This window comes from Streptomyces sp. CNH287, assembly GCF_000424825.1.
This window is the reverse complement of record NZ_AUKQ01000017.1, coordinates 57672-173014: the sequence shown is the minus strand read 5'-3', so window position 1 is coordinate 173014 and position 115343 is coordinate 57672. Positions and strand designations below refer to the sequence as shown.

Here is a 115343-nt window from a genome sequence, read left to right as displayed (position 1 = left end):
GTTGAGGGGCAGCACGGTCAGGCGCCTCCGGTTCCGGCGGCCACGAGGACGGCGGCCACGGCCAGCACGAGCGATCCGGCGAGCAGCGCGCCGAGGTAGGTCTGGGCGTTGCCGGTCTGGCTGCGGCGTACGGCGGTGCCCAGCAGGCGGGGGCCGAGGCCCGCGCCGCGTACGTAGGTGTCGACGACCGCGCGGTCCAGGAAGCGGACGAGCCGGGCGGCGGCCTGGACGGGGCGTACGAACAGGGCGGTGTAGCAGGCGTCGAGGTGGAAGCCCTGGGCGGCGTGCCGGTGGAGGGGGCCGAGCAGCAGCCGCCCGGGGTCGGCGGGGTCGGGCGCGTCGGCGCGGTCGCCGTAGGCGGCCTCGTGGCTGGCGATGGCCGCGACCTCGGAGCTGGCGGCGTCCCGCTCCGGGTGGGCGGCCACGGCACCGAGGGGGACGCGCGCGGCGAAGGCGGTGGTGTGCCGCCAGGTGGCGTACGTCATGACGGCGCCGACGCCGGCCAGGCCGGTGGCGAGTACGGAGGTGGTGAGGGTGGGTGCCAGGGAGCCGCCGTCGAACCAGTCGGGCAGCACGCCATAGAGGATGCCGAAGGCGAGGGAGGGGAGGGCGAGGACCCAGAGCACGGTGGTCATCACGGCGGGCTCGCGGCCGTGGTCCGGCGCGTCCTGCGGGCCGCCGCCGTGGAACGCCCGCAGCCAGAGGCGGGCGGCGTAGGCGGCGGTGAGCAGGGCCGTGGCCAGGCCCGCGACGAGCACGGTCCAGCCCGCGCCGGAGGGCACGCCGTGCGCGTGGCCGAGCGCCGCGTGTTCGGCGGCGCCGAGCACGGCCTCCTTGGAGAAGAAACCCGCGAAGGGCGGGATCGCGGCGAGCGCGAGGAGGGCGATGGTCATGGTCCAGTAGGCGTCCGGCGCGCGGCGCGCCAGCCCGCGCATGCGGGCCATGGCGGCCAGGGAGTTCGTCCCGGCGGCGTGGATGAGGACGCCCGCGCCCAGGAAGAGGAGGGCTTTGAAGGCGCCGTGCGCGACGAGGTGGAAGACGGCCGCGCCCCGGTCGGCGACGGCCAGCGCCCCCGCCATGTAGGCGAGCTGGCCGATCGTGGAGTAGGCGAGCACGCGTTTGACGTCATCCTGCGCCAGCGCGGCCAGCGCCGAGCCGACCATGGTGACGGCCGCCATCAGCGCGAGCACCGTCAGGGCGGCGGCGGAGGCGGCGAAGACCGGCAGCAGGCGGGCGACGAAGTACACGCCCGCCGCGACCATCGTGGCGGCGTGGATCAGCGCGGAGACGGGCGTCGGGCCGGCCATCGCGTCGGGCAGCCAGGTGTGCAGCGGGAAGAGCGCGGACTTGCCCGCGACCCCGGCCAGCAGCAGCAGCGCGATCAGGGTGGGGTGGTCCAGCTGGAAACCGGAGAGCGAGGAGCCGAGCCGGACGGTGATCGTGCTGATCCGGAAGCTGCCCATCTCGCTCGCCAGGGCCAGAATCCCGATCAGGAAGGGCACGTCGCCCAGCTTCGTGACCAGGAACGCCTTGAGCGAGGCGTCCCGGGCGGCCCGCGTCTCCCAGTAGTGGCCGACCAGGAAGTACGAGCAGATGCCCATGATCTCCCAGCCGACGAGCAGCACGATCAGGTCGTCGCTGTAGACGACCAGGAACATGGCGGCGGTGAAGAGGGAGACCAGCGCGGCGTACGAGGAGTAGCGCGGGTCGTCGCGCAGGTAGCCGGTGGAGTACAGCTGCACGCAGCAGGCGACGACGCCGACGAGGATCGAGACCAGGGCGGCGAAGCCGTCGATGTGCAGCGCGAGTTCGACGGGCAGCACGGCGTTGCCGGTCGGCGTCAGCTCGGTGGCGGCCCGCAGCGGGTCGCTCCCGCCGTGCCGGAAGGCGACGATCCCGGCGAGGCAGGTCGCCAGCAGGGTGGGCAGTACGGCCAGCGGCCGCACGAAGCCGGGGGCGCGGCGGCCGAGCAGCAGTCCGGCGAGGGCGCCGAGGAGGGGCAGCAGGGGGACGAGGACAGCGAGGGTCGTGGTGGTCACGCGGTCTGCCTCCCGGCGGAATGCCCCTGTTCATCCTGCTGGTCCGGCTGGTGGTCCGCGTCGCCCGGTTCGGCGCGCTCCCGGAGGTCGCGCAGCCGGTCGATGTCGGACGTGCCCCGGTTGCGGTGGACGAGCAGCACGATGGCCAGGCCGATGCCGATCTCGGCTGCGGCGACGGCGATGACGAACAGCGTCAGCGCCTGGCCGGTGTGCAGCGTGTCGCGCAGCCAGACGTCGAACGCGACGAGGTTGAGGTTGACCGCGTTGAGCATCAGCTCGACCGAGATCAGGATCAGGATCGCGTTGCGCCGGGCCAGCACCCCGTAGACGCCGACGCAGAAGAGGAGGACGGAGAGGACGGCTGGATAGACGAGATGCATCAGCCGCGCTCCTCTGGGCCGGGCGCGGCCGGGTCGCCGCTCGGGCGGGAGTCGCCGCCCTTGCGGGAGAGGATGATCGCGCCGACGAGCGCCGCCAGCAGCAGTACGGACAGCGCCTCGAACGGCAGCACCCAGTGCCGGAAGAGGATCTCGCCCGTGACCCCGGCCGAGCCCTGCACGGAGCGGTCCACGTCGATCCAGGTGGACCGGAAGGCGTCCACGACCACCGTCACCAGCGTGGCCGCCGCCGCGAGGGCCACCGCCAGCGCGGGCCAGCGGTTGCCGGAGTCGGCGGCCTGCCTCGCCTCGGCGCGCAGCGCCGCGTAGGAGGGGTGGCTGCGGGCGACGGTGGGGACGATGGGCGCCTTGGTCAGCATCAGCCCGAACAGCAGCAGGACGACGACCGAGCCGACGTAGATGAGGACCTGCACCCACGCGATGAACTCGGCGGTCAGCAGCAGGTACTCGACGGCGATCCCGCCCAGCGCGACGACCAGCCACAGCGCCGCGTGCACCAGCTTGCTGGTGGTGACGGTCACGATGGCGGCGGCGAGGGTGGCGATACCGACCAGGACGAAGACGATCTCGACACCCGTCGGGGAGAGGAAGCCGGGGTGCCCGGCGGCGAAGCTCACTCGTCCGCCCCCTCGTCCGTCCGGGTCTGCCGCGCCGCCGCCAGCTTGTCCGCCGTCCGGCGGGCGGCGGTGACCTCCTTGGGCTCCTCGGCCGCCGGGTCGAGCGCGGGCGGCTCCGGCACGGTCCACATCCACTCGCGGAGCTTGTCCCGCTCGTGCGTCAGTTCCAGGATGTCGGTCTCCGCGTACTCGAACTCCGGCGACCAGAACAGCGCGTCGAACGGGCACACCTCGATGCAGATGCCGCAGTACATGCACAGGGAGAAGTCGATGGCGAAGCGGTCCAGCACGTTGCGGCTGCGCTCGCGCCCGCCGGGTGCGGCGGCGGGCAGCGTCTCCTTGTGCGAGTCGATGTAGATGCACCAGTCGGGGCACTCGCGGGCGCACAGCATGCACACCGTGCAGTTCTCCTCGAACAGCGCGATGACGCCACGGCTGCGCGGCGGCAGCTCAGGCTGCGCGTCCGGGTAGTGCGCGGTGACCGAACGGCGGGTCATCGTGCGGAGCGTGACCGCCAGGCCCTTGGCCAGGCCCGCGCCGGGCAGGGGGCTCACTGGATCACCACCTTGACCACGCCCGTGAGGGCGATCTGGAAGAGGGCGAGCGGCACCAGGACCGTCCAGGCCACCCGCATGATCTGGTCCTCGCGCAGCCGGGGATAGCTCACGCGCAGCCAGATGACCACGAAGGCGAGCACCGCCGCCTTGAGCAAGGTCCACGCCCAGCCGAGCCCGTCCTCGGCGAACGGGCCGTGCCAGCCGCCCAGGAACAGCACCGTGGTGAGCCCGCACAGCACCACGATGCCCGCGTACTCGGCGAGCAGGAAGAGGGCGAAGCGCAGGCCGGTGTACTCGGTGTACGCGCCGAAGATGATCTCCGAGTCCGCGACCGGCGCGTCGAACGGCGGCCGTTGCAGCTCGGCGAGCCCGGCGATGAAGAAGACCAGCGCGCCGATGATCTGCCACGGCACCCACCACCACTCGAAGGCGTCGAGGATGCCGGGCAGCGAGAGCGTACCGGCGGCCATCGCCACGGACGCGGCGGCCAGCAGCATCGGCAGCTCGTAGGCGATCAGCTGCGCGGTCGTACGGAGGCCGCCGAGCAGCGAGAACTTGTTGGCCGAGGCCCAGCCGCCCATCAGCGAACCGAGCACGCCCGCGCCCATCACGGCCAGCACGAAGAAGATCCCGGCGTCGATCGACTGGCCGACGCCGCCGTCCGGGCCGAACGGGATCACGATCAGGACCAGCAGGTACGGCAGCAGCGCGACGGCGGGCGCGAGCTGGAAGACCCGCCGGTCGGCCCCGGCGGGGACGACGTCCTCCTTCTGCGCGAACTTGACGCCGTCGGCGACGAGTTGCGCCCAGCCGTGGAAGCCGCCGGCGTACATGGGGCCCACGCGGCCCTGCATGTGGGCCATCACCTTGTGCTCGGTCTGGCCCACCAGGAGCGGGAAGGTGAGGAAGACCACGAGCACGGCGGCGAGGCGCAGCGCGACATCGAGCACGTCCATCAGGCGCCGCCCTCCGTCCCGGGCCGGGCTTCGCCCTCGGGGTCTGCCGCAGGTTCTGACTCGTCGGCAGGTTCGGGGGCGTCCGGCTCGGGGGCGTCCGGCTCGGGGGCGTCCGGCTCGGGGGCGTCCGGGCTCTCCGCGTGGTGCCAGGGCGCGTCGGTCGAGCGGGTGCCGGGCGTGGGCGCGGCCGGTGCCGGGCGCGCGGACGCGGCGTCGGGCAGCGCCTGCTCGGCCTGCGCCTGCTCGGCTTTCGGCGGCTCTTTCTGCTCCGGCGCCGACGGCGCGGCGGCCTCGGCGGCGCGCTGGCTGGCAGAGCCGTCCCCCGCGCGGCGCGCGCGGCGCGGCGGCGCGGGTGTGTCCGCCGCGCGCTCCTCCCCCGCGCCCGGCGCGGGCCGCTGGCTGGCCGAGCCGGCGCCCGACGTACGTGCCCGGCGTGCGGGACGGTCACCGGCGGCTGCCGCACCACCGGCCGCCCGGCCGCGTGCGGGCCGCGCGGGGGCGGGCGGCAGCTGGCCCTTCAGCGGACCCCATTCGTTCGGGTCCGGCACGCCCGGCGGCTGCATCTGGCGCCGCTTGGGCCCGCCGTGCCCCGACTCGCCGGGCTCCTTCGCCCCCGGCCACGCCTTGGCGACGCGCGCCGCGAGCACGAAGTCCTTGCGCAGCGGATGCCCCTCGAACTCCTCGGGCAGCAGGAGCGGCAGCAGGTGGGGATGGCCGGTGAAGTCCAGGCCGAACATCTCGTGCGTCTCGCGCTCGTGCCACCCCGCACCGGCGAAGACGCCCGTCGCGGTGGGCAGCACGGGCGCCTCGTGCCCGACAGTCGTACGGACGACGAGCCGCCGCAGCTGCCGTCCCGCGGCGGGCGCGGGCAGGGCCACCAGATGCGCGCAGACGCGGAAGCCCGTACCGGGCTCGTCCACCGCGCTGATCCAGTCGAGGTAGTCGCAGCCCAGCTCGTCACGGGCGGCGGTGAGCGCCGGAATCCACCGCTGGGGCGGCACGTCGACGGTGAGCAGCGCGTACGCCTCCTCGGCGGACGCACCCGCCCCGAACAGCGCGTCCGCGCCGCGCGGCAGCCACCCCACGGGGGCCTGCGGCACGGCGGCACCGCCCGCGTCCTCAAAGGTCTCCTCCGGCCCGGTCAACGGTCGCCCCGCTCTGCGGGAGAGGCGCCCGGCAGGCCTGCGCCCTGCCCGGGCGGGAGCACCGGCGGGCTGGTCAGCGCGGCCGCGGACGGACGGCCGCGCGCGCCCGCACCGGGCACGTACCGGTCGGCGAGCGACTCGCGGGAGATCTTCTCCTGGAGCTTCAGAATCCCCTGGAGCAGCGCCTCGGGCCGGGGCGGGCAGCCGGGCACGTAGACGTCGACGGGGATGATCTGGTCGACGCCCTTGGTCACCGAGTACGAGTCCCAGTACGGGCCGCCGCAGTTGGAGCAGGCGCCGAAGGAGATGACGTACTTGGGCTCGGGCATCTGCTCGTAGAGCCGCTTGACGGCCGGGGCCATCTTGTCCGTCACCGTGCCCGAGACGACCATCAGGTCGGCCTGGCGCGGGCCGGGCGCGAACGGGATCACGCCGAGCCGGATGAAGTCGTGCCGGGCCATCGACGCCGCGATGAACTCGATCGCGCAGCAGGCGAGCCCGAAGTTGAAGACCCACAGGCTGTACCGGCGGCCCCAGTTGAGCACCACCTTCATCGGCTCCGGGGCCAGCCGGGAGAGCACGCCGAGCCGGGGTGCGGGCTGCGGCAGGTCAACCGGGCCGGTGGAACCGGCGGGACCGGTGGTACCGGCGGAACCGGCCTTCTCTACGTCCATTCCAGGACGCCCTTCTTCCATGCGTACAGCAGACCGACGGACAGGAAGCCGAGGAAGATGAACATCTCCACCAGCGTGGCGCCGCCGAAACCCGGCGCGGCGAAGACCGTCGCCCACGGGAACAGGAAGATGGAGTCGACGGCGAAGATGACGTAGAGGAACGCGTACACGTAGTAGCGCACCTGGGTGTGGGCCCAGCCCTCACCGACGGGGTCGACGCCGCACTCGTAGGTGAGCATCTTCTCCCGCGTCGGCACCACCGGCCGCAGCAGCCGCCCGGCCGAGAAGGACACGGCCACGAAGAGCACGCCGACGACGGCGACCAGCCCGACGACCGAGTAGCCGTGGAAGTACTCCGGCACGTCCGCCCGTCCTCACCTGTGTGTGTCGTACTCGCCGACTCCGCCCATCCGTCCGCCCCACACCCTAGGCCCTGCTCACCGCGCCCTGCTCGGCCGTTCACCAGGTGGGCACGCTTGCCCCGGTTCGCCCGGTGCGGGTGGCGGGCAGCGGCCGGCGGCACCGTACGGCGCGGACGGGCCGCGCCGTACGGATCACTGTGCGCCGGGAGGCGTCCGGAAGCTACCCCGCCCGGCGGACGGTGACGCGGAACGCCGCCCCCGAAACTCTCACGCCGGGTCGGCGCCGCCCGCGCGCGCCGTGCGCGCCGGGTCCGCCGCGCCCTTTGGGGCGGCGCCCTCCGGGGCGGCCATGCCCCGCAGGTGGGCCGTCAGGTCCTTCAGGGCCTGCCAGGCCAGGCCGGGGCCCGTCGCGGTGATCGGGTAGTAGAACCCGGGGGCGTGCGCCGGGCCGAGCGGGCGGGGCCGGTCGGGCAGCGGGGGGCGGCGGGCCACGTCGAGGCCGGCGGCCCGTACGTCCGCGCTCCCGAGCGCGAAGGCCACCGGCTCCGGCGCGCCCTCCAGCCAGGGCGGCACCGTCAGGTCCGCCCGCGCCGCGCGGCGCTGGACCAGCAGGGACACCAGGGCGTGGTCGGCGACCAGTTCCCCGGCCAGCTCGGCGAGCGCGGCGTGCGGCGGCACGGGGTCCCCGGCGGCAGCCGCCCCGCCTGCCGCAACCGCCCCCTCCGCCGATGCGCCGAACGCCGCCGTCACCTCCTCATCGACCCCGGAGGCCGTACGGGAGACCCGCAGCGTGGCGAGCGCCGGGCGCGTCGCCGGATCGCCCACGGCCACCAGCCACGTCGGGGCGGGCGCGCGCTTGCGGGCGAACTCCGTCAACTCGCCACGCGACCAGGGCGTGCCGGCCGGCTCCGCGCTGCCCCAGCCCGCGGGCGGCCCGCCGGTGAGCCGCCGCCAGGCGGCCTCCAGCGGCCCGCCCAGCCGGAGCGCGGCGGTGGCCGGGCCGCGGGTGCGGAAGGTGAGGAGCAACTGGTGCCCGCCGGGACGGCCGCCGGCCGCGAACTGGGCGGCGGGCCGACCCGTCGGCTCGAACGCGCCGTCCCGCCAGCGCAGTTCGACGCCCGCGAGGCCGTCGTAGCAGGCGCCCGCGGCGTCCCGTACGACCCAGCGGTGCGGCAGCCCGGCCAGTGCCGTCCGGGTGGGCAGGGTGAGGCGGGTGCCGGGCGGGGTGACGAGTTGGAGGGCGCGCCCGCCGGCGAGCGCGGCGCGCAGCGCGTCCGCGAACCAGGAGGTCATGGCGACCAGGGGGCGGTCCTGGATGACGACCGCCGCCCGGTCGGTCAGCACGTCGACGGCGGGCTGTTCGGCCGCCGGGGCGTGCATGCCCAGCGCGTCGCGCACGACCTCGGCGCCGCCCCCGGGCGCGGTGGCCGCGCGCGGCCAGACCGTGCCGCCGAGCTGTCCCGTCAGGCGGGTGGCGATGGTGCCCGCGAGCGCCTCCGCGTGCCGGGTCGCCGTCGCGGCGCGGATCTCCGTCCACCACACCGGTCCGCCCACCTCGACGCCCAGCAGCCGCGCCGCCTCGCCGGGGACGCGCAGCAGCGCCGGCGCCTCCACGGTGGCCAGCGCCCGTCCGTCCGCGTCGCTCAGCTGGAGCACGGCGCCCTCGGCGCGGGTGCTCAGCACGGTGTCCGGCCCGGCGGACAGCAGCGCGGCCAGCAGGCTCCACCGGTCGGGCATGCGCTCGGTGAGGGCGATCACGTCGGTGGTCATGCGCGGCCTCCCGCTGTGCCGGCGGGCCCTGCGGCCCCGGCATCTCCTGAGTCCGCGTCGTCCCCCGCCAGCGCCGTCTGGATGAGGCGGTGCGGTGCGCCGCGGCGTACGAACGTGCCCCGGCCCGGGACGCGGGGGGCCGCGTACAGGCCGGGGAAGAGCTGGCCCTCGGAGCGGTCGCCGGTCATCACCAGCGCCGCCGTGCCGCTCTCCCGCAGGGTCATCAGGAACGGCGCGTACAGCGCGCGGGAGGCTCCGGCGACCCGGCGCGTGACGACGAAGTGCAGGCCGATGTCGGGCGCGGACGGCAGGTAGGGCAGGAACGGCTCCAGCGGCTGCTGCCCGGCGGTGGCGAGCACGTCGTAGTCGTCGACGAGGACGACGATGCGCGGCCCGGCGGGCGCGGAGGTGCCGGCGGCCAGCAGTTCCGGGGCGGTGCTGTCGTCCGGCATCCGCTTCTCCAGTTCGGTGGCGATGGCGCCGGAGAGCGCGTACGCCAGCCGGGCGTTGTGCGCGTAGCCGCCCCGGTACGCCTCGGGCACCAGGCTGTAGAGCCCGCGCCGCGGGTCCATCACGGCGAAGACCAGCTCGTCGTCCCCGTACCGGGCCAGCAGGCCGCGGGTGACCAGGCGCAGGAGGTTCGTCTTGCCGCACTCGCCGTCGCCGAGGACCATCAGGTGCTGGTCGTGCCGGAAGAGGTCGAGCAGTACGGGCTCCAGGCCGCCCTGGTCGAGGCCGACCGGCACCCGCCGCGGCTCCTCGGCCGGGGTGGGCAGTTGGTGCGGGCCGAGCCGGGCGGGCAGCACCCGTACGGGCGGGGCGGGGGCGCCGGGCCAGGCGTCCCGTACGGTGCGGACGGCCTCCTCCAGCGCGGTGCCCAGGTCGTCCACGGAGGTACCGGAGTCGACGCGGGGCAGGGCGGCGTGCGCGAAGAGTTTGGCGTCTGTCAGCACCCGGCCCGGCTCGTCGGGGGTGAGCGTCTCGGCCAGGCGGCGGCTGACGCTGCTGTCGGTGGGGTCGTTGAGGCGCAGTTCCACGCGGGTGCCGAACGCGGACTGGGCGGCGATGCGCACGTCGTTCCAGCGCAGCACTCCGGCGACGATGTGGATGCCGTAGCCGCTGCCGCGCTTGAGCAGGTCGCCCACGCCCTCGTCCAGCTCCTCGAACTCGCCGCGCAGCTCGCCGAATCCGTCGATCACCAGCACGACGTCGGTGCAGCCCAGCTCCGGCAGCCCGCCGTCGGCCCGCAGGGCGCGCAGCTGTTCGACGGAGTCGATGCCGTGGTCGCGGAAGAGCTCCTCGCGGGCGGCGAGCATGCTCCGGACCTCCTCGACCGTACGGGCGGCCCGCTCGTGGTCGGCGCGGCCCGCGACCCCGCCGACGTGCGGCAGGCCGGAGAGGGCCTGGAGGCCGCCGCCGACCAGGTCGAGCCCGTAGACGCCGACCTCCTGCGGGGTGTGGGTGAGCGCGAGGGAGAGGACAAGGGTGCGCAGCAGCGTCGTCTTGCCGGACTGCGGGCCGCCGATGACCGCCGCGTGGCCGCCCGCGACGGTCAGGTCCAGGAGCCACTGGCCCTGCCACTGCTTGTCCGGGTCGTCCAGCAGGCCGAGCGGGACGCGCAGCGGGCCCTCGGGCCGCCCCGCCAGGCGCATGCCCTGCGCGCCCGCCTGGAGCGGGCCCGCGACGCCGTCCAGCGGCAGCGCCTCGGGCAGCGGCGGCAGCCAGATCTGCGGGACGGCGGGGGCGGCGTCCGCGAGCTGCCCGACGACGGTGGACAGCAGCGTCGGGCCGACGGTACGGCGGGGCGGCGCCTGGCCGGGGCCCTGACCGGCGACCTCGCCGCTGTCGGCGGCGGGGACGGCGAGCGTGTTGTACGCGGGGTAGGGGAGGGCGCTCGGGCCCTCGTCCGCGCCGTCGCCGCCGCCGTCCTGCCGTACGGGCCCGCGGTAGGGGCCGGAGACGAAGCCCGCCTTGAACCGCTCGTAGGCGCTGGTGTCCACCTTGAGGTAGCCGAAGCCGGGGATCGGGGGCAGCTGGAAGGCGTCCGGGGTGTCCAGGACCGTGCGGGACTCCTCGGGCGAGAAGGTGCGCAGGCCGAGGCGGTAGGAAAGGTAGGTATCCAGCCCCTTGAGTTTGCCGCCCTCGATGCGCTGGCTGGAGAGCAGCAGATGGACGCCGATGGAGCGGCCGATGCGGCCGATGGAGAGGAAGAGGTCGATGAAGTCGGGTTTGGCGGTGAGCAGTTCGCCGAACTCGTCGATGACGACGAACAGGTGCGGCAGCGGCTCCAGACCGGGCCGCTGTGCGCGGGCGGCGGCGTAGGTGGAGATGTCGGCGAGGTCGCCCGCGTCCTTGAGCACCTGCTGGCGCCGCTTGACCTCACCGGCAAGGCTGGCGTGCACCCGCTCCACCAGCCCGGCGCGGTTCTCCAGGTTGGTGATCAGGCCCGCGACGTGCGGCAGCGGGGCGAACGGCGCGAAGGTGGCGCCGCCCTTGTAGTCGACCAGCACCATCGCCAGGTCCTCCGGCGGATGCGTGGCCACCAGGGCGAGCACCAGGGTGCGCAGCAGCTCGCTCTTGCCGGAGCCGGTCGCGCCCACACACAGGCCGTGCGGGCCCATGCCCAGCTCGGCGGACTCCTTGAGGTCGAGCAGCACCGGCTCGTGCGCGTCGCCCAGCCCGATCGGCACCCGCAGGAAGTCCTGGTCGCCGCGGGGCGCCCACAGGCGGCCGGTGTCCAGGGCCGCCGGGTCCGCCAGGCCCATCAGCTCCGTGAAGTCCACCGGCCCGGACAGCGGCGCACCCGCGGCGGCCGACTCGGGCGACAGCCGCAGCGGCGCCAGCATCCGGGCCAGGCCCAGGGCGGCGGCGGGCGTCAGGTCGTCCAGGGTGCCCTGCACGGTGACCGGCACCTCGCCGCGCAGGTCCTCCACGGCCACCGTACGGCCGTCGTCCCCGACGGTGATCCGCACCGAGACCTGCCCCGGCTCGTCGATGCGCCGCGCCAGCAGATGCAGCACGGTCACGCCCATGTCGGGCAGCGGCACGGCCTCGTCGGGGCGGGTCGGCTCGGCCGCCACCTGTCCGTGCCGGTCGCTGACGACGAGCAGCCTGCTGGTCAGCCGCAGCGCGTCCCGCCCGGCCAGGCCGCGCCGCACCTCGGCGGCGTACGCGGCCCGCCGCCGCAGCTCGCCGCCGAGCCCGGCGCACAGCCGGGGCATGTCCGGGGCGATACGGCGCGCGGGGACGGGGCCGTCCCACTCCTGCGCGTCGAGGCTGTGCGGCAGCCACTTCGCCCAGGCCCAGTCGGCCATCCGCCCCTCGGGCGCGGCCAGGGCCAGCGCCAGGTCGTCGGGGGCGTGGCCGACCGCCGCCTGGAGGACCAGGGTGCGTACGGCCCGCAGCACGTCCTCGCGCGCGCCGATCACGCTCACGTTGCCCGCCCGGTCCAGCGGTACCGACAGCGGCGTCTCCGGGACGGTGGCGAAGCGCTCCTGGAGGCCGGCCGCCTCGTTGAGCATGAACGGGTCGGGCGGGGTGAGCACGGAACTGCCCTGCTGCTCCATGCGCAGCGTGCGTACGGGCGACTCGCCGGTGCCCGCCCGTACGTCGAGGAAGTCCCGGTCCAGCCGGCGCCGCTCCCACAGCCGCGCCGGGTCGCGCACCAGGTCGTACAGCGCCTCCGGCGGCGGCGACAGCACCCGGGCGGCGGCCCGGCGCTCGCGGTCCTCGGCGCTCAACTCCTCGCGCAGGCCCTCCAGATACTCCAGATAGCTCTCCCGCTGGGTGCGCCGGGTGCGCTGCGCCTTGCCCCGCTGCGAGAAGAGCAGCAGCACCCCGCCGATCACCGCGACCACCAGGACGACCGCGCCGATGGCGGCGAACTGGCTGCTGCGGATGACGGTCATCATCACGACCGAGCCCATCACGCCCATCATCGGCAGCAGCGAGGTGGCGGCCGAACCGCCCTTGCCGTCGGGGAGGTTGGGCGGCGGCTCCATGAGGCGCTCGGCGGGCGGGGGCAGCGGGCGCGTGGTGCGGGCGGGGCGGTGGACGACCCGGACGCTCATATCTTCCGCTCCCCCGCCGGTGGCTGCCGCACCGGTGGCTGCCGCGTCGGTGCCGGGTGCGCCGGCGCCGGGGCGCCGTCCGCCGGGCGCCCCGCCGGCAGGCGCTCGCGGGAGACGGCGCGGTCCAGCACGGCGGCGGCCAGCGAGGCCGCCGCCTCCCGGGTCTCCCGGCCCAGCAGCCCGGGGCGTACGGCGCCGCCCGCCGCGAGGTGACGGTCGTAGGGCAGCGTACGCACGGCGGCGCCGCCCGCCTCCAGGTACGCGACGGCGCGGGCCGTATCGAGCGCGGTGTCCGGGGCGGTGCGGACGAGGGCGACGACCGTCGTCGGGAGCATGCTGCGGTGCACCTTCCCCAGCCAGTCCAGCACGGTGCGGGTGGCGGCGACGCCCTCCACGGTGGCGGGCGCGGTCAGCACCCGCGCCTGACCGGTCACCAGCGCCGTACGCGCCACCTCGGCGGGCAGCGTCTCGCAGTCGACCACGGTGGCGCCGAAGTAGCGGCGCACGGCGGCCATCACGGTGCGGTAGGTATCGACGTCGATCTGCGCCCCGACCGAGCCCTGACTGCCCGGCAGCAGCCAGCCGCCGCCCTCGAACGGCAGGAGGTAGCCGGTCAGGTCGGTGATCCGCATCGACGGGTCCACGATGCGGGCCAGGTCGGCGCAGGACCAGCGGACCTCGGCGGCACCCAGCCGCCGGGGCAGCGTGCCCAGCGCCGGATCGGCCTCCACCGCGAGCACCGGATCGGCGCGGTAGTGGGCGTACGTCAGCCCGAGCAGCGCGGCGACCGTGGACTTGCCGGAGCCGCCCCGGATGCTGGTGACGGCGATCTGGCGGCCGGTGGTGACGGGCTGCTGGATGGCGCGGGCGGCCTCCGTGACGGCGGCGGTCTCGCGCGCGGCGGAGGCGACCAGCGAACGCAGGGCGCGCGTTGTACGGCGGGCGAGGGTGTCACCGTGCCGCGAGCGGCGCTCGGCGGCGGCGAGTTCGGGCGCGATCAGCGGCACGGAGAGGGGGGAGGGCAGCGGCGGGGGCGGGGGCGCGGCCGGCGGGGCGGGGCGCGGGGGCGCGGACGCGGGCGCGGCAGGCCGGGGCACCGGCGGGCCGGGCACGGCGTCGGCGGCGCCGGTGGCCGCCGGGGGGCGTGCGGCTGCGGCAGGCACGGCCGCTGCCGCCGCGGACGCCGGGCCTCCCGTCGCGCTTCCCGCCGGGCCTCCCGTCGCACCCAGCTCCCGCAGCACGTCGTGCTGCCAGTTCTCCGGCCCGCCGCCGCGCGCGGGCGGCGGGCCGCTCGCTGCCCCCATCAGATCGCTGCCCCCATCAGATCCGCGCCTCCCTCAAAACGTCTCCAGCAGGCGGCCGTACACGCCGAACGCACCGATGGCCACCGGTATCAGCACCACCACGCCCACCGACTCCACGAAGTTCGTGATCCGCCGCAGCCGCACCCGCACGTGATCGGGCGGCCGGGCCACCAGCACCGCCAGCGGCAGCAACGGCAGGGCGCACAGCGCCGCCAGCGGCGCGGCCTCACCGCCCGTGCCGCCGCCCTCCGCCTCGGCCCACAGCACCAGCAGCCGCACGACGAGCACCACCCCGGCCGCCTGGAGCGCGACCACCTCGACCGCCAGCGGATACGCCCGCGCCCGCGAGAAGAGGACGACGGCCAGCAGCGCCGCCGCCGTCACCGACCAGGTGTTCGTACGGTCGGCGGCCAGCCAGCCGCCGCCCGCGGCCGAGGCCGCCACGGCCACCGTCGCCAGCGCGAGCCCGCGGTGCGTGGCGGCCAGCGCCACGTCCACCCCGTGCCGGCTGACCGAGGTCTCGGCCACCCGCCGGTCGTCCAGCCGGGTCAGCCCCGCGCTCATCAGCGCGAGCCTCGGCAAGTAGCCCAGGGCCAGCACCGAGGCCGCGCCGAGCGCCGCACCCAGGCGGTAGCCGCCGGAGAGCAGCCAGCCCAGCTCCCAGCCGCCCACCACCACCACGACCGCCGCCGCACCCACGTACCCGCCCCGGCCCACCGGTGTCGCCGTCCCCAGCAAGGCGAGCGTCACCGTCGCGGCCAGGCCCAGCGCCGCCAGCCGCGCATCGGCCGCCTCCGTCGCCGTCCATCCCGCGAACAGGCCCAGCGCCCCGCCCAGCGCGATCAGCGCGGTGCCCAGCTCCCGGCCGCCCAGCCGCGCCACCAGAGCGCCCGTACCGGCCGCGGCGGCGGCGGCCACGGCGAGCGGCAGCCGTACGTCCTGCTGCCCCAGCCAGGCGCGCGCGGCGAACGCCGCCGTCAGCGCGAGCAGCACGGCGGCCGTACCGGCGGCCCAGGCGCGCGTACGGTCGCCCCAGCGCCAGGCCCGTACGTCCAGGTCCTCCGCCGTCTCGTCGGACACGTCGTGCACGACGGGCGCGGCGGGCGTCTCCTGCTCCCGCACCAGACGCAGCACGGCGCCGTCGGCGACCCGCGCGGAGGCGAGCGTGTCGTCCTGCGCCAGCACCTCGCCGCGCGCGGTCACCAGGCGCCGCAGCAGGGGGCGTTCGGACGCCCGGTCGTCCAGCAGGTCGAGGATGTCGGGGAGCAGCTCCCCCACCGGCTCGTCGGCGGGCAGCAGCATGTCGATCCGGCGCCGCTCACCGACCAGCGTCACCCTGCTCAGCGCGGTCCGCCGCCCCGCGGTCGCCGCCGTCACCCGGCCGCCCCCACCACCGCGTACGGCGCGGAACGCCCGGCGCCGTCCCTGCCCTTGTCCTCGTCCTTGTGCAGAATCCGCTCCGAGACGAACGACCAGCCCACGCACCCGGCACACATGACGGCGGCCAGCGCGATGCCGCCGAAGATCTTCCCGGTGTTCTCGTCCAGCGTGCGCCGCATCCGCTGCGAACCGAACAGCAGCGCGTCCCGCAGCCTGCGCCGCCGCACGGCGACGGACTCCAGCAACTGCCCGTCGTAGTCCCGAGCCATGCCGCCCCCTCCCCAGGTCCGTCCACCACTGTACGAGATCACCGAATACCAGTGCGTAGCGGTCCTGCCCTCACCGACGGGATCGGCCTCGTGCGGCGCTCCCGGGCGGCGGGGGCTCTTCTCCCGCCCGCGGCGCCGCTCTGTGCGCGCAGGCCCGCGTACCGCTCCGGGCGAGCCGGGAGGAACCTGCCGAGGTGGGGCGGGCGGCTACCAGGTGCCCCGGACTTCTTCGGGGCTGGAGCCGAAGACGAGGTCGAGGACGCGGCTCATGCGTGGGTCGTAGATGTGGGCGTCCGGCTGGGCGACGCCTTCGGAGCGGTCGTAGCGCCAGCCGCTGTTCACACCCGCGAAGTGCCGGTGGTGGACCTTGTCGGTCTTCACGGTTCCCGAGCCTGCCACGCTGTGCACGCGCCACTGCGTGGTCATCTCGTCCACGACGCCCGGCAGGGCCGCCCACTTCACCGTCGTCGTGCCCTTGGACCGGTGGTGGTAGTCCGTGAAGCGGCGCTGGCGGTCGGAGGCCATCGGGGTGCGCGTCGCCTTGGCCATCCAGTAGCCGGAGAACATCACGACGCCGGTCTCCGACTCGGCGGCGTGGTCGAAGACGGACCGGGCGTCATCGGCGAGCATCAGCTCGTCGATGTCCGCGCTGATCACACCGGCCGCCTGGGACAGATAGCGGAAGCGGCCGTGCTCCAGGAGCCCGTACTGGCAGTAGTCCGAGTCCCAGATCTTGTTGGGGCCGCCCTGCGGGCCGAAGGGGAAGGGCCAGTCCACGACGACGGCCGTGGTGATCCCGTCCACCTCCGCGATGGCGTCGGCGACGTCCTGCGGGGTGTAGCGCGTGGAATTGTTGTCGTAGAAGACGATTCCGGTCACCCCGTGCACGAGGTGGTAATAGCGCAGGAAGTCCTGAATCCAGACGAGGTCGTTGTCCTTGGACTTCGTGATGATCGTGCGCTGCCCGGCGAAGAGGTCCGACTCGTTCGGCGCGATGTCCGCGCCGAACCTGTCGTTCCCCAGGCTGAAGGACAGTTCGCGGCCCGCACCGGCAGCCCCCGCAATCACCGAGCGCTGTGTGCGACCCCAGTCGCGGAGAGCGAGATCACCCGTGACGTCGACGCCGTCGACGCGCCAGGCCCCGTTGCTGAGCGGCGCCTTGAGGTTGCTCACCGGCGGGCCGCACAGCCACACGTCGTCGCCGTGCTGGAAGGCGTCGTAGAAGAGGGTGCGGGCGTCGAACTGCTCAAGGTATTCGGGCTGCTGGTCCTCCGGTTTGCGCGGCGGCTCCCGGCGGAAGAGGGAGGAGACGGGCAGCGTCACCGCGGACGGCCGGACTACCTTGATCACTTTGTGCTGCGACTCCCCGCTCGCCCGCCGCAGGTCCCAGGCCCGGCGCGAGAGACGGATCGGTTCGATGAATTCATCGAGGGTGAGGGACCCGGAGCCGTGCGCGTACCTGCGGCGCTCCGCCTCCAGCTCGGCCACGCGGCGGTCGAGGCGCGCTATCTCCGCCCGCAGGGCCTCCGCCGACGCGAGGGTGTCCTCGACGGCTCCAGATGTCATTCTCGCTCCCGTTTCCGAGCGCCCTCCGGTGGGCCGGTCGCCGGGTCACGGCCGACAGCGGTGCGCACCGATGAGGACAAACGGTTCGCAGTCAATGAAGTGACAAGCATATGGCAATCCATCACGCTATCGCGCCATCGCAGTGCCGCTTCGCGCGAGCCCGAAGGGGTGCCTGGCAGTGGCCGGGGACCTGACCAGGGGGCTACCGGGTCCCGTCGTCGCGGGTCGCGCTCCCCCCGGCGAGGTTGGCGACCTTGGCCCGCTCGTACCGGGTCGCCGAGCGGGACGGTCCGCCGTCGGTTCCGGCGATGGGCCAGGAAGCGGGCCAGGGGAAGTCGGCTGTGCAGGTGCTCCCTCTCAGACCCTCATCGGGCAACCGGGCTTCACGCCGCCCTGACACACCCTCACTTCAGCGTGTACTTGCAGGCGTTCGCATTTCCCCCGCCTTCGTACTCCGCCACCTTCTTTCCGTCCACAGTGATGGAGCATGGCGGGAAATCAAGCCGCCCACTCGGGGTTTCCACGGCCTGCGAAATGACCGAGATCGGCCTGCCTGAGTCCACCTCGGGCCCTTCAAGGGTGAGCGTGAAGGTCTCCTTCCAGGGAAGTGTCGCCTTCACGCTGTGCAGCGTGTCTGCGATGTATGTAATCAGCGGTTCACCCTGTCCACCCAGTTCAAGCGTGACCTTCCGGGTCACCTCCTGCTTAAGCGGAGCCTCCGACTTCTTCCCCGCTTCACCGACGACGTCACCCTTCTTGTCACTTCCACCGCCATCACTGCCACACCCGGCCAACACCGCGATACACGCAAGCAGAGCCACGCCGATAAAAGTTTTACGCATACTCCAGAAATCCTTTCCGCATTCACATTACCGACCTTGCACCATTGCAAATATATCGCCGAATTTATAAATTGCACAGACCAGCAACCCGGCACGCGTGTGGAAACCACGCTTCACGCATTGAGCTTCAGAATCCAGCGGGAAAAAGGACTCACGATGAGGTCAGACAGCCCCTCGGGTAAACGTTCACACGGGTGCACATCACGGCGGTCAGCGCGATCAACCGCCTGTCGTAGTCCCGAGCCAGGCCACCCCCTGTGCGTAAGCGGCAGTCACTCACCCATCTGTCCGCCAGGTCACGCCGGCCTCGGTGACGAAGTCGGGCTCGTACGGCGCTTCCTCCCACCGCGCCCCGACGACCTTCACCCCAGGCTTGGCCAAAGCAGTCGAACAAGTCTCAAACGTCACACCCGGCTTCAGGTCCGCCTGTTCCCCGGCGGCGGGGCACTTCTCGAAGACGCCGATGTTGAATCTCAGCGGCGAGGACTCCTCGTCATCCGCCAGACCGACGAAATCACTGAAGTACGCGCCCGACAGATCCGTCTTGCCCGCGTTCTTGATCTCGGCATGCATGTAGTACGGCGTCTCCGCCGGAGCGCCCGCGTCCTTCTCGTATCCGAAATCATCGGAAGGACTGCCCTTCTCGATACGCGTGACGGTGACGTCCAGCAAGCCCTTCTTCCCCTGCGCCTCCACCTTCAGCCGCACGGTCGTGCCGACCGCCACCTCCGTACCGCTCTCGGCGACCTCCCCGGCCTCGTACTCACCGGGCGTGGTCTCCTCGAACGGCGTGGGAAACTCCACCTCCGGCACCGAAGGCGCGGAATAGGTCACCTCCCCCGCCCCCTCCGGCCCCTCCCCCGCCGAGCCATCCCCGCACCCGGCCAACAGAACAGCAGTAACCATGGCCACGCTGCCTAAGCCGATCCTCCGACGTCTGCTCACACGCCTCACCCGTCTCATTCTGCAACCTCAATCGAAATTACGCATCGAAATCCGGAACGAACGCTCGCCGACGCTCCGATCGCACGGGCAGAACGCGTTCTGCACACCGGACACGAGCGAGATCCGACGCTCACAAGTTGATGATGATCACGCCGGTGACAAAGTACACCGCCCATACCGCAGGGAGAATCGCGACGTAGGCGAGCGGGCGATGCTGAACGGGCTTCCCCACGGGGAGAGGCGCGGCACCGGGAGCCGTCGGCCCGGGCGGCGGCAGCGCGTTGAGTTCGCGGCTGACGCGGAAGTTCCGCGCCAGAGTACGCGGGCTGAGGAAGACCAAGGAAATAGGGGACCACCAACCCTGCCACAGAGTCTTGGTCGTGAACTGGCGCACGAGCGCAGTACCGCAGGTCCGGCAGAACGGCCCCTTGATCTTATGGGTGCGCATGTGCGTCAGCAGCCCTTGGTGCGCCCGGATGGCGACGGCAACAGCCGGCTGCGCGCCACAGATCCGGCAGGCCGGGGCGGCGATCTGACGATCAGGTGGGGGGACTTGTGTCGTGTCATGTGTGGCATGTATGCCAGATAATGAGTTGGGTTGCGCGTCTGGAGTTGTCATTGATGCACTTTCCTTTCTGAGGCTGTGGAGAATTCTGGCCACCAAGAAACGGAACCTGCTGTGACTCCCGGGAGTCCTCACGCACCCCGAAATTCTGCGGTCGCAGTCGCGTATACTGTGCGAATTAGCCCTAAGATCCACCGGCATGGAAACACTTGATAGAGGTCCGGCACCGCAGCCCTGAGCAGGTTTGACATATCAGCCGAAACACAGGGCAGTGCAACTTGGATTAGCCGCCATTTCTCGCCGCACCGCACCACAGATGACGAACAGAGGGGCTCACGCTTCAAACCACCCAACCATTAGCGATCCGATTCGGATGCTACCGACACCGGAGAACACGGATCTCAGGGATTCCCTCGGTTTCGAGGTTCGCTGATTCATTCGTCATGCTGTCGATCAGGACCAAGCCGTTTTCACCTCGCTGCGCGACAATCAGCAAACCCACGGACCCACGTCCGCTTCGATCTATTCTCTTCACCCAAATCAGGGCTCGCGAACCAGTGGGGTAGGAAGTGATCTCTGCCAGAACTTCCGGCCAGTTCGCGTGCGTGGAGTCGGAGACAAGCGAGCCGATCTTCTCCAAAGTGGGAGTCAGCCAGCAAGCAGGTCCTGGAAGGGGGCATTGGCTGGCATCCGCCGATCCTTCTTCCCAGCTTACAAGCCACTCCCAGGGCGTGAGTTCGGCAGCCCGAAGGGCGGCTCTCCCGAGCGATGCACGCAAGAATAGCTATACCGACAACACCTGTCGCTGGAATTCACAGACCAGATTCCCACGGCACTGACCCAGGGCGTCGCTGCCAATACCATGGCCGATTGGCTACATCATCGATGCGCAGGTCCAGAGCGGATGCCAGCGCACGTCCACCGTCATCCACAGTAGCTTCTCGAAATACGCCGTCCAGCCTCGACAAGACGTCCTGGATTTTCGCATTCTGAGGTCCGGCGAACTGCGTAGCAATACTTGATGCCCGATCCCTGAGGTGAAGGTCGTCGACATACATCGCTGCCGAATACCAGCCTGAAGGTGGCCAACCATTGATCATCCGGAGCCCTAGACGCTCCCAATTGACGAGAACTCCACGCAAATCACTTAGGACCGATCCGTCGACATCCACAAGGATGCATGAGTCGGTGATTGGAGTGGCAATCGGAAATTCCTTGGCGATGTCTGGGAAATTCACAACGATTGCGTCGCCGAATTCGCGCACCGCTCGCTCAGACTCGACAACGGAGATCAATTCATCGTTTTCCGCTGACTCTTCGACCCGAGCGTGCGAGAATTCACCGTCCGGTTGCACTACTCGCCACACACTTGGAGGGGTCCATTCACCTGGAAAGAGAACCGGAAGGTCAAGAAATTCCGACAGATCGCGAGCCAATTCCTCTTCACTGGGGCGATCCTTCACACCATCAGCGGCGTAGACTGAGATCGACCAGTCCAAGCTTCCTCGCTTTACTGAATACTCACAAGATACACTTGCGTCCCAGTTGCGCGAATCGTAATCATCCGATGCCGACACGTCAATATCAGAATCCAATAGATTGAATTCCCTGGCGAGAAATGACGGCAACCTACCGATCGAATTCGCCCCGAGAATAAGCAAGTTATACATCATCCGTACTTCCGATACAATTCGATCGCCCTCTGAACTGCCGCCGGGTTGTTTTTGAACTTGGGGGCATTCGCAAACATCTTACCGAGTCGACCGACATCGCCGTTGGCTTTTGATATATGCTTCAAAGCGTCATACTCAATCCTGTCGAGCTTCACGATACCGGGACCTGAGTCCGGGTATACCCTCCCTGACGGCTCAATTCCGTACGCTCGGCCATTCACTTCATAGCGCTGGGTTTCCGGATTATAACGTGCCTCCCCGGAAGCAATTTTCGTGATGTCATCACGAACGGATTTCCGAAACTCGGGCAGGATGAGACTGTTCTCAGCTCTCACCTCGCCATTCTTCACACCGGCGAATGTGTGACGTGCGTGGGGTGCGCTGAGCAGTTTGTCCCTCGCAGGCCCATCGATAGTGCCCGACGCCTGCCAAGGATCTCGACCACTCCCCGCGGCTTCTTCGGGAGACACTCTTCCTTCACCCGCAGGTCCCGGACCGTCCGGAGGAGTTCCCTCGGGATCGTGGGGCAGCGCATCATCGCCACCCGGAGGGCCGTTGCCATCAGGCGTTGGGTCTCCGTGGCCCTGGTCGACTCCACCTCTCGCCCCGCCTTCCATGGCTCCCGTCGAACCAGGATGGACACCGTCCGCATGGTGAGGAACCCCACTGGTGCCGCCCGGCTCAGTCGGCGTAGCGCGGGCCCGGCCTGGGTCGTGTGGAGTGGAATCCCCCGCGTCCGCGCGGGCGGTGAGGTCGCCGGGGTCCTGGCGGGCGCCGACGCCGGCGAGTTCGTGTTCGGGGACAGCGGAAGGGTTGGCGGCCCGTTCGGCTGCCGAGAGTTCGCGAGGGGCCGCGTGGGCGGGTTGGGTGACTTCGCCTGCGGCGTTGCGGACGGAGCCGTCGGGGTGGAGGAAGGTGTTGTCGCCGACCTTCACACTGCCGTCGTCGTAGCGCACCGCGCGGTGGCCCTCCGGGAGGGGCCCGGTACGTGGGGCTGGGGTGCCGTCGGGGAGGGCGTAGGAGCCGTTGGGTAACTCGACGGCCTTGACCGCACCCAGTTCCTTGAGTTGGGCGAGCAGGCCACTCATGTTGGGCAGTTTGGCAAGGCCAGCGCCTCCCACTTTGGCCAACGCGCGGACTGGGTCAATGAGTTGCACCGCGCGGGCCGCCTTCGCGGCCTTGCTGGCGCCCGCGGGCGCGGTGAGCAGCGTGATGACGTTGAACGCGGTGGTGCCTGCGGCCTTGGCCGGATCGTTGTCCCACTCGTCATAAGCCACCAGGGACTTGGCGAAGTCGCGCGCGGCGCTCTTCAGCCCACGTTCGGTGGCGCTGTCCTGTTCACCTGTGAGCTTGCCGCCCCAGTCGAACGGCTCCATGGCGTACAGGCCGATGCCGCCCATGACTTTGCCCAGGCCCGCCCACGCCGCACCGAAGTCGTCGCCGAATGGATTGACCAAGGTCGTGAGCCCTTTGACTGTGGCGACAAGACCGTCAATCAAGGCACCGTCCCAGACGAAATGTTTCGTCCACACTGCCACGTCCTCGTACCAGGGGCGGTCTCTTTCGACCATCGAACCCCACGGTGCTTTGCCGACCTTCTTCATGTCCGCCACGGACAGGCCGTACATGTTCTTGCCGTGCGATCCATCGTCCGCGATCAGTGGCGGTAGCCCCACCACGGCCCGGATCGTGCTGGAGCAGGCCCGTTCAGCAGCCCAGAATTTGGCCTGGACCATGGAGACATCGCTGAAGATCTCGTTGTTCCGGTCCACGTTGCCCTGGTCTTCGTCCCAGTCGTCGTCGCCCGAAATCTTGCTGCCGAAGGCGATCGCCTCGGCCTCCAGCTCCTTCAGCCGCTTGACCAGCGGTCGGATCTCCCCCGCATACGTGTCCAACGCGGTGGCGACTTTCTCCAGATCGGTCGCAAAGTCATCCGCGCGATCCCGTACCGGCTTCGTCGTCGCGAACAACTGGGTGGCTTCCGGGGCCTTGTAGTACGCCGCCAGGAGCTGGAACTTGGTGTGGGTGTCCGCCCCCGTACCCCGGATCTTCCCGGCGTCCGCGCGCAGGCTGGTGATGTCCCGTTCCAGTTGCTCCAGATCCCCCGTGTAGACAGGTATGTCCTCAAACGCGATCGCCGCCGCGCCCATCAGCCCTTCTTCCCCTTGGCCGCCTGCTTCGCCTCTGCCACGGCCTTGTCCATGTCAGGCTCAGCGATGGCGTTGTGCATCGTGTCGGCTGCCATCGCGTGATCGCCCTCCAGATACTGCCGCGCTGCCTCACTCGCGCCCGAGATGGACTTGCCCGCACGAGTCCGGACGTACAACAGGTCCTCCTGTGTCCGCCTGCCGAACTCACCGAGCGCCGCGGCCACCGCCCCACCCACCTGGCCAGTGCCCAAGTCGGCGTCCGTCAACGGTACGTTCGCCGACTTGAGGCAGCCTGCGGCCCGGGCCGCTGAGGTGAGGTTCTCGCTGTACGTCTCGACCTCCCCCTGAAGGCCGTCTATCGCGGAACCGGTGCTCTCCAGCGTCGTGCCGATATCCACGGGCTCCAGGTACCACCCCGGCATCCCGCACCTCCCCTACCCCCGCAGGAATTCCGTCCTGCCGTCGCCTCAGCCGATACCGTCCACTGCTGACTTGGCGCGCTGCAGCGTCTGCTGCGCCGTGCCGTCGTTCTTCTCCAGGGTCGTGCGCAGCAGCCGGATGATTTCCCGCACCTCACTCGCCGAACGGTTCCAACGCTGCTCGACGCCCTGGTACTGATCCGAGACGCCGTCCGCCTGGAAGTCCGTCATCGCGGCCTTCACCTGGCGGTCGCGCTCACCGATCACCTGCTCCAGCCGGCCGATGATCTGCGCCAGACTGCCCTGCACCTCGCTTGATGCACCGGTGTCATAGCTCCTGCGGTCCAGCCCCATGGCTCATCGCCCCCTCAGCGGCCGGAGAACCGGGCCGCATCGAAATTCGCGGACGACATCGACGCCCGCGCGTTGTCCGCCGATTCCTGGTCACCCGAGCCGAACGCGGTGTCCATACCGGACTGGCCGCCCAGAATCGCGGACAGCGCGCCGTTCAATGCCGCGGTGATCTCATCCGAGTTGTTCTTGAACTGGTCGAAGGCGGCCTTGCCCTCACCGTTGAACTTTCCCTCCAACGGCTGTGCCGCCGCGACCAGTTGCCTGATCAGCGAACCCAGATCCTGTGACGACCCGTCCGACTGCTGGACCAGCGTCGACAGCGTCGTGTTTCCCATGTCGAACTTCATGCCCACCGCGAAAGCCCCCCTTGGCTCCACAACGGTCAGACGCACTCGTCCCCTGTTCACTCATGGGTACCAGTTCGAACACGCTCCGTGCAACGCACTTCCGAACAGCAGGACGAGACCCACGTCACAATCGGCTCTCGCTCAGCAGTTCGAACCAGACGGCCTTGCCGCCCGTCGTACGTGCGAAGTCGTAGTGACCCCAGCGGTGCGCCAGCCGCTGCACGAGGAGCAGTCCGCGCCCCCGCGTGCGGCACGCCTCCGCAGGCGCGGCGGCGACCGAGGGCGGACGCGGGTCGGTGTCCCGGACGGTGGTGCGCAGCGCGCCCTCGGCCCAGCACACCCGTACGCAGACGGCGCCCTCGGAGTAACGGAAGGCGTTCGTCACCAGTTCACTGAGCAACAGCTCGGCGGTGTCGACGAGATCGCACAGCCCGTGCTCGCGGAGCACGGCGGTCACCGTGCTCCGCGCGATACGGGGCGCGCGCGGGTCGTGGGGGAGTTGGAGGCCGTACTGCCACGGCGGGTCGGCTGGGACGGCAGCGGGGAGGGGAGGGCTCACGACATGGAGGGACACCAGGGCTCCTTCGGCGTGCGGTCGTGTACGTGTGCGGTGCGGTGCCGGGCAGCCGCCCGGTGGCCTGCCGCGCGGGTGCACGCCTTGGGCGCGCGCAGCACGGTGCGCTTCCGGGTTCCCGGCCGCCACGTTGAGTGCGTGACATGAGACACACCGTAGCGCACAGGGTTAATGTATGACACCTATCAGAGGTGAATCCATGTTCCTCTGTACATTGAGCCTGTCCGAACGAGAGGGGAGTTGGGATGCCGCCACGCAGCACACCAACAGCTCGACAGCAGCGACTTGGGATCGAACTGCGCAAGCTGCGTGAACGATCGGGCATGACCGCGCACGAGGCTGGTGCGCTGCTGGGGATCGACCAAGCACGCATGAGCAACATCGAGTCCGGCCGAGTGGGCATCAGTGCGGCCCGCGTTCACACACTCACGTGCAACTACGACTGTCCCGACGAGAAGCTCATCGATGCCCTTGCCGCTATGGCCAGCAACGGACGCGCACGAACCTGGTGGCAGGAGTACCGCGGCGTGCTACCTGCTGGGCTGCTCGACCTCGCCGAACTGGAGCATCACTCGGTGCGCATGCGCACCGCTCAGACAGCCAGCTTGCCAGGGCTCTTGCAGACCAACGCACACGCACGAGTCGTCTTCGGCCAAGGCATCCCGGCGCTGCCGCCGCATGAGGTCGAACACCGCACTTCATGGCGCATCAAGCGGCAGGCGGTCCTGCACCGGCCAAGACCGGCCCCGTACACCGCGATCATCCACGAGGCGGCCCTGCGCATGCAGTTCGGCGGCCGAGCCGTGACCGTGGAGCAGCTCAACCACATCATCAACGCGAGTGAGCGAGAGGACATCACCGTCCTGGTGATTCCGTTCTCCGCTGGCGAGTTCCCGGGTGCGGGACAGACGATCTTCTACTCCGAAGGCCCGGTCTCTCAGCTCGACACGGTTCAGCTGGACCAATCCCACGGCCTCGTGTTCCTGAACGCCGAGGCGCAGCTGGACAAGTACCGGGTCCTGCTGGACCGCATGCAAGAGATCGCCCTGGACGAATCTGAGTCCCGGGACTTTATCCACAGGATCGTCACCAACCTCTGAAAGGCTGACATCATGGCCCAGAACCCCGACTGGCAGAAGTCGTCCTACTGCGCCGAAGGCAACAACTGCGTCGAGATCCGCGACGGCGCCGACGGCACCCTCCGGCTCCGGGAATCCACCGAACCGGAGCGGATACTCACCCTCACTCCCAATCGCCTGCGCTCCCTCCTCCGATCCATCCGCCCCGGACAGCAGTAGCCGCCCCAGACTCGACCACAAGCGAAGGGACTCATCGTGCCCGCACAGACCTGGCAGAAGTCGTCCTACTGCGCCGAGGGCAGCAACTGCGTCGAGATCCGCGACGGCGCCGACGGCACCCTCCGGCTCCGGGAATCCACCGTGCCCGAGCGGATACTCACCGTCGCCCCCGACCGCCTGCGCGCGCTGCTCCGGTTCGCGGAGCGGACCGGCGGGAGGCCGTACGGGGGATAACCCCACCCGGTACACCCCACCCACCCCATGGTGCCTGGTGACACCACCCGGCAGGCTAGGCATATGACCGCGAGAGCCCCCGAGACCGACGACGACCGTCTCCCCCTCCCCCGTCCCCCGCTCGAGGCGCAGACGTGGCGGGAGATCGCGTACCTGCTGAGCAACATGCCGGTCGACATCTTCGGCTTCGTCTTCGTGTCGGTCTGCCTGCTCACCAGCGCTCCCCTCTCGGTCACTGTCGTCGGGCTGCCGATGCTCGCGCTCGGGCTGGGCGGCTGCCGCCTGTTCGGCAAGTTCGAGCGGGGCCGCGCGCGGATGCTGCTGCGGGTGCGGATCGACGAGCCCAGCCCCGTACGCCCCAGTGCCCCCGGGTTCTTCCCCTGGCTGTGGGCCCACCTCAAGGACTCGGTGGCGTGGCGGCATGCGCTGTACTCGGCCATCCGGCTGCCCTGGGGGGTGCTGACCTTCACCATCACTTTCGTCTCCCTGTTCGTGGGCTGGCCGCTGCTGCCCTGGGTGGCGCGGGGCCTGTCGAACGTGGACCGCGCGATGGTGCGCGGGCTGCTCTCCCCGTCCGACGAGCTGGAGCGGCGGATCGCCGAGCTGGAGTCGGACCGGGGCGTGGTGGTGGACACGGCCGCCGCCGACCTGCGCCGCATCGAACGCGACCTGCACGACGGCGCCCAGGCCCGCCTGGTCACCCTCGCCATGGGCCTCGGCCTGGCGAAGGAGAAGCTGCTGGAGGACCCCGAGGAAGCCGCCAAGATGGTCGACGAGGCACACGGCGAGGTCAAGCTCGCCCTCCAGGAGCTGCGCGACCTCGCCCGCGGCATCCACCCCGCCATCCTCACCGACCGCGGCCTCAGCGCCGCACTGTCCTCGCTGTCCGCCCGCTGCACGGTCCCCGTGCGGGTGTCGTCCGACCTGACCGAGCGCCCGGCGGCGGCGATCGAGGGGATCGCCTACTTCACCGCCTCCGAGCTGCTCCAGAACATCAGCAAGCACAGCGGGGCCCGTACGGCCCAGGTGGACCTGTGGCGTGCGGACGACAGGCTGCTGCTCCAGGTCACGGACGACGGCAAGGGCGGCGCGACCACGGCGCTCCCCGGTACGGGGGAGGGCGGCAGCGGCGGCACCGGGCTGGCGGGCCTCGCGGACCGGCTCGGCTCCGTCGACGGGCTGCTCGTGCTGGACTCGCCCCCCGGCGGCCCGACCACGATCACCGCCGAGCTGCCCTGGCGGGACCGCGACCGCGAGCCCGCCGCGTAGCGCGACGCGGCACCCGGAGCCGGAGCCAGGCCGGGGCCCGGGGCGTGACGCACCCCACCCCGGGCGCCCTGAGCCCCCGCCCGGGGTGGGGAAAACCCCCTCTTCAAGACACCGACCGACTCCATGGCCGGGCCGCTCCCGCCGACGGATGCTGGAAACAGCTCACAGGAAGCGCCTCCGCCCTCTCGTACGGCGGGTGCGCGACGGACCTAAGGACAGGAATCATGGGACCCACGGCCACGGCTCCGGCGTACGGCCCTCCGCAGGCTCCGCAGCCCGCGCCGACGCGCACGTACCAGCGCCACTGGCTGGTGGAGATGCTGCGCGCGCCCGTCTCGGGGCGCACCTGGGGGGCCTTCCTCTACATCCTGATCGGGCTGCCGATCGCGATCTTCGGCTTCGTCTTCACCGTGACGATGGTCTCGCTCGGCGCCGGTCTGCTGATCACCTTCCTCGGGGTCCCGGTGCTGGCGGCGGGGCTGGCCGGGTGCCGCGGGATCGGGCGGTTCGAGCGGGCACGGGCCCGCGGCCTGCTGCGGTTCGACGTGGCGGAGCCCGAGCCCGTACGGGCGCTCCAGCGCGGCAGGGGCATGATGGCCTGGGTGGGGGCGCTGTTCCGGAGCGGCGTGTCCTGGCGGAGCCTGCTCTACACGCTGCTGCACTTCCCCTGGGCGGTCTTCTCGTTCTGCGTCTCGCTGGTCTTCTGGGTGTACGGCTGGGGGATGCTGCTCTACCCCGCGTGGCACTGGGTCTTCCCGACCTACACGAACCAGCCGGGCCTGGAGCTGTGGGAGAACAACGGCGAGAGCCACTACCTGGACTCCGGCAGCGACCTCGCCCTCGCGTCCGGGGGCGGGCTGGTGCTGGTGCTGCTCACCCCGTGGATCTTCGTGGGCCTGACGCAGGTCGACAAGCTGCTGCTGGCCGGACTGCTGGGGCCGTCCCGGCTGGCCACCCGGGTGTGGGAGCTGGAGTCGGACCGGGGCGCTGTGGTGGACACGGCCGCCGCCGACCTGCGCCGCATCGAACGTGACCTGCACGACGGCGCCCAGGCCCGCCTGGTCGCCCTCGCCATGGATCTGGGCCTGGCGAAGGAGAAGCTGCTGGAGGACCCCGAAGCGGCGGCGAAGATGGTCGACGAGGCGCACGGCGAGGTCAAGATCGCGCTCCAGGAGCTGCGCGACCTCGCCCGCGGCATCCACCCCGCCATCCTCACCGACCGCGGCCTGGGCGCCGCCCTGTCGGCGGTCGCGGCGCGCTGCACGGTCCCGGTGCGGGTCCAGGTGGAGCTGGACCGGCGGCCCGCGCAGGCGATCGAGGGGATCACCTACTTCACGGTCTCCGAGCTGCTCCAGAACATCAGCAAGCACGCCCAGGCCGGCCGGGCGACGGTGGACGTGTGGCGTACCGGGGAGCGGCTGATGCTCCAGGTCACGGACGACGGCAAGGGCGGTGCCCGGGCGGACGCGGGCTCCGGGCTGGCGGGGCTGGCGGAGCGGCTGGACTCGGTCGACGGGCTGCTGTTGCTGGACTCGCCGGCGGGCGGCCCGACCACGCTGACCGCCGAGCTGCCCTGGCGCGACGCGTAACGGCTCTCCCGAGGCGTCTTCGCCCCCGGACTCCCGTGGGATGCTGAGGCATCTCATCGCGAGCCGGGGGGCGGAAAACGTGGAGGACAGAGTGCGTGTGGTCATCGCCGAGGATTCCGTGCTGCTCCGGGAGGGGCTGACGCGGCTGCTCACCGATCGCGGGCACGAGGTCGTCGCCGGGGTGGGTGACGGGGAGGCGCTGGTCAAGACGGTGGCCGAGCTGGCGGAGGCCGGCGCGCTGCCCGACGTGGTGGTCGCCGACGTGCGGATGCCGCCGACGCACACCGACGAGGGCGTACGGGCCTCGGTGCGGCTGCGGGCGGCGCATCCGGGCCTGGGCGTGCTGGTGCTGTCCCAGTACGTGGAGGAGCAGTACGCGACGGAGCTGCTGGCCGGTTCCAGTCACGGGGTCGGCTACCTCCTGAAGGACCGGGTGGCCGAGGTACGGGAGTTCGTCGACGCGGTCGTACGGGTGGCGAAGGGCGGCACCGCCCTCGACCCGGAGGTGGTCGCGCAACTGCTGGGCCGCAGCCGCAAGCAGGACGTGCTGGCCGGGCTGACCCCGCGTGAGCGGGAGGTGCTGGGGCTGATGGCGGAGGGTCGTACGAACTCCGCGATCGCCGGGCAGCTCGTGGTGAGCCACGGCGCGGTGGAGAAGCACGTGAGCAACATCTTCCTGAAGCTCGGCCTCTCCCCCAGCGACGGGGACCACCGGCGGGTGCTCGCCGTGCTGCGGTATCTCAACTCTTGATGAAGCCGGTTTCCACGATCCGCCGTACGTCAACTGCGACACGGCAGTGACCTGGGGCACATCGGTGTGACGTGGGACTCAGGGCGCGGCCACAGGGGTGACAAAAGGGTGCATAGCGGCCTGTAGTGCCTGTTCAAGTGCGGCGTTGAGTCTGTGAAGTAGCACAGTATGGCGACCCTTACCACGTACGATGGGGATCGAGCCATCGCCTCGAGGGAGGTCTGAATCACTGTGACCAGCCAGGTCAGTAGCCCAGCCGGGGAGCAGCCGCCAGGCGAGAAAGAGGTCCGGCGTCTGGACCGGGTGATCATCCGGTTCGCGGGGGACTCCGGCGACGGCATGCAGCTGACGGGGGACCGCTTCACCTCGGAGACGGCCTCCTTCGGCAACGACTTGTCGACCCTTCCCAACTTCCCCGCCGAGATCCGTGCCCCCGCAGGCACGCTTCCCGGCGTCTCCAGCTTCCAGTTGCACTTCGCCGACCACGACATCCTCACGCCGGGCGACGCACCCAGCGTCCTGGTGGCGATGAACCCGGCGGCCCTCAAGGCGAACATCGCCGACCTGCCGCGCGGCGCCGAGCTGATCGTCAACACCGACGAGTTCACCAAGCGGGCCATGGCGAAGGTCGGATACGACACCGACCCGCTCTCGGACGGCTCGCTGGACGGATACAGCGTCCACCCCGTGCCGCTGACGACGCTCACCGTCGAGGCGCTCAAGGGCTACGACCTGTCCCGCAAGGACGCGGGCCGCTCGAAGAACATGTTCGCGCTCGGCCTGCTGTCCTGGATGTACCACCGCCCCACCGAGTCGACCGAGTCGTTCCTGCGACGGAAGTTCGCCAAGAAGCCGGAGCTGGCGGAGGCCAACGTCACGGCCTTCCGCGCCGGGTGGAACTTCGGCGAGACCACGGAGGACTTCGCCGTCAGCTACGAGGTGGCCCCGGCCACTGCGGCCTTCCCGCCGGGCACCTACCGCAACATCTCGGGCAACCTGGCGCTGTCCTACGGACTGATCGCCGCCGCCCAGCAGGCGGATCTGCCGCTCTTCCTCGGCTCGTACCCGATCACGCCCGCCTCGGACGTGCTGCACGAGCTGTCCAAGCACAAGAACTTCGGCATACGGACCTTCCAGGCCGAGGACGAGATCGCCGGAATCGGCGCCGCCCTCGGTGCCGCCTTCGGCGGCGCGCTCGGCGTGACCACCACCTCCGGTCCCGGCGTGGCCCTCAAGTCCGAGGCGATCGGGCTGGCGGTCTCGCTGGAGCTGCCGCTGCTGGTGATCGACGTCCAGCGCGGCGGCCCCTCGACCGGCCTGCCCACCAAGACCGAGCAGGCGGACCTCCTCCAGGCGATGTACGGGCGCAACGGCGAGGCGCCGGTGCCCATCGTGGCGCCCGCCACCCCGGCGGACTGCTTCATGGCCACGCTGGACGCCGTCCGTATCGCCCTCACCTACCGCACCCCTGTCTTCCTGCTCTCCGACGGCTACCTGGCCAACGGCTCGGAGCCCTGGCGCATCCCGGAACTGGACGAGCTGCCCGACCTGCGCGTCCAGTTCGCCCAGGGGCCGAACCACACGCTGGACGACGGCACCGAGGTCTTCTGGCCGTACAAGCGCGACCCGCAGACCCTGGCCAGGCCCTGGGCGGTGCCCGGCACCCCCGGTCTGGAGCACCGGATCGGCGGCATCGAGAAGCAGGACGGCACGGGCAACATCTCCTACGACCCGGCCAACCACGAGTTCATGGTGCGCACCCGGCAGGCGAAGGTCGACGGGGTCGCCGTACCGGACCTGGAGGTCGACGACCCGGGCAGCGGGGACGACGGTCCGGCCAAGGTGCTGGTGCTCGGCTGGGGCTCGACCTACGGGCCGATCACCGCCGCCGTGCGCCGCGTCCGGCGCGGCGGGGACCGCATCGCGCAGGCCCATCTGCGGCACGTCAACCCGTTCCCGAGAAACCTCGGCGAGGTGCTCGCGCGCTACGACAAGGTCGTGGTGCCCGAGATGAATCTGGGGCAGCTGGCGTCCCTGGTGCGCGCCAAGTACCTCGTCGACGCGCAGTCGTACACCCAGGTCCGCGGCCTGCCGTTCAAGGCGGAACAACTCGCGAACGCGCTCAAGGAGACCATCACCCATGGCTGAGCAGGTTATGAGGCCGGAGGCCGACGGGGGCCGTAGCCCGCTCGCGCTCGTCCCGAAGGCCGAGAGCAAGCAGTCGATGAAGGACTTCAAGTCCGATCAGGAAGTCCGCTGGTGCCCCGGCTGCGGCGACTACGCGGTGCTCTCCGCCGTGCAGGGCTTCATGCCGGAGCTGGGGCTGGCGAAGGAGAACATCGTCTTCGTCTCCGGCATCGGCTGCTCCTCCCGCTTCCCGTACTACCTCAACACCTACGGGATGCACTCCATCCACGGCCGCGCGCCGACGATCGCGACGGGCCTGGCCGCCGCCCGCCGCGACCTCTCCGTCTGGGTGGTCACCGGCGACGGCGACGCCCTCTCCATCGGTGGGAACCACCTGATCCACACCCTCCGGCGGAACGTCAACCTCAAGATCCTGCTCTTCAACAACCGGATCTACGGGCTGACCAAGGGGCAGTACTCGCCGACCTCCGAGGCGGGGAAGATCACCAAGTCCACACCGATGGGCTCGCTCGAGGCCCCCTTCAACCCGGTCTCCCTCGCGCTCGGCGCGGAGGCCAGCTTCGTGGCCCGTACGGTCGACTCGGACCGCAAGCACCTCACCTCGGTGCTCCGAGCCGCCGCCGACCACCCGGGCACCGCGCTGGTGGAGATCTACCAGAACTGCAACATCTTCAACGACGGCGCCTTCGAGGTCCTCAAGGACAAGGAGCAGGCGCAGGAAGCCGTCATCCGGCTGGAGCACGGCGAGCCGATCCGCTTCGGGCAGCCCCTCCTCGCGGAGGACGGCGGGGACGGCCTCGGCGGCAAGGGCGTCATCCGTGACCAGGCCACCGGCGAGCTGCGCATCGTCGAGGTCGCGGAGCACGGCACCGACGGCATCCTGGTGCACGACGCCCACGCGCCGTCGCCCCTCACCGCCTTCGCCCTCTCCCGGCTGGCCGACGCGGACACGCTGCACCACACGCCCATCGGCGTGCTGCGCAGCGTGCGGCGGCCGGTGTACGAGCAGGGCATGGCCGACCAGCTGGAGCAGGCCGTCGAGCAGCAGGGCAAGGGCGACCTGGCGGCGCTGTTGGCCGGGCGCGACACCTGGACGGTCGTCGGCTGACCGCACCGCGCAGCGCCGCACACGCACCACGCTGGGGCGCCCGCACCGCACGCGCCGCACACGCACCACGGCCACCCCGGATGTCATGACCGTCCACGCAATACGGAAATGACAGCCGGGGTGGTCGCGCGTTACCTTCGTCGGGTCAGCACCGACAGAAGGGCTCCCGATGCAGCAGACGAGCGAGTCCCGTACAGGGCTGATCTACGGGTTCGTGGCGTACGGGCTGTGGGGGCTGCTGCCGCTCTACTGGCACCTGCTCGAATCCACCGGCGCGACCGAGATGCTCGCCCACCGCATGCTCTGGTCGCTGCCCACCGCGCTGCTGATCCTGGCCCTGGCCCGCCGCTGGTCCTGGATACGCCCGCTGCTGCGGCAGCCGCGCAAGCTGGCCCTGATCGCCCTGGCCACGGCCGTCATCTCGGCGAACTGGGCGATGTTCATCTACGCCGTCACCGACGACCGCGTCCTGGAGGCGTCGCTCGGCTACTTCATCAACCCCCTGGTCTCGATCGCCTTCGGCGTGCTGCTGCTGCGCGAGCGGCTGCGGCCCGTGCAGTGGTCCGCCGTCGGGATCGGGGTGGCGGCGGTGGTGGTCCTGGCCGTCGGGTACGGCCAGGTGCCCTGGCTGTCCATCGGCCTCGCCATCACCTTCGCGACGTACGGCCTGCTCAAAAAGCACGTGAAGCTGGACGGGCTGGAGGGCTTCAGTGCCGAGACCTCGATCCAGTTCCTGCCCGCTCTCGGCTTCCTGATCTGGCTCAGCGCCCGGGGCGACGCCACCTTCACCACGGACGGCGCGGGGCACGCCCTGCTGCTGGCCGGTACCGGGCTGGCCACGGCGGCACCGCTGATCTTCTTCGGCGCGGCGGCCGTCCGGCTGCCGCTGTCCACCATCGGGCTGCTCCAGTACATGGCGCCCGCCTTCATGTTCGTCCTCGGGCTGCTGGTCTTCCACGAGCCGATGCCCCCGGAGCGGCTCGCGGGCTTCCTGCTGGTGTGGGCCGCGCTGTGCCTGCTCACCTGGGACGCGCTGCGGAACGCGCACCGGGGGCGCGCCGCACTGCGGGCGACGGCGGCTGCGGCCGGGGCCGAGGCGGCGGCTGCCGAGGCAGCCCGGGCCGAGGCGGGCGCGGCCGAGGCGGGCGCGCGCGAGGCGCGCGAAGCACCGCCGATGGCCGGCGCCCCGTAGGGGAACGGCGGACCTCGCGGGCGCTCCGCTAGAGTGCGCCGATGGCCGCGTCGTACGAGGAGTGGGAAGCCCGCCTGACGGTCCTGCGGGCAGCCGTGCGCGAGGCCGTGCGCACCCGGGACAAGGAGCGGCTGGCCCGCGCCCGCGGCGAACTGCGGGCGGCGGAAGCCGCCTGGCACGCCGCGCTGGAGGCGGCCGAGACCGCGGCGGCGCCCGCGGACGCGCGTCCGGCCGACGCGCTCCCCGTCCGCGAGCAGGCCGGGCAGGCGCTGACCCTGCTCGGCGCCCCGGCGTCGCCGAAGCTGATCTCCTCGGTGCACGAGGCGTTCTTCCACGACCCGCTCCCCGCCCCCAGACTCGCCTCCCTGCGCCGCGACGAGGAGCGCGCCCACCTCGCCCAGAACGGCGCGCGGCCGTACTACGTCTGCGCGGCGCTCACCCACGACCGGCTGGTGCCCGCCCGGGGGCTGCTCGCCCTCTCCTCCTGGCCGCTGGAGCGCCGGGTCGTCGGCCCGCTGAGCCCGCGTACGGACTTCCTCGTCCACGCCGGGCGCCTCGCGGAAGCGGTCGCGCGCCTGCGCGCCACCGGGCACGCGCCCTCGGAGACGGCCCGGCGGCTCCTGCGCCGCTTCGCCCTCAACGTGCCGGGGGCGTACGGCGAACAGGCGGAGGCGGAGACGGAGACGGACGAGCCCGACCCGGCGGCGGTCGCCGCCGCGGCCCTGGCCGAGGCGCGGGTGCACCGCTCGGCGGACGAGAAGCAGCGTGCGGAGACGGCGGCCCGCGCCCGCGACCGGCTCACCGCCGCACAGCGGCTGTTCGGGGTCTCTACGCTGGGCATCGTCCACCCCGGAACGGACACCGGTTCCGGCTCCGGTTCCGGGGACGGGTCGCCCGCCGGGCGACCCGCGCCACGCCGCACCAGCCCCTCGTGAGAAGAGACGATGCTTCCGCAAGAGCCCCAGGACCCGCTCGCACGCCTGCGCGGCCCGGCCGGTCCCGAACCGTACACGGCGCGCAAGCTCACCGCGCTGACGGCCAACCCGGCCTGCTCCCGCCGGGCCGTCCTGGACGCCGCCGGGGTGGACAAGGCGCTGCTCGCGACCCGTATCGGCTTCGAACCGCGGTTCGGCCAGTCGCCGTTCACCCTCGCCCGCGAAGCGGCCTTCGCCTCGCTCCTGCGATGGGGCAGCCACGCCGAGCTGATCTCGCTGCTGCGCGCCGAACTCGCCGCCCCCGTGACCGAGGCGGCCGTCGCGGATCTGAGTGAGGTGGCCGGAAACGCCGCACCGGCCGTACGCGCCCGGGAGACGCAGCGGCTGCTGGAGCGCATCGCGTCCGGCGCGGAGGACCGGCTGATCCTCGACCACCCGCTGCTCACCCTCGACGTCGCGGGCCGCACCGCCTACCTGGAGCCGGACGTCCTCACGCACCGCATCGGCGGCAGCTTCTACCTCGTGGAGATCCGCTCCTTCCCGGCCATCGACGGGCAGGCCGACCCGGCCAGGACCGCCGAGACGGTCAAGCAGGCCGCCGTGCACGTCCTCGCGCTGCGCCAGGCGTTCCTGCGGGCCGGGCTGCCCGCCGAGGCGGTCGCCGACCAGTTCCTGCTGGTCTGCCCGAAGGACTTCTCCAACCGGCCCTACGGCCGGCTGCTGGACCTGCGCCAGGAGTTGGACGCCGTGGAGTTCCAGCTCGGCAGGCTCCGCCGGGCCCAGGACCTGGCCGACGTGCTGCCCGCCGACGCCTCCTTCGACCTCGCCGACGACAGCGCGGGCGCGCCCCGGCGCACCGCCGAGGAGCTGACCGCTTCGGTCGGCGCACTCGACGCCGCCTACGCCCCCACCTGCCTCAGTTTCTGCGAGATGTCCCGCTACTGCCGGTCGGAGGCGGAGACCACGGGCGACCCTGCCCACCTGGGCACCGGCGTACGCAACGACCTTCCCGGCGTCACCACCACCCATGCCGCGCTCGGGCTGATCAACGGCACCCGGGAGCCGGACCCGCACCAGGCCCGGCTCGCGGCCCTGCTGCGCCGCGCGGCCCAGCTGCGGGACCTGCGAGGAGGCGGCGCCGCGTGAGCCTGCTGAAGACCGTCGCCACCCTGCGCGCCGCCGCGTCGGGCCAGGCCGAACGGCTGACCACCGTCCGCCACCAGCATCTGGCGAAGGCGCCGTTCGTGCTGATCCCGCTGGCCCTCGCCGGGGAGGCGTGCGCGCCGCTGGCCGCCATGGCGGGCACCGGGCCCGAGGACCCCGTACTGCTGACCGTGCCGCAGCCGCGCGACCGCGACCAGCGCTTCCGCTTCGCCGCCCAACTCGCCGACCTGCTGCTGCCGTACATCGACGGATGCCGTGCGGAGACGGAGACCTACGAGGCGGGCCGTCCCAGGGAGGTCCGCGAACGCTTCACCCGCGCCCCGCAGATCCTGGTCCCCAACCAGGCGGGCATCGCCTTCGCCCGGCTGCTGGGACGGTCCACCCGGCTGCGCCGCACCGACGGGCCGTACGCGGTGCCCGCCTCCGTGCCGGCCCTGGGCAAGTGGCTCACCTGGGCCGCGGACCGAGCCGAGTTCCCCGGCTCCAGCACGCTGCTGAGCATGACCGGGCTGCTCGGCGCACACTGGGCGACCGGCCAGAGCCCCACCGAGGACGCCCAGCTGGCGGCGCTGCTGGGCTGGATCGACCCGCCCGCCGGGCTCACCGGCGCACAGGCCGCCCGGGCGGCCGAGGACCCCGCGCGCCACCCGCCCGCCGGGCCCGCCACCGACCCGGTGTTCGACCGCACGCTCAGCGAACTGGTCACCGCCTACGGCGCGGAGACCGGCGAACGGGCGCGCGAGGCGATCGGCCGCGTCATCGAGGCCGAGCTGCGCTCCCAGCTCGCGCCCACCTGGCGCCTCATGTGGCGCGGGATCGAACTGCTGCGCGCCCTGCCGCCCGGCGGACACGTGGCGGAGCGCCGGGCGCTGGACCGCACCTTCTTCAGCGGCTACGCGGCCTACCTGGACGAATCGGGATGGCCTCAGCCGCGCCGGGACCACGCGGCGAGTGCCGCCCGGCGGCTGGCCCGGCTGGAGGACGCCGTGGCGCGCTACGAGAGCGAACGCGCCTTCGACGACCCGCTGGTCATGGCCGAGTACGAGCTCAGCGGCGCGGCGTTCACCGGCACGGTGACCGCACGGGAACCGGACCGCATGGTCGGCAACGGGGGCCGCTCGGCGCTCTTCCGGCCCACCGTCACCCTGCGCACGGCGGAGCAGCCGCCGCTCGCCGAGGGCGAGACCGTACGCAGTCCGGACCGGCTCGGGCAGCGGGCCGAGATCCTCGCGATCCGGGAGGACCCCGCAGGCGGCGGCTTCGAGACGGACATCCAGCTGTGCGGCGGCTTCGGCGGCAAGCGCAAGCCCCCGGCCCCGCCCGGCACGATCCCGGAGCTGGGCGAGCGGCTCTGCTACACGACCCTGGGCCAGTACGTCGTCCCCGCGCAGATCCCCGACGACGAGAACACGCCCTGGACGCACGGCGGCCCGCCCCAGCCGTACGAACCGACCCACGACGACGCAGAGGAGACCTGGGAGTGACGGCGGAGACGGCCGCGCCAGTGACACCGGGCGAGCGGGCCGACGCCGCCGTCGCCCAGGTGCTGCACGACCTGGACCACACCGACCAGCGTGGCATCGTCGTCAACTCACCGCCGGGCGCGGGAAAATCGACGCTGGTCGTCCGGGCGGCCGGCCATCTGGCGGCGCAGGACCGGCCGGTGATGATCATCGCGCAGACCAACGAACAGGTCGACGACCTGACCGACCGGATGGCCGGGGCACACCCCGGCCTGCGGATCGGGCGCCTGCACAAGGAGGGCTTCGACCTCCCGGAGCGCGTCACCCGGCACGGGAACGTGGTGGGCGGGGACCGGATCGGGCCGCTGCGCGCGCTGCCCGTCGTCATCGCGACGGCGGCCAAGTGGGCGCACGTGAAGACCGATCCCTGGGACTGGGCCATCGTCGACGAGGCGTACCAGATGCGGTCCGACGCCGTCCTCCGCACGGCGCCGCTGTTCACACACGCCCTCTTCGTGGGCGATCCGGGCCAGCTGGACCCCTTCGCCACCGTCGAGACGGACCGCTGGGCCGGACTCACCTGGAACCCGCTGCTGAACGCCGTCGACGTCAGCCTCGCGCACAACCCCGGCATGCCCACCCGGCAACTCCCCGTCTCCTGGCGCCTGCCCGCCAGCGCCGCGCCCCTCGTGCAGCGGGCGTTCTACCCCTTCTATCCGTTCACCTCCGGCACCCGGCACGGAGACCGCGTGCTGACCCTGGAGACGGCGGCACTGGAGGGGACCCCGGCCGACGACGTCCTCTCCCGCGCCGCCGCCACCGGCTGGGGATACCTCCAACTCCCCTCCCGGCACACCCTGCGCACCGATCCCGAGGTGGCCGACGCCCTCGCCACCACGGCCGACCGGCTGCTCCAGCGCGGCGCGCTGGCCAACGGGGACAAGGTGGTCCCGGAGCGGATCGCCGTCGGCACGGCGCACAACGACCAGGCCGCCGCCGTACGCGCCGCGCTGCGGGACCTCGGCCCGCAGCTGGACGGCGTCACCGTCGACACCGCCAACAAGCTCCAGGGCCGGGAGTTCGACGTGACCCTCGTGTGGCACCCGCTCTCCGGGCGGGCCGACGCCAGCGCCTTCCACCTGGAGACCGGCCGCCTGTGCGTGCTGCTCTCGCGGCACCGCCACGCCTGCGTCGTGGTGGCCCGCGCGGGCATCCGCGAACTCCTCGACCGGCACCCCTCGAACCGGCCCGTCTACCTCGACGTGCCGCCGAAGTTCCCGGACGGCTGGCGGGCGCACCAGATCGTCCTGGACCACCTCGACCGCCCGGGGCACCGGACGGCGGGCTGAGAGGGGCTGGGGGCTGAGGGCCGGGGGGCCGGCCGCAGGGTGCCGCGTCCGGGTCAGGCCGGAGCGAGCGCGGCTGCGACGTTGCTCATCACCTGCTTCCAGTGCGCACGCTGCCGCTCGCGCTCGTCGGCGCTCGCCAGCCGCTCCTGATGGAACCGGAGCACTGTCTTCCGCACGTCGCCCCGGGCCGCCGTCACCGCGACCTGCACGGTGGTGTCGTGGTCCCAGCCGGGGGGCCTCCAGGTGAGCCTGATTCTGTCCTCCGGGTGGTACGCACGCACCTCCCCCGCCGTCCCATCGGCGGTCTCGTACGCGCCGCCCTTCTCCCGGGGCAAGGTCACACCGGGACCCAGCCACAGGGCCAGCCCCTCGGGCCCGCTGAGGAAGGACCACACCTGACCGGGTGGCAGCGGCAGCGTCTTCGACACCCCGATCTCCCAGCCGGCGTCCTGAGTCAGCCCGACGCTGCGCACGGAATCCACCTCTTCCCTCTCCCTTTTCTCGCGCTTCTCCGGCTCGCGCTTCTCCGGCTCGTGCTTCTCCCGCTCGTGCTTCTCCGGCCCACTGCGCTCAGCCTGCTCGTCCCGCTCGCCCCGCGCCTCCTGCCGGGCGCGCAGGGCGCGGATCTTGTGCCGGTTGCCGCAGCGCTCCATGGAGCACCAGCGGCGGCGGCCCGGCCGCGAGGTGTCCACGAAGAGCAGCTGGCAGTCGCCCGCCTCGCACTCCCGGATGCGGTGCGCGTACGGCCCGGTGAACAGCTCGATCGCATCGCGCGCGACCGTCGAGAGCAGCTGCTCGCCCGTGGTCGGCCGGGCCCAGGTCCGCACGCCCGGCTCCGCGGGCTCGAACTGGGGGGTGAGCGGGAGCGCTCGCGCGGCGGCGTTCACCCGCTCCAGGTCCTCCGGGCGTGGCTCGGCGCCGTGTGCCCGGCGCTGGGCCGCCGCGAGCACGGCGTCGCGCAGCGTCCGCGCGGCGGCCAACTCCAGCTGCGTCACCTCCACCTCGGGCAGCGGCCGAAGCCGCGACCGCGCCGCCCAGACGGCCAGGGCGTACGGCTTGACCAGCACTTCGAACCGGGCCAGGGCGCCTGGGCCACCGGTGATCAGCAACTCCAGGCACAGCGCGCCCGGGTCGAATCGGTAGGGCACTCCTTCGGGTGACTGAAGGATCAGTCCAGTTGCAGGCTCACTCACGTAACCACTATAACTGGTTACGCCCCACTGGGAAGCCCGCGACGGAAGGACCCCTCATGGCACTGGGCTGGAAGCTTGTGATCGACTCGGCCGATCCGTACCGCCAGGCCGCCTTCTGGGCCGCCGCGCTGGAATACGAACTGGAGGACAACAGCGCCCTGATCGAGCGCCTGCTCGGCCTCGGCGTGGTCGACGAGTCGCTGGTCAGAGAGGTCGACGGCCGGAAGTACTGGGTGACGGGTGCCGCCGCCCGCCATCCGGACGATCCGTTCGAGGAGGAGAGCGGGGTCGGTCTCGGCCGGAGACTGCTGTTCCAGCTGGTGCCCGAGCCCAAGTCGGGCAAGAACCGCCTGCATGTCGACGTCCACGCGGGGCCGGGGGAGCGGGAGGCGGTGGTGGCCCGGCTGGAGAAGCTGGGCGCCACCTTCGTCCGGACCGTGGAGGAGCACGGAGGCACCTGGGCTCTCATGCTCGACCCGGAGGGGAACGAGTTCTGTGTGGCGTAGCGAAGTCCCCGGCCGCCTGCCGGGTGGCGGCGGCCGGGGACTTCGGACAGGCATCGGGGTCCTGCGGCGGTGCGCCGTGCGGTCAGCCCACCGGCTGCGCCGCCTGGTCCAGCTTCGCCGACGCGTCCGCAGCGGACACGCCGAAGACGGAGACGGCCTGGTAGTAGGTCCACGCGAGGCCGTTGCAGGACGTCTTGGTCGCGCCCGAGTAGCCGTTGCACACGCGCTTCAGGTCCGCGTAGAAGGCGCTGTCGATGCGCGACTTGTTCGCGTCGAAACGGCCCATGGCCTTGTAGTTCCGGTAGCCGAAGTCGTGCCGGATGCAGGACCTCTCGAAGGGGAAGCCGAAGGGGTTGTCAGGAGAGCTGCTGCACTTGTCCGTGCTCCAGTTGAAGCCGTAGGCGGCCCACTTCCCCTGGTTGGCGCGCGCGCTCAGAAAGGCGTTCTGGCTGCTGGCGCTGGTCTGGGTCCAGTGGGACATGACCTGGAGCTTATCCGCAGGAGCCGCCTGTGCGGGAGTGGCGAGAGCGGCCGTGACGGCCAGGGCGAAGCCCGCGGCAGACAGGCCGGTGATCAGCTGACGGCGCATCCGGTACCTCCGGTTGGGGGGAGCAGCCCGGCGAGCGGCTGCGAGGACGAAGGGTGTCGCTCCCCGGCAGGAGCCGGGAGAGCCCACTCAGTGTCCAGCCCGAAGGCGCCAAAGCTCTGTCAGATCGCCGTCACCTCCATGACATCGCGCCGAACGGCACCTCCGGGTGCGGAGGCGCTCTCGGTCCGGCGCGGCTCAGGCGGTGATGTCCTTGTTGGTCAGGCGGGCCCAGGCCGCGGAGCCGAAGACGGCGACGTAGAGAGCCTGGAGGCCGAGGTTCTTGAGCACCGGGTCCCAGTAGACCGGGTCGCGCAGGACGTCTCCGAAGGACAGCCAGTAGTGCGGGAAGAGATAGGGGTGCACCACGTCCAACTGCGGGATGGTGTCCACGATCTGCACGGTGATCAGCAGCCCGACGGTGGCGGCCATGGCGGTGACACCGCTGTTGGTCATCGTCGAGATGAAGAGTCCGATCGCGGCCAGTCCCAGCAGCGAAGCGGCCACCAGGAGGGCGATCAGCATCGCCCGCAGCAGCCCCTCACCGAACGACACGGAGGTGCCCGAGAGCAGTGTGACCTCGCCGACGGGGAAGAGCAGCGCTCCGACGGCCAGCGCCGAGAGGGCTACGGCCAGCGTGGCGGCCAGGCAGAAGACGACGGTGGTGGCGTACTTCGCCAGCAGCAGCCTGGTCCGTCCGGCGGGGGCGACCAGCAGATAGCGCAGGGTGCCTCCGGCGGCCTCACCGGCGATGGAGTCTCCGGCGATCATCCCGACCGTCATGGGCAGGAAGAAGGGCAGGGTGACGGCGAGCGAGGTAAAGACGAGGAAGAGCCCGTTGTTGGTGACCTGGGCGATGAAGGCAGGCCCGTCGCCCCCTCCGTCACCGACGGAACCGCCGTCGCTCGTCTCGATCTTGACCGCGATGCCGACCAGGATCGGCACGACCATCAGGACCAGGAGCAAGGAGAGTGTCCGCCAGCGCCGGAAGGTGGTGACCAGCTCGCTGCGGAAGAGGCCCAGCGGCCTGAGCCGTTGGCGTACGGCGCCCGCCGCGCCCTGGCCGCCCTCCGCCGGGCCGGGGGCCGTGCCCGCGGGACCCTTGGCGGGCCCGGCGGGGGGCCGCGAGCCCTGCTCGCCGGTGCCCGTGCCGCTCAGTGCGGTCTCAGCCCGCGACATCGAAACCCTCCCCGGTCAGCGCGACGAATATGTCCTCGAGTGAGGCCCTCTCCACGCCGAAGGCCCGCACGCGGACGTCGGCTCGTACGAGCGCCGCGTTCAGGTCGGCCAGTTCGGGCGGCTCCGTGACGGGAAGCTCTCCGGTGACGCGCTCACCGTCGACGGTCACGTCGGTCACCCCGTGCTCCTTGAGGACGGGCACCGCCTCGGCCCCGTCCGGTGTGGTGACGGCGAGACGTCCGCGGGCGCCTGCGGACATCTCGGCGACGGTCCCCTGGGTGATCAGCCGTCCCCGGCTCATCACCGCCGTGTGCGTGCAGACCTGCTCTATCTCGTCCAGGAGGTGGGAGGAAAGGAAGACCGTGATGCCGTCGTCGGCCAGTTCCCGCACCAGGGTCCTGATCTCGCGCATGCCCTGGGGGTCCAGCCCGTTCGTCGGCTCGTCCAGGACGAGCAGCTGACGCGGCTGGAGCAGCGCGGAGGCAAGCCCCAGCCGCTGCTTCATACCCAGCGAGTACGCCTTCGCCTTCTTGCCGCCCGCCGCCGCGAGGCCGACCCGGTCCAGCGCCTCGGCCACCCGGGCCCGGCGGGTACGGGGGTCGGCCGTGGGGTCGGCCGCGTCGTAGCGGAGGAGGTTGTCCCGGCCGGAGAGGAAGCCGTACAGCGCGGGCCCCTCGATCAGTGCGCCCACCTGGGGCAGGACCCGACCGGCCGCGTGCGGCATCGGCTGGCCCAGCAACCGGGCGGTGCCCTCGGAGGGCTCTATCAGGCCGAGCAGCATCCGGATCGTCGTCGTCTTGCCGGAGCCGTTGGGCCCGAGAAAGCCGAAGACGCTGCCCCGGGGCACGGTCAGCTCCAGGCTGTCCACGGCCAACTGGCCGCCCCGGAAGCGCTTGCTGAGCCCACTCGTCTCGACAACGGCTTCGGCCGCGTCCGTCATGGTGATCCCATGCTCCCGTGGTAGGACCTTCGCCGCCACCCGGCACGAGGCCGGGCAGCGGCGAAGGGTGGGTGAGTCCCGGTTACTTCGCGGACTGGTTGGCAGCCTTGACGAGACCGTCCTTGGTGACGGCACCGGCGTAGACCTTGCCGTCCTCGGTGAGCAGGACGTTCACCAGCTTGGTCTCGAAGACCCGGCCGGTGCCGAAGTCGCCCGTGACCTCGTCCGTGAGCCCGTCGAGCAGGCTCTTGGCCATCGAAGAGTCCATGCCCTCCTTGGCGTCCTGGCCACCGGGGCCGCCCGCGCCGGTCAGGGCGCCCTCGGGCAGCTCGATCTCGGCCACGGTGTTCCAGCCTTCACCGAGCACCTCGAGACCGGAGAGGCCCTCAAGGCCGTCAGCTCCGCCCCTTCCCTCCTTCGACCAGTCCTGGCCGCGCTTCTCCGCTTCGCCGCCGAGCTTCTGCTCGGTGACCTCGGCACCCTTCGGCGCCTTGAAGTCGAAGGTGCTCGCGTCCGGCTTGCCGAAGTCGACCTTGGTGTAGCCGATGTCGATGACGGACTTGCCGCCACCCTTCGGGTTGAGCGTGAGCTTCAGCGGTGTGCCGTTGTCGCCGTCGACCGCGATCCGGATCGACTCGACGGTGGAGTCGGCGGCGGCCTTCGGCTTGATCACCAGCTGGTACGCGTCCCGCCCGGCGACCTTGGCGGTGCCGTCCACGGAGACCGAGGTCGTCTTGTCCACCGCCTTCAGCGCCTGCTTCGCCGCCTCCTGCGGGGTCAGGTCCGCCAGGTCGCCCGAAGCCTTCCCCTGCTTGCCGGTACCCTTGCCCGCCCCGGCGGGTGCCTTGGCGTGCATGACCGAGTTCGACGCGCTGTCGTACGTCCACACGTCCTTGCCGTTGTGGATGACGCTGTACTCCGCCGCGTCCTCGACGATCGAGACGCGCTGCTTGTCGGGCCCGTCGGCCGCGACCCGCAGAGTGTGCTCGCCGGAGGCCAGCTCCATGAGCTTCTTCTGTGGCGCGGCCTCGGACCCCTCGCCCTTGCCGCCGCCCTTGTCGCCCTCGTCCTGGCCGCGGTCGCCGCCGAACGGCCCACCGCGGTCGCCGCCGCCGGAGGAGCCGGGCAGCGCGGGCAGCCCGAGGTCGGTCTTGACCTTGACGGTGCCGGACACCTGGTCGACGTCCGACTCGGCGATCTTCGCGACGAGCTCTTCCGCAGTGATCTTCGGCAGGTCCGGGTCACCGCTGCTGGCCAGCGCCGGGACAAGCCCGATGGTGGCGGCAGCGACCCCCGCGACAGCGACCGGTACGCCGTACCGCATCGCCTTCCTGCCCGACCTGTTCGGACTGCTCGGTTGGATCTGTGCCATGTGTGTGCCCTACCTCCATGTCGGCGGCGGTCCTGTACCTCGCACTCGTCCATCCCCTTGCCGCCATTGTCACCCGAACCGGTGGAGGATGGTGACTCCATGGGACCAAATCGGGCGCGGCATGGCGTCAGACGAGGGGGGCAAGTCCATGTACTCCCGAGGGATGACACGGACCGGCCCGATATCCGCCGGTCGGCAGTCCGGCGCTCCGCCATCCGTGGCCGCCGTCTGGCGCCCGCCGACCGACCGCCCACCGACCGCCCGCCGCCGGGCCGGCCAGGCGCCGCCGGGCGGAAGCGGTCAGCCCGCCCGGTGCACCACCGCGTCACACAGTGCCGACAGCGCCGCCCGCGCGGGCCCGTCCGGCAGCGGCGCCAGCATCGCCCGCGCCTCGTCCGCGTAGCGGACGGTGTCCTTGCGTGCCTGCGCAAGCGCCGGGTGCGCCCGTACGCCCGCGAGGGCCTCCGCGTGCCGGGCGTCGTCCGTCAGGTCGCCGTCCAGCAGCTCGCACAGGGCCCGGTCCTCCGGCGAGCCACCCGCCGCCGCCTGGGCGCGCAGGTGCAGCACGGGCAGGGTCGGGATGCCCTCGCGCAGGTCGGTGCCGGGGGTCTTGCCGGATTCGCGTGAGTCGCTGGCGATGTCCAGCACGTCGTCGGCCAGCTGGAAGGCGACGCCGATCCGCTCGCCGTACTGCGTCATGATCGACAGCGTCCGCTCGTCGGCCCCCGCCATCATCGCGCCGAAGCGCCCCGCGACGGCGATCAGCGAGCCGGTCTTGCCGCCGATCACCTCGAGGTAGTGGTCGACCGGATCCTGCCCGTCCTGCGGCCCGGCCGTCTCCATGATCTGGCCGGTGACCAGCCGCTCGAAGGCGCCCGCCTGGATACGCACGGCCTCCGGGCCGAGGTCGGCCAGGATGTGCGAGGCGCGCGCGAAGAGGAAGTCGCCGGTGAGCACGGCCACCGAGTTGTTCCAGTGGGCGTTGGCGCTGGGCACGCCCCGGCGGACGTCGGCCTCGTCCATCACGTCGTCGTGGTAGAGCGTCGCCAGGTGGGTCAGCTCGACCACGACCGCCGACGGCACCACCCCTGGCGCGTGCGGATCACCGAACTGCGCCCCCAGCATCACCAGCAGCGGCCGGAAGCGCTTCCCCCCGGCCCGCACGAGGTGCTGAGCAGCTCCCGTTATGAACGGCACATCGCTCTTGGTGGCCTCGAAAAGCCCCTCTTCGACGGCCGCCAACCCCGCCTGGACATCGGCTTCGAGAGCCTGGTCCCGCATGCTCAGCCCGAAAGTCCCGCCGACGGTCACGAGGGGTACTCCTGTCTACGCCGCTTGCCGATGCATCGATGCCACCATCCCTGGCAGGGTAGCCGGTCGGTTGTCGATCATTACCCCCGCGTACCTCCGGGCGCACCGCTCCCGACACCCGCACAGCCCTCTCGGCCCGCACCGCCCGCCGCACCCGCCGCGCCCCCGGCTCCGGCGGCCTCGCCCCGGGTTCCCAGCGGCGCGAGGCCGTAACCTGTTCCCGGCCCTGACCGGCGACGACCTCGAAGGCGAGGCACCACAGATGACCGACGCGACCGCGCTCGATCTCCCCGGAGACGACCTCTTCGGACCGGACAATCTCCCCTACGGCCTCTACACCACGGCGGACGCCCCCGACCACCCCCGCATCGGGGTCCGCTACGGCGCGCACGTGCTGGACGCGGGCGCCGCCGCGGCGGCCTTCGGCTCCCCGCACGCCGCGCTGCTCCAGCGGCCCCTGCTGAACCCCCTGATGGCCGCCGGCCGCCCCGTCTGGCGTGCCGTGCGCGCCGAGCTGCGCGAGTGGCTGACGGCCCCCGCGCACCGCGCGACCACGGCGGGGCTGCTGCGCCCGCTCGCCGAGGTGACCCTGCGGCTGCCCTTCGAGGTGGCCGACTACGTCGACTTCTACGCCAGCGAGCACCACGCCACCAACGTCGGCCGGATCTTCCGCCCGGACGGCGAGCCCCTGACGCCCAACTGGAAGCACCTGCCCATCGGCTACCACGGCCGCGCGGGCACCGTGGTCGTCTCCGGCACCCCGGTCGTACGCCCCACCGGCCAGCGCAAGCCGCCCGCCGAGCCGTCACCGCTGTTCGGGCCCTCCACCCGGCTGGACATCGAGGCCGAGGTCGGCTTCGTGGTCGGCACCCCGTCCGCGCTGGGCGCGCCGGTGGGCCAAGGCGCCTTCCGGGACCACGTCTTCGGCGTCTGCCTGCTCAACGACTGGTCCGCACGGGACATCCAGGCATGGGAGTACGTGCCCCTGGGCCCCTTCCTCGGGAAGTCCTTCGCGACGTCCGTCTCCCCCTGGGTGACCCCGCTGGACGCCCTGGACGCGGCCCGTACGGCGCCGCCCGCCCGGGACCTGCCGCTGCTGCCCTATCTCGACGACGGCGACTCCTCCGGCCACGAGCCGGGCGGCCTGGACATCCGGATCACGGTCCGGCTCAACGGCGCCACGGTCGCCGAGCCGCCGTTCTCCTCGATGTACTGGACGGCGGCCCAGCAGCTGGCCCACCTGACGGTGAACGGCGCCTCCCTGCGCACCGGCGACCTGTACGCGTCCGGCACGGTCAGCGGCCCGGACCCGGACCAGTACGGCAGCTTCCTGGAGCTGACGGCGGGCAAGGGCCCCTTCCTCGCGGACGGGGACGAGGTGGTGCTCAGCGCCTGGGCGCCCGGCCCCGGCGGCACCCGGATCGGCCTGGGCGAGGTGACCGGGCGGATCGAGCCCGCCGGTGCGAGCTGAGCGGCCCGGGGGCGGACGAAGCGGACGGCCGGGTTCCCGTCCCGGGGTCCGGCGGACGGGGCCTGTTAGTTTGACGTGTCCGCGGCCGGTCCAGGTCGCCGGGTCTACGGAGGAGTGGCACGTGCGCACGTCAACGCGAAGGACGACGGCCGGAGCGGCCTCACTGGTGGCCGCCCTGCTGGTCGGCGGCTGCGGTGGCAGCGACGGGGACGGCGGGGACGGCGGGGACGAGGCGGCACCGGAGAAGTCCGCCTCCGCGCCGTCCGACCCGGGTGGGGACGACAAGAGCGGCGACGACAAGAGCGCGGAGGAGGACGGCACCGGCGAGGTGTCGGCCTCGGCCCTGGAGGGCAGCTGGTCGACGGACGCGCTGCACGCCGACAAGGGCCTGCTGATCCTGGCCGTCGCCAAGGGGGACGTCATGCTCGCGGGCTCGACCACCTGCACGGGCAAGCTGGACGAGGGCACCCAGCCGCTCGGGCTGGACCTGACGTGCGCGGACGGCAGTTCGGACTACGCCAAGGGCACCGTGGAGAGCCTCCAGGGCAAGACGCTCAAGGTCACCTGGGCGTCCGGGAAGAAGAGCACCTTCAGCAAGGACGACATGGCGAACCTGCCGGACCTGCCCCCCGGCTGACCCACCGCTCACCAACCCCCGCACACAGCGGTACGGCCCGGTGCCCCCGAGGGGGTGCCGGGCCGTACCGCTGCCGCGTGCGGGAAGGGCGGCGCGGTGCACGCCCCTCCCACCTGAGCCGGAGCCGCTCGCGCTACCGGACGAACACGCCCGCCTGCCCCGCGAGGTCCAGGAAGTACTGCGGGGCGACCCCGAGCACCACCGTGACCGCCACACCGACCGTGATGGCCGTGACGGTCATCGGGCTGGGCACCGCGACGCTGGGCCCGTCCGCCTTGGGCTCGTGGAAGAACATCAGCACGATCACCCGGATGTAGAAGAACGCGGCGACGGCCGACGAGATCACGCCGATCACCACCAGCGTCCCGGCGCCGCTCTCCGCCGCGGCCTTGAAGACGGCGAACTTGCCGGTGAAGCCGGAGGTGAGCGGGATGCCCGCGAACGCCAGCAGGAACACCGCGAACACGGCGGCCACCAGCGGCGAACGGCGGCCCAGACCGGCCCACTTGGAGAGGTGGGTCGCCTCGCCGCCCGCGTCCCGCACCAGGGTGACCACGGCGAAGGCGCCAAGGGTCACGAAGGAGTACGCGGCCAGGTAGAACAGCACCGAGGACACGCCGTCCTCCGAGGTCGCGATGACACCGGCGAGCATGAACCCGGCGTGCGCGATGGAGGAGTAGGCCAGCATCCGCTTGATGTCGGTCTGGGTGATGGCGACAATCGCACCGCCCAGCATGGTGACGATGGCGACGCCCCACATCACCGGCTCCCAGTCCCAGCGCAGCCCCGGCAGCACCACGTACAGCAGCCGCAGCAGCGCGCCGAAGCCCGCCACCTTGGTGGCGGAGGCCATGAGGCCGGTGACCGGGGTGGGGGCGCCCTGGTAGACGTCCGGCGTCCACATGTGGAACGGGACGGCGCCCACCTTGAAGAGCATGCCGACCAGGATCATCGCGCCGCCGATGAGCAGCAGCGCGTCGTTCCCCATCGTCCCGGCGAGCGCCGGGTCGGTGGTCGGCTCGGCGCCGCTGACGACGCGGGCGATGCCGGAGTAGTCGACCGCGCCCGCGTAGCCGTACAGCAGGGCGATGCCGAACAGCAGGAAGGCCGAGGAGAAGGCGCCCAGCAGGAAGTACTTGACCGCCGCCTCCTGGGACATCAGGCGGTTGCGGCGGGCCAGCGCGCACAGGATGTACAGCGGCAGGGAGAAGACCTCGAGCGCGATGAAGAGCGTCAGCAGGTCGTTGGCGGCCGGGAAGATCAGCATGCCCGCCAGGGCGAACATCGCCAGCGGGAAGACCTCGGTGGTGGTGAAGCCGGCCCGGACCGCGTCCCGTTCGGCCTGGCCGCCGGGGGTGGCGGCGGCCTGCGGGGCGAACGAGTCGACGTGCCTGCCGTGTGCCTTCGGGTCCAGCCGCCGTTCGGCGAAGGTGAAGACGGCGATCACGCCGACCAGCAGGATGGTGCCCTGGAGGAAGAGCGCCGGGCCGTCCACCGCGATGGCGCCCATGGCGGCGATCTGCGCCTTGCTGGTGCCGTAGCCGTCCAGGGCCAGCGCGAGGACGGCCGCGAAGGCCGAGGCCAGACCGGCGACCGCGACGACCACCTGCGCGCCGTAGCGCAGCCTGCGCGGCAGGAACGCCTCGATCAGGATGCCGGCGAGGGCGGCACCGAGGACGATCAGCGTCGGCGACAGCTGCGCGTACTCGATGTGCGGGCTGGGGATCTTGTCCGGCTCCTCCGCCGCGCTCATCCACAGGCTGTGGAGAGATTGCGTGGTGCTCACTTGGCAGCCTCCACATCAGGAGCGGGGTCGTGCTGTCGCACGTCGGAGAGTGTGTGCTCGACCGCTGGGTTGACGATGTCCGTCAGCGGCTTGGGGAAGACGCCGAGGAAGATGAGCAGCGCGATCAGCGGGGCCGCCACGGCCAGTTCGCGGACGCGCAGGTCGGGCATGCCCTCCACCCCGGCCTTGACCGGGCCGGTCATGGTGCGCTGGTAGAGGACGAGCACGTAGAGCGCGGCCAGCACGATGGTCGCGGCGGCGATGATGCCGATGACCGGGTAGCGGCTGAACGTGCCGACCAGGACGAGGAACTCGCTGATGAACGGCGCCAGTCCGGGCAGGGACAGGGTGGCCAGCCCGCCGATCAGGAAGGTGCCCGCGAGCACCGGGGCGACCTTCTGCACTCCTCCGTAGTCGGCGATGAGCCGGGAGCCGCGCCGCGAGATCAGGAATCCGGCGACCAGCATCAGCACGGCCGTGGAGAGGCCGTGGTTGACCATGTAGAGCGTGGCGCCGCCCTGACCCTGGGAGGTCATCGCGAAGATGCCCAGGATGATGAAGCCGAAGTGCGAGATCGAGGCGTAGGCGATGAGCCGCTTGATGTCCCGCTGGCCCACCGCGAGCAGCGCGCCGTAGATGATGCTGATCAGCGCCAGCACCAGCACGACCGGCGTCGCCCATTCGCTCGCCTCCGGGAAGAGCCCGAGGCAGAAGCGGAGCATGGCGAAGGTGCCCACCTTGTCGACCACCGCGGTGATCAGTACGGCGACCGGTGCGGTGGACTCGCCCATCGCGTTCGGCAGCCAGGTGTGCAGCGGGAAGAGCGGGGCCTTGATCGCGAAGGCGAAGAAGAAGCCCAGGAAGAGCCAGCGTTCGGTGCCGGTGGCCATGTCCAGCTCGCCGTTGGCGCGGGCCTCGGTGATGGCCTGGAGCGAGAAGGTGCCCTCGCCCATCTGGTCGGCGGTGACCACGTACAGGCCGACGACCGCGGCCAGCATGATCAGGCCGCCCGCGAGGTTGTAGAGCAGGAACTTCACTGCCGCGTAGCTGCGCTGGCGGGACGCCTCCTCCTCACCGTGCTCGTGCGCCCGGTCGCCGAAGCCGCCGATCAGGAAGTAGAGCGGGATGAGCATCGCTTCGAAGAGGATGTAGAAGAGGAAGACGTCCGTGGCCAGGAAGGACAGCAGCACCATCGCCTCGACGGCCAGGATCAGCGCGAAGAAGCCCTGGGTGGGGCGCCAGCGGCGGCCCGGCTTGTCGCCGCCCGCCCCCTCCGCGCGCTCCGGCTCGTCCGCGTCGTGCCAGCCCGCCAGGATGACGAACGGGACGAGCACGGCGGTGAGCGCGACCAGGACGGCGCCGATGCCGTCCACGCCCAGCTCGTAGCGGACTCCGAACTCCGCGATCCACGCGTGCGACTCGGTCAGCTGGTAGCGGTCGCCGTCCGGGTCGAAGCGGATCAGCACGATCGCCGCGAGCACGACCGTCGCCAGCGAGACGCACAGCGCCAGCCACTTGGCCAGGGCACGCTGTGCGGCGGGCACGGCCGCGGTGGCGACCGCTCCGGCCGCCGGGAGCACGGCCACGGCCGTCAGCAGGGGAAATGACATCTCAGACCGCCCTCATCAGCAGGGTCGCGGCGACGAGTACCGCCGCACCCCCGAACATCGAGACCGCGTACGAGCGGACGAAACCGTTCTGGAGCCGCCGCAGCCTGCCGGACAGGCCGCCGACCGAGGCGGCGGTGCCGTTGACGACCCCGTCGACCAGCTTGTGGTCGACGTAGACCAGGCCGCGGGTCAGGTACTCGCCGGGCTTGACCAGGGCGACGTGGTTGAAGTCGTCCTGGAGCAGGTCGCGGCGCGCGGCGCGGGTGAGCAGGCTGCCGCGCGGGGCGACGACGGGCACCGGGCGGCGGCCGTACTGGAGGTAGGCGGCGCCGACGCCGATGAGCAGCGCGACGACGGTCATCATCGTGACGGTCGTCGCCGACATCGGCGGATGGCCGTGCTCGAAGTCGGTGACCGGCTCCAGCCAGTGCACGAAGGACTCGTTCCACTTGAACAGGCCGCCCGCGAAGACCGAGCCGAAGGCCAGCACGATCATCGGGATCGTCATCGACTTGGGCGACTCGTGCGGGTGTACCGCGTTCTCGCCCGTCTCCGACCAGCGCTTCTCACCGAAGAAGGTGAGCGCCATGACCCGCGTCATGTAGTACGCGGTGATGGCCGCGCCCAGCAGGGTGACCGAGCCCAGAATCCAGCCCTGGGTGCCGCCCTTGGCGAAGGCGGCCTCGATGATCTGGTCCTTGGAGAAGAAGCCGGAGAGTCCGGGGAAGCCGATGATCGCGAGATAGCCGAGGCCGAAGGTGACGAAGGTGACCGGCATGTACTTGCGGAGGCCGCCGTAGCGGCGCATGTCCACCTCGTCGTTCATGCCGTGCATGACCGAGCCCGCGCCGAGGAACAGCCCGGCCTTGAAGAAGCCGTGCGTCACCAGGTGCATGATGGCGAACGCGTAGCCGATCGGGCCGAGCCCGGCGGCCAGCATCATGTAGCCGATCTGCGACATCGTGGAGCCCGCGAGGGCCTTCTTGATGTCGTCCTTGGCGCAACCGACGAACGCGCCGAAGAGCAGCGTGACCGCGCCGACGACCACGACGACGGTCTGCGCGTCGGGCGCGGCGTTGAAGATCGCGCCGGAGCGGGTGATGAGGTACACGCCCGCCGTCACCATCGTCGCCGCGTGGATCAGGGCCGAGACCGGGGTCGGGCCCTCCATCGCGTCGCCCAGCCAGGACTGGAGCGGCACCTGCGCCGACTTGCCGCAGGCGGCCAGCAGCAGCATCAGGCCGATGGCCGTCAGCTTGCCCTCACTGGTCTCACCGGTGGACTCCAGGACCGGCCCGAAGGCGAAGGTGCCGAAGGTGGTGAACATCAGCATGATCGCGATCGACAGGCCGACGTCGCCGACCCGGTTGACCAGGAACGCCTTCTTCGCGGCGGTCGCGGCGCTCGGCTTGTGCTGCCAGAAGCCGATGAGCAGGTACGAGGCGAGGCCCACGCCCTCCCAGCCGACGTACAGCAGCAGGAAGTTGTCGGCCAGCACCAGCAGCAGCATGGCCGCCAGGAAGAGGTTGAGGTAGCCGAAGAAGCGGCGGCGCCGCTCGTCGTGCTCCATGTAGCCGACGGAGTAGAGATGGATCAGCGTGCCCACGCCGGTGATCAGCAGCACGAAGGTCATCGACAGCTGGTCGAGCTGGAAGGCGACGTCCGCCTGGAAGCCGCCGACCGGAATCCAGCTGAACAGATGCTGGTGCATGCCGCGTTGCTCGGCGTCCTGCCCGAGCATGTCGGCGAAGAGCACCAGCGCGAGCACGAACGAGAGCCCGGCCAGGGCGGTGCCCAGCCAGTGTCCCGTCCGGTCGAGCCGGCGACCGCCGCACAGCAGTACGGCCGCGCCGAGGAGCGGGGCTCCGACGAGCAGCCCGATGAGTGATTCCACTGGTCCGTACTCCTTACAGCTTCATCAGGCTGGCGTCGTCGACCGAGGCCGAGTGGCGGGAGCGGAACAGCGTCACGATGATCGCCAGGCCGACGACGACTTCGGCGGCGGCGACGACCATGGTGAAGAACGCCATGATCTGGCCGTCGAGGTTGCCGTGCAGCCGGGAGAAGCTGACCAGCGCGAGGTTGCTGGCGTTCAGCATCAGCTCGATACACATGAAGATGACGATGGCGTTCCGCCTGATCAGCACCCCGGCGGCACCGATGGTGAAGAGCAGCGCCGCGAGATAGAGGTAGTTGACCGGATTCACTGGGTCTTCTCCTTCGCCCTGTCCGGCCCCGTTTTGCCGGAACCGGGGTTGCCGGAACCGGGGTCACCCGGGGGCGGGCCGGCTTCGGGCCGGTCCTCCGGTTCGTCGCGGCCGAGGGCCTCCTCCGTCCGCTGCTCCAGCGCGGCCAGATCGGCGAGCGCCTTGCCGGAGACGTCCCGTACCTGGCCGCGGGCGCGCAGCGTCGGGTTGACGGTCAGCTCGGACGGGCTGCCGTCCGGCAGCAGGCCGGGGATGTCCACGGCGTTGTGCCGGGCGTAGACGCCCGGTGCGGGCAGCGGCGGCACCTGCCGGTTCTCGCGCACCCGGCGCTCGGCCAGCTCACGCTGGGTGGAGCGGCGTTCGGTGCGCTCTCGGTGGGTGAGGACCATGGCGGCGACGGCCGCGGTGACCAGCAGGGCCCCGGTGATCTCGAACGCGAAGACGTACTTCGTGAAGATCAGCCGGGCCAGGCCGAACACGTTGCCGTCGGCGTTGGCCTCCTCCAGCCCCTCGAAGGTGCTGACCGAGGCGTTGCCCAGGCCGCCGATGAGCAGCACGCCGAAGCCGAGGCCGCACAGCGCGGCCATCCAGCGTTGGCCCTTGATCGTCTCCTTGAGGGAGTCCTCGGCGGTGACACCCACCAGCATCAGCACGAAGAGGAAGAGCATCATCACGGCGCCGGTGTAGACGACGATCTGGACGATGCCCAGGAAGTACGCGCCGTTGGCGAGGTAGAAGACCGCCAGGATGATCATGGTCCCGGCCAGCGAGAGCGCGGAGTGCACGGACCGCTTGAGGAAGACGGTGCCGAGCGCGCCCAGCACCGCCACCGTGCCCAGGACCCAGAACTGCACGGCCTCGCCGCTGGAGGTGTGCGAGGCCGAGGCGAGCGAGGCGGCCAGCTCGGCGGTCGTCGCCGCGGTGGTCTCCGCGGTGATCGCTGCGCTCACTTCTCCCCCACCGCCTCCGCGGCGGCCGGCTCAGCGGGCCCGAAGGTGTCGGCGGCGGCCTGCGGCGGCTCGTTGCCCGGGTTCTTGGAGTGGGGCTCCTGCCGGACGGTGCCGGGTGCGGCCTCCGAGACCAGGCCGCTGTAGTAGTCCCGCTCCGTCATGCCCGGGAAAATCGCGTGCGGTGCCTCGACCATGCCCTCGGACAGCCCCGCGAGCAGCTCCTCCTTGGTGTAGATGAGCGATTCGCGGGATGAGTCGGCCAGTTCGTACTCGTTCGTCATGGTCAGCGCCCGGGTGGGGCACGCCTCGACGCACAGGCCGCACAGGATGCAGCGCAGGTAGTTGATCTGGTAGACGCGGCCGTAGCGCTCACCCGGCGAGTAGCGCTCCTCCTCGGTGTTGTCCGCGCCCTCGACGTAGATCGCGTCGGCCGGACACGCCCAGGCGCACAGCTCGCAGCCGATGCACTTCTCCAGCCCGTCCGGATGCCGGTTGAGCTGGTGACGGCCGTGGAAGCGGGGCGCCGTCGGTTTCTTGTACTCCGGGTACTGCTCGGTCAGCCGCTTCTTGAACATGGCCTTGAAGGTCACGCCGAAGCCGGCCAGAGGATTGTCAGGCACCGTCGGCACCCCTTCCTTGGGAGGTTCCTGGGGACGTCCCCGTGCTGCTCTCGCCAGCTTCACCGGAGGCGGTGGCACCGGAGGCCGCGGAGCCGGACTCGGCCGCCGTGCTGACCAGTTCGCGCTCCCCGCGCGGACGCCGCCGCGGTACGGGCGGCAGGGTCTGGCCGGGCAGCGGCGGCACCGGGTAGCCGCCCGCCATCGGGTCGAACGCGGCCGGCTCGGCCGCCTTCTCCTGCTCCTCGGCGGCCTTGTCCCCGCGTTCGCGGACGAGGTCGACGAGGAAGGAGATCACCAGCAGCGCGAGCCCCAGGCCGCCGACCCAGTAGAGGATGTCGGCGAAGGAGTAGTCCTCGTTCCGCATCGCCCGTACGGCGGCGACCAGCATCAGCCAGGCCATCGCGACGGGGATGAGGACCTTCCAGCCCAGCTTCATGAACTGGTCGTAGCGGACGCGGGGCAGCGAGGCGCGCAGCCAGATGAAGCCGAAGAGCAGTGCGCACAGCTTCAGCACGAACCACAGCATCGGCCACCAGCCGTGGTTCGCGCCCTCCCAGTAGGTGGAGATGGGCGCCGGTGCGCGCCAGCCGCCCAGGAAGAGGGTGACCGCGAGCGCCGAGACGGTGACCATGTGGACGTACTCGGTGAGCATGAAGAGGGCGAACTTGATCGACGAGTACTCCGTGTTGAAGCCGCCGACCAGGTCGCCCTCGGACTCCGGCATGTCGAACGGAGCCCGGTGTGCCTCGCCGACCATCGAGACCAGATAGATCAGGAACGACACCGGCAGCAGGATCGCGAACCATCTGTTGTCCTGCGCGTCGACGATCGCCGAGGTGGACATCGACCCGGAGTAGAGGAAGACCGCGGCGAAGCTGAGGCCCATCGCGACCTCGTAGCTGATGATCTGCGCCGTAGCCCGCACACCGCCGAGCAGCGGGTAGGTCGAGTTGGAGGACCAGCCGGCCAGCACCACGCCGTAGGCGGCGATGGAGGAGGTGGCCAGGATGTAGAGGACGGCCACCGGCAGGTCGGTCAGCTGCATCGCGGTGCGCGTGCCGAAGATCGACACCTCGTTGCCGGGCGGCCCGAAGGGGATGACCGCGATCGCCATGAAGGCGGGGATCGTCCCGATGATGGGCGCCAGGATGTAGACGACCTTGTCGGCCCCCTTCACCACGATGTCTTCCTTGAGCATCAGCTTCACGCCGTCGGCGAGCGACTGGAGCATGCCCCAGGGCCCGTGCCGGTTGGGGCCGATGCGCAGCTGCATCCAGGCGACGACCTTGCGCTCGAAGACGATCGAGATCAGCACCGTCCCCATCAGGAAGGCGAAGCAGAAGACCGCCTTGAGGGCGATCAGCCACCAGGGGTCGGTGCCGAAGTTGGACATGTCCTCGGCCGCGAGGAAATGACCCTGCATCAGACCTCCACCTCCTTGGTCTCCGTAGCCGGGGCGGGGGCCGGTGCAGGCGCCGGAGCGGGTGCCGGGGAGAGCTTGACCAGCTCCCCGGGCAGCGCGCCCAGGTCGCGCTGCGCCCCGCCGCCGGTGGAGTTCAGCGGCAGCCACACCACGTGGTCCGGCATCTCGGTGACCCGCAGCGGCAGCCGTACGGACCCGGCCGGGCCGTCGACCGAGGCCGGCTCGCCGTCGGCGACCCCGGCCGCCTCGGCTGTGGCGCGCGAGGCCCGGATCACGGCGGGGTGCCGGGTCCCGGCCAGCGCCTCGTCGCCGTCCTGGAGGCGGCCCTGGTCGAGCAGCAGCCGGTGCCCGGCCAGCACCGCCTCGCCCGCGCGGGGCTGCGGCAGCGACCGGGTTGCGGTCTGCGGCGCGGCGGGCACCGGGCCGTCCCAGCCGCCGAGCCGCTCCAGTTCGGCCCGCGCGGCCCGTACGTCCGGCAGCGCCAGCGGCCGGTCCAGCGCGTCCGCGAGCATGTGCAGCACCCGGCCGTCCGGCTGTACGTGGCGCCGGGTCATCTGGTCCGGCTTGAGCGCGGCCTCGAACAGCCGTGCGCGGCCCTCCCAGTTGAGGAAGGTGCCGGACTTCTCGGCGGCTGCGGCGACCGGCAGCACCACGTCGGCGCGGTCGGTCACCTCGGACGGCCGCAGCTCCAGGCTGACCAGGAAGTCCACCGCGTCCAGCGCCTCCAGGGCGCGGGCCGGGTCGGGCAGGTCGGCGATCTCGACGCCGCCGACGAGGAGTCCGCGCAGCGCCCCGCCTGCGGCGGCCTCCACGATGGCGGCGGTGTCGCGCCCCTCGCCCTCGGGCAGCCCTGGCAGGCCCCACACGCGGGCGACCTGGTCGCGGGCGCGCGGGTCGGCGGCGGGGCGTCCGCCGGGCAGCAGCGCCGGCAGCGCGCCCGCCTCGAGGGCGCCGCGCTCACCGGCCCGGCGCGGAATCCACACCAGCCGGGCGCCGGTGGCGGTGGCGGTCCGTACGGCGGCGGTCAGTCCGCCGGGCACGGCGGCCAGCCGCTCGCCGACGATGATCACCGAGCCGTCCGCGCGCAGCGCCTCGGCGGCGCGCTGGCCCTCGCTGTCGAGGCCGACGCCGCCGGCGAGCCCGTCCAGCCACTCGGTCTCGGTACCGGGCGCGGCGGGCAGCAGGGTGCCGCCCGCCTTGGCCAGGCCGCGGGTGGCGTGGCTGGCGAGGGAGTAGGTGCGCTGGCCGTGCTTGCGGTGGGCCTTGCGCAGCCGCAGGAAGACGCCGGGCGCCTCCTCCTCGGACTCGAACCCGACGAGCAGGACGGCCGGTGCCGCCTCCAGCGCGGTGTACGTGAGGCCGGTGCCGTCCAGGTCCCGGCCCCGCCCGGCGACCCGGGCCGCGAGGAACCCGGCCTCCTCGGCGGAGTGGGCACGGGCACGGAAGTCGACGTCGTGGGTGCCCAGGGCGACGCGGGCGAACTTGGCGTAGGCGTAGGCGTCCTCGAAGGTCAGCCGGCCGCCGGTGAGCACGCCGACCCCGGCCGCACGGGCTTCGCCGGTGCCGCCGTCGCGTGCGGCGGCCAGTCCGCGGGCGGCGGCGGCCAGCGCCTCCGGCCAGCTGGACTCGGCCAGTTCACCACTCTCCGCGTCGCGCACCAGCGGGACCGTGAGCCGGTCCGGGCGCTGCGCGTAGCGGAAGCCGAAGCGGCCCTTGTCGCACAGCCACTCCTCGTTGACCTCCGGGTCCTCAGCCGCCATGCGGCGCATGACCTTGCCGCGGCGGTGGTCCGTACGCGTGGCGCAGCCGCCCGCGCAGTGCTCGCAGACGCTCGGCGAGGAGACCAGGTCGAAGGGGCGGGAGCGGAAGCGGTAGGCGGCGGAGGTGAGCGCGCCGACCGGGCAGATCTGGATGGTGTTGCCGGAGAAGTACGACTCGAACGGGTCGCCCTCGCCGGTGCCCACCTGCTGGAGCGCGCCCCGCTCCAGCAGTTCGATCATCGGGTCCCCGGCCACCTGGTTGGAGAAGCGGGTGCAGCGCGCGCACAGGACGCAGCGCTCGCGGTCCAGCAGCACCTGCGGGGAGATGGGGACGGGCTTCTCGAAGGTCCGCTTGCGGCCCTCGAACCGGGACTCGGCAGAGCCGGTGGACATCGCCTGGTTCTGGAGCGGGCACTCGCCGCCCTTGTCGCAGACCGGGCAGTCCAGCGGGTGGTTGATGAGCAGCAGCTCCATCACGCCGCGCTGCGCCTTCTCGGCGACGGGAGAGCTGAGCTGGGTGCGCACCACCATCCCGTCGGTACAGGTGATGGTGCAGGAGGCCATCGGCTTGCGCTGGCCCTCGACCTCCACGATGCACTGGCGGCAGGCGCCGACCGGGTCGAGGAGCGGATGGTCGCAGAAGCGCGGGATCTCGATGCCGAGCTGCTCGGCGGCGCGGATGACCAGGGTGCCCTTGGGGACACTGATCATGGCGCCGTCGATGGTCAGGGATACGAGGTCCTCCGGCGGGGGGCCCTCGCCGCCACCGGAGGTCGTCGCGTCGGTGGTCACGGTCACGCATTCACCTCCAGGTGAGCGGTCTTGTCGTCGGCCCAGACGGTGGAGGCCGCCGGGTCGAAGGGGCAGCCACGGCCGTTCACGTGCTGCTCGTACTCCTCGCGGAAGTACTTGAGCGAGGAGAAGATGGGGGCGGCGGCACCGTCGCCCAGGGCGCAGAAGGACTTGCCGTTGATGGTGTCGGCGATGTCGTCGATCTTGTCGATGTCGGCGAGGGTGGCCTTCCCCGCCTCGATGTCGCGCAGGAGCTGGACGAGCCAGTAGGTGCCCTCGCGGCAGGGGGTGCACTTGCCGCAGGACTCGTGCGCGTAGAACTCCGTCCAGCGGGTCACGGCGCGCACCACGCAGGTGGTCTCGTCGAAGCACTGGAGCGCCTTGGTGCCCAGCATGGAGCCGGCCGCGCCGACGCCCTCGTAGTCGAGGGGGACGTCGAGGTGCTCCTCGGTGAACATCGGGGTCGAGGAACCGCCAGGCGTCCAGAACTTGAGCCGGTGGCCGGGCCGCATGCCGCCGCTCATGTCGAGCAGTTGGCGCAGCGTGACGCCGAGCGGGGCCTCGTACTGGCCGGGCCCGGCGACGTGGCCGCTGAGGGAGTAGAGCGTGAAGCCGGGAGACTTCTCGCTGCCCATGGAACGGAACCAGTCCTTGCCCTTGTGCATCAGGACGGGAACCGAGGCGATGGATTCGACGTTGTTCACCACAGTGGGGCAGGCGTAGAGGCCCGCGACGGCGGGGAAGGGGGGTCGCAGCCGGGGCTGGCCGCGGCGCCCCTCCAGGGAGTCCAGCAGCGCGGTCTCCTCGCCGCAGATGTACGCGCCCGCGCCCGCGTGCACGGTGATCTCCAGGTCCTTGCCCGGGCCGAGCGCGTCCTTGCCGAGGTAGCCCGCCTCGTGCGCCTCGCGTACGGCCTCGTGCAGCCTGCGCAGTACGGGGACGACCTCGCCGCGCAGGTAGATGAAGGCGTGGCTGGAGCGGATCGCATGGCAGGCGATCGCCATGCCCTCGATCAGGGAGTGCGGATTGGCGAAGAGCAGCGGGATGTCCTTGCAGGTGCCCGGCTCGGACTCGTCGGCGTTGACGACGAGGTAGTGCGGCTTGCCGTCGCCCTGCGGGATGAACTGCCACTTCATGCCGGTGGGGAAGCCCGCGCCGCCCCTGCCGCGCAGCCCGGCTTCCTTGACGTACGCGATGACGTCGTCCGGGTCCATGGCGAGTGCCGTGCGCAGGCCCTCGTAGCCGTCGTGGCGCCGGTAGGTCTCCAGCGTCCAGGCGTCCGGCTGGTCCCAGAACGCCGACAGCACCGGCGTGAGCAGCTTCTCGGGAGAATCGGCGGGGCTCACTGGTCCTCCTCGTTGACCGGGCCGGTCGGGTGCGCGGGATCGGAGGCGGCCGTCTTCTGCGGCGCGTCGTGGGAGCTGGGGTGGGTAGCGGGCTCCCGGTCCTGCGGCGCCTGCGCGCTGCGCGGCGGGACGACGCGGCCGGGGGTGTGCTCGCCCTTGGCCAGGCGCAGGCCGGCCAGCGAGGCGGGTCCGGCGCCGCCGGTCTCGGCCACGGCGCCGGGCCGCTCGTCGGGGAACCCGGCCAGGATGCGCGCGGTCTCCTTGAAGGTGCACAGCTTCGCGCCGCGCGTCGGCTCGACCTCGCGGCCCGCGCGCAGGTCGTCGACGAGCGCCTTGGCGCTGCCGGGGGTCTGGTTGTCGAAGAACTCCCAGTTGACCATCACCACCGGCGCGTAGTCGCAGGCCGCGTTGCACTCGATGTGCTCGAGGGTGACCTTGCCGTCGCCAGTGGTCTCGTTGTTGCCGATGCCGAGGTGCTGCTGGAGCTCCTCGAAGATCGCGTCGCCGCCCATCACCGCGCACAGCGTGTTGGTGCAGACTCCGACCTGGTAGTCGCCGGAGGGCTTGCGCCGGTACATGGAGTAGAAGGTCGCCACGGCGTTGACCTCGGCGGTGGACAGTTCGAGGATCTCGGCGCAGAAGCGCTGGCCGGTGCGGGTCACGTGACCCTCCTCGGACTGGACGAGGTGCAGCAGCGGGAGCAGCGCGGACCGGCTGTCCGGGTAGCGGGCGATGATCTCCCGCGCGTCGCCCGTCAGCCGCTCCCGTACGTCCGCCGGGTAGTCGGGGGCCGGAAGCTGCGGCATGCCGATCGATACGTCCGTCATCGGTCGACACCTCCCATCACGGGGTCGAGGGACGCGACAGCGACGATGACGTCGGCCACCTGGCCGCCCTCGCACATCGCCGCCATCGACTGGAGGTTGGTGAAGGAGGGGTCGCGGAAGTGCACGCGGTACGGGCGGGTGCCGCCGTCGCTCACGGCGTGCACGCCCAGCTCGCCCTTGGGGGACTCGACGGCGGCGTACGCCTGGCCGGGCGGCACCCGGAAGCCCTCGGTCACCAGCTTGAAGTGGTGGATCAGGGCCTCCATGGAGGTGCCCATGATCTGCTTGATGTGGTCGAGCGAGTTGCCCAGGCCGTCCGTCCCGAGGGCGAGCTGCGCGGGCCAGGCGATCTTCTTGTCGCCGACCATCACCGGGCCCGGCTCCAGCCGCGCGATGCACTGCTCGATGATGCGCAGCGACTGCCGCATCTCCTCCAGGCGCAGCAGGAAGCGGCCGTAGGAGTCGCAGGTGTCGACCGTGGGGACCTCGAAGTCGTAGGTCTCGTAGCCCGCGTAGGGCTGCACCTTGCGCAGGTCGTACGGGTGCCCGGCGGAGCGCAGGATCGGGCCGGTCGCGCCCAGGGCGAGGCAGCCGGCCAGGTCGAGGTAGCCGATGTCCTTGAGCCGGGCCTTGAAGACGGGGTTGCCGGTGGCGAGCTTGTCGTACTCCGGCAGGTTCTTCCGCATCTTCTTCACGAAGTCGCGCAGCGCCTCCATGCTGCCCGGCGGCAGGTCCTGGGCGAGGCCGCCGGGGCGGATGTAGGCGTGGTTCATCCGGAGGCCGGTGATCAGCTCGAAGAGGTCGAGGACCAGTTCGCGGTCGCGGAAGCCGAAGATCATGACCGTGGTGGCGCCGAGTTCCATGCCGCCGGTGGCGACGCACACCAGGTGCGAGGAGAGGCGGTTCAGCTCCATCATCAGGACCCGGATGATGTTGGCGCGGTCCGGGATGTCGTCCTCGATGCCGAGGAGCTTCTCGACCGCCATGCAGTACGCCGCCTCGTTGAAGAACGGCGTCAGGTAGTCCATGCGCGTCACGAACGTGGTGCCCTGCGTCCACGTCCGGTACTCGAGGTTCTTCTCGATCCCGGTGTGCAGGTACCCGATGCCGCAGCGCGCCTCGGTGACGGTCTCGCCGTCGATCTCCAGGATGAGCCGCAGCACGCCGTGGGTGGAGGGGTGCTGCGGGCCCATGTTGACGATGATGCGCTCGTCGTCGCTCTTGGCCGCGGCGGCGGCGATCTCGTCCCAGTCGCCACCGGTGACGTCGTAGACGGTGCCCTCGGTGGTCTCGCGGATGCCCGCGGTCGCGTGGGTCACGTGTGGTGTTGCCATCAGGTGTACGACCTCCGCTGGTCGGGAGCCGGGATCTGGGCACCCTTGTACTCGACGGGGATGCCGCCGAGCGGGTAGTCCTTGCGCTGCGGGAAGCCCTGCCAGTCGTCGGGCATCATGATCCGCGTCAGCGCCGGGTGGCCGTCGAAGATGAGCCCGAAGAAGTCGTAGACCTCGCGCTCGTGCCAGTCGTTGGTCGGGTAGACCTCGACGACCGACGGGATGTGCGGGTCCGCGTCGGGGGCGGTGACCTCCAGCCGCAGCAGGCGGTTGTGGGTGAGCGAGCGCAGGTGGTAGACGGCGTGCAGCTCGCGGCCCTTGTCCCCGGGGAAGTGGACGCCGCTGACCCCGGTGCACAGCTCGAACCGCAGCGCCGGGTCGTCGCGCAGCGTACGGGCCACCGCGCGCAGGTGCTCGCGGGCGATGTGGAAGGTCAGCTCGCCGCGGTCGACGACCGTCTTCTCGATGGCCTCGGCCGGGTCGAGTCCCTGCTCCTCCAGCGCGCCCTCGAGTTCGTCGGCGATCTCGTCGAACAGGCCGGGCGCCGCCGCCGGGCCCGCCGCGTCCGGGCCGGGGCCGTACGGGCGCTGGGAGCCGCCGGGCAGCCGCACCGTACGGACCAGGCCGCCGTAGCCGGAGGTGTCGCCGCCGGCGCTGGCCCCGAACATGCCGCGGCGGACGCCGATGACCTCGCCGTGGTCACCGCGGTGGCCGGGGAGGTTGTGCGCCTGGACGTCCTGGTCGGGGTTGGGGCTGTCGGCCCCCTTGCTCTCGCTCACCGCAGCAGGCCCTTCATCTCGATCGTGGGGAGCGCCTTCCTCGCCGCTTCCTCCGCTTCGCGGGCCGCCTCCTGCTGGTTCACGCCGAGCTTGCCGTCCTGGATCTTCTCGTGGAGCTTGAGAATGGCGTCCAGCAGCATTTCGGGGCGCGGCGGGCAGCCGGGCAGGTAGATGTCGACGGGGACGATGTGGTCGACGCCCTGCACGATCGCGTAGTTGTTGAACATGCCGCCGGACGAGGCGCAGACGCCCATGGAGATGACCCACTTGGGGTTGGGCATCTGGTCGTAGACCTGGCGCAGCACGGGGGCCATCTTCTGGCTGACCCGGCCGGCGACGATCATCAGGTCCGCCTGGCGGGGCGAGCCGCGGAAGACCTCCATGCCGAAGCGGGCGAGGTCGTAGCGGCCCGCGCCCGTGGTCATCATCTCGATGGCGCAGCAGGCGAGTCCGAAGGTCGCCGGGAACACCGACGACTTGCGCACCCATCCGGCGGCCTGCTCGACGGTGGAGAGCATGAAGCCGCTGGGCAGTTTCTCTTCGAGTCCCATTACTTAGCCCCTAGTCCCATTCCAGGCCGCCGCGGCGCCAGACGTAGGCGTAGGCGACGAAGACGGTGAGCACGAAGAGCAGCATCTCCACGAGCCCGAAGATCCCCAGGGCGTCGAACGAGACCGCCCAGGGATAGAGGAAGACGATTTCGATGTCGAAGACGATGAAGAGCATCGCCGTCAGGTAGTACTTGATGGGGAAGCGTCCACCGCCCTCCGCCTGCGGCGTGGGCTCGATGCCGCACTCGTATGCCTCGAGTTTGGCCCGGTTGTAGCGCTTCGGGCCGACGACTGCGGCCGTGACCACGGAGAAGATCGCAAAAGCCGCTCCGAGGCCCCCCAGTACAAGGATGGGCGTGTACGCGTTCACCGCTCCCCGCTCCTTCCAGTCGACCCCTGCCAGGGGCATCTCCCGGGCCGTCAGGCCGAGGGGGATCGACGCTGACTGCCGGCTGAGCACCGGGCTCGTAGGCGAATCCCCACTGAAGATCGCTTCTATGTGAGGCAGTTCACAAGCCCTGGTGGAGGCATCCTATGCCCGGGGCTCTGTGATCTGCGACACGGGGTGCGACAACAGCTTTGTGATCTCCACCACCTGACGGATGATCATGGTGTCGGACAGGCTGAGATCTTCACACGCGAAGCTCTCGACCGTTTACCGTCGGTGACTTTCCACCCCTGTTGACCTGCCAATAAGCCGCACTCCCTAACAAGCACCGCGATGCGAGGGCAAATTCGCCCTGGACAGGTTCAGCTGCTAACCGGGCACCCGCCCCCCGGATCACGGGCCGACGGAGTCCGGACGGGGGCGGGGGGCAGGGCGGGCTCCACGGGAGGGAGAACGCGTTCCGTGCGGGTAGGTCGTGAACGTCCGCACAAGGCCCGATGCACCGAATGATCCGAATGGCCGATTTCCCACGGTAGTTCGGGAATGCTCGCCAACTGGCGATGTGACCTGCACCACAGGAACCCGTGGCAGTCGCTGCCTTCTTTGCGCCCGTTATACGTACGTGATATGCCGAGAGAGCAATCCGGGCTTAGTGGACAACTGCCAGGACACGGACGCGTAGTTGGGCATTGACGCCCCGTCCGACGGCTTCGGGCGAAGATCAGCAAGGGCCCGACCCGCCCCGCACGCCCGCACTGTGGCGCATCCCACCTTTATTGAAGCCGACCCGGCAGCACTGATAGCCAAGTACCCATGCCCCAAACCGCGCACATACCCAGCCACCGGAAGCCCCGTGAGCGGTCCAGGAAGAACCTGGCCCTGCGCGCCGGAGTTGCCGGTGGCGTCCTCGGCACCATCGCGGTCACCGCCGGTGCCGCACCGGCCTCCTCGACCGGCAAGGACCACAAGCCGACCGAGACGACCGCACAGCTCCCCACGTTCACGGCAGACCTGCCCGTCGCCGCCGAGCGCGCCGCCGACTCGCTGGCCATGTCCGCCCTCCAGTACGAGCTGGAGGACGCCCGCGACTCGGCCGTCACGAAGGCGGCGAAGACCGCCAAGGAGCAGAAGGCCGAGGCAGAGGCCGAGCGCGAGGCCGCGGCGGAGAAGGCCCGCGAGGCCGAGGACGCCCGTAAGGCCGAGGAGCGCGCCTCCCGCACCACCGAGCGCACCACGCTCGCCACCACGGACGCCCCCAGCACCAGCGCGGACACGAGCACCGCCAGCACCCCGGCCCCGCAGGCGGGCAGCGGCAACTCCGCCGCCCTGATCAGCTTCCTGCGCGCGCAGGTCGGCAAGGCGTACGTCTCCGGCGCCACCGGGCCGAGCGCGTACGACTGCTCCGGGCTGACCCAGGCCGCGTTCAAGACGATCGGCATCGACCTGCCGCGCGTCTCGCAGGACCAGTCGACCACCGGCACCCAGATCTCGGTCAGCGAGGTCCGCCCCGGCGACCTGCTCTTCTGGGGCGGCGTCGGCAGCGCGTACCACGTGGCCGTGTACGTCGGGAACGGCCAGTACATCGACGCGGCCAACCCGTCCAAGGGCGTCGCGCTCCAGAACCTCTCCGACTACCCCCCGACCTCCGCGACCCGCGTCTTGTGACGACCGGTCCGGGGTCGCACCGATCCCACGCAGAGGGGCCCCGCCGCGAACACTCGCGGCGGGGCCCCTCTGCGTCGCGGCCGGGCGCCAGGCGGCCGGGCGTCAGGCTCAGTCCAGGGACTCCGCCGCGCGGGTCATCGGGCCGCCCGCGCTGCCGGTGTTGAGCACCCCGACGGGCTCCAGCAGCAGGATGGCCGTCTCCTCCTCCGCCACCGGGCAGTGCTCGACCCCCCGGGGGACCACGAGCAGTTCACCCGGCTCCAGCACCGCGTCCCCGTCGCGGAACTGGACGGTGAGTCGTCCGCTCACCACCATCAGCAGCTCGTCGGTGTCGTCGTGCCGGTGCCAGACGAACTCCCCCTTCAGCTTGGCGAGCTTGACCTCGTAGCCGTCGGGGCCGTTGAGCCCGGCCACCCGCTGCTGCGCCCACAGCTCGCTGAACCTCCCGAGTCGCTCGGCGAGGCTGACCACGGGCGGGACGGCCGGAACGGGTGAGGCGGCGGGAACGGGTGAGGCGGGCGGGCTGTGCGGTGCTGAACCGGGCATACGGCATCCCTCTGGAGCGGCTTGCGCGGCGCCAGGAGAGCGATTCCGCGCGTGCCGCCCACGCTGCCGCCCGCCACCGCCCCCGGTCTTGTACGTTTCCCACATGCCCGCGCACCGCCCCCGCAACGAGATCCGCGCCTGGCGCCCGGCGGTGGACGGCATCGCGGAGGTCTTCCACGCGCATTTCACCGAGCACGCGTACCCCGTGCACACGCACGACACCTGGGACCTGATGATCCTGGACGACGGCTCGCTCGACTTCGCGCTCGACCGCCGCCGCCATGACGCCGTCGCCGCCGGAACCGGGACGATCACCCTGCTGCCCCCCGGCGTGGCGCACGACGGCCGGACCCTCACCCCCGCGGGATTCCGCAAGCGGGTGCTCTATCTGGACACGACCGTGCTCCCGGCGCGGCTGACCGGCGCCGCGGTCGACCGGCCCGTACTCGGCGACCCGCTGCTGCGGCACCGCATCCACCTGCTGCACTCCGCGCTGAGCGCGCCCGGTGAGGAGTTCGAGGCCGAGTCCCGGCTCGCCCTCGTCCGCGAACGTCTGCGGGACCACCTCCGCCTGGGCAGCCCACCCGCGCCGGCCGCCGCACCGGCAGCGGGCCGCGCGGCGCACCGGCTGGCAGCGCAGCTGCGGGAGCTGCTGGACGCGCGGACCGCCGCCGGGCTCACGCTCAAGGAGGCGGCGACGCTGCTGCACGCCCACCCGACCCCGGGGCAGAGGCAGGGGCAGGGGCCGCAGCCCCGGCAGGAGCCCGTCAGGAGCGGGGGGCCACCTTGGCGAGGCCGTTGATGATCCGGTCCATCGCGTCGCCGTGCGTCGGGTCGGTGAGGTTCGCCAGCATCTTCAGCGTGAAGCGCATCAGCAGCGGGTGGCTCATTCCGCGCTCCGCCGCCAGCTTCATCACCTTGCCGTTGCCGATGAGCTTCACGAAGGCGCGGCCCAGCGTGTAGTAGCCGCCGTAGGTGTCCTTGAGAATCTTGGGATAGCTCATCAGGACCCGCTCCCGCTGCGCGGGCGTCTGCCGGGCGCTCGCCTGGACGATCACCTCGGCGGCCAGCTCACCGGACTCCATGGCGTACGCGATGCCCTCGCCGTTGAACGGGTTCACCAGCCCGCCCGCGTCCCCCACCAGCAGGAGCCCGCGCGTGTAGTGCGGCTGCCGGTTGAACGCCATCGGCAGGGCGGCACCGCGGATGGGGCTCGTCATGTTCTCCGGGGTGTAGCCCCAGTCCTCGGGCATCGAGGCGCACCACGCCTTGAGGATCTCCCGCCAGTCCAGCTCCTTGAAGGAGGAGGAGGTGTTCAGGACGCCCAGCCCGACGTTCGACGTGCCGTCGCCCATCCCGAACACCCAGCCGTAGCCGGGCAGCAGGCGGTCCTTCTCGCCCCGCCGGTCCCACAGCTCCAGCCAGGACTCCAGGTAGTCGTCCTCGTGCCGGGGCGAGGTGAAGTACGTACGGACCGCGACGCCCATCGGACGGTCGTCGCGCCGGTGCAGGCCCATCTTCAGCGACAGGCGGGTGGAGTTGCCGTCCGCGGCGACGACGAGCGGCGCCGAGAAGGTGACGGGGACCTTCTCCTCACCGAGCTTCGCCTCGACGCCGGTGATGCGGCCGGTGCGCTCGTCCAGGACCGGGGCGCCCACGTTGCAGCGCTCGTAGAGCCGCGCGCCCGCCTTCTGGGCCTGGCGGGCGAGCTGTTCGTCGAAGTCGTCGCGCTTGCGGACCAGTCCGTAGTCCGGGTAGCTGGCCAGCTCCGGCCAGTCGAGCTGGAGCCGGTGGCCGCCGCCGATGATGCGCAGGCCCTTGTTGCGCAGCCAGCCCGCCTCCTCGGAGATGTCGATGCCCATCCCGACCAACTGCTTGGTGGCGCGGGGGGTGAGCCCGTCGCCGCACACCTTCTCGCGCGGGAAGGCGGTCTTCTCCAGCAGCAGCACGTCGAGGCCCGAGCGGGCCAGGTGGTACGCGGCGGCGGAGCCCGCCGGGCCCGCGCCGACGACGATCACGTCGGCGGACTGCTCGGACAGGCTGTGCGCCGGGGGCGTGGTGCTCGACTCGGTCGAGGATTTCGAGAGGGGCTCGGTCACGTCGGTCTCCCGCAGGACTCGCTGGCGCGTGCCGGTCGGCCCCGGCGCTGACGGGGACCAGTCTAAGGGCTGCCCGGCGGGCGCTCCCTGAGGGCTGCCCACCGGTCAGCGCGCCGCGCAGCGGGTGCCGCACGGGCACGCCGTACGCGGTGCCCGGCCGGGGCGGGTGCGCCGCCCCGGCCGGATCCCCACCGGGGCGGGTGCGCCACCCCGGCCGGGTCCCCACCGGGGCGGGTGCGCCACCCCGGCCGGGAGATCTGCGGTCAGCCGCGCTCCGGCGGCGGAAAGGACATCATGCGGCTGCCGTTCCGGGTGACCAGCACGTCCTCGTAGAGCAGGATCTGGGGCCGGACCTCGGGGCCCGGCCTGCTGGTGTCGCCGCCGACACTCCAGTTCCGCTCACCCGTGCGCAGATCGAGGGCGGACACGTCGCCGCCCGTGCTGAAGAAGTAGATCTCCCCCCGCTCCACCGACAGTACGGGAGACGCGAGGCCGCCCACCGTGTCCTTGTCGGGCATCTCGACGTGCACCGGACGGGTCCACAGGGTCTTTCCCGTGGTGAGCGAGTGGGCCGAGGCCTTGCCCTCCCAGGACACGGAGATCAGACGATCCCCGACGACTTCCGACAGAGCCTGCTCCTCCTTGATCGGAGAGGGGTGTGTGGTCTGCTCCCCGGCGCTGCTGACCGTGCTCAGCAGCAGTTCCTTGAACGACGCGTCCTTCGCTCCGAACAGGACCATCCGGTCCTCCGAGGTCCCGATCAGCTGCTGCGCTCCGGGGAGGGTGGTGACCTTCTCGGCCCTCCCGGTCGCGGGGTCGAGACGGAGTACCTCGGTCTCCTCCGGATTCGCCGCGTCCCGCGCACACAGGAGATGGGGCACGCCGCCGAGCACCGCCCGCTGGCACGCCTCGCCCTTGTCCCAGGTGTGGCGCCACTTCTCCTTACCCGTCCGCGGATCGAGGGCCGACACCGTACGCAGCGACGGGGTGTTGGCCAGCACGGCGCCGTCGATGAGCATGGCGGCCTGGTCGGTGCGGTCGTCCTGCGGCATCTCGACCGTCCACAGCACGTCGCCGGTGTCGGCGTCGACCGCCATCAGGTCGGTGCCGCCCGCGTAGTCCCCGTTCGGCTCGTTCTCCGCAGTGTGGTTGCGGTAGGTGTAGACCACGCCGTCGCGCACGGCGAACGGGTGGTCGATCCCGTCGCCTTCGCGATTGACCTTGACCGTCCACAGCCGCTCGCCGGTGTTCGCGTCGAACTTCACGGCGTCGTACTTGGTCCCGGCGCAGTACAGCGCGGAACCCGCCACCAGGCAGCCCCGCTCGCTGTTGCCCGCGGCGTCGCTCTGCCACGGCTTCCAGCCCTCCGGCGCCGCCGCCGGCGCCGCCGGCCGGTCCGGCTCGGCCTCGCCGCCGTCCCCGAAGCCGAGCACCGCCCCCACGGTGATCGCGGCAACGGCCACCGCCGCCCCCGCGGCCTGCGAGAAACGGCGCCGGCTGCGCCGCCGCACCACCTTCTCGACCAGGTCCTCGGGCGCCCGCACCTGGTCCAGGGCGACCGCATGCAGCGTCTCCCGGACCTTCTCCTCCACGCGCTCCGTCGTCATCGCTGAATCCCCTCCGCTGTGTAGCTGAGCGACCGCATCTGTTCCGCCGGGCCGTCGGGCCCCAACTCCGGCACGAGGCCCCGGAGTTTGGCCAGCGACCGGTGTGCCGTACTGCGCACCGTGCCGACCGGGCACTTCAACAGTGCCGCGACCTCGCCCTCCGGCAGGTCCTCGTAGTAGCGCAGTACGACCACGGCCCGCTGCCGCTTCGACAGGCGGCCGAGCGCCGCCCACAGGGCGATCCGCAGCTCGGACTCCTCCGCTTCGGCGGTGTCCCCGCCGGAGTCGGGCAGTACCGGCACCGTCGTCTCGGCGCGGTACCCGCGCAGCCGCCAGCGGTTGACCTGCTGGCGGTACATGACCTGGCGGACGTACGCCTCGGGCTGCTCGACGTGCGCCCAGCGCCCGGCGGTCTTCATCAGCGCGATCTGGAGCAGATCCTCCGCGGCGTGCCGGTCTCCGCCGGTGAGCAGCACCGCGAGCCGCAGCAGCGCGGTGGAGCGCGTCGCTACGAACTCCCGGAACTCATCGTGACTCGTGCCCTCCATCGGCCCTCCTCTCCTTGACAACCCTCATGACGTGCCGAACCGCCCGCGGCTATCCCTACCGCGGGCGGTTCATGTGTCACCAGGGCAGGAGCGGCCCTACGGCTGCGCGGCGCCGCCGGGGTCGGCCTGGGGGTCGCGGGGCGGCGGGTCCGCCTGGGTGGCGGGGTGCGGCGCTGCGGCGGCGGGCGGAGCGGCGGCAGGCGGAGCCGCCTCGGGCGGTGCAGCGGCGGGCGGTGCAGCCTGGGGCGGGACGCCGTACGCCACCGCACCGGGCGGCGGGGTGCCGTACGGGACCGGGCCGGGGGCGGGCTGCCCGTACGGCGGCTGCCCGTAGCCGGGCACGGCGCCCTGCGGGTAGCCGTAACCGGGCGGCGGGTACGCGGCGTAGGCAGGGGACGCGCCCAGCGTCCGCATCAGGTACGGCACCAGCAGCACCGAGGCGCTCACCCACAGCACGGTCAGCGGCAGCACCTCGATGCCCATGCCTACGCCGAACTCGGCCTGCTCCAGGGAGCTTGAGCCGTCGTCGCTCCCGTCGATCCCGCCGGTGCCGGTGCCGCTGCGCTCGACCACGTCGTAGCCCATCCCGGCGAGCCCGACGGCCGTCAGGATACCGGTGAGGAAGAGGACCCCGGTCAGCAGCTGGCCCGGCACACTGCCGCGGACCAGCCGCCCGGCGAACCAGCCGACCAGCAGCGCGGCGACCACGCCGCCGGCCACCGTGCCCATGACCGCCCAGCCGCCGGCCGCGTCGGCCAGGTCCGACAGCCCCATCGAATCGTTCTCCAGAAAGGCGCCCGCGTTGCTCGTGCCCTCGACCTCCAGCGGCCCTCCCCAGGAGAAGCCCAGCGCTCCCACACCGACGTTGACCGCGATGAGGGCCAGCAGGCAGTAGCCGGCGGCGGGCATGTCCGACCAGTCCTCCGTGAAGCCGAGCACGATCCACACCGTGACCGTCGCCAGCACGAGGACGGCCAGCACGGCGCGCAGCGCGGCGCGCACCGCGAGCAGCGCGACCGCCCCGCCGGAGCCGGGCCGTGCAGAGACGCGGGCCGTCAGCCAGGGCTTGCCCAGCACCGCGCCGGTGACCAGCGCGGACAGCACCAGCGCGCCGAGCCCGGCGAGCACGGGAGTGGTGGAGACCTCCGCCTCGCCGGTCTCCGGCTGGGAGAAGAGGGCGAGCAGCAGGGTGAGCACGCCGGTGAGCAGCGCGGTCCGTACCGTCGCCTCCACCGCGCCGATGCCGCTCGCGATCGAACGGCGCACCATCCGGGCCCCCGCCCACAGCGCGAGCACGAACAGGGCGGTGACCGTCAGCGGGATGACGGAGAGCGTCATGGTGACGGACGCCGCGGCGGATTCGTAGGAGTCAGGCACGTCCTCGCGGGCGGTGATCTCGAACCGGCCGCCGACCCCCCGCAGCAGCGCGGCCAGGGACCACTGGAACCTCTCGCCCCAGCTCATCGCCTCTTCGCCGCTGCCGGTGAGACCGAGGTCGACATCGTCGAAACCCTCGTCGAGGGGGACGGTGAGCAGCGAGGCCGACACCAGCAGGAGCACCGGCGCCCAGACGGCGGCCAGCAGGGAGCGGCCCCAGTCCCCGGTCAGGGTGCGGCCGAGGAAGGAGTCGCCGGGGGCGCGGGGCGGCCCCGGGGGGAACGGGCCCGGCTGCGCGAACTGCCCGGGCTGCGCCGGGTGCGGGAGCGGCGGGGGCGGGGGCGGGTAGGCGTACGCCGGGCTGGTCATCGTGGGCATGGCCGCGACCGTCGAGTGGTGCGGCGGGGGCGGCGCGGCGACGGGCGGCGCCGGAATCCAGCCCGGCGGCGCCGACTGCGCCGGGGAGGGCGGCGCCAGTTGCCCGCCGCAGGACATGCAGAAACGGGCGCCCTCGGGCGACTGGGCACCACAGGACAGACAAGAGGCGGCCACGACGGCTCCACGGGGAAGGTGAGCGGATGCGCTGTGCCCCGCAGCGGGGCGGAACCAGGGCCGTGAGTCTACCGACTTGGGTGAACACCTGTACTCAAACAGTGAGTTCTCTGCTGTGGACGCCACGGTGCAGGGCGACGATACCGCCCGAGAGGTTGCGCCAGGCCACGTCCGCCCAGCCCGCCTGCTGGAGCCTGCGCGCGAGCGCGGGCTGATCGGGCCACTCGCGGATGGTCTCGGCGAGGTAGACGTACGCGTCGGGACTGCTGGAGACCCGCTTGGCGACGGGCGGCAGCGCGCGCATCAGGTACTCGGTGTAGACGGTGCGGAAAGGTGTCCAGGTCGGCTGGCTGAACTCGCAGATGACGACCCGTCCGCCCGGCGCGGTCACCCGCAGCATCTCGCGCAGGGCCGCGTCCGTGTCCTGGACGTTGCGCAGCCCGAAGGAGATGGTGACGGCGTCGAAGGCGCCGTCGCGGAAGGGCAGCCGCGTGGCGTCGCCCGCGGTGAACGGCATCCACGGCTGGCGCCGCTTGCCCTCGGCGAGCATGCCGAACGAGAAGTCGCACGGCACGGTGTAGGCGCCCGCGGCGGCGAACGGCAGGGAGGAGGTGGCCGTACCGGCGGCGAGGTCGAGCACCCGCTCGCCGGGACGGGCGTCGACGGCTCGGGCGACGGCCTTGCGCCAGAGGCGCGCCTGGCCGAGGGAGAGCACGTCGTTGGTGAGGTCGTAGCGCGCGGCGACGTCATCGAACATCGCGGCGACTTCGTGCGGCTGCTTTTCCAGGGATGCGCGGGTCACGAGGCCATTGTTCACCCCGCGCCCACCCGGCGTGCGGGCGGGCGGAGATCCGGGCGGGGCTCAGAGCGCGATCAGTTCCCGCAGATCGATGTCGACAGGGAAAGGGACATCGGTCTTCAGCCGCTCCCGGTGGGTCGGATGGTCCGGCGGCGCGAACGTGCCGGCCTCGTGGTGCCGCCAGAACTCGTGCACGACCGGCACCCCGTCCGCACCCCGCTCGACCCGCCAGAAGTGCGGTACACCGGCGTCCGCCAGCAGTCCCGGCTTAAGGAACCGGTCCTCACTGCGCGAGCCGGGCGAGACGACCTCCACCACGAGCGCGACGTTCTCGACGGGCAGGCACTCCAGCGTGAAGACGTCGAGACCCCGCTTGTCGTAGACGACGAGGTCAGGCTTGAGGACGGTGCGCTCGTCCACCATCAGGCATCGCGCGACATTCACCGCGTACGGAGGGCGCACAGCTCTGCTCAGCGCGAGGTACAGCTTGTCGCGCACCTGGTCATGCCAGAACCGGGGCATGCCTCGAACCACGATCACTCCGTCCACCAGCTCCCAGTCGCTGGGCAGCTCCAGATCCTTGACCTGGTCGTACGTCCAGCCGTCCTCCGGCGGGAACATCCAGGTGTCCGGAGTCGCTCGCACCTGAGCCTGCCGTTCGGCGGTCATTGCTACTCCCATGGCACAAGAGTGGACTGAGATACGGAGGGTGGTCCTGCATTCGACCGTACCGTCACCCGAAGTGACGCACCTCCGGCGCGCCGTTGACGCGGTGGCGGCTTCCGACGGCTGCGGCCCGTCAGCGCGTGCGGTGCACCAGGCGCCCGCCGAGCACCGTGGCCGCGCAGGTCGCCGCGCCCGCCTCCCGGAGGGCGGCCAGCGGGCCGGGCCCGTCGGCGGCATCGGCGGCATCGGCGGCTGCCGGGACGGCGAAGACCGCCAGGTCGGCGCGGGCGCCGGGGGCCAGGGTGCCCGCGAACAGCGACTCCGGGGGCAGCAGCGCCAGCGGGTCCAGCACCGGCGGGCCGGACAGCGGCGCCGTGCCGGGCGGCACCGTACGCCGTACCTCCACGAGCCCCGAGCGGCGCACCGCCGTACGGACCGGCGCGCGCCGGAAGGGGCCCGCCACCCCCGTGACCCCGTGCGCCAGCAGCCGCTGGAGCCCGCGCCGGGCGCTGCCGCCCCAGCGGCCCTCGTCCATGGCGAGGGCGCTCAGCGCCGCGCCCGCCAGCGGGGCGGTACCCAGCGATTCCGCCTCGCGCGGGTCGGGGTGGTAGGCGTCCTCCAGCAGCGCGGCGGCGGCCGGGTGCACGAGACCCGGGGTGAGCAGTCCGGGCCAGTGCCGGGTGCGGGCGCGCGGAAGGGCGGCGGCCAGCTCCTCGTACGGGCCGACGGCCTCGATCAGCCCGCCCTCCAGCGCGACCGCGCCGCCCCGCACCGCGGGGAGACCGGCGCCGGGGAGCAGCAGCTCCGCGGTGTGGATCGTCAGCATCGGCCGTGCACCGAACCGGTCAGGACGCGTCGACGAGCTTCAGTTCGGGGTGCGCCGTGCCGCCCTCGATCGCGGTGGAGGAGAGGTGCGAGACCGCGCGGTCGTCGACCGGGTCCTGCGCCGGGTCCTCGTGCACGACCAGGTGCTCGTAGGTGGTCGCGCGCTGCGCGGGTACGCGGCCCGCCGCGCGGATGAGGTGGATCAGCTCCATGCGGTTGGAGCGGTGCCGGGCACCCGCCGAGGAGACGACGTTCTCCTCCAGCATCACGGAGCCGAGGTCGTCCGCACCGTAGTGCAGCGAGAGCTGGCCCACGTCCTTGCCGGTGGTCAGCCAGGAGCCCTGGATGTGCGCGACGTTGTCCAGGAAGACCCGGGAGATGGCGATCATGCGCAGGTACTCGAACAGGGTGGCCTGGGTCTGGCCCTTCAGCGTGTTGTTCTCGGGCTGGTAGGTGTAGGGGATGAAGGCGCGGAAGCCGCCGGTGCGGTCCTGCACGTCGCGGATCATCCGCAGGTGCTCGATCCGCTCGGCGTTGGTCTCGCCGGTGCCCATGAGCATGGTGGAGGTCGACTCGACGCCGAGCCCGTGCGCCGTCTCCATGATCTCCAGCCAGCGCTCGCCCGACTCCTTCAGCGGCGCGATGGCCTGCCGGGGCCGGGCCGGGAGCAGTTCGGCGCCCGCGCCCGCGAAGGAGTCCAGCCCGGCCGCGTGGATGCGGCGGATCGCCTCCTCGGGGGTCATCTTGGAGATGCGGGCCATGTGCTCCACCTCGGAGGCGCCCAGCGAGTGGATCACCAGCTGCGGGTACGCCTGCTTGATGGCGGCGAAGTGCTCCTCGTAGTACTCGACGCCGTAGTCCGGGTGGTGCCCGCCCTGGAACATGATCTGGGTGCCGCCCAGCTCCACCGTCTCCGCGCAGCGGCGCAGGATGTCGGTGAGGTCGCGGGTCCACACCTTGTCGCTCTTGGGCGCGGCGTAGAAGGCGCAGAACTTGCAGGCGGTGACGCAGGCGTTGGTGTAGTTGATGTTGCGCTCGATGATGTACGTCGCGATGTGCTCCGTGCCCGCGTAGCGCCTGCGCCGCACGGCGTCGGCCGCCTGGCCCAGCGCGTGCAGCGGCGCGGAGCGGTAGAGGTCGAGCGCCTCCTCGGGGGTGACGCGGCCTCCCTGGGCGGCGCGGTCGAGTACGGACTGGAGGTCGGCGTTCTCGGGCACCGGAGCGTCCCTTCGTGGTGGCGGCAGCGACCGGACCAGCGTACGACACGGGCTGTGACGCGAACCGGCTGCCCGCAGCGGCACCGCCCGGGTCAGCCGGCCTTCTTCAGCGTCCCCGACGTGTTGCCGCTCGCGGGGTCGTTGGAGTCGTAGCGGAGGCTGCCGTCCGCGCGGAGCGTGAAGACCTCGTTGTCGCTGCCCGCGCTGCACCCCGGCGCGGTCTCGCCTCCCGAGGCGTCGGTCCGCAGCTTCTCGGCGGTGGCGGACTTCAGCTTCCAGGTGGCGGGACAGGTGATGCCGGTGAGGGTGATCCTGCCGCTGGCGACCTGCTCGCCGCGCTTGCCCTGGGTGAAGGTGACCGTCAGGGAACCGGCCGGCAGTCCGTTGTCCATACGCACGTCGCCGCGCCAGGTGCCGAGGAACGCCTTGGGCACCGGACGGTCGCGGGAGGGGCCGTCCTCGCCGTCGCTCGGCGGCTCCCGCGTCTTCTCCGAGTCGGACGTCGGCTGGGAGGTCGGCTGCGGCGAGGGCTCGCGGCCGGAGTCGGCGGAGCTGTCGCGTGCGGAGCCGCCGCCCGGCAGCAGGTCGAAGACGAGCGTCGCGGAGAGCAGAACCGCCGCCAGGGCACCGGCGACGGACAGCACCAGCGTGCAGCTCAGCTGCCGCCCGCGCCCCGCCGGAGGCGGCGGGGGCGGCACGGCGGGCGTACCCGGGGCAGCGCCCCCGCCGTCTCCGGCGGCGGCGTGGGCGGAGAGGGCGAACCGGCGACGGCGCGGCGGGGTCGCGGGCGGCGGGGTCTGCGCGGCCGAGGAGGGCGGGGCAGCAGGGGGCGGGCTCGCGGCCGGTGGGGCTGCGGCCGGTGGAGCTGCGGGCGGCGGGGTCGCGGGCGGGTCGGCCGCCACGACGGGCGCCGCGCCGCCGTACGAGGGGTCCGGCGGGCCGAAACCGGCGCTCCCGCCGCCCGCAGCCCCGCCCCCGTCCGCCCCGGAACGCTGCGCGGGGTGGGTGAAGGGCACCAGCCCTGAGACCGCCTCCCCCGCCCGGTCGGGTTCCAGGCCGAGCAGTTCGACCGCGCCCCGGCTGACCTCCTCGACCACCGGCGCGGGCAGCCAGCCCGGCCGCAGCAGGCCGCCGGCGCCCGCCGGGCCCGCCAGCGCCTCGGCGACCTGGGCCGGGGTCGGCCGGTCGGCGGCCTCCTTGGCGAGGCAGCCGGCGATCAGTTCCCGCAAGGGGCCTTCGAGGCCGTTCAGTTCCGGTTCCTCGTGCACGACGAGGTAGAGCAGCGCGTGCGAGCTGTCCCCGGGGAACGGGGCCTCGCCGGTGGCCGCGTACGCCAGCACCGCGCCCAGCGAGAACAGGTCGGAAGCGGCGTCCACCGACGTCTTGCCGAGCACCTGTTCGGGAGACATGTAGCCGGGCGATCCCACGGAGACGCCGGTCGAGGTGAGCACCGTGGTGCCGTCCATCGCCCGTGCGATGCCGAAGTCGATGAGCCGGGGGCCGTCCAGCGCGAGCAGGACGTTCGACGGCTTGATGTCGCGGTGCACCAGGCCGAGCCCGTGCACCGCCGTGAGCGCCTCCGCCAGCCCGGCGCCCACCGCCCGTACGGCCGCCTCGGGCAGCGGCCCGTGGTCGGCGACCGCCTGTTGCAGGGTGGGACCGGCGACGTAGCCGGTGGCGATCCAGGGCACCTCCGCGTCGGGGTCGGCGTCCAGCACCGGCGCGGTCCACTGACCGCCCACCCGCCGCGCGGAGCGCACCTCACGGCGGAACCGCTCGCGGAACTCCTCGTCGACGGCGAAGTGCGGATGCACCACCTTCACCGCGACCGTACGGCCCCCGGGGCTGCGGGCGAGATACACCCGGCCCATGCCGCCCGCGCCGAGCCGCCGCAGCAGGCGGTACGACCCGATGACGCGCGGGTCGCCGACGTCGAGCGGCTGCATCGTGCGTACCTCCCCCTGGTCGCTGCGGCTACCAGCCTACGGGCTGTCCCCCGCCGCCGCGGCGGGTGAGGCACACCCGGCTCACGGCCGGAGCAGCTCCACCCTCGCCTGCGGCGAGTAGCCCGTGGACTCGCCCGTACGGCGGGCGAACTCCGCGATGCCGGCGAGCTGTTCGGCGCCCAGCCGGAAGTCCAGGGTGGTGAAGTACCGTTCCAGCACCCGCGCCTCGAACGGCTCCCAGCGCGACGCCTGCTCCGCGACCTTGGCGACCTCCTCCAGCGAGAGGTCGCGCGAGGCGAGGAACGCCTCGTGCACCTGCCGCACCAGCTCGGGCTCGCGGGCCAGGTACTCGCGGCGGGTGGCCCAGACCGCGAAGACGAACGGCAGCCCGGTCCAGTCCTTCCACAGCTGCCCCAGATCGTGGACCTGGAGGCCGGGCTCCGGCAGCGCCCGCAGATAGGCGCGCAGCCCCACGTCACCGATCACGACGGCGGCGTCGGCCTCCGCCATCATCCGGGCCAGGTCGGGCGCGCAGGTGTAGTAGTCCGGCCGCACCCCGTACCGCTCGCTGAGCAGCAGCTGCGCCAGGCGTACGGAGGTGCGCGAGGTGGCGCCCAGGGCGACGCGGGCGCCGTCCAGCTGGTCGAGCGGGAGGCGGGAGACGATCTCGCAGGACATGACCGCGCCGTCGCACCCGACCGCGATATCGGGCAGGGCCACGAGGTCCTCCGCATTGCGGAGGAATTCGACGAGAGTGATCGGCGCGATATCGAGATCGCCGTTCACCAGCTGTTCGCTCAGTCTCTCCGGGGTGTCCTTGGTGAGGGTGAGATCGAGCAGGGTGCCGGTACGGGCAAGGCCCCAATAGAGGGGCAGGCAGTTCAGGAACTGGATGTGCCCGACACGCGGGCGGGATCTCGGCTGTGCAGTCACACTGCGGAGCGTACGCCTCGCGGCCCGGGCCGCCCGGGCGGGCCGCCGGCGGCGCGCCCCGGCAGCCCGCTGGCCAGCACGGGGGCGACCGCGCGGGCCTCGGCGGGGGTCCGCCGAACGGACGGCAAGGTTCCGCCTAGTGGGAGATCTTGGACACTTCCGCGCCACAGCCCTACCGTGCTAGGCTCGCCGCAAGTTGCAGTTTGGTTTCCCTTGCAGTACAGAGCCTGCGGAGCATGTGACCGCGGGCTCTCGTCATTTTCAGACTTCTTGCAGGTTCTGGAGCAGGGCGACCCTTTTAGGCCCAGGGAGGGCTTATGGCTACCGGAACCGTCAAGTGGTTCAACGCCGAGAAGGGCTTCGGCTTCATCGCCCAGGACGGCGGCGGCCCCGATGTCTTCGTCCACTACTCCGCGATCAACGCCACCGGCTTCCGCTCCCTCGAGGAGAACCAGCAGGTGAACTTTGACGTGACCCAGGGCCCGAAGGGCCCGCAGGCGGAGAACGTCACCCCCGCCTGATCACTGATTGACGCACCACCCAAGGAGCCCCCGCCCCGGCGGGGGCTCCTGCCTTTCCCGCCCGTGCCCCCCGCTTCAGGGCTCGTACAGCGCGTCGATCTCCGCGGCGAAGTCCCGGACGATGGCGCTCCGCCGGAGCTTGAGCGACGGGGTCAGGTGGCCGCCCTCCTCCGTGAACGCCTCCGGGAGCACGGCGAACCGGCGGATGGACTCGGCCTGCGACACCAGCTTGTTGGCGTCGTCCACGGCCTGCTGGAGGTTCCGCAGCAGATCGGCGTCCCCGGTCAACCCGGCGGCACTCCGTTCCTCCTTCCGGTGCATCCGCTGCCAGTGGGCGAGCCCGTCCGGGTCCAGGGTGAGCAGCGCGGCGAGGTGGGGGCGGCCGTCGCCGACCACCAGGCACTGGCTGACCAGCGGATGGGCGCGCAGCCAGTCCTCCAGGGGCGCCGGGGCGGTGTTCTTGCCGCCGGAGGTGATGATCAGGTCCTTCTTGCGGCCGGTGATCGTCAGGTATCCCTCCGCGTCCAGCGCGCCCAGGTCGCCGGTGGCGAACCAGCCGTCCTCGGTGGTCCCGGGGACGGCGACGCGGCGGGACGCGTCCCAGTAGCCGCTGAAGACCTGGCCTCCCCTCAGCAGCACCTCGCCGTCACCGGCGATACGGACGCCGGTGCCGGGTACCGGCCGGCCGACGGTACCCGGCCGGGGCCGCAGCGGCGGGGTCACGGTGGCGGCGCCGGTGGTCTCGGTGAGGCCGTAGCCCTCAAGGACCTCGACGCCCGCTCCCGCGAAGAAGGAGCAGAGACGTTTCTCCAGGGATGAGCCGCCGCAGATGACGTACTGGACGCGGCCTCCCAGCGCGGCCCGTATCCGGCGGTAGACCAGCGGGTCGTAGAAGCCGTGCGCGGCGCGGAGGCCCCAGCCGGGGCCCCGGCCGTCCCGGTGCCGGGCGTCGAGGGCCGCGTCGCTCCAGCGCACGGCGACGCGGGCGGCGCGGTCGAAGGAGCGGGCGCGGCGCATCTGCTCGGCGGTGGCCCGGCCGGAGTGGTAGATCTTCTCCAGCACGTGCGGGATGGCCAGCAGGAAGGTCGGCCGGAACGAGGCCAGGTCGTCAAGGAGCGCGTCGGTGGCCGTGGTCGGCGTGCAGCCCATCCGCACCCTGGCCCGTACGCAGCCCACGGCGACCATCCGGCCGAACACGTGGGCGAGCGGCAGGAAGAGGAGGGTGGCGGCCGGCTCCTCGCTCGCCGAACGGAAGACCGGGTGCAGCAGCTCCACGCAGTTGTCCACCTCGGCGAAGAAGTTGCCGTGCGTGAGCACGCAGCCCTTGGGCCGCCCGGTGGTGCCGGAGGTGTAGATCAGGGTGGCGATGGTGTGCGGGCCGAGCAGCGCGCGCCGCTGGGCGACCGCCTCGTCCGGGACGCCCGCCCCCGCCGAGACGAGTTGCGAAACGGCCCCCGCGTCCAGCTGCCAGAGGTGTTGCAGGGCGGGCAGCGCGCCCCGTACGCCGGTGATCAGGCGGGCGAGTTCGACGTCGTCGACGGCGCAGGCCACCACCTCGGCGTCGCGCAGGATGTCCCGGGCCTGTGCCGCCGAGGAGGTCGGGTAGAGCGGGACGGTGACCAGCCCGGCCGCCCAGCCCGCGAAGTCGAGCAGCACCCACTCGTAGCTCGTACGGGCCATCAGGGCCAGCCGGTCGCCCGGGCGCAGACCGGCCGCGATCAGGCCCTTCGCGGTGGCGGCCACCTCGTGGGCGAACTGCGAGGTGGTGACGTCGTGCCAGCGCCCGTCGGGCCCCTTGCGGCTGAAGACGGGCTCGGCGGGGGCGTCGGCGGCGTTGTGGAAGGGGAGGTCGGCGAGCGACCCGGACGCGGCGGGCGGCACCAGGGGCGGTACGTACGCCTCCCGTACGGTGCCGTCCACCGCCCGCGTCGCCGGCTCGACGAGGGAGGGGGGCGGTGCGGGGCGGCGGGCGGTCGGCTCCGGCATGAGGGCTCCTTGGGTCCGGGACGGGGTCCGGGCTTGCGGGGGTCCTGGGTCCGGCTCGGCGTCGGGCCCAGGGGTCACGCGCGTTCGAGGATCGCGGTCACCCCCTGCCCGCCGGACGCGCAGATCGAGACGAGGCCGCGGGCACCGGACCCGGCGTCCTCGCGCTCGGCGAGCAGCTTGGCGAGGGTGGCGACGATACGGGCGCCGGTGGCGGCGAACGGGTGGCCGGTGGCCAGCGAGGAGCCGGCGACGTTGAGCCGGGCGCGGTCCACGGGGGCGAGCCCCTGCTTCTCCCAGGCGGCCAGCGTCGCCAGCACCTGGGAGGCGAACGCCTCGTGGATCTCGACGAGGGCGAAGTCCTCCATCCCCAGACCGACCCTCCGCAGCAGCCGGGGGACGGCGAACGCCGGTGCCATCAGCAGCCCTTCGCCCGCCTCCTCGGTGAAGTCGACGGCGCCGGTCTCGTAGGCGGTGAGGTAGGCGAGCGGGGCCAGGCCGCGCCGCTCGGCCCACTCCTCGTCCGCCAGCAGCACGGCGGCGGCGCCGTCGGTGAGCGGGGTGGAGTTGCCCGCGGTCATGGTCGGCTCGCCGTCGGCCGCTCCGGGCTCCAGGCCGAAGACGGGCGGGAGCTGGGCGAGCTTGACGGCGGAGGTGCCGGGGCGGAGGTTCTGGTCGCGGGCGAGGCCGCTGAAGGGGACGACCAGGTCGTGCAGGAAGCCGCTGTCGTACGCGGTGGCGAGGTTGCGGTGGCTCAGGGCGGCGAGTTCGTCCTGCTCCTGCCGGGTGATGCCCCATTCCGCGGCCGTACGGGCGGCGTGCTCGCCCATGGACAGGCCGGTGCGGGGCTCGGCGTTGCGCGGGATCTCCGGGAGCAGGTGCCGGGGCCGGATGCGCGCCAGCTCCCTGGCCCGCTCCTTGAGGGTCTTGGCCCGGCGGGCGGCGAGCAGGATGCGGCGCAGCCGGTCGTCGACGGCCAGCGGCGCGTCGCTGGCGGTGTCGGCGCCGCCCGCGATGCCGGAGTCGAGCTGGCCGAGTGCGATCTTGTTGGCGACGGAGATCACGGCCTGGAGCCCGGTGCCGCACGCCTGCTGGATGTCGTACGCCGGGGTGCGCGGGTCGAGCGTGGAGCCGAGGACGCTCTCGCGGGCGAGGTTGAAGTCCCGGCTGTGCTTGAGCACGGCGCCCGCCGCCACCTCGCCGACCGCCCGCGGGTCGTGCAGCCCGTAGCGCTCCGCGAGGCTGTCGAGCGTCGCGACGAGCATGTCCTGGTTCGAGCGGCGGGCGTACGGGCCGTCCGCGCGGGCGAAGGGAACGCGGCTGCCGCCGATGACCGCGACACGGCGCGGGGGCTGGGAACGCATGAGGCCGCTGGAGATCATCCTCGACCAAACTCCTGACTTGTGAGTAACCCTACTCGGAAGTAAATCTAGGCGAGCGTGGGCGTCCGGGAAACGGCGCCCGGTCGGCGAAGCACCCGGCCGCCCGCGCGGCCCGCCCCCGCGCCACGCCGCCACGCCGCCACGCCGCCCATCGTCGTGGACGCCAAGGGTATTCGCCCGGCGGCGGTACTCCGCGAGTCCACGGCGCGTTGCCGCTCAGCGTGCGGGGGTCCAACGGGCCCCGCCCAGCAGGCTCTCCAGCCCGCCCCAGCAGAAGTTCATGAGGGTGGCCGCGGTCTCCTTCGCCGAAGGCGCTTCCGTCTCCCGCACCAACGGCTTGGAGACGCCCGCCGCCTGGGCGATGCCGTCCATCGACGCGGCGCTGTAACCGTGCCGCGCGAACGCCGCCACCGCTGCGTCGAGCATCTGCTGCTCCCGCACGACACGGGGCACCCGCGTGCCCGCCCGCGCCCCCTCCGCTGCCAGGGGCAGGCTGCGCCGCGCTCCCGCGGAAAAGGCGAACTCCCCTGGTCCCGCCCGAGATCAGGGGAGTTCGCCGTCACACACCGGCGGTGACGGACGCGTCTAGACCGCCGCGCCGACCGGTTCGCGCTGCGCGGGTACGGGCCGGGCGGGGGCCTCGTCCTCGTCCCGCTCCAACTCGTCCAGGCTGAAGCTGCGCGCGCTGTTGAACGCGTCCCGGTCCAGGATCTTCTCCCGGGCCGAGACAAGCACCGGGACCAGCGCCTGACCGGCGACGTTGGTCGCCGTCCGCATCATGTCCAGGATCGGGTCGATGGCCATCAGCAGCCCGACACCCGCCAGCGGCAGGCCCAGCGTGGAGAGGGTCAGCGTCAGCATCACGGTGGCGCCGGTGAGGCCGGCCGTGGCGGCCGAACCGATGACCGAGACGAAGGCGATGAGCAGGTAGTCACCGATGCCCAGCTCCACTCCGAAGATCTGCGCCACGAAGATCGCGGCGATCGCCGGGTAGATCGAGGCGCAGCCGTCCATCTTGGTGGTGGAGCCGAACGGTACGGCGAAGCTCGCGTACTCCTTGGGCACACCGAGGCGCTCGGTGACCTTCTGGGTCAGCGGCATGGTGCCCACCGAGGAGCGGGAGACGAAGGCCAGCTGGATCGCGGGCCAGGCGCCGCGGAAGAACTGCACCGGGTTGACCCTGGCGACGGTCGCCAGCAGCAGCGGGTAGACGCCGAAGAGGACGAGGGCGCAGCCGATGTAGATGTCGGCGGTGAAGGTGGCGTACTGGCCGATCAGGTTCCAGCCGTAGTCGTTGATCGCGGTACCGATCAGGCCGAGCGAGCCGAGCGGCGAGATCCGGATGACCCACCAGAGCGCCTTCTGGAGCAGCGCCAGGACGGCCTCGCCGAACGTCAGCAGCGGCTCGGCCTTGGGCCCGAGCTTGAGGGCGGCGACACCGGCGACGGCGGCCATGAAGACGATCTGGAGGACGTTCAGCTCGGTGAAGGGCGTGATCACGTCCGTGGGGACGATCCCGGTCAGGAAGTCGAGCCAGGAGCCCGCGCTCTCGGGCTCCGCGCCGTCCTCCGGGGTGAGCCCGGTGCCCGCGCCGGGATTGGTGGCGAGGCCGATCGCCAGGCCGATCGCGACGGCGATCAGCGAAGTGGCCATGAACCAGAGCAGGGTGCGGGTGGCCAGCCGGGCGGCGTTGGAGACCTTCCGCAGGTTGGTGATCGAGATGACGATCGCGAAGAAGACGAGCGGGGCGACGGCCAGCTTCAGCAGCTGGATGAACGTTTCGCCGACCTTGGTGAGCGTGGTGCCGAGCCAGTCGATCTCCCAGTTGCGGGCGACCCAGCCGAGCAGCACGCCCAGCACGAGACCACCCAGTATCTGGGCCCAGAACGGCACCTTGGGTATGCGCGGACGCGCCCGCGGTGCGGCGGGCGCGGCGGGCGGCGTGGCAGAGGAGGACACGGACACACTCCGATGGGGACTCGGGAGGCGGAAGTACGGGGGTGGAGGACGCGGAGCCGCGCGGCAGGGCACGGAGCGGCACGCGGAAGAGCGGCACGCGGAAGAGCGGCGCCCGGGGGCGGCACGTACGGCGGCGAGATCCGCGGGGGCGGGCGCGGCGGAACCCGGCGAACCGCGGCACATCAGGAGCGGCAGTAGGCCGGAGCGGACCCGGGGGGCGTCAGCAGCCGGGACAGGCCGCGGAGACGCGGCGGCAGAGATCGACGTGCAGCCGCGCGACGAGCGCGGCGCTCATCGCGTCTACGGAGGAAACTGCTGTCGTCATGAAGGCCACGCTAGCACCAGCTCTTTGATTCACCCAAAGCTTTCCTTTGGGAGGCGTCCCGCGTGACCGCACAACACCCCGCCGGGAGAAGGGAATTCCCGACGGGGTGACGTGATGCCTGTGACCCGCTTCACGCGGGCGGGACGGCGGCGGGGCTACGCGGAACCGGCCGCGGCCGAACCCGACGCGCCCGAACCCGACGCGCTGGAACCCGACCCGGTGGAACCCGACGCCGCCGCGCCCGACGCCGGCTCGTCGGCGTCCGCCTCGTCCTCCATGCTGCGGTTCGCGGCCAGCTTGCTCTTCGCCCGGTCCACGCCGCCGGACAGCTGGGCCGACATGGCGTCCCGCTGGCGGCGCAGCAGCACGAAGCTGAGCGGCGCCGACACGACCAGGGCGAGCAGGAAGATCCACAGGGGGTTGGACTTGCCGATGCCCTCCGGAATCACCCCGGCGTACGCCAGGAGCGCGACGACCACGAGGCAGCCGACAAAGATGCCCAGCCGCATGGTGGTGTAGCGGAGCGTTGCGTGCGTTGTGCTGCTGCTCACGGCCTTGACTCCTCATTCCTCACTGGGTGTGCTGCTGCTCGCCCGTTCCCGGTACGTAGGTGTGTCACCACAGGGGCAGCCACATCGTGACGTCGTCGCGGTAGCTGCCCTCACCGACCTTGATCGCGTCGGGGACGCGGCCGACCTCCTGGTAGCCGCACGCGCCGTAGAACCGCTCCAGGCCCAGGCCGCTGCGCAGCCCGAGCCGTATGCCCTCGATGCCGTCCATCTCCCGCGCGGTCTTCTCGACGGCGGCCATCAGGTCCCGGCCGATGCCGCCGCCCTGGAGGGAGGGGCGGACCATCACCGTGTAGAGCCACGCCCAGTGCCGCTTCAGCCGGTGGGTGTTGAAGGAGAAGAAGGCGGTGGCCGCCACCTCGTCCCGCTCGTCGTAGCCGACCAGCAGCCGGACCCGCCCCTCCGCCATCGGTCCGAGGTACTTCAGCAGCTCGGCCCGGATGTCCTCGGTGGTCACCGGGGCCACGAACCCTACGGCGCCGCCCGTGTTGACGACGTCCGCCCACAGGGCGCAGACGCCGTCGGCGAGCGGCTGGTCCATCCGGTCCGTGAGGACGTGGCGAAGACTCCTGCTTTCCCCGTGCATCCCGTCACACCCGCATGGCCTGCGGGGTCTCGCGGCGGTCCGGGTCGGGGCCGTCGTACTCGCGGAGGATCTCGTAGCGGGTGTTGCGCTCGACCGGGCGGAAGCCCGCGTCCCGGATGAGGTCGAGCAGGTCGTCGCGGGTGAGCTTGTCCGGGGTGCCGAAGTTGTCCGCGTCGTGCGTGATCTTGTACTCGACGACCGAGCCGTCCATGTCGTCCGCGCCGTGCTGGAGCGCCAGCTGTGCGGTCTGCACCCCGTGCATCACCCAGAAGACCTTGACGTGCGGCACGTTGTCGAAGAGCAGCCGGGAGACGGCGAACGTCTTGAGCGCCTCGGCGCCGCTGGCCATGGTCGTGCGGGCCTGGAGCCGGTTGCGCACCTTGCCGTCCTGCATGTCCACGAAGTCGTGCTGGTAGCGCAGCGGGATGAAGACCTGGAAGCCGCCGGTCTCGTCCTGCAGCTCGCGCAGCCGCAGCACGTGGTCGACGCGGTGCCGGGGCTCCTCGATGTGCCCGTAGAGCATCGTGCTCGGGGTCTTCAGGCCCTTCTGGTGCGCGAGGCGGTGGATACGCGACCAGTCCTCCCAGTGGGTGGCGTGGTCGACGATGTGCTGCCGGACCTCCCAGTCGAAGATCTCCGCGCCGCCGCCGGTCAGCGACTCCAGCCCGGCGTCGATCAGCTCGTCCAGGATGTCGCTCGCGTCCAGCCCGGAGATCGTCTCGAAGTGGTGGATCTCGGTCGCCGTGAACGCCTTGAGCGACACCGAGTCCGGCAGCGCCTCCTTGAGGGCGCTCAGCGAGCGGGGGTAGTACCGCCAGGGCAGCGTGGGGTGCAGGCCGTTGACGATGTGCAGCTCGGTGAGGTTCTCCCCCTCCATCGCCTTCGCCAGCCGCACCGCTTCCTCGATGCGCATGGTGTACGCGTCCTTCTCCCCCGGCTTGCGCTGGAAGGAGCAGTAGGCACAGGACGCCGTGCACACGTTGGTCATGTTGAGATGGCGGTTGACGTTGAAGTGGACGACGTCGCCGTTCATCCGCGTCCGCACCTCGTGCGCCAGACCGCCGAGCCAGGCGAGGTCGTCCGAGGCGTACAGGGCGATGCCGTCCTCGCGGGTCAGCCGCTGCCCGGAGCGGACCTTCTCCTCCAGCTCACGCTTGAGTCCAGCGTCCATGCACGCGCCTCCCTCGGTCAATTCCAACGATTTCGAGCGTACTCTGCCCGCCTCTGCCCGCCGACGCCCCCCTTCGCGAACCGCGCCCGCACCCGGACGCCGCCGCCGAGGCCGCGGGCAGCGGCTCTCAGGCGTCCTCCGGCAGCTCGCCGACCCGGTTCTCCCACTTGGTGGAGAGCACGATGGTCGTCCGCGTCCGGGACACCCCCTTCGTGCTGGACAGCCGCTGGATGGTGCCCTCCAGGTCGTCCACGTCACCCGCCCGGACCTTCACCATGTACGAGTCGTCGCCCGCGATGAACCAGCAGTCCTCGATCTCCGCCAGCTCCCGCAGCCGCCCCGCGACGTCCTCGTGGTCGACCGCGTCCGAGAGCTGGATGCCGATGAGGGCCGTGACTCCCAGCCCCAGCGAGGGGGAGTGCACCGTCGCCCGGTAGCCGGTGATGACCCCGGCCGCCTCCAGCCGGTTGATGCGGTCGGTCACGCTGGGGCCGGACAGCCCGACGAGCCGCCCCAGCTCGGCGTACGACGCCCTGCCGTTCTCCCGCAGCGCCTGGATGAGCTGTCTGTCCACCGCGTCCATGCCTACCGGGCCTTCCGTTCTCCTGGGATTTTCCGTCCCTTGGATTCACAGTCTCCGTGCCACGCAAACTCTGCGATTCGCTGGATTGGAATCGCAGGATACGAATCTAGGGCAGGGCCTGCCGAGGGTCCCAACGGCGGTACAGCTTGTGCGGGACGCCGACCGCGTCCAGCGCCCGTCCGGCCACGAAGTCGACCAGCTCCTGGATGTGCCGCGCCCCCGCGTAGAAGGCGGGCGAGGTGGGCAGCACCACGGCGCCGGCGTCGTCCAGGGCGACCAGGTGCCGCAGCGTCTGCCCGGTCAGCGGCGTCTCGCGGACGGCGACCAGCAGCGGGCGGCGCTCCTTGAGGGTGACCGAGGCGGTGCGCTGGAGCAGGTCCTTGGAGAGCCCCAGGGCGACACCGGCCACACAGGCCGTGCTCGCCGGGACGACGAGCATGCCGCGCGTGGGGTACGAGCCGGAGGACGGCCCGGCGGCGAAGTCCCCGGCGGCCCAGTGGCGCACCGCGCTCACGTCCGGGTCGTAGGCGTCCGGGGTGCCGTCCGCGCCGCGCGCCAGCCAGCGGTGCAGGTCGGCGGCGGCGTGCGCGTCCCGGAAGGGGTGCCCGGTCTCGTCCAGTACCGTCAGCCGGGCCGCCCGGCTGACGACCAGGTCCACCTCCTCCCCGGCGTGCAGCAGCGCGCGCAGCACCGCGGCGGCGTACGGCGTCCCCGAGGCGCCGGAGACGCCGACGACCCACGGACGGCGCTGGGTGGAGTTCACCTCTCGAGCCTACGACGCCCGCGACTGGCCAAGGAGGCGGGTCATGCGGTTGCATCGGCGGATGCATTCGTCCCGCTCTTCCCGATACCGCAGACGTACGGCCGCCGCGCTGGCCGGTACCGCGCTGCTCGCCGCCGTCACCACCGCCTGCGGGCCCGCCGACACGAAGTCGGCCGAGTCGGCGGTCCGGGACGCCCTGGACCAGCTGGGCGCGAAGGAGGATGCGTCGATGGTCGCCGAGCTGGACGGCACGACCGGCCAGGTGCACGCCTTCCTCAAGGAGAACGGCGCCTCGCTGCCGGGCCGCCCCGCCGTCCCGACCAGGAAGGACTCCCAGCTGGTGGCACGCGCCCAGCTGACCGTCTCGATCGGCGCGGACACCCCGCTCAACGAGCGGCGGGACGCCTCGGACACCCGGCTCGCGGCGGCGCTGAACTTCGGCGACCGGGATGTCTTCGCGTACAAGGCGGTGGGCAAGAAGGTCTACGTGCGGGTGCTGCTGCGGGAGCTGGCCGGTGAGACCTCCCTCACCAAGAAGAACCGCGACGCCGTCAAGGATCTGCGGGGCCTCGCCGACGATCTGCCCAGCTCGCTCGGGGCGGCGAAGGCGGCGCTGAAGGGGAAATGGGTCCGAATATCCCCGCACGCCTACGGCGACTTCGCCTGGGCCGTGAAAAAACTCACGGGCCACGCGCGCAGCGGCGACCGGGCCCGCGAGGCCACCTCCGCACTGGACGCGGACGCGCAGCGGGACCTGCTCGACACGCTGGGCGAGGTGCTCCGCGAGGACGCCGTCTTCCGGCGGGCCGAGCCGGACGGCGGGGGCGCCGACGGCATCGAGCGGGTGACCGCCACACTGCCCGCACGCGAGGCCGCGGCACGGCTGGCACCGGCGCTGGAGCCGCTGGGCGTGGACCTGCGCCCGTCCCGGCTGCCGGCCGGGGACATCGACGCCGAGCTGACGGTGCGGCGCGGCGAGCTGGCCGGGCTGACCGTGGACCTGCGGCGGCTGACGGGGGCGAAGGGGCCGGGCGAGCTGCCGCTGCGGCTGAGCTTCAGCAGCGGGGACGCCCTCTCCACGGAGGCGCCGGAGAAGCCGAAGCCGAAGAAGCTGGAGCCCCAGGACCTGCTGGCCATGGTCCTCTACCGGGCCGACGCGGCGGCCTCCGGCCGCTGAGCCCACCCGGCGGACCTCCGGGGCGGGAGCCGAGAGGACCGGCTGGCGCGGGCGGACGGTCCGGCCGCGCGAAGACGGTCTTGGGAACTCGGGACACCCTCGGTAGCGTTGTCCTTCATGAGGCGGCGGCTCCCGGGGAGCCGGAGAGCCCTCCCGGGGGAGGTGAGACACGGTGGCGAGTGAATCAAGCTTCAGAGTGAAGGCGGCGGCCCAGCTGATCCTGCTCTGGGTCGGTGTCCTGTGGGTGTTGGAGGCGGTCGACGAGCTGTCCGGGCACTCCCTGGACGCCTTCGGCATCGAGCCGCGCCGCATGGACGAGCTGCTGGACGTGGTGCCCGCGTCCTTCATGCACTTCGGCTTCGACCACCTGATGGCCAACACCGTGCCCCTGCTGGTGCTCGGCTTCATGGCCGCGCTGCGCGGCACGGGCCGCTTCCTGCTGGTCGCGCTGACGATCATCGTGGTCAGCGGCCTGGGCGTGTGGGTGACGGCGCCGGAGCAGAGCAACACCGCGGGCGCCTCCGGCCTGGTCTTCGGCCTCTTCGGCTACCTGGTGGTGCGCGGCTTCGTGGACCGCCGGATCACCGACGTGGCGCTCGGCGGTGTGGTCGCCGTGCTCTACGGCTCGATCCTGTGGGGCGTACTGCCGACGACGCCGGGCGTGTCCTGGCAGGGCCACCTCTTCGGGCTGATAGGCGGCGTGCTGGCGGCCTTCGCGACCTCCAGCACGCGCAGCGCGGTCGGCGCGGCCAAGCCCGGCTGGCACTGAGCCCGCATCCGCATTCGTATCCGTTTCCGTATCCCGCATCCACCCGGCCCGGCGTGCCGCGCGGGCTACCAGCTGAGCCCGCGCACGACCAGGTCGAGCAGCGCGAAGACGAAGAAGACGATCCCGATCACACCGTTGACCTTGAAGAACGCCCGGTTCAGCCGGCTCAGGTCCGTCGGCGTGACGATCGTGTGCTCGTAGACGAAGGTCCCGAAGACCGCCAGCAGCCCCACCCAGTAGAACGCCCCGGCCCCGGCCTCCGCGCCGAACCACACCAGCAGCGCCGCCGTGACGACGTGCGCACCACGCGCCCCGTACAGCGCCCCCGCGACGCCGAAGCGCGCCGGGACGGACCGCACTCCCTGCGCCCGGTCCGTCTCGACGTCCTGGCAGGCGTAGATGAGGTCGAAGCCGCCGATCCAGATGCCGACCGCCAGCCCGAGCAGCACGGCCTCCCAGGACCACGAGCCGGTCACGGCGAGCCAGGCGCCGATCGGCCCCATCGCCTGCGCGAGGCCGAGGATCGCGTGCGGGAAGTGCGTGAAGCGCTTCCCGTACGGATAGACCACCATCGGCACGACCGCGACGGGGGCGAGCGCCAGGCACAGCGGGTTGAGCAGCGCGCACGCGCCCAGGAAGACGGCGAGCGAGACGAGCGCGCCCGTCCACGCCGTACGGACGGAGACAGCGCCGGTCACCAGCTCGCGGCCCGCCGTGCGCGGGTTGCGGGCGTCGATCTCCCGGTCGATGATCCGGTTCGCGGCCATCGCGAAGGTGCGCAGCCCGACCATGGCGACGGTGACGACGAACAGCTCGCCCCAGTGGACGGAGGAGTCCTCGTGGTCCATCGCGGTCAGGGAGGCGATGTAGGCGAAGGGCAGCGCGAAGACCGAGTGCTCGATCATCACCAGCCGGAGGAACGCGCGCACCCTGCCGGGGCCCGGCCGGGCCGCGTCCGGCCCGGCCACCCCCTCTGCCGTGCTCACAGTCCGTATTCCTTCCAGCGCTCGCTCACCCGCGCCGCGATCGCCGGGTCGGACTCCACCATGTGCGGCCAGCCGCCGTCCCGGGTGTACCCCTCCTCCGGCCACTTGGTGGTGGCGTCGATTCCCGCCTTGCCGCCCCAGAACTGCTGGTAGGAGGCGTGGTCGAGGTGGTCGACGGGCCCCTCGACCACGGTCAGGTCCCGGGAGTAGTCGACGTTGCCCAGTGCCCGCCAGGCCACCTCGTGCAGGTTGTGCACGTCGCAGTCCGCGTCCACGACGACGATCAGCTTCTCCAGCGAGAGCATGTGCGCCCCCCAGATGGCGTGCATGACCTTCTGCGCGTGCTTCGGGTACTTCTTGTTGATCGAGACGAGCATGCAGTTGTGGAACCCGCCCGCCTCCGGCAGGTGGTAGTCCACGATGTCCGGCATGACGATCTTGAGCAGCGGCAGGAAGAACCGCTCCGTCGCGCGCCCCAGCGGCCCGTCCTCCGTCGGCGGCCGTCCGACGACGATCGACTGGAACACCGGCCGCTTGCGCATCGTCACGCAGTCGATCCGCAGCGCCGGGAAGTCCTCCTGCGGCGTGTAGAAACCGGTGTGGTCGCCGAACGGCCCCTCCGGCAGCATCTCGCCCGGCTCCAGCCAGCCCTCCAGCACCACCTCGGCCTGCGCGGGCACCTGGAGCGGCACCGTCTTGCAGTCCACCATCTCGACCCGCTTGCCCTGCGTCAGGCCCGCGAAGAGGTACTCGTCGATGTCGGCGGGCAGCGGCGCGCTGGAGGCGTACGTCACCGCGGGCGGGCAGCCGAACGCGATGGCGACCGGCAGCTTCTCGCCTCGCTTGGCCGCGACCTGGTAGTGGTTGCGGCTGTCCTTGTGGATCTGCCAGTGCATCCCGATGGTGCGCTTGTCGTGCCGCTGGAGCCGGTAGAGGCCCAGGTTGCGCACCCCGGTCTCCGGGTGCTTGGTGTGGGTGAGGCCGAGGTTGAAGAAGGAGCCGCCGTCCTCGGGCCAGGTGAAGAGCGCGGGCAGCGCGTCGAGGTCCACCTCGTCACCGCGCAGCACGACGTCCTGGACGGGGCCTTCCTTCACCTTCTTCGGCGGCACGTGCGACATCGCGCCCAGCTTCCCGAACGCCTCCCGCAGCCCCACGAAGCCCTGCGGCAGCTCCGGCTTGACCAGCCCGCCGATGGTGTCGCTGATCTCGCTGTACGAGCTGAGGCCGAGCGCCTTCAGCAGGCGCCGGTCGGTGCCGTAGACGTTCATCGCCAGCGGCATCGAGGTGCCCTTGAGATTCTCGAAGAGGAGGGCCGGGCCACCGCTCTTCTGCACCCGGTCGACGATCTCCCCGACTTCGAGGTACGGATCGACCTCCGCCTTGATCCGCTTGAGGTCACCTTCGCGCTCCAGCGCCCGCAGCAGCGAGCGGAGATCGTCGTATGCCATACGCCCCAGTATCATTCATACCCATCCCCCGCCGTTACGCTGGCCCTGTACGGCGGCCTTCGAAGGGCCCTCGCCGTTCACGCGCACCGCTTCAGCTCGTACCCAGGGGGCACCCCGCATGCTCAGGTATCTGCCGTTCCTACTGGTGCTGGCGGTGTGGATCTTCGCCTTCATCGACTGCCTCAACACGCCGGAGAAGGAGATCCGCAAGCTGCCCAAGATCGCATGGGTGATCATCATCCTGCTCTTCGGGCAGGTCCTGCTCGGCCCCATCGCCTGGTTCGTGGTAGGCCGCCCCCGCCGGAACGCCCCGTACGGCGCCACCAAGCCGCAGGAGCGCCGCTGGGTCGCGCCGGACGACAACCCGGACTTCCTCAAGTCGATCAACGACAAGGGGACGGAGAAGCCGCCGGCACGCGAGGAGCCGAAGGACGAGGCAGCGCAGCCGGAGGACGAGCCCCGGCGCAAGGACGAGGAGCGGGACGGCCGCCGGGAGGGCGGCGGCGGCCCGGACGAGGACACCCCGCCCAAGGCCTGACCCGCCCGCACCCCCGGGCCCCGGCGGAGGTCCTCCCCCGGCTCAGACGCCCGAGTACGAGTGCTTGCCGTTCACGAAGATGTTGATGCCGTAGTAGTTGAAGAGGTAGCAGCCGAAGGCGAGCAGCGCCAGGTAGGCGGCCTTGCGGCCGTTCCAGCCCGCGGTGGCGCGGGCGTGCAGGTAACCGGCGTACGCGACCCAGGTGATGAAGGACCAGACCTCCTTGGGGTCCCAGCCCCAGTAACGGCCCCATGCCTCGCCCGCCCAGATGGCGCCCGCGACGATGGTGAAGGTCCAGAAGGGGAAGACCGCGGCGTTGATGCGGTAGGCGAACTTGTCCAGCGAGGCCGCGGACGGCATCCGCTCCAGCACCGAGGTCGCGAAGGCGCCCGGCTGGCCGCCCTTGAGCAGTTTGGCCTCGTAGCGGTCGCGGAAGAGGTAGAGCACCGTGGCGACGAAGCCGAGGTAGAGCAGCGCGCCGCAGATGATGGCCAGCGCCACGTGAATCCACAGCCAGTACGACTGGAGCGCGGGCACCAGCTGGGTGCTCTCGGTGTAGAGCACGGTGACCGCGACGCCCAGGTCCAGCAGCACGGTGGTGACCAGCGGCAGGCCGATCCAGCGCGCGTTCTTCCCCGCGAAGACGAAGCCCAGGTACGCGCCGACGGCCACCAGCGAGAAGGCCGTGGAGAACTCGTACATGTTGCTCCACGGAGCACGCTCGACGGCCAGCGCGCGGGTGAGCACGCTCGCCCCGTGCAGCACGAACGCCAGCACGGTCAGCGCGATCCCGATGCGCCCGTACTGATCGCCCTGCTCGTCCTCGCCTGCGGCGCCGGGGCCGTCCGGCAGGTTCCCGCGGCGGCCCGCGGCCGAACGGACGACGACCTTGGGCCGGTCCAGCACGGAGGTGCCGCCGCCCGCGCGCGCGGCGCCCCCGGCGCCCTCGCCCCCGGCGCCGTCCGCCGCGGTGCCGTCCGTGGTGGCGGTCAGCGCGGCGGCCGTACGGGCCACCTTGCTGCGGCTGCCGAACGTCCACTCCGCGATGTGCGCGAAGAAGGCGAGCACGTAGACAGCCATCGCCGAATAGATCAGATAGTTGCTGATCTCGGCGAGATTCTCGTTCTGTGCGGCAGCGATGATCACTGGCGTTCTCCTCGCGAGGTGTCCTCGTCGTCCGTGCCGGCGCCGCTACGGCTGAGCGCCGGTTCCGCGGTGTCCTCGGCCTTCTCGTCGTCCTCCGGTGCGGCGTCGCCGTCCGGCGCGGTGCTTTCGTCCGGCGCGGTGCCGTCCTCCGGCTCTTCCGCCACCGGTGCGTCGTCGCGCAGCGCGACCGCGAGGTCGCCCAGCTCCTCGGGCAGCCTGGCCGACTCGCTGCGCCCGAGCCCGGCCATCTCCACGACCGTACGGCCGTCCGGACCGGCCACGGCCCGCACCCAGACCCGGCGGCGCTGGATGAACAGCGAGCCCGCCAGCCCGATGATGGCGGCGATCGAACCGCCCAGCGCCCAGCCGCCGCCCACCTGGTGGGAGATCTGGAAGTTCGCCCACTGCTTGATGCCCTCGAACTTCAGCGTGCCCGCACCGTTCGGCAGCTTCATCGACTCGCCCGGCAGCATCTTCTGCGCCAGCGGGCCGCCGTCCTTGGTCTTGAACTGCTTCATGTTGTCGGTGTTGAGCTGGTAGACGTTCTGCGCCAGCCCGGAGTCCACACCGAGGTCGCCGTGGTAGGCGGTCAGGAAGAGCACCGGATACTTCAGCTCGGGCGACTGCGAGAACATCGTGGTCGCGTCCGCCCCGCCGAAGTGCGGTACGAAGAAGCCCTGGAAGCCGAGCTGCTCCTTGCGGCCCTTGGCGTCCCGGTAGTCGGTCACCTTGATCACCCCGCTGGAGGTGAGGTTGGTGTCCTGCGGGATGAAGGCCACCGGCCCGCGGTAGGCCAGCTTGCCCTGCCCGTCGGTCATCGTCACCACCGGCGCGAAGCCGTGCGCCAGCAGGTAGACCTTGGAGTCGCCCACCTCCAGGGGGTGGTTCATGGTGATGTCGCCGGACTTCTCCTTGCCGTCGGCCCCCTCCCAGTACGAGATGTCCGCCCGGTAGAGGCTCGGCGTCATCGCGTCCGGGCCCTGGTTGTTGTACTCGGCGGTGAAGTCCTTGAGGCGGAAGCCGAACGCGTTCAGGTCGTCGGAGCCGAAGAGCGAGCCGGACTTGAAGTCGTCGTACTGGGTGAGGGTGTTGGAGAAGCCGTCGCCCTGGACGATGAGCTTGCCGCCCTCCGACTTCCACAGCTCCCCGGCGGCGAACGCCAGCAGCATCACGATCAGCGCGATGTGGAAGACGAGGTTGCCCGCCTCCCGCAGATAGCCCTTCTCGGAGGAGACGGCGTTCCCCTCGGTGTGCACCCGGAAGCGCTTCCGGCCCAGCAGCGTACGCGCGGCGCCCAGCACCTCGTCCGGCTCGGCGTCGGTCGTCCACGTCGTGTACGCGGGCATCCCGTTCAGGCGGCGCGGCGCCCGCGGCGGGCGGGCCCGCAGCTGGCCGACGAACTGCCAGCTGCGCGGCACGATGCAGCCCGCCAGCGAGACGAACAGCAGGATGTAGATGGCCGAGAACCACACCGAGGTGTAGACGTCGAACAGCTGGAGCTTCTCGTACACCGGCGCGAGCAGCTCGTGCTTGTCCTTGAACTCCTGCGCCTTCACGACGTCGACGTTGTTCTGCGGGATGAGCGAGCCGGGGATGGACGCCAGCGACAGCAGGAGCAGCAGTATCAGCGCGACCCGCATGGAGGTCAGCTGCCGCCAGAACCAGCGGGCCCAGCCGACCACCTCGCGGCCCGTCCAGGTGAGCCTGCCCAGCGCGCCCGGCTTGCGGGCGCCGCCGAACGAGCCGGGGACCGCCTGTGCGGTGTTCTCAGCGATCGGGGCGGTCGACAGCTGCGACATCGCCTCGCCCAGCTCGCGGGCGTCACCGGCCTCGGGGGTCTCCGCCGTGCCGGCGGCCTCGGGGGGAGCGTCCCGTTCGGGGCCGTCCCCTTCGGGTTCGCCGGTGGCCGCGGCACGGTCGTCGTCGCGCTCGCGCGCGTCACCGGTCCGTTCCGCCTCGACCGTGGCGCTTGCGCTTGCGTACCGGGCGCCTGCGCCCGCACCGTGCGTCCGGCTCTCGCCGTCTTCGCTCATCGCGTCTCAGATCCCCACGGTGAAGTCCGAGGACCACACCTGCATCTCGTAAACGATCCGGTCCCAGGCCCCCGTGACGAGCAGGAGGCCCACGGCGACGAGCATGCCGCCGCCGATGCGCATCACCCACACGTAGTGCTTCTTGATCCAGCTGAACGCGCCCAGCGTGCGCCGGAAGGCGACCGCCGCGACGATGAAGGGCACGCCGAGACCGAGGCAGTAGGCCACGGTCAGCAGCGCGCCGCGCTCGGCGCTCGCCTCGTTGAGTGCCAGTGCCTGGACGGCCGCGAGCGTCGGCCCGATGCACGGCGTCCAGCCGATCCCGAACAGCACCCCGAGCATGGGCGCACCGGCCAGCCCGATCGTGGGCCTCCGGTGGATGCGGAACTCACGCGAGGTGAACCGCGTCATGATCCCCATGAACGTGAGGCCCAGCAGGATGGTCAGCGCGCCGAGCACCTTGGATATGGTCTCCCGGTGCTCCAGGAGGGTCGAGCCGAAGCCGCCGAAGAGCGCGCCGCCGGAGACGAACACGGCGGTGAAGCCGAGCACGAAGAGCGAGGAGCCCAGGAACATCCGGCCGCGCCGGGCCTCGGCCAGATCCGTGCCGCTGACCCCGGTCACGTAGGAGAGGTAGCCCGGCACCAGGGGCAGGACGCAGGGGGAGAAGAAGGAGACGAGCCCGCCGAGCACGGCGATCGGCAACGCGAGCAGCAGCGTCCCGCTGAGGACGGTCTGGTTCACACCGGACGCGAGGAGCGTGCTCATCCCCCGCTCACTTCTCCGCGAGCAACGGCTTGATCATGGCGCGCAGATCGTCCTCGCCCAGTTCCTTCAGCGCGCGGACGGCGATCTTGCCCTCGCGGTCGAGGACCAGGGTGGAGGGGATCGTCTGCAGCGAGAGGGAGTTGCTGGGGAAGCGCCGGAGCTGCTTGCCGCTGGGGTCGAAGAGGCTCGGGTAGTCGATCTCGTAGGTGCGGTCGAAGGCGCGCGCGTTGGCCTTGTCGAGGTCCCGGGTGTTGATCCCGATGAACTCCACGCCCTTGGCCTTGGTGTCCTTGGCGACCTTGGCCATGTGCGGCGCTTCGGCCCGGCAGGGCGCGCACCAGGAGCCCCAGACGTTCAGGACGACGATCTTGCCCCGGTAGTCCTTCAGCGAGAGCTTCTTGTCGTCGACGGTCTCCCCCGAGATGTCCGGTGCGGCCTTCCGCTTGCTCACGGGCACCGTCGTCACCTCGCCGGTCCCGCCCACGAACTGGGTGTCGCCGGAGGACGATCCGGTCTTGCTGCCACCGCACCCCGTCAGGAGCAACGCGCCGGCCATGGCCCCGGCGATCAGCAGGGTCGGGCGATGTCGGAGAGCGGCGGCTCGGAGCATGTGAAGAGTTTCGCATGGGCGTCCGGGGGATCTTTCACACCCCCCTGGTCCGATACGTACCACCTGTTCACGTCGCCCGGCTCGGGCTGATTCGCGCCGCCGCGCACCGGGCGCCGTGCCAGGTCAGCGGGTCGGGCGGGGCACGCGGGCCAGCCGGGTCAGGCGCCGAAGCCCTTCGCGCCCTTCACCGGCTTGGCGCCCGCCAGCAGGTGCGCCGGCACCAGGTCGCGCGCGGGCTCGGTGTAGCCGACGGACACGATGCGGTCGCCCAGATACGTGAAGCTCGTCAGCGAGGCCAGCGTGCACTGCCGGTTGCGCGGGTCGTGCCAGAGCCTGCGGCCCTCGACGAAGCTGCGCAGCGTCCAGATCGGCAGCTGGTGGCTGACGCACACCGCCTCGTGGCCGCGGGCGGCGTCCCGCGCGGTGTCCAGCGCGCCCTTCATCCGTACGACCAGGTCCAGGTACGGCTCGCCCCACGAGGGGCGGAAGGGGTTGCGCAGGTAGCGCCAGTTGGCGGGCCTGCGCAGCGCTCCGTCGCCGACGCCGAAGGTGCGGCCCTGGAAGACGTTGGCGGCCTCGATCAGCCGCTCGTCCTCCGCGAGGTCGGTCCCGTGCGCCTTCGCGAGGGGGGCCGCGGTCTCCTGGGCGCGCTCCAGCGGGGACGCCACGACGTGGGCGATGTCCCGGTCGGCCAGCGCCTCCGCCACCCGGTCGGCCATCTGCCTGCCCAGCTCGGAGAGGTGATAGCCGGGGAGACGGCCGTAGAGCACGCCTTCCGGGTTGTGCACCTCGCCGTGCCGCATGACATGGACGACGGTCACCGTCTTGCTGTCCGTGCCGCCCAGGTGATCCATCCGACTCATCTCGCCCACACCTCTCGCCTCACCTGCACCCGCGGTGCCGGTCGTGCCGTCCGTCCCGCCGAACCGCTCACGCGCACCCGCGCCCGCTCGCGTCCGCCTGCGCTTCCACCCCCGCCGCCGCCGTGCCCGCTCACCCCGCCGCCTCCGCACGGGCCGCCGCGCGGGCCGCCGCGGGCAGCGCGCCCGCGATCCGCTCCAGCGCCCGGTCGTCGTGCGCGGCGGACACGAACCACGACTCGAACGCGGACGGCGGCAGGTAGACCCCCTGCTCCAGCATCGAGTGGAAGAACGGGGTGAAGCGGAAGGACTCCTGCGCCCGCGCGCCCGCGTAGTCCGTGACCGGGCCGTCGGTGAAGAAGACGGAGAACATACTGCCCGCCGACTGCACCCGGTGCGCCACCCCCTCCTTGGCGAGCGCCTCGGTCACCAGCGCGCGCAGCTGCGCGGACACGGCGTCGACCGTCGCGTACACCGCCTCGTCCAGCAGCCGCAGCTGGGTGGCACCGGCCGCGGTGGCCACCGGGTTCCCGGAGAGGGTGCCCGCCTGGTAGACCGGGCCGGCCGGGGCCAGCTGCGCCATGACGTCGCGGCGCCCGCCGAAGGCCGCCGCCGGGAAGCCGCCGCCCATCACCTTGCCGAAGGTCATCAGGTCCGGGGTGACGCCGTCGAGGCCGTACCAGCCGGCGCGGCTCACCCGGAAGCCGGTCATCACCTCGTCCGAGACGTAGAGCGCGCCGTCCGCGCGGCACAGGTCCCGCAGCCCCTGGTTGAAGCCCTCCACCGGGGGCACGACGCCCATGTTCCCCGCGGCGGCCTCGGTGATGACACAGGCGATCTCGCCCGGGTACGCGGCGAAGGCGGCACGTACGGCGTCCAGGTCGTTGTAAGGCAGCACCAGGGTGTCGCCCGCCTGCGCGCCGGTGACGCCGGGGGTGTCCGGCAGCCCCAGGGTCGCCACCCCGGAGCCCGCGGCGGCCAGCAGCGCGTCGACGTGGCCGTGGTAGCAGCCCGCGAACTTCACGATCTTGGCCCGGCCGGTGAAGCCGCGGGCCAGCCGGATCGCCGACATCGTCGCCTCGGTGCCGCTGGAGACCAGCCGGACCTGCTCGACGGGGGCGACGCGGGAGACGATCTCCTCGGCGAGCGCCACCTCGTCCTCGCCCGGCGTACCGAAGGAGGTGCCGCGGCTCACCGCGTCCCGCACGGCGGCCAGCACCTGCGGATGCGCGTGGCCCAGGATCATCGGGCCCCAGGAGCACACGAGGTCGACGTACTCCCGGTCGTCGGCGTCCACCAGGTACGGACCGGTACCAGACACCATGAAACGGGGCGTACCCCCCACGGCCTGGAAGGCCCGGACCGGGGAATTCACACCTCCGGGCGTCACGGCGGAGGCACGGTCGAACAGCGACTGCGATACTGGGGCATCGTACGAGTAGGTCACGTGAGCCATGGTGTCAGAGCCGCGTGCGCTTGTGCCGCCGGGCGTTTCACACACGCCTGCGCGGGGAGGTCTCTGACACGATGATCGGGTTGCGCGGCGTGAGCCGCGAGTGGTCGGGTGGTGACATGAAGCGCGGTGGCGGGCTGGGCGAGGGAACCGGAGGGGTCGAGCCGGAGCGCGCCCGTGGCCGGCACCGGCGCGATGGAGCGGGCACAGCGGGATCGGGGAGCAGCGAGGGTGGCGGCCGAGTGGGGGTGACCTACAAGTACTTCGGCGCGCCGGACGGCGCGACCGCCGCCCGGGTTCCCGTTTCCATGCGCCCGGAGGAGCTGGGCGGGGACGAGCTGGGGCACGGCATGTTCACCAAGATCAAGCCGGAGACGATGGCGGCCATGGTCCTCACCGGTATCGAGGGCATACCCCTGCACAAGGTCCCGCCGCTCGAACTGGTCGTGCTGCACCCGGACTACGCGGTGGTGAAGCTGCCCATGACCGTGGTCGACCCGCTGCGGGGCATCGGCGAGGAGTCCGTGGGCGCGGCTGCCTTCATCTGGTCCACGGTGCCCGACCGCTCCGGCCCCAGGGACGCGTTCAACGTCTACCAACTGCTGCACGAGTGGCAGGACTTCTCCGAGCGCCTGCACTCGGCGGGCCACCAGCCGTACTGCCTGCTCTGGCCCTGACCTGGCGTTTCACGGGTTTCGGGCGGGGGCACCGATGCGCCCTGGGCGGCGGGCCGGTCACCCTCGTCTGCCGCCTCGGTTTCCGTGAAGGCGTCTCTTTCAGTCGGCGGGGGCGCCGGAATCCGGTGGGGCTGGGGTGGACCAGGCGGGTGCGGTGAGCAGGTGCAGGGCGCGTTGGCGGATCAGCGCTATCTGGGACCCCCCCCCCGGCGAATTTCGAGGTGCGGCCGGATTGCTGCATCGGGTGTTTGCGGTAGCGGAGAGTCGGGGCTTCTATCAGCACTCCGGCGGCCCGTGCGGAAGCGGCCATCAGGGTGCCGGTGTCCTCCATGCCGCGCATCGCGGACCAGCCGCCCAGCGACAGCAGGAGGCTGCGGCTCCACATCACCCCGGCCGGGTGGATCGGCAGCCGGTAGCGACCCGGGCCGGTCGACCAGTGTTCCAGCAGCACGCCCCTGGCCAGTGGTCCGTCGCGCAACGGGAGCGGGTGGTCGCGCAGTTCGCCGCCGGGCAGCAGGTCACGGGCCCGTCCGGCCGCGTATCCGGCCTCCGGATGTTCCCGCAGCGCGCGGGAGAGCTGGGCAAGCGCCGCGGGTTCCAGCTCGTCGTCGGCGTCGAGATTCTGGATCAGCGAGGCCGTGGAGCGCCCCAGAGCGAGGTTTCTGGCCACCGCCGGCCCCTCAGTGGTGCGGTGTGCGCTGACGCTGACGCGATGGTCCGCCGCGGCGCCGCAGGAGTGGAGCGCCGAGCGCACCGGCCCGGGCTCGGGGCCGTCGATCTGCACCACCCACCGCCAGTCGCGGTGGGTCTGTGCACGCAGCGAGGACCATGCGGAAGCGACGTATCGGGCGTAGCCCGCGTGAGCCGCTGTGACCACGTCCACTCGCACGAGCGCCTACCTTACGGGCGGGGGCGCCCGGGCACGGCCGAAACCGGTTCACCGCAGGCCGCCGCGTGGTAAGTACGTTGCCATGGAGGCCAATTCGATCATCACGCGGCTCAGCCAGGTCAGCACCGAGGACAGCCGCGAGCTGGATCGCGTATGCGAGGACGTGGCCCGCTCCCTCCACGAGGACGGCAGCGAACCGCCCTTCGACATCACCTCGGCGAACTTCGCCTCCGACCCCTTCCTCATCTGCGCCGACCGCTACTGGCGCCGGCGCTTCCTGGACCGGCCCTCCGTACGCACCGCCGCCGAGTGCGCCCGCTGGCTCCACGCCCACACCGTCGAGGCAGAAGCCGGACTCGGCCTGGCCCACCGCACCGAGATCGAGCAGAAGTGGACACTGGGCTACGCCTTCATCACCCGGGACAGCGAAGAGTCCCCTGGCGAGATCGCCGAGGCGTGCCAGGACATCGTCGGGTCGCACGACCTCGCCTACTTCACCACCGTCTACCACGCGGGCAAGCTGCGCTCGAACTTCCGCTTCGACGAACTGCACGCCTTCCTGGAGTCCTCCCTGCTCGCCCTGGCCGCAGGCAGCCACCGCAGCGGCCCGCTCTTCACCGCCCTGCGCGCCTTCGCCGCCTTCGGCAGCCGCCGCCTGACCGCCGAGCACGCCTCGGACCTGCTGGACCACGCCTGGTACTCACCGCAGCGCACCATGCACACCGTCGACCTCTGCCTGAACGCCCTCTCCGCCGCCGCCCCCTTCGACGGCCAGGGGCCCCTCCTGCGCGACCGGGCCAACGAGGCGGCGAGCGAGTGGCCCGAGAACCACCTCTTCGTCTTCCGCCTCGCCAGCGGGCTCCGCCTGTGCAAGGAGTACGGCCCGGCGCTGGAGGCGGTCGATCTGGCGCTGGCGCTGCTGCCCGCCGTCGGCAGCCGGGGCAGCCACAGGGTTTTCCAGGAGCAGTACCTCGCCCAACGCGAACTCATCCTGGAAGGCCGACTCCGCGCGGCCGAGGAAGCCGCCCAGCGCAGGCGCTGGGAGCAGCAGAACGCCGCCTACCGCAAGGTCGAGGCCCGCCTCAACTCCGCGACCAGCCACCTGATCACCATGATCTCGGTCTTCCTGGCCGCCATCGCCTTCATCATCAGCACCATCCAGCACACCTACAACGGCGATCTCCCCCTGGGCGACCGGATGTGGCTCATCCTCGCCCAGGGCGGCATCATGCTCGGCTTCTCCGCCCTCCTCATTCTCGGCACCCACCTCCTGCTGCGCTACCGCCAGCAGCCCCCCGGTGAAGACTCCGACGCCGAACCCCCCACCAGCTGACGGCACCGAGGCGCTGGCCGACCCGTCCCCGCAACACCCCTGCGCAGGAGGCGGCGACCACTCCACCCTCGTCAATCCAGGTTGACAAACGGGTGGCTGTCAACCTAGATTGACAGCATGACCGAAGCAACGGATCTCGCCGAGCGGGCGGGGGATCGTGATCCCAGGGTCGGGCTACGGGCGGTGGCCGCGCTGCGGCGCCTGCTCGAACAGCTCGAAGCCGTCCAGGTGCGCAGTGCACGCAACCAGGGCTGGTCCTGGCAGGAGATCGCCGCCGAGCTCGGGGTGAGCAGGCAGGCCGTGCACAAGAAATACGGGAGGCAGTGAATGTTCGAGCGGTTCACGGACGGCGCCCGCGCCGTGGTCAAGGGTGCGGTGGGGCGGGCCGAGCAGCGCGGTGACGCGCAGGTCGAGCCCGGGCATCTGCTGCTCGCGCTGCTCGACGCGCAGGGCACCAAGGGAGCGTTCGCGCTGACGGCCCTGGGCGTGCGGCGTGCGGCCGTGGTGAGCGGGCTCGACGAGGCGCGGCGGCGCGGTGGAGTCTCGGCGGCGGACGCCGAGGCGCTGGCCGGGCTCGGAATCGACGTCACCGAGATCGTGTCGCGGGTCGAAGAGGCCCATGGCGAGGGTGCGTTGGCGCGCGGCAGCCGGCCGGCGGGGTGGCTGCGCCTGGCGGGGTCGGGGCACCGGCCGTTCACCAAGGAGGCGAAGACGATCCTGGAGCAGTCCCTGCGGGTGGTCCTGGCCCGCAAGGAGAAGAGCATCGGCGACGAACACCTGCTCCTCGCGATGACGGCACGGCCCGGTGTCGTACGGGATGTGCTCGCCGGGTGCGGGGTGACCTTCGACGCGGTGGAACGGGTCCTCGGACGGGGCAACGAGGGCTCGGCCAAGGCGGGTTGAGCGCCGAGGTCAGGTCGGGGATGCGGCTGGCGAAAGCTCCGCACCAACGGGAGTCTCCACGGCGGTGCCGCTTCCCGGCCCTCACGCTTCGCGCTCGTTCCCCGGCTCCGTGCCGCCGCCCGGCCGGCGCCACGTCCCGCCTCCGGCCAACCCTTCCCGCGCCACCCCTGTCGGGTCTGCCACCGCGCTGCCCCGGGTCCTTAGGCATGCGGAAGCACCGGCGATGTCATCCCGTGGACGCCCCCCGGCTCAACCTGGCGGCCGACGCTGAGCGCCCACCCCGCACGCGAAGATCGACACCGTCGGATCTCACCGGGGAGGGCACATATGACCACGCATGTCAGGGACACAGCAGCAGCAGCAACGGCCGCCAGGATGTCAGTCCGCGCGTCGGCCGGCCGTAAGCCCGCCGAGGCCGTCGAGCCCGTTCCCCGCTGGGCGGTCCGGGTGGCCCACGCCATCCCGCTGTGTGTCCTGCCGTCCGGGCTATGGCGTATCGCGCTGGTACTGGGCCTGTCCGGCTACGACGCGAACTACCACTGGGCGGTGTGGGAACGCCCGTACGTGATCGGGCTGTCCGTGGTGTCCGAAGGATTCGCGCTGCTCGCCCTCGGGCTGGTGCGGCCGTGGGGCGAAGTCGTCCCGCGTTGGGTGCCGAGGCTGCGCGGTAGACGGATACCGATCCGGGCGGTGGTCATTCCGGCCGCGCTCGGGGCCATGCTGATCATGATGCTCTGCGCGTACACCGTGCTGAACCAGATCTTCGGTTTCGTGGAGCCGATGAACGAGAACGGCGACGGCTTCCCCACCAGCGGTCCGGCCGTCTGGGCGCTGTGGGCGACGTACACCCCACTCCTCGCCTGGGGCCCGCTCCTGGCGATCCTCACCGTCGCGTACTACCGACGCCGCCGGGCGAACGACACATCGGCTGCCGCTCGGCCCGAAGCCGGACAGCCGGTCGTGCCCGCGTACAGGCCGACGGACTGGTGCTGAGCACGCTGCCGGCCGCCAGGCAGGAGGGGACAGCCCTCAACGGCCGGTCCGGGTGTTGATGCCGCCCATGATCAGGTCGGTCAGCGCGGTGACCGCGTCGTCGGTGGACGCCCGTCCTTGGTTCAGTTCGGCGGCGATCGCCTCGGCCGCGCCCAGCACACCGACGCACCGCAGCCGCAGGACTTCGGGCGCGAGGCCGGAGTGCGGCAGCAGCGCGGCGGCCATCAGGTCCGTGTAGCTGTCCAGCAGCTCGCGCTGGACCGCCTCCATCTCCGGATTTCCTTTCAGCGCGGCGGAAATGGCGCCGAGTTCCGGCATGTCCGTGGCGCAGGCGAAGTACGCGGTGCTGATGACGCGGGCGACCTCGTCGGCGGTGGGTGCGGCTTCCCGCAACGCCTGTGCGATCGCGGCCCGGTGGCGTTCGTCGAGGCGCCGGTACAGCGCGAGCAGCAGGCCGGGACGAGTGCCGAAGTGGTCGTACACGATCGGCCTGCTCACCCCGGCCGCCTCCGCGAGGGTGACCAGCGTCAGGCCGTCGGTGCCCCGGGGTCGCACGATCGTCACGGCGGTGTTGAGCAGCTGCTCCCGCCGGGCCTGCTTGGACAGGCGGGTCGAGGTGGTGGCCATGGTCCTCCGTTGTGTTCGCACTCCAGAGTATGTTACAAAACGTAGGCTACAAAATGTAGCTTTACGAAAGTGAGGACCTGCCGTGGGACAGATAAAGCCAGTACTGATCTTGGGTGGTTCGGGGCAGGCCGGCTCGGGAACCGCCGCCCTCCTGCGCCAGTGGCACCCGGAACTGCCCCTGACGATCGCGGGTCGCGACCTCGGCCGCGCACAGCGGGTGGCCGACGAACTCGGCTCCGCGACGGCCGCCACCATTGACCTGCGGCGCAGCGACCTCGGCCGCCCGGCCGAGGACAGCTACTCGATGGTGGTCTCCACGCTGTGGGACGCCCACCTCAACGGGCTGCACTACGCGCAGGACCGCGGGTTGCCCTACCTGAGCATCTCCAGCGGCCTGGTGGACCTCGCGCCGGAAGTCGTGGCGGGTGCACAGCGGGCAAGCGCCTCGTCCATCCTGGTGGCCAGCCACTTCTGCGCCGGCATCGTCACCCTCGCGGCGCTGGAGCTGGCCCGGGAGTTCGAGCGGGTCGACACCGTCCGGATCGGCGCCGTACTGGACGAGGTGGACACCGGCGGGCCCGCGGGTGCGGCCGACCTGGAGCGCTGGGCCACCGCCACCACGGCGGGGATGGTGCGCCGCGACGGCGTCTTCACGTGGGTCAACGACCCCGAAGCTCAGGCGGAGGTGCCCCGTACCGACGGCGTCGTCCTGCCCGGCCAGAGCATCGCCATCCCCGACGTACCGAGCCTCGCCCTCGCGACAGGCGCACCGAACGTCCGCTTCGACATGGCCGTCGGTGAATCCGCGGCCCGGCACCGCGGCGACGCCGCTTCCAGCGAGATCCGGATCGACCTCGAAGGGGTGGACCGCACGGGTGCGCCGCTCAGCACCAGCCGCTACCTCGTCCACCCGGCAGGGCAGCGCCCCCTGACCGCACTCGGCATCGCCCTCGGTGTCGAGCGGCAGCTCGGCCTGCGAGGCGGAGCCGTCCTGCCGGGCATCCACACCCCGGAAAGCCTGCTCGACCCGGCCTACGCGGCCGACCGACTGGCGGAGATCGGCGCCTCCTTCGTCGACGCGCCCGGCGGCAGCTGAACAGCTGAACACCCGGCCGAGCGCCTGGTGTGCGGTGGGCAGGCGTGTCCGGAGTCGGTGGCGTGTGCATCGTCGGCAGCAGCACGCCGGTGGTGCGCGCGTGCCGAGGCGGCGGCCAGGCGCGCGTGCTTACCCGAACGGCCCACACCAGGTTGCCGCCCGCCCCCAGTCGGCCGATGCTCGAAGTCCCCCGCCCGGGAGGACGTACCGAGGGATGGAGAGAGTCATGGCCAACGCGGCTCACCACACCGGACATCCCGCGCGGCAGCACGGCGGCGCGCGCAGCGGCTGGGCCTCCGGCGGCACGGTGTTCGCCGGTGTGCTGATGCTGGTGCAAGGCGTCTTCGGCGTCCTGAGCGGCATCGCCGCCATCGCCAAGGACGACGTCTACTCCCGCATCGGCGACTACGTCTTCGAGTTCGACCTCACCACCTGGGGCTGGCTCCATCTGGTCCTCGGCGTCCTGGTCGCCGTCACGGGCGCGAGCATCCTTGGGGGCTCCACCTGGGCGCGGGGCGTCGGCGTCGGGCTCGCGGCCCTCGTCATCATCGCCCAGTTCATGTGGCTGCCCTACCAGCCGATCTGGTCGCTCGTGTCGATCGCCTTGGCCGTGTTCGTCATCTGGGCGCTGTGCACCGACCATGACCGGGCGTCCTCGGTCTGACCGGCGAGAGTCTGCGAGCCCTGCGCCCGGTGCGCGGCATCACCCGAGCCCGAATCCGCGGAGCCCGCGCCCGCGGAGCCGGTGAGCGCGGCGGCGCGTCATGACCCACCCGGGGACCCTGATCCTGATCATGGCCGCGGCGGTGCTGGCGCCGCTCCTGGCCTACCGGGCCGGGCGGCGGGTCCGCGTTCCCCTGGTCATCTTCGAGATCGCGCTCGGCATCGCCCTCGGCCCGGACCTCCTCGGCTGGGCCCATCCCGGACAGGTCGTCGACACACTGTCCGATCTGGGGCTCTCGATGCTGATCTTCCTCGCGGGCTACGAGATCGACTTCGCCGCCGTACGCGGCGACACGCTGCGCCGCTCCCTGTGGGCCTGGCTCGTCTCGCTCCTCGCCGGGATCGGGCTGGCCGTCCTGATCAGCGGCGGGGAGGTGTTCGAGGCGTTCGTCATCGGCACGGCGCTCACCAGTACGGCCCTCGGCGTCGTCCTGCCGCTCCTCCGCGACCAGGGCGCTCTGCGCGGGCGCTTCGGCAATGTGACCTCGGCGTTCGGTGCCGTCGGCGAGTTCGGCCCCGTGGTCGCCGTGGCCCTGCTGCTGAGCGGGCGCAGGCCGGCCGAGTCGGCGGCGCTGCTGGCCGCCTTCGGGGCCATCACGGCCGTCGTCGTCTTCTGGGCGCTGCGCCCGAAGCCGGCGTGGTTCGCCCGGCTGACCGAGCGGACGCTGCACAGCAGCGGCCAGTTCGCGGTCCGGTTCGTCATGCTGCTGCTGGCCTGCATGCTCGGTCTGGCCGAGGCGTTCGGCCTCGACGTGCTGCTGGGGGCGTTCGCCGCCGGCATCGTCACCCGCCTCGTGCTGCACGCCGCCGCGCCCCGGAGCAGCACGGAGATCATGGGCAAGGTGGAGGCGATGGGCTTCGGCTTCCTCGTGCCCCTCTTCTACGTCGTCACCGGCATCGAGTTCGACCTGGACGCGCTGGTCCACTCCCCGGGGGCGCTGCTGATGGTGGCGGTCTTCCTGGTGCTGTTCCTGCTCGTGCGCGGCGTACCGGTCTACGCCTTCGCCCCCGGCGATCTCACCCGCGCCGACCGGGTGTCGCTGGCCCTCTTCTCCTCCACCTGCCTGCCGCTCGTCGTCGCGATCACGACCATCGGCGTGGACCAGGAGGTGCTCGGCACGGACCAGGCCGCGGCCCTGGTCGGTGCGGCGATGCTCTCCGTGCTCATCCTGCCGACGCTCGCGCTGCGGACGGGGGCCGACGGGGCGGGCCGTGCCGGGCCCGCCCCGCGGCCGGGGGAGGAGACGGAGGCGTGGTGAGCGGCGGCCGGCACCGCCGTGCCCGATCCGGCGGAGGCTCCGGGGCAAGGGCGCGCCGGAGCCTCCGTGGCCGTTGCCCCTCAGCCGGCCGCCGCCGGTGACCGCCAGGCCGCGGCGGCGGCCGTGTCCGCTCCCTCGGCGTCGTGCAGCGCCTGGAGCAGCGTGGAGCGCGCGCGGGCGACGCGGGAGCGGATCGTGCCGACCGGGCAGTCGCTGAGTTCGGCCGCCTCCGCATAGGGCAGGCCGACGAGTTGGGTGAGGACGAACGCCTCGCGGCGCTCGTCGGGCAGCTCCTCCAGGAGTTCCGCGAGGGCGACGCCGTCGTCGAATCCGGGCAGTCCGCGCTGCTGGGCGCACTCGACGGCGGTCTGCCAGTCGTCGGTGTCCAGGAGGCGGGGCCGGGCGGACGCGCTGCGGTAGCTGTCGATCACCGCGCGGCGGGCGATGGACAGCAGCCAGGTGCGGGCGGAGGAGCGTCCCTCGAAGCGGTGCAGGCTGCCGAGGGCCCGCAGGAAGGTGTCCTGTGCCAGGTCGTCGGCGGTCTGGGGGTCCGCGCTGAGATAGGTGACGAAGCGGCGGACGTCGCGGTGGAGGGCGCGGACGAAGTTCTCGACGGCTTCGGGGTCACCGCCGCGGGCGGCGAGTGCCCAGGCCGTTATCGACTCGTCGGCAGGCGTCTTCTGGTCGCGCGTTCGCGCAGCGTACGGCGCCTTGTCGGCTGCGGCAGGCAGGGGAGGACTGATCACGTGGTGTCCTTCTCGGGAGTTCGGAGATCCCGGCGCGCGGAGATCCGGCACGCGGGATTCCGGCACGCGGAGCGGCCGCACGGGCACGAGGCACGAGGCGGTCCGGTCCGGTGCTGAAAGGGAGTGGCGGGCGTGCGCGCGCACGGCGGCACACGCCCGTTGCCCGAGCCGTCGGGCGCGCTGCGCCCGGGACGGTGTCGGGGAACCGGCTGTCTCAGCTGACAGCGGTCCCCGCGGGCGGGCCCCGAGAGGTGATGGTGTGCACGAGGAGCAGTTGGCACGGCGTACGGACCGCGCGGCGGCGGGCGCGGACGCGCGGGCGGTGCGGCGGCTCGGGCAGGATGAGCAGCAGCCGCAGCGGGGCGATGAGCCATCCGGCGACGGCCCGCAGGACGCGGAAGACCGCGCGCTCACCGAACGCGAGCCACAGGCCGCACAGCAGCGCGACCAGCAGGTGGGCCAGGAGCATGCCGGAGGACATCCCGGTCATGCTGTGGCCGGAGCCCGGCATGGCGTCCATGGCGGGTACCTGTTCCGCCGCGAAGCCGCCGGGGGTCGCCCGGTGCGTGGCGTCTGCCTGGGCCGGGGCGAGGTGGCCCGCAGCGGCGGTGCCCTCACCCGCGCCGCCCCCGGCTGCCGACGGCGCCGGCAGCCGCTGCGCGTACGAGAACCACAGGTGCAGTGCGATCTGGACGGCCACCGCGGCGGCGGAGACGAGGAGCGGCCCGCGTTCCCGGGCCGCCAGGCACCAGGCGGTGCCGCCGGTGGCCGCCACCGCGGCGGCGAGCGCCCACCAGGGCAGCGCCGTACCTGACATCAGGACGTGGCCCAGGCTGGTGAACAGCACGCAGACGGCCGCGAACACCGCGGCCCGCGCCATGCGGAAACACCACCCGGCAGCCATGGCGTTTCATCCTCGCATTCCCGGTCCGCCCGTTGTGAGGGGGTAGGGGAAGCTTCCCTCATCCGGCACTCAGCACACTTCCGGTGGCTCACGTCACAGCGGGGGACGGGAACCCTGCGGGAGTGGCACCCGACTCCTGTACCCGGAGGTGTTTCTGTGACAACGGATCGGGCGGGACGGGCCGGTGGGAACGGGACCGGCGCGCGGCGGCCCGTGGCGGCGGTGAGATCGCGGTGAAACCGGGGACAGGCGGTTCGACCGCCCTGCTCACGTGCGCCATGGCCTTCTCGATGATGCAGCTGTTCCTGCTCGGGGCGCTCGGCCCGCGGCTCGTGGCGGACCTGGGCGTCTCACCGACCGTGCTGGGGCTGACGACCACCGTCGGCTTCGCCACGGCGGCCGTGCTCTCCCCGCTCGGCGGCCGGGTGGTGGACCGGCTGGGGCCGCGGCGGGCACTGGTGGTGCTGCTGGCCGTCGCCGCGGTGGCCCTGGCGCTGATCGGGTCGGCTCCGGGGGCCGGGTTCCTGCTGGCCGCCGTCGCACTCGGCGGGCTGCCGCAGGCGCTGGCCAATCCCGCCACGAACAAGGCGATCCTCGCCGCCGTACCGCCTGCCCGGCGCGCCTCGGTGACCGGGACGAAGCAGTCGGGGGTGCAGCTGGGCGCGTTCGCCGCCGGACTGCCGCTGGCGGCGCTGGCCGGGCTCGCCGGGTGGCGGGGAGCGGTGTGGACGGCGGCGGGAGCCGCGGCGGTGGCGGCGGTGTGGGCGGCACTCGCGCTCCCCCCTGATCCGCCGGCCAGGTCCACCCGCGCCGTCTGGGTACCGCGCGGCATGATCGCGTGGCTGACGGCGTTCTCGCTGCTGCTCGGCTGCGGCATCGCCTCGGTCAACACCTACCTCGCGCTGTACGGCGCGGAGCGGCTGGCGCTCGGTCCCACCGCGGCGGGCGCGCTGGTGGCGGTACTGGGACTCGCCGGGATCGCGGGCCGGATGGGCTGGTCGAAGGTGGCGGGGCGGCCGGACCGGGCGGTCTGGCTGCCGGGCTCCCTGGCCGCCGCCGCGGTGGCGGCAGCCGTGCTGCTGGCCGGTTCGTCCGCCGCCCGTCCCCTGGTGTGGGTGGCGGCCGTCGCCGTCGGGGTCTTCGCCGTGTCGGCCAACGCGGTGTCCATGGTCCTGGTGATGCAGCGCACCCCTCCGGGCCGGGCGGGCCAGGACTCGGCGCTGGTCTCGGCGGGCTTCTTCGCCGGATTCGCGCTCGGGCCGCCGCTGTTCGGGCTGCTGGCGGAGTCGGGCCGGTACGGCGGCGGGTGGCTCCTGGTGGCGGGCGAGTTCGCGGGGGCCGCCGCGGTGGCGCTGCTGTGGGCCGTGCGGGACCGCCGGGCGGACGTACCGTCATGAGGCCGCGTACGGGGAGCGGCCCGCGCCCGCCCGCGCCCCGGCCGACCGCGGCTCCGGCCTGGGCCACCGCCGCCCTGGACTCCCTCATCGCCCGGGTCGCCGTCACCCGCGCCGAGGCAGGCGACCGGTTCCCCCTCTTCGCGGACCCGGACACCGGCAGCTGGAAGACCACCGCGCGCGGCTCGTGGACCGGCGGGTTCTGGACCGGGCTGCTGTGGCTGCGCGCCCGGTGCACCGGCGAGGCCGCCGACCGTGCGGCGGCGCGGTCGTGCACGGCCCGCCTGGCCGACTGGGCGGAGGCGGACACCGCCACCCGCGGACTGATCTTCTGGTACGGCACCGTCCTCGCCGACGACGGCCCGAGCCTGCGGGAACGGGCGGCCCGGGCCTGCCGGGACGCCTTCGACCCCGAACTGGGCCTCGTACCCTGGGGCGCCGCGTTCGGCGGGCCGCGGCTGCGGGCCCGGGTGGACGGCGTGCCCGGCATGGTGCCGCTGCTGGCCGAGGCGGATGCCGCGGCGGCCCGCTCCCACCTGCGCCGACACCTCGCCCTGTGCACGGGGGCCACCGAAGCCGCGCCGGCCACCGGGGCGCAGCCGTACCGCTGGTCGTGGCGGCAGGTCCCGGGCACGGGCTGGACCGCGTGCGCGGACCCGCCGCCGGGCTGGAGCAGGGGCCCGGCGTGGCTGCTGCTGGCGCTCGCCGAGGCCGCCCGGCTGCCGGGGGCCGACGACCACCGCGCACACGTCGACGCGCTGCTGCCCGAACAGCTCGTGCCGCTCGCCGACACCGCGCACCCCGGCGGCCCCCGGGACACCTCGGCCGCCGCCATCACCGCCTTGGCGCTGCTGCGGCTGGGCCGCGTAGAGCGGGCCGCCGCCCTTCTCGAAGAGCTGGTCGGCAGCCATCTGACCGCCGACGGCCGCCTCCTGGACGGCTGTTACGACCTGGCGGCCGGCACGGCCGTCCGGCACGAGCTGGTCTGGGGCACCTTCTTCCTGGCCTGCGCCCTCGCGGACTTCACCGGCCACGCCACCGCCGAGCCCGGCTGACACAGCGTCAGGCGCCGTCCGTGCCGCCCCGGTCCGCCCGCAGCACCCGCCGCGCCACCGAGGTGATGTGCAGTTCGTCGGGGCCGTCGAGGATGCGGGCCGCGCGGCCGGTGCGGAAGAGGGCGGGCAGCGCGGTGTCCGGGCCCAGTCCCGCCGCGCCGTGGACCTGGACGGCCGCGTCGGCCACCAGCTCCAGCGTGCGCGCCGCGGCGACCTTGGCCAGGCCCACCTCCACGTGGGCGTCGCAGCCCGCGTCCAGCAGGGAGGCGGCCTCGTGCACGAGGGGCCGGGTCGTCCGCAGGGCGAGCAGCGACTCGAAGACGTGGCGCTGGACGAGTTGCAGGTCACCGAGCGGGCCGCGGGTACGGGTGCGGGTGACGGCCCGCTCCCGCATCAGCTCGAACGCGCGGGCCGCCTGGCCCAGCCAGCGCAGGCTGCGCAGCGTCCGGCCGAGCTGGAGCCGTTCGGCCGCGACGGCGAGGGCCTTGCCGCGTTCGCCGACCAGGTGCCCGGCGCCCACCTCGACGCCGTCGAGTGCGATCTCCGCCTGTCCGGCCGCGCCGAGCACGGGCAGTTCGCGCACCACCCGGAAGCCGGGCGAGGCGGTGGGGACCAGCAGCAGGGACAGGCCGTCCCGGTCGCCCGCCCGGCCGTCCGTGCGGGCCAGCACGGTGACGAGGTCGGCGTCGGCACCGCCGCTGACGAACCACTTGCGTCCGGACACCCGCCAGCCGTCCCCGCTCTCCTGCGCGTGCGCGGTGGTGAGGAAGGGGTCGGTGCCGGGGACGTCCGGCTCGGTCATCGCGTAACTCGCCCGCAGCTCCCCGGCGACCAGCCGCAGGAGGTAGCGCTCGCGGACGGCCTCGCTGCCGTGCCGCCACAGCATGAGGGCGTCCAGCAGCGAGGCCGAGCCGAGCGCCGCCGGGCCGTGGTCGCTGGCGCCCTCGGCCTCCGCGACATGCGCGTACGTCCGCAACGGCAGCCCCTGGCCGCCCAGTTCCGCCGGGAGGGGCAGCGCCCACAAGCCCTCACTCCGCGCCTGCGCGCGCAGTCGGCGCAGCGCCGCCGCCGCGTTCGGACCGCCGCCGTCGAGCACCGGCTCGCCGGGTACGACCCGCTCCCGGACGAACTCCGTCACGCGGGCTCGCCACTCCCGTGCCTCGGCCGGGCACCGCGGATCTCCGAACGCTACGTCCAGCACTTCTCCCCCACCCCTTCGGGAACTCCGGCCCTCGCCGGTCCGACTGCCTCTTCGGGGAACTGGTCGGGGGCGGTCGCTCCCGGGTTCCC

107 protein-coding genes and 2 pseudogenes are annotated in these 115343 nt (G+C 72.0%); 32 read left to right on the top strand and 77 right to left on the bottom strand.

All coding sequences use genetic code 11. The features are described 5' to 3' along the window. Nucleotides 1–17: 17 nt before the first annotated feature. From H299_RS0118880 to H299_RS0118775, 23 genes are all read right to left on the bottom strand, one after another. Nucleotides 18–2039 carry an NADH-quinone oxidoreductase subunit L gene (locus tag H299_RS0118880; RefSeq protein ID WP_027749670.1) on the bottom strand — a complete coding sequence of 674 codons (2022 nt, stop codon included), beginning with the start codon at nt 2037–2039 and terminating at the stop codon, nt 18–20. Continuing rightward, nucleotides 2036–2419, bottom strand: coding sequence for an NADH-quinone oxidoreductase subunit NuoK (nuoK, locus tag H299_RS0118875; RefSeq protein WP_027749669.1), 384 nt, complete (start codon nt 2417–2419; stop codon nt 2036–2038). The genes H299_RS0118880 and nuoK (H299_RS0118875) overlap by 4 nt, the downstream gene beginning before the upstream one ends. After that, complete coding sequence (locus H299_RS34995) at nt 2419–3054, bottom strand: NADH-quinone oxidoreductase subunit J (RefSeq protein WP_037759611.1); 636 nt, start codon at nt 3052–3054, stop codon at nt 2419–2421. The genes nuoK (H299_RS0118875) and H299_RS34995 overlap by 1 nt, the downstream gene beginning before the upstream one ends. Continuing rightward, nucleotides 3051–3608, bottom strand: a complete 558-nt coding sequence (locus H299_RS0118865; protein ID WP_027749668.1) for a NuoI/complex I 23 kDa subunit family protein — start codon at nt 3606–3608, stop codon at nt 3051–3053. The genes H299_RS34995 and H299_RS0118865 overlap by 4 nt, the downstream gene beginning before the upstream one ends. After that, nucleotides 3605–4570, bottom strand: a complete 966-nt coding sequence (locus H299_RS0118860) for a complex I subunit 1 family protein (protein WP_027749667.1) — start codon at nt 4568–4570, stop codon at nt 3605–3607. Before H299_RS0118860 ends, H299_RS0118865 begins: the two co-directional genes overlap by 4 nt. Beyond that, on the bottom strand, nt 4567–5712 hold the full coding sequence (locus H299_RS34990; protein WP_158692358.1) for an NADH-quinone oxidoreductase subunit C: 1146 nt from the start codon (nt 5710–5712) through the stop codon (nt 4567–4569). The genes H299_RS0118860 and H299_RS34990 overlap by 4 nt, the downstream gene beginning before the upstream one ends. After that, a complete protein-coding gene (locus H299_RS0118850) occupies nt 5709–6386 on the bottom strand; it encodes a NuoB/complex I 20 kDa subunit family protein (RefSeq protein ID WP_027749666.1) in 678 nt (225 codons plus the stop codon). Before H299_RS0118850 ends, H299_RS34990 begins: the two co-directional genes overlap by 4 nt. After that, on the bottom strand, nt 6377–6748 hold the full coding sequence (locus H299_RS0118845; RefSeq protein WP_027749665.1) for an NADH-quinone oxidoreductase subunit A: 372 nt from the start codon (nt 6746–6748) through the stop codon (nt 6377–6379). Before H299_RS0118845 ends, H299_RS0118850 begins: the two co-directional genes overlap by 10 nt. Before the next feature lie 267 nt (nt 6749–7015). Further along, nucleotides 7016–8518 (bottom strand): DUF6177 family protein, encoded by a 1503-nt coding sequence (locus H299_RS34985; protein ID WP_486587335.1) that lies wholly within the window; start codon nt 8516–8518, stop codon nt 7016–7018. Further along, entirely contained in the window at nt 8515–12588 is a 4074-nt protein-coding gene (gene eccCa, locus H299_RS34980) for a type VII secretion protein EccCa (protein WP_051262621.1), read from the bottom strand. Before eccCa ends, H299_RS34985 begins: the two co-directional genes overlap by 4 nt. Then, nucleotides 12585–13892 carry a CpaE/TadZ family protein gene (locus H299_RS34975; RefSeq protein WP_486587334.1) on the bottom strand — a complete coding sequence of 436 codons (1308 nt, stop codon included), beginning with the start codon at nt 13890–13892 and terminating at the stop codon, nt 12585–12587. Before H299_RS34975 ends, eccCa begins: the two co-directional genes overlap by 4 nt. Nucleotides 13893–13925: 33 nt before the next feature. Further along, nucleotides 13926–15269, bottom strand: coding sequence for a type VII secretion integral membrane protein EccD (gene eccD / locus H299_RS0118825; protein ID WP_027749664.1), 1344 nt, complete (start codon nt 15267–15269; stop codon nt 13926–13928). Then, complete coding sequence (locus H299_RS34970) at nt 15266–15541, bottom strand: hypothetical protein (protein WP_051262620.1); 276 nt, start codon at nt 15539–15541, stop codon at nt 15266–15268. The genes eccD and H299_RS34970 overlap by 4 nt, the downstream gene beginning before the upstream one ends. 207 nt (nt 15542–15748) lie before the next feature. Beyond that, nucleotides 15749–17107 (bottom strand): capsule biosynthesis protein CapZ, encoded by a 1359-nt coding sequence (locus H299_RS0118815; RefSeq protein WP_027749663.1) that lies wholly within the window; start codon nt 17105–17107, stop codon nt 15749–15751. Nucleotides 17108–17511: 404 nt separating this feature from the next. Beyond that, nucleotides 17512–17949, bottom strand: a complete 438-nt coding sequence (locus H299_RS0118810) for a hypothetical protein (protein WP_027749662.1) — start codon at nt 17947–17949, stop codon at nt 17512–17514. Nucleotides 17950–18225: 276 nt separating this feature from the next. Continuing rightward, nucleotides 18226–18783, bottom strand: coding sequence for a hypothetical protein (locus tag H299_RS0118805; protein ID WP_158692357.1), 558 nt, complete (start codon nt 18781–18783; stop codon nt 18226–18228). A gap of 241 nt (nt 18784–19024) precedes the next feature. Further along, nucleotides 19025–19342 carry a hypothetical protein gene (locus H299_RS0118800; RefSeq protein ID WP_486587333.1) on the bottom strand — a complete coding sequence of 106 codons (318 nt, stop codon included), beginning with the start codon at nt 19340–19342 and terminating at the stop codon, nt 19025–19027. A 929-nt stretch (nt 19343–20271) separates the two neighbouring features. Continuing rightward, nucleotides 20272–21120: a hypothetical protein gene (locus H299_RS39665; protein WP_158692356.1), complete on the bottom strand. Its 849-nt coding sequence runs from the start codon at nt 21118–21120 to the stop codon at nt 20272–20274. Nucleotides 21121–21128: 8 nt separating this feature from the next. Further along, nucleotides 21129–23282: a hypothetical protein gene (locus H299_RS37655; RefSeq protein WP_051262619.1), complete on the bottom strand. Its 2154-nt coding sequence runs from the start codon at nt 23280–23282 to the stop codon at nt 21129–21131. Beyond that, the gene (locus H299_RS34960) at nt 23282–23704 is read right to left on the bottom strand and encodes a DUF6507 family protein (protein WP_051262618.1); all 423 of its coding nucleotides are present in this window, start codon (nt 23702–23704) and stop codon (nt 23282–23284) included. Before H299_RS34960 ends, H299_RS37655 begins: the two co-directional genes overlap by 1 nt. A gap of 45 nt (nt 23705–23749) precedes the next feature. Continuing rightward, the gene (locus tag H299_RS0118785; RefSeq protein ID WP_027749659.1) at nt 23750–24055 is read right to left on the bottom strand and encodes a pore-forming ESAT-6 family protein; all 306 of its coding nucleotides are present in this window, start codon (nt 24053–24055) and stop codon (nt 23750–23752) included. 14 nt (nt 24056–24069) lie between these two features. Further along, a complete protein-coding gene (locus H299_RS0118780; RefSeq protein ID WP_027749658.1) occupies nt 24070–24402 on the bottom strand; it encodes a hypothetical protein in 333 nt (110 codons plus the stop codon). A 124-nt stretch (nt 24403–24526) separates the two neighbouring features. Next, nucleotides 24527–24976 carry an ATP-binding protein gene (locus tag H299_RS0118775; RefSeq protein ID WP_486587332.1) on the bottom strand — a complete coding sequence of 150 codons (450 nt, stop codon included), beginning with the start codon at nt 24974–24976 and terminating at the stop codon, nt 24527–24529. Between the two features lie 245 nt (nt 24977–25221). On the opposite strand from H299_RS0118775, the gene H299_RS0118770 reads away from it, so the two are divergent. From H299_RS0118770 to H299_RS0118710, 13 genes are all read left to right on the top strand, one after another. Continuing rightward, the gene (locus H299_RS0118770; protein ID WP_027749656.1) at nt 25222–26076 is read left to right on the top strand and encodes a Scr1 family TA system antitoxin-like transcriptional regulator; all 855 of its coding nucleotides are present in this window, start codon (nt 25222–25224) and stop codon (nt 26074–26076) included. 12 nt (nt 26077–26088) lie between these two features. After that, nucleotides 26089–26274, top strand: a complete 186-nt coding sequence (locus tag H299_RS0118765; RefSeq protein ID WP_037759603.1) for a DUF397 domain-containing protein — start codon at nt 26089–26091, stop codon at nt 26272–26274. A gap of 36 nt (nt 26275–26310) precedes the next feature. Beyond that, a complete protein-coding gene (locus H299_RS0118760; RefSeq protein WP_027749654.1) occupies nt 26311–26508 on the top strand; it encodes a DUF397 domain-containing protein in 198 nt (65 codons plus the stop codon). Between the two features lie 63 nt (nt 26509–26571). Next, the gene (locus tag H299_RS0118755; RefSeq protein ID WP_027749653.1) at nt 26572–27777 is read left to right on the top strand and encodes a sensor histidine kinase; all 1206 of its coding nucleotides are present in this window, start codon (nt 26572–26574) and stop codon (nt 27775–27777) included. A 224-nt stretch (nt 27778–28001) separates the two neighbouring features. Continuing rightward, complete coding sequence (locus H299_RS0118750; RefSeq protein WP_078512856.1) at nt 28002–29366, top strand: sensor histidine kinase; 1365 nt, start codon at nt 28002–28004, stop codon at nt 29364–29366. A gap of 91 nt (nt 29367–29457) precedes the next feature. Then, nucleotides 29458–30117 carry a response regulator transcription factor gene (locus H299_RS0118745; RefSeq protein ID WP_027749651.1) on the top strand — a complete coding sequence of 220 codons (660 nt, stop codon included), beginning with the start codon at nt 29458–29460 and terminating at the stop codon, nt 30115–30117. Between the two features lie 231 nt (nt 30118–30348). Then, nucleotides 30349–32265: a 2-oxoacid:acceptor oxidoreductase subunit alpha gene (locus H299_RS0118740; RefSeq protein ID WP_078512854.1), complete on the top strand. Its 1917-nt coding sequence runs from the start codon at nt 30349–30351 to the stop codon at nt 32263–32265. Further along, nucleotides 32258–33373, top strand: coding sequence for a 2-oxoacid:ferredoxin oxidoreductase subunit beta (locus H299_RS0118735; protein ID WP_051262616.1), 1116 nt, complete (start codon nt 32258–32260; stop codon nt 33371–33373). Before H299_RS0118740 ends, H299_RS0118735 begins: the two co-directional genes overlap by 8 nt. A 169-nt stretch (nt 33374–33542) precedes the next feature. After that, on the top strand, nt 33543–34565 hold the full coding sequence (gene rarD / locus H299_RS0118730) for an EamA family transporter RarD (RefSeq protein WP_027749648.1): 1023 nt from the start codon (nt 33543–33545) through the stop codon (nt 34563–34565). A 41-nt stretch (nt 34566–34606) separates the two neighbouring features. Continuing rightward, the gene (locus H299_RS34955; protein ID WP_486587331.1) at nt 34607–35500 is read left to right on the top strand and encodes a hypothetical protein; all 894 of its coding nucleotides are present in this window, start codon (nt 34607–34609) and stop codon (nt 35498–35500) included. 9 nt (nt 35501–35509) lie between these two features. Continuing rightward, nucleotides 35510–36646 carry a hypothetical protein gene (locus H299_RS0118720; RefSeq protein WP_027749647.1) on the top strand — a complete coding sequence of 379 codons (1137 nt, stop codon included), beginning with the start codon at nt 35510–35512 and terminating at the stop codon, nt 36644–36646. After that, entirely contained in the window at nt 36643–38148 is a 1506-nt protein-coding gene (locus H299_RS0118715; RefSeq protein WP_027749646.1) for a hypothetical protein, read from the top strand. The genes H299_RS0118720 and H299_RS0118715 overlap by 4 nt, the downstream gene beginning before the upstream one ends. Continuing rightward, on the top strand, nt 38145–39476 hold the full coding sequence (locus H299_RS0118710) for an AAA domain-containing protein (protein WP_027749645.1): 1332 nt from the start codon (nt 38145–38147) through the stop codon (nt 39474–39476). Before H299_RS0118715 ends, H299_RS0118710 begins: the two co-directional genes overlap by 4 nt. A 53-nt stretch (nt 39477–39529) precedes the next feature. Here H299_RS0118710 and H299_RS38455 read toward each other — a convergent pair whose 3' ends face one another. Both H299_RS38455 and H299_RS40515 read right to left on the bottom strand, forming a co-directional pair. Next, a complete protein-coding gene (locus tag H299_RS38455; protein ID WP_486587338.1) occupies nt 39530–39958 on the bottom strand; it encodes an SRPBCC family protein in 429 nt (142 codons plus the stop codon). 180 nt (nt 39959–40138) lie between these two features. Continuing rightward, nucleotides 40139–40624 (bottom strand): annotated as a pseudogene (locus H299_RS40515) (CGNR zinc finger domain-containing protein); the annotation flags it as partial. 101 nt (nt 40625–40725) lie between these two features. Here H299_RS40515 and H299_RS0118700 point away from each other — a divergent pair. Beyond that, nucleotides 40726–41175 carry a VOC family protein gene (locus H299_RS0118700; protein ID WP_027749644.1) on the top strand — a complete coding sequence of 150 codons (450 nt, stop codon included), beginning with the start codon at nt 40726–40728 and terminating at the stop codon, nt 41173–41175. A gap of 82 nt (nt 41176–41257) precedes the next feature. Here the strand turns inward: H299_RS0118700 and H299_RS0118695 are convergent, their stop codons facing one another. The 5 genes from H299_RS0118695 to H299_RS0118675 form a co-directional block, all read right to left on the bottom strand. Further along, complete coding sequence (locus H299_RS0118695) at nt 41258–41764, bottom strand: phospholipase (protein ID WP_027749643.1); 507 nt, start codon at nt 41762–41764, stop codon at nt 41258–41260. A gap of 195 nt (nt 41765–41959) precedes the next feature. After that, entirely contained in the window at nt 41960–42940 is a 981-nt protein-coding gene (locus tag H299_RS0118690) for an ABC transporter permease subunit (protein WP_027749642.1), read from the bottom strand. Beyond that, the gene (locus H299_RS0118685; RefSeq protein WP_051262615.1) at nt 42927–43880 is read right to left on the bottom strand and encodes an ABC transporter ATP-binding protein; all 954 of its coding nucleotides are present in this window, start codon (nt 43878–43880) and stop codon (nt 42927–42929) included. The genes H299_RS0118690 and H299_RS0118685 overlap by 14 nt, the downstream gene beginning before the upstream one ends. An 82-nt stretch (nt 43881–43962) precedes the next feature. Then, the gene (locus tag H299_RS0118680; RefSeq protein ID WP_027749640.1) at nt 43963–45252 is read right to left on the bottom strand and encodes a DUF2092 domain-containing protein; all 1290 of its coding nucleotides are present in this window, start codon (nt 45250–45252) and stop codon (nt 43963–43965) included. Between the two features lie 300 nt (nt 45253–45552). Continuing rightward, on the bottom strand, nt 45553–46563 hold the full coding sequence (locus H299_RS0118675) for a polyprenyl synthetase family protein (RefSeq protein ID WP_027749639.1): 1011 nt from the start codon (nt 46561–46563) through the stop codon (nt 45553–45555). Between the two features lie 262 nt (nt 46564–46825). Here H299_RS0118675 and fahA point away from each other — a divergent pair, with 262 nt between their 5' ends. Then, nucleotides 46826–48034 carry a fumarylacetoacetase gene (gene fahA / locus H299_RS0118670; RefSeq protein ID WP_027749638.1) on the top strand — a complete coding sequence of 403 codons (1209 nt, stop codon included), beginning with the start codon at nt 46826–46828 and terminating at the stop codon, nt 48032–48034. 121 nt (nt 48035–48155) lie between these two features. After that, nucleotides 48156–48671 carry a hypothetical protein gene (locus H299_RS34945; protein ID WP_158692354.1) on the top strand — a complete coding sequence of 172 codons (516 nt, stop codon included), beginning with the start codon at nt 48156–48158 and terminating at the stop codon, nt 48669–48671. A gap of 133 nt (nt 48672–48804) precedes the next feature. On the opposite strand, the gene nuoN is transcribed toward H299_RS34945, so the two are convergent. The 14 genes from nuoN to H299_RS0118595 are packed head-to-tail and all read right to left on the bottom strand — an operon-like array spanning nt 48805 to nt 65026. Further along, nucleotides 48805–50424: an NADH-quinone oxidoreductase subunit NuoN gene (nuoN, locus tag H299_RS0118660; protein WP_486587337.1), complete on the bottom strand. Its 1620-nt coding sequence runs from the start codon at nt 50422–50424 to the stop codon at nt 48805–48807. A gap of 29 nt (nt 50425–50453) precedes the next feature. Continuing rightward, the gene (locus tag H299_RS0118655; protein ID WP_027749636.1) at nt 50454–52067 is read right to left on the bottom strand and encodes an NADH-quinone oxidoreductase subunit M; all 1614 of its coding nucleotides are present in this window, start codon (nt 52065–52067) and stop codon (nt 50454–50456) included. A gap of 1 nt (nt 52068) precedes the next feature. After that, nucleotides 52069–53961, bottom strand: a complete 1893-nt coding sequence (nuoL, locus tag H299_RS0118650; protein WP_027749635.1) for an NADH-quinone oxidoreductase subunit L — start codon at nt 53959–53961, stop codon at nt 52069–52071. 13 nt (nt 53962–53974) lie between these two features. After that, nucleotides 53975–54274 (bottom strand): NADH-quinone oxidoreductase subunit NuoK, encoded by a 300-nt coding sequence (gene nuoK, locus H299_RS0118645; protein WP_027749634.1) that lies wholly within the window; start codon nt 54272–54274, stop codon nt 53975–53977. Further along, a complete protein-coding gene (locus tag H299_RS0118640; protein ID WP_027749633.1) occupies nt 54271–55176 on the bottom strand; it encodes an NADH-quinone oxidoreductase subunit J in 906 nt (301 codons plus the stop codon). The genes nuoK (H299_RS0118645) and H299_RS0118640 overlap by 4 nt, the downstream gene beginning before the upstream one ends. A 44-nt stretch (nt 55177–55220) precedes the next feature. Continuing rightward, the gene (gene nuoI, locus H299_RS0118635; RefSeq protein WP_027749632.1) at nt 55221–55844 is read right to left on the bottom strand and encodes an NADH-quinone oxidoreductase subunit NuoI; all 624 of its coding nucleotides are present in this window, start codon (nt 55842–55844) and stop codon (nt 55221–55223) included. Continuing rightward, a complete protein-coding gene (gene nuoH / locus H299_RS34940; protein WP_051262613.1) occupies nt 55837–57267 on the bottom strand; it encodes an NADH-quinone oxidoreductase subunit NuoH in 1431 nt (476 codons plus the stop codon). Before nuoH ends, nuoI begins: the two co-directional genes overlap by 8 nt. Next, on the bottom strand, nt 57267–59825 hold the full coding sequence (locus tag H299_RS34935) for an NADH-quinone oxidoreductase subunit G (protein ID WP_037759598.1): 2559 nt from the start codon (nt 59823–59825) through the stop codon (nt 57267–57269). The genes nuoH and H299_RS34935 overlap by 1 nt, the downstream gene beginning before the upstream one ends. Further along, on the bottom strand, nt 59822–61165 hold the full coding sequence (nuoF, locus tag H299_RS0118620; RefSeq protein ID WP_027749631.1) for an NADH-quinone oxidoreductase subunit NuoF: 1344 nt from the start codon (nt 61163–61165) through the stop codon (nt 59822–59824). The genes H299_RS34935 and nuoF overlap by 4 nt, the downstream gene beginning before the upstream one ends. Then, entirely contained in the window at nt 61162–61992 is an 831-nt protein-coding gene (nuoE, locus tag H299_RS0118615; RefSeq protein ID WP_027749630.1) for an NADH-quinone oxidoreductase subunit NuoE, read from the bottom strand. Before nuoE ends, nuoF begins: the two co-directional genes overlap by 4 nt. Then, a complete protein-coding gene (locus H299_RS0118610) occupies nt 61989–63326 on the bottom strand; it encodes an NADH-quinone oxidoreductase subunit D (protein WP_027749629.1) in 1338 nt (445 codons plus the stop codon). The genes nuoE and H299_RS0118610 overlap by 4 nt, the downstream gene beginning before the upstream one ends. After that, entirely contained in the window at nt 63326–64105 is a 780-nt protein-coding gene (locus tag H299_RS0118605) for an NADH-quinone oxidoreductase subunit C (RefSeq protein ID WP_027749628.1), read from the bottom strand. The genes H299_RS0118610 and H299_RS0118605 overlap by 1 nt, the downstream gene beginning before the upstream one ends. After that, nucleotides 64102–64656, bottom strand: a complete 555-nt coding sequence (locus H299_RS0118600) for a NuoB/complex I 20 kDa subunit family protein (RefSeq protein ID WP_027749627.1) — start codon at nt 64654–64656, stop codon at nt 64102–64104. Before H299_RS0118600 ends, H299_RS0118605 begins: the two co-directional genes overlap by 4 nt. A 10-nt stretch (nt 64657–64666) precedes the next feature. Further along, nucleotides 64667–65026, bottom strand: coding sequence for an NADH-quinone oxidoreductase subunit A (locus H299_RS0118595; protein ID WP_027749626.1), 360 nt, complete (start codon nt 65024–65026; stop codon nt 64667–64669). An 831-nt stretch (nt 65027–65857) separates the two neighbouring features. Here H299_RS0118595 and H299_RS0118590 point away from each other — a divergent pair. Then, nucleotides 65858–66709, top strand: a complete 852-nt coding sequence (locus H299_RS0118590) for a C40 family peptidase (RefSeq protein ID WP_027749625.1) — start codon at nt 65858–65860, stop codon at nt 66707–66709. Nucleotides 66710–66817: 108 nt separating this feature from the next. On the opposite strand, the gene H299_RS0118585 is transcribed toward H299_RS0118590, so the two are convergent. Continuing rightward, the gene (locus tag H299_RS0118585) at nt 66818–67255 is read right to left on the bottom strand and encodes a cupin domain-containing protein (protein ID WP_078512853.1); all 438 of its coding nucleotides are present in this window, start codon (nt 67253–67255) and stop codon (nt 66818–66820) included. Between the two features lie 103 nt (nt 67256–67358). On the opposite strand from H299_RS0118585, the gene H299_RS34930 reads away from it, so the two are divergent. Continuing rightward, nucleotides 67359–68057 carry an AraC family ligand binding domain-containing protein gene (locus H299_RS34930; protein ID WP_051262612.1) on the top strand — a complete coding sequence of 233 codons (699 nt, stop codon included), beginning with the start codon at nt 67359–67361 and terminating at the stop codon, nt 68055–68057. On the opposite strand, the gene H299_RS0118575 is transcribed toward H299_RS34930, so the two are convergent. The 10 genes from H299_RS0118575 to H299_RS0118530 all read right to left on the bottom strand — a co-directional run bounded on the left by H299_RS0118575 (nt 68023) and on the right by H299_RS0118530 (nt 79824). After that, the gene (locus H299_RS0118575; protein ID WP_027749623.1) at nt 68023–69294 is read right to left on the bottom strand and encodes a geranylgeranyl reductase family protein; all 1272 of its coding nucleotides are present in this window, start codon (nt 69292–69294) and stop codon (nt 68023–68025) included. The genes H299_RS34930 and H299_RS0118575 overlap by 35 nt on opposite strands. Nucleotides 69295–69617: 323 nt before the next feature. After that, nucleotides 69618–70961 (bottom strand): PQQ-binding-like beta-propeller repeat protein, encoded by a 1344-nt coding sequence (locus tag H299_RS0118570; RefSeq protein ID WP_027749622.1) that lies wholly within the window; start codon nt 70959–70961, stop codon nt 69618–69620. After that, nucleotides 70958–71509 carry a SigE family RNA polymerase sigma factor gene (locus tag H299_RS0118565; RefSeq protein WP_027749621.1) on the bottom strand — a complete coding sequence of 184 codons (552 nt, stop codon included), beginning with the start codon at nt 71507–71509 and terminating at the stop codon, nt 70958–70960. Before H299_RS0118565 ends, H299_RS0118570 begins: the two co-directional genes overlap by 4 nt. A 96-nt stretch (nt 71510–71605) precedes the next feature. After that, a complete protein-coding gene (locus tag H299_RS0118560) occupies nt 71606–73438 on the bottom strand; it encodes a hypothetical protein (RefSeq protein ID WP_158692353.1) in 1833 nt (610 codons plus the stop codon). Nucleotides 73439–73532: 94 nt separating this feature from the next. Next, nucleotides 73533–74240: a demethylmenaquinone methyltransferase gene (locus H299_RS0118555; RefSeq protein WP_027749619.1), complete on the bottom strand. Its 708-nt coding sequence runs from the start codon at nt 74238–74240 to the stop codon at nt 73533–73535. Between the two features lie 60 nt (nt 74241–74300). Then, the gene (locus H299_RS0118550) at nt 74301–74918 is read right to left on the bottom strand and encodes a Uma2 family endonuclease (RefSeq protein WP_486587330.1); all 618 of its coding nucleotides are present in this window, start codon (nt 74916–74918) and stop codon (nt 74301–74303) included. Between the two features lie 118 nt (nt 74919–75036). Next, nucleotides 75037–75729 (bottom strand): imidazolonepropionase-like domain-containing protein, encoded by a 693-nt coding sequence (locus H299_RS0118545; RefSeq protein ID WP_027749617.1) that lies wholly within the window; start codon nt 75727–75729, stop codon nt 75037–75039. Nucleotides 75730–75748: 19 nt separating this feature from the next. Further along, complete coding sequence (gene mqnC, locus H299_RS0118540; protein WP_027749616.1) at nt 75749–76945, bottom strand: cyclic dehypoxanthinyl futalosine synthase; 1197 nt, start codon at nt 76943–76945, stop codon at nt 75749–75751. 92 nt (nt 76946–77037) lie between these two features. After that, entirely contained in the window at nt 77038–78891 is a 1854-nt protein-coding gene (locus H299_RS0118535) for a serine/threonine-protein kinase (protein ID WP_027749615.1), read from the bottom strand. An 81-nt stretch (nt 78892–78972) separates the two neighbouring features. Then, the gene (locus H299_RS0118530) at nt 78973–79824 is read right to left on the bottom strand and encodes a menaquinone biosynthesis protein (RefSeq protein ID WP_027749614.1); all 852 of its coding nucleotides are present in this window, start codon (nt 79822–79824) and stop codon (nt 78973–78975) included. Nucleotides 79825–80141: 317 nt separating this feature from the next. Between H299_RS0118530 and H299_RS0118525 the strand changes: the two genes are divergently transcribed. Next, on the top strand, nt 80142–80345 hold the full coding sequence (locus H299_RS0118525; protein ID WP_027749613.1) for a cold-shock protein: 204 nt from the start codon (nt 80142–80144) through the stop codon (nt 80343–80345). Between the two features lie 75 nt (nt 80346–80420). On the opposite strand, the gene H299_RS0118520 is transcribed toward H299_RS0118525, so the two are convergent. The 9 genes and pseudogenes from H299_RS0118520 to H299_RS0118480 all read right to left on the bottom strand — a co-directional run bounded on the left by H299_RS0118520 (nt 80421) and on the right by H299_RS0118480 (nt 89666). After that, nucleotides 80421–82331, bottom strand: coding sequence for an AMP-dependent synthetase/ligase (locus H299_RS0118520; protein WP_027749612.1), 1911 nt, complete (start codon nt 82329–82331; stop codon nt 80421–80423). Nucleotides 82332–82405: 74 nt separating this feature from the next. After that, the gene (locus H299_RS0118515) at nt 82406–83710 is read right to left on the bottom strand and encodes an acetyl-CoA C-acetyltransferase (protein WP_051262611.1); all 1305 of its coding nucleotides are present in this window, start codon (nt 83708–83710) and stop codon (nt 82406–82408) included. Between the two features lie 327 nt (nt 83711–84037). Continuing rightward, nucleotides 84038–84136, bottom strand: a pseudogene (locus H299_RS40510) (TetR family transcriptional regulator); the annotation flags it as partial. Nucleotides 84137–84295: 159 nt separating this feature from the next. Beyond that, the gene (locus tag H299_RS0118505; RefSeq protein WP_027749609.1) at nt 84296–85675 is read right to left on the bottom strand and encodes a dicarboxylate/amino acid:cation symporter; all 1380 of its coding nucleotides are present in this window, start codon (nt 85673–85675) and stop codon (nt 84296–84298) included. 474 nt (nt 85676–86149) lie between these two features. Then, nucleotides 86150–86545, bottom strand: a complete 396-nt coding sequence (locus H299_RS34920) for a DUF4229 domain-containing protein (protein ID WP_051262609.1) — start codon at nt 86543–86545, stop codon at nt 86150–86152. 64 nt (nt 86546–86609) lie between these two features. After that, on the bottom strand, nt 86610–87149 hold the full coding sequence (locus H299_RS0118495; protein WP_078512852.1) for a GNAT family N-acetyltransferase: 540 nt from the start codon (nt 87147–87149) through the stop codon (nt 86610–86612). Between the two features lie 4 nt (nt 87150–87153). Then, nucleotides 87154–88320: an aminofutalosine synthase MqnE gene (gene mqnE, locus H299_RS0118490; protein ID WP_027749607.1), complete on the bottom strand. Its 1167-nt coding sequence runs from the start codon at nt 88318–88320 to the stop codon at nt 87154–87156. Between the two features lie 127 nt (nt 88321–88447). Continuing rightward, the gene (locus H299_RS0118485) at nt 88448–88903 is read right to left on the bottom strand and encodes an Lrp/AsnC family transcriptional regulator (RefSeq protein ID WP_027749606.1); all 456 of its coding nucleotides are present in this window, start codon (nt 88901–88903) and stop codon (nt 88448–88450) included. Between the two features lie 106 nt (nt 88904–89009). After that, entirely contained in the window at nt 89010–89666 is a 657-nt protein-coding gene (locus H299_RS0118480) for a UbiX family flavin prenyltransferase (RefSeq protein WP_027749605.1), read from the bottom strand. 43 nt (nt 89667–89709) lie between these two features. Between H299_RS0118480 and H299_RS37650 the strand changes: the two genes are divergently transcribed. Both H299_RS37650 and H299_RS0118470 read left to right on the top strand, forming a co-directional pair. Then, nucleotides 89710–90843, top strand: coding sequence for a hypothetical protein (locus H299_RS37650; protein ID WP_158692352.1), 1134 nt, complete (start codon nt 89710–89712; stop codon nt 90841–90843). A 172-nt stretch (nt 90844–91015) separates the two neighbouring features. Then, nucleotides 91016–91612 (top strand): rhomboid family intramembrane serine protease, encoded by a 597-nt coding sequence (locus tag H299_RS0118470; protein ID WP_027749603.1) that lies wholly within the window; start codon nt 91016–91018, stop codon nt 91610–91612. A gap of 65 nt (nt 91613–91677) precedes the next feature. On the opposite strand, the gene mqnP is transcribed toward H299_RS0118470, so the two are convergent. Then, the gene (gene mqnP, locus H299_RS0118465) at nt 91678–92598 is read right to left on the bottom strand and encodes a menaquinone biosynthesis prenyltransferase MqnP (RefSeq protein ID WP_027749602.1); all 921 of its coding nucleotides are present in this window, start codon (nt 92596–92598) and stop codon (nt 91678–91680) included. Further along, nucleotides 92595–94046, bottom strand: a complete 1452-nt coding sequence (locus H299_RS0118460) for a menaquinone biosynthesis decarboxylase (RefSeq protein WP_027749601.1) — start codon at nt 94044–94046, stop codon at nt 92595–92597. The genes mqnP and H299_RS0118460 overlap by 4 nt, the downstream gene beginning before the upstream one ends. A gap of 118 nt (nt 94047–94164) precedes the next feature. Between H299_RS0118460 and H299_RS0118455 the strand changes: the two genes are divergently transcribed. Next, entirely contained in the window at nt 94165–94584 is a 420-nt protein-coding gene (locus tag H299_RS0118455; protein ID WP_027749600.1) for a PLD nuclease N-terminal domain-containing protein, read from the top strand. A 42-nt stretch (nt 94585–94626) separates the two neighbouring features. Here the strand turns inward: H299_RS0118455 and ccsB are convergent, their stop codons facing one another. The 6 genes from ccsB to hemL form a co-directional block, all read right to left on the bottom strand. Then, nucleotides 94627–95730, bottom strand: coding sequence for a c-type cytochrome biogenesis protein CcsB (ccsB, locus tag H299_RS0118450; protein WP_027749599.1), 1104 nt, complete (start codon nt 95728–95730; stop codon nt 94627–94629). Then, nucleotides 95727–97529 (bottom strand): cytochrome c biogenesis ResB family protein, encoded by a 1803-nt coding sequence (gene resB, locus H299_RS34910; RefSeq protein ID WP_078512860.1) that lies wholly within the window; start codon nt 97527–97529, stop codon nt 95727–95729. The genes ccsB and resB overlap by 4 nt, the downstream gene beginning before the upstream one ends. Nucleotides 97530–97769: 240 nt before the next feature. Continuing rightward, nucleotides 97770–98531, bottom strand: coding sequence for a cytochrome c biogenesis protein CcdA (locus H299_RS0118440; protein ID WP_027749598.1), 762 nt, complete (start codon nt 98529–98531; stop codon nt 97770–97772). Between the two features lie 7 nt (nt 98532–98538). After that, on the bottom strand, nt 98539–99141 hold the full coding sequence (locus H299_RS0118435) for a TlpA disulfide reductase family protein (RefSeq protein ID WP_027749597.1): 603 nt from the start codon (nt 99139–99141) through the stop codon (nt 98539–98541). Between the two features lie 158 nt (nt 99142–99299). Further along, nucleotides 99300–100004, bottom strand: coding sequence for a histidine phosphatase family protein (locus tag H299_RS0118430; RefSeq protein WP_037759630.1), 705 nt, complete (start codon nt 100002–100004; stop codon nt 99300–99302). A 130-nt stretch (nt 100005–100134) separates the two neighbouring features. Next, nucleotides 100135–101457, bottom strand: coding sequence for a glutamate-1-semialdehyde 2,1-aminomutase (gene hemL / locus H299_RS0118425; RefSeq protein WP_027749595.1), 1323 nt, complete (start codon nt 101455–101457; stop codon nt 100135–100137). Between the two features lie 116 nt (nt 101458–101573). Here hemL and H299_RS0118420 point away from each other — a divergent pair, with 116 nt between their 5' ends. Further along, entirely contained in the window at nt 101574–102131 is a 558-nt protein-coding gene (locus H299_RS0118420) for a hypothetical protein (RefSeq protein WP_078512859.1), read from the top strand. Here H299_RS0118420 and H299_RS38450 read toward each other — a convergent pair. Beyond that, entirely contained in the window at nt 102040–103008 is a 969-nt protein-coding gene (locus H299_RS38450; protein WP_486587336.1) for a glycosyltransferase family 2 protein, read from the bottom strand. The genes H299_RS0118420 and H299_RS38450 overlap by 92 nt on opposite strands. 94 nt (nt 103009–103102) lie before the next feature. On the opposite strand from H299_RS38450, the gene H299_RS0118410 reads away from it, so the two are divergent. The 4 genes from H299_RS0118410 (at nt 103103) to H299_RS34905 (ending at nt 106249) form a co-directional block, all read left to right on the top strand. Then, entirely contained in the window at nt 103103–104353 is a 1251-nt protein-coding gene (locus H299_RS0118410; protein WP_037759590.1) for a hypothetical protein, read from the top strand. Between the two features lie 117 nt (nt 104354–104470). After that, nucleotides 104471–104680: a helix-turn-helix domain-containing protein gene (locus H299_RS0118405; RefSeq protein ID WP_018571396.1), complete on the top strand. Its 210-nt coding sequence runs from the start codon at nt 104471–104473 to the stop codon at nt 104678–104680. Further along, the gene (locus H299_RS0118400) at nt 104681–105256 is read left to right on the top strand and encodes a Clp protease N-terminal domain-containing protein (RefSeq protein ID WP_027749592.1); all 576 of its coding nucleotides are present in this window, start codon (nt 104681–104683) and stop codon (nt 105254–105256) included. A 327-nt stretch (nt 105257–105583) separates the two neighbouring features. After that, nucleotides 105584–106249 carry a hypothetical protein gene (locus tag H299_RS34905; protein ID WP_486587329.1) on the top strand — a complete coding sequence of 222 codons (666 nt, stop codon included), beginning with the start codon at nt 105584–105586 and terminating at the stop codon, nt 106247–106249. A gap of 36 nt (nt 106250–106285) precedes the next feature. On the opposite strand, the gene H299_RS0118390 is transcribed toward H299_RS34905, so the two are convergent. Next, complete coding sequence (locus H299_RS0118390; protein ID WP_027749591.1) at nt 106286–106876, bottom strand: TetR/AcrR family transcriptional regulator; 591 nt, start codon at nt 106874–106876, stop codon at nt 106286–106288. A gap of 82 nt (nt 106877–106958) precedes the next feature. Between H299_RS0118390 and H299_RS0118385 the strand changes: the two genes are divergently transcribed. From H299_RS0118385 to H299_RS0118375, 3 genes are all read left to right on the top strand, one after another. After that, nucleotides 106959–107972, top strand: coding sequence for a saccharopine dehydrogenase (locus tag H299_RS0118385; protein ID WP_027749590.1), 1014 nt, complete (start codon nt 106959–106961; stop codon nt 107970–107972). A 226-nt stretch (nt 107973–108198) separates the two neighbouring features. Next, entirely contained in the window at nt 108199–108636 is a 438-nt protein-coding gene (locus H299_RS0118380) for a DUF7144 family membrane protein (protein WP_027749589.1), read from the top strand. 100 nt (nt 108637–108736) lie between these two features. Beyond that, the gene (locus H299_RS0118375; RefSeq protein WP_027749588.1) at nt 108737–109954 is read left to right on the top strand and encodes a cation:proton antiporter; all 1218 of its coding nucleotides are present in this window, start codon (nt 108737–108739) and stop codon (nt 109952–109954) included. 80 nt (nt 109955–110034) lie between these two features. Here the strand turns inward: H299_RS0118375 and H299_RS0118370 are convergent, their stop codons facing one another. Together H299_RS0118370 and H299_RS0118365 are read right to left on the bottom strand one after the other, a co-directional pair. After that, nucleotides 110035–110700, bottom strand: coding sequence for a sigma-70 family RNA polymerase sigma factor (locus H299_RS0118370; RefSeq protein WP_027749587.1), 666 nt, complete (start codon nt 110698–110700; stop codon nt 110035–110037). Nucleotides 110701–110914: 214 nt separating this feature from the next. Continuing rightward, a complete protein-coding gene (locus tag H299_RS0118365) occupies nt 110915–111604 on the bottom strand; it encodes a hypothetical protein (RefSeq protein WP_027749586.1) in 690 nt (229 codons plus the stop codon). A 278-nt stretch (nt 111605–111882) separates the two neighbouring features. Here H299_RS0118365 and H299_RS0118360 point away from each other — a divergent pair, with 278 nt between their 5' ends. Then, nucleotides 111883–113001 carry an MFS transporter gene (locus H299_RS0118360; RefSeq protein WP_027749585.1) on the top strand — a complete coding sequence of 373 codons (1119 nt, stop codon included), beginning with the start codon at nt 111883–111885 and terminating at the stop codon, nt 112999–113001. Further along, entirely contained in the window at nt 112998–114053 is a 1056-nt protein-coding gene (locus H299_RS0118355) for a hypothetical protein (protein WP_051262623.1), read from the top strand. Before H299_RS0118360 ends, H299_RS0118355 begins: the two co-directional genes overlap by 4 nt. A gap of 7 nt (nt 114054–114060) precedes the next feature. Here the strand turns inward: H299_RS0118355 and H299_RS0118350 are convergent, their stop codons facing one another. Then, nucleotides 114061–115254, bottom strand: coding sequence for an acyl-CoA dehydrogenase family protein (locus H299_RS0118350; RefSeq protein WP_027749583.1), 1194 nt, complete (start codon nt 115252–115254; stop codon nt 114061–114063). Nucleotides 115255–115343: the final 89 nt, after the last annotated feature.

Coding starts and splice junctions, on each gene's coding strand:
- H299_RS34905 (WP_486587329.1), top strand. CDS start 105,584: ATGACCACGCATGTCAGGGACACAGCAGCAGCAGCAACGGCCGCCAGG.
- H299_RS0118570 (WP_027749622.1), bottom strand. CDS start 70,961: ATGACGACGGAGCGCGTGGAGGAGAAGGTCCGGGAGACGCTGCATGCG.
- H299_RS34985 (WP_486587335.1), bottom strand. CDS start 8,518: ATGACCACCGACGTGATCGCCCTCACCGAGCGCATGCCCGACCGGTGG.
- H299_RS0118735 (WP_051262616.1), top strand. CDS start 32,258: ATGGCTGAGCAGGTTATGAGGCCGGAGGCCGACGGGGGCCGTAGCCCG.
- H299_RS0118390 (WP_027749591.1), bottom strand. CDS start 106,876: ATGGCCACCACCTCGACCCGCCTGTCCAAGCAGGCCCGGCGGGAGCAG.
- H299_RS0118440 (WP_027749598.1), bottom strand. CDS start 98,531: ATGAGCACGCTCCTCGCGTCCGGTGTGAACCAGACCGTCCTCAGCGGG.
- H299_RS0118515 (WP_051262611.1), bottom strand. CDS start 83,710: ATGATCTCCAGCGGCCTCATGCGTTCCCAGCCCCCGCGCCGTGTCGCG.
- H299_RS0118485 (WP_027749606.1), bottom strand. CDS start 88,903: ATGGACGCGGTGGACAGACAGCTCATCCAGGCGCTGCGGGAGAACGGC.
- H299_RS0118765 (WP_037759603.1), top strand. CDS start 26,089: ATGGCCCAGAACCCCGACTGGCAGAAGTCGTCCTACTGCGCCGAAGGC.
- H299_RS0118695 (WP_027749643.1), bottom strand. CDS start 41,764: ATGCGCCGTCAGCTGATCACCGGCCTGTCTGCCGCGGGCTTCGCCCTG.
- H299_RS0118565 (WP_027749621.1), bottom strand. CDS start 71,509: ATGGAGGGCACGAGTCACGATGAGTTCCGGGAGTTCGTAGCGACGCGC.
- H299_RS0118815 (WP_027749663.1), bottom strand. CDS start 17,107: ATGACATCTGGAGCCGTCGAGGACACCCTCGCGTCGGCGGAGGCCCTG.
- H299_RS0118720 (WP_027749647.1), top strand. CDS start 35,510: ATGCTTCCGCAAGAGCCCCAGGACCCGCTCGCACGCCTGCGCGGCCCG.
- nuoE (WP_027749630.1), bottom strand. CDS start 61,992: ATGACGGACGTATCGATCGGCATGCCGCAGCTTCCGGCCCCCGACTAC.
- H299_RS0118800 (WP_486587333.1), bottom strand. CDS start 19,342: ATGCGCACCCATAAGATCAAGGGGCCGTTCTGCCGGACCTGCGGTACT.
- H299_RS0118685 (WP_051262615.1), bottom strand. CDS start 43,880: ATGACGGACGCGGCCGAAGCCGTTGTCGAGACGAGTGGGCTCAGCAAG.
- H299_RS0118400 (WP_027749592.1), top strand. CDS start 104,681: ATGTTCGAGCGGTTCACGGACGGCGCCCGCGCCGTGGTCAAGGGTGCG.
- H299_RS0118420 (WP_078512859.1), top strand. CDS start 101,574: ATGAAGCGCGGTGGCGGGCTGGGCGAGGGAACCGGAGGGGTCGAGCCG.
- H299_RS0118455 (WP_027749600.1), top strand. CDS start 94,165: ATGCTCAGGTATCTGCCGTTCCTACTGGTGCTGGCGGTGTGGATCTTC.
- rarD (WP_027749648.1), top strand. CDS start 33,543: ATGCAGCAGACGAGCGAGTCCCGTACAGGGCTGATCTACGGGTTCGTG.
- resB (WP_078512860.1), bottom strand. CDS start 97,529: ATGTCGCAGCTGTCGACCGCCCCGATCGCTGAGAACACCGCACAGGCG.
- H299_RS0118495 (WP_078512852.1), bottom strand. CDS start 87,149: ATGCACGGGGAAAGCAGGAGTCTTCGCCACGTCCTCACGGACCGGATG.
- H299_RS0118405 (WP_018571396.1), top strand. CDS start 104,471: ATGACCGAAGCAACGGATCTCGCCGAGCGGGCGGGGGATCGTGATCCC.
- mqnE (WP_027749607.1), bottom strand. CDS start 88,320: ATGGACGCTGGACTCAAGCGTGAGCTGGAGGAGAAGGTCCGCTCCGGG.
- H299_RS0118375 (WP_027749588.1), top strand. CDS start 108,737: ATGACCCACCCGGGGACCCTGATCCTGATCATGGCCGCGGCGGTGCTG.
- H299_RS0118585 (WP_078512853.1), bottom strand. CDS start 67,255: ATGCCCGGTTCAGCACCGCACAGCCCGCCCGCCTCACCCGTTCCCGCC.
- H299_RS34975 (WP_486587334.1), bottom strand. CDS start 13,892: ATGGGGGCAGCGAGCGGCCCGCCGCCCGCGCGCGGCGGCGGGCCGGAG.
- H299_RS0118655 (WP_027749636.1), bottom strand. CDS start 52,067: ATGTCATTTCCCCTGCTGACGGCCGTGGCCGTGCTCCCGGCGGCCGGA.
- H299_RS0118850 (WP_027749666.1), bottom strand. CDS start 6,386: ATGGACGTAGAGAAGGCCGGTTCCGCCGGTACCACCGGTCCCGCCGGT.
- H299_RS0118520 (WP_027749612.1), bottom strand. CDS start 82,331: ATGCCGGAGCCGACCGCCCGCCGCCCCGCACCGCCCCCCTCCCTCGTC.
- H299_RS0118380 (WP_027749589.1), top strand. CDS start 108,199: ATGGCCAACGCGGCTCACCACACCGGACATCCCGCGCGGCAGCACGGC.
- H299_RS37655 (WP_051262619.1), bottom strand. CDS start 23,282: ATGGGCGCGGCGGCGATCGCGTTTGAGGACATACCTGTCTACACGGGG.
- fahA (WP_027749638.1), top strand. CDS start 46,826: ATGACCGACGCGACCGCGCTCGATCTCCCCGGAGACGACCTCTTCGGA.
- H299_RS0118770 (WP_027749656.1), top strand. CDS start 25,222: ATGCCGCCACGCAGCACACCAACAGCTCGACAGCAGCGACTTGGGATC.
- H299_RS34960 (WP_051262618.1), bottom strand. CDS start 23,704: ATGCCGGGGTGGTACCTGGAGCCCGTGGATATCGGCACGACGCTGGAG.
- H299_RS0118690 (WP_027749642.1), bottom strand. CDS start 42,940: ATGTCGCGGGCTGAGACCGCACTGAGCGGCACGGGCACCGGCGAGCAG.
- H299_RS0118590 (WP_027749625.1), top strand. CDS start 65,858: ATGCCCCAAACCGCGCACATACCCAGCCACCGGAAGCCCCGTGAGCGG.
- H299_RS0118525 (WP_027749613.1), top strand. CDS start 80,142: ATGGCTACCGGAACCGTCAAGTGGTTCAACGCCGAGAAGGGCTTCGGC.
- H299_RS34970 (WP_051262620.1), bottom strand. CDS start 15,541: ATGGCTCGGGACTACGACGGGCAGTTGCTGGAGTCCGTCGCCGTGCGG.
- H299_RS0118360 (WP_027749585.1), top strand. CDS start 111,883: ATGGCCTTCTCGATGATGCAGCTGTTCCTGCTCGGGGCGCTCGGCCCG.
- H299_RS0118680 (WP_027749640.1), bottom strand. CDS start 45,252: ATGGCACAGATCCAACCGAGCAGTCCGAACAGGTCGGGCAGGAAGGCG.
- H299_RS0118610 (WP_027749629.1), bottom strand. CDS start 63,326: ATGGCAACACCACACGTGACCCACGCGACCGCGGGCATCCGCGAGACC.
- eccCa (WP_051262621.1), bottom strand. CDS start 12,588: ATGAGCGTCCGGGTCGTCCACCGCCCCGCCCGCACCACGCGCCCGCTG.
- H299_RS37650 (WP_158692352.1), top strand. CDS start 89,710: ATGCGGTTGCATCGGCGGATGCATTCGTCCCGCTCTTCCCGATACCGC.
- H299_RS0118460 (WP_027749601.1), bottom strand. CDS start 94,046: ATGGCATACGACGATCTCCGCTCGCTGCTGCGGGCGCTGGAGCGCGAA.
- H299_RS0118700 (WP_027749644.1), top strand. CDS start 40,726: ATGGCACTGGGCTGGAAGCTTGTGATCGACTCGGCCGATCCGTACCGC.
- H299_RS0118755 (WP_027749653.1), top strand. CDS start 26,572: ATGACCGCGAGAGCCCCCGAGACCGACGACGACCGTCTCCCCCTCCCC.
- nuoK (WP_027749669.1), bottom strand. CDS start 2,419: ATGCATCTCGTCTATCCAGCCGTCCTCTCCGTCCTCCTCTTCTGCGTC.
- H299_RS0118545 (WP_027749617.1), bottom strand. CDS start 75,729: ATGCTGACGATCCACACCGCGGAGCTGCTGCTCCCCGGCGCCGGTCTC.
- H299_RS0118365 (WP_027749586.1), bottom strand. CDS start 111,604: ATGGCTGCCGGGTGGTGTTTCCGCATGGCGCGGGCCGCGGTGTTCGCG.
- H299_RS0118750 (WP_078512856.1), top strand. CDS start 28,002: ATGGGACCCACGGCCACGGCTCCGGCGTACGGCCCTCCGCAGGCTCCG.
- H299_RS0118410 (WP_037759590.1), top strand. CDS start 103,103: ATGGAGGCCAATTCGATCATCACGCGGCTCAGCCAGGTCAGCACCGAG.
- H299_RS0118435 (WP_027749597.1), bottom strand. CDS start 99,141: ATGCTCCGAGCCGCCGCTCTCCGACATCGCCCGACCCTGCTGATCGCC.
- H299_RS0118430 (WP_037759630.1), bottom strand. CDS start 100,004: ATGAGTCGGATGGATCACCTGGGCGGCACGGACAGCAAGACGGTGACC.
- nuoH (WP_051262613.1), bottom strand. CDS start 57,267: ATGCAGGGTCATTTCCTCGCGGCCGAGGACATGTCCAACTTCGGCACC.
- H299_RS0118355 (WP_051262623.1), top strand. CDS start 112,998: ATGAGGCCGCGTACGGGGAGCGGCCCGCGCCCGCCCGCGCCCCGGCCG.
- H299_RS0118600 (WP_027749627.1), bottom strand. CDS start 64,656: ATGGGACTCGAAGAGAAACTGCCCAGCGGCTTCATGCTCTCCACCGTC.
- nuoN (WP_486587337.1), bottom strand. CDS start 50,424: ATGAGCGCGGCGGAGGAGCCGGACAAGATCCCCAGCCCGCACATCGAG.
- hemL (WP_027749595.1), bottom strand. CDS start 101,457: ATGGCTCACGTGACCTACTCGTACGATGCCCCAGTATCGCAGTCGCTG.
- H299_RS34955 (WP_486587331.1), top strand. CDS start 34,607: ATGGCCGCGTCGTACGAGGAGTGGGAAGCCCGCCTGACGGTCCTGCGG.
- H299_RS0118550 (WP_486587330.1), bottom strand. CDS start 74,918: ATGGGAGTAGCAATGACCGCCGAACGGCAGGCTCAGGTGCGAGCGACT.
- H299_RS34930 (WP_051262612.1), top strand. CDS start 67,359: ATGCCCGCGCACCGCCCCCGCAACGAGATCCGCGCCTGGCGCCCGGCG.
- H299_RS0118810 (WP_027749662.1), bottom strand. CDS start 17,949: ATGCGTAAAACTTTTATCGGCGTGGCTCTGCTTGCGTGTATCGCGGTG.
- H299_RS0118535 (WP_027749615.1), bottom strand. CDS start 78,891: ATGCAGCCGCTCGACGTCGGCGACCCGCGCGTCATCGGGTCGTACCGC.
- H299_RS0118780 (WP_027749658.1), bottom strand. CDS start 24,402: ATGAAGTTCGACATGGGAAACACGACGCTGTCGACGCTGGTCCAGCAG.
- H299_RS0118785 (WP_027749659.1), bottom strand. CDS start 24,055: ATGGGGCTGGACCGCAGGAGCTATGACACCGGTGCATCAAGCGAGGTG.